The 115,343-nt window shown below is 62.4% G+C and carries 98 protein-coding genes, 1 tRNA gene and 1 pseudogene (1 of these 100 only partly in view); 57 read left to right on the plus strand and 43 right to left on the minus strand.

What is annotated here, in order from left to right:
- Both mnmA and FF80_RS17605 read left to right on the plus strand, forming a co-directional pair.
- A protein-coding gene (gene mnmA, locus FF80_RS17600) for a tRNA 2-thiouridine(34) synthase MnmA (RefSeq protein WP_081917536.1) crosses the window boundary here: on the plus strand, window positions 1–313 show its 3' end. Its footprint begins 836 nt before the window's first position; 313 of the gene's 1,149 nt are visible here — the last part of the coding sequence; the start codon falls outside the window, past its left edge; the stop codon is at window positions 311–313.
- Window positions 314–473: 160 nt separating this feature from the next.
- Window positions 474–2,387, plus strand: a complete 1,914-nt coding sequence (locus FF80_RS17605; RefSeq protein WP_081917520.1) for a phosphatase PAP2 family protein — start codon at window positions 474–476, stop codon at window positions 2,385–2,387.
- On the opposite strand, the gene FF80_RS17610 is transcribed toward FF80_RS17605, so the two are convergent.
- Entirely contained in the window at window positions 2,384–2,596 is a 213-nt protein-coding gene (locus FF80_RS17610; protein ID WP_035102848.1) for a hypothetical protein, read from the minus strand. The genes FF80_RS17605 and FF80_RS17610 overlap by 4 nt on opposite strands.
- Window positions 2,597–2,751: 155 nt before the next feature.
- Between FF80_RS17610 and FF80_RS17615 the strand changes: the two genes are divergently transcribed.
- Together FF80_RS17615 and FF80_RS17620 are read left to right on the plus strand one after the other, a co-directional pair.
- Window positions 2,752–3,264, plus strand: coding sequence for an RNA polymerase sigma factor (locus FF80_RS17615; RefSeq protein WP_200877230.1), 513 nt, complete (start codon window positions 2,752–2,754; stop codon window positions 3,262–3,264).
- Entirely contained in the window at window positions 3,261–5,351 is a 2,091-nt protein-coding gene (locus FF80_RS17620) for a VWA domain-containing protein (protein WP_081917521.1), read from the plus strand. The genes FF80_RS17615 and FF80_RS17620 overlap by 4 nt, the downstream gene beginning before the upstream one ends.
- 56 nt (window positions 5,352–5,407) lie before the next feature.
- Here the strand turns inward: FF80_RS17620 and FF80_RS17625 are convergent, their stop codons facing one another.
- Window positions 5,408–6,358: a ring-cleaving dioxygenase gene (locus tag FF80_RS17625; protein WP_035102849.1), complete on the minus strand. Its 951-nt coding sequence runs from the start codon at window positions 6,356–6,358 to the stop codon at window positions 5,408–5,410.
- 266 nt (window positions 6,359–6,624) lie between these two features.
- Here FF80_RS17625 and FF80_RS17630 point away from each other — a divergent pair.
- Together FF80_RS17630 and FF80_RS21475 are read left to right on the plus strand one after the other, a co-directional pair.
- Window positions 6,625–6,701: transfer RNA gene (locus FF80_RS17630), tRNA-Met, on the plus strand.
- A 414-nt stretch (window positions 6,702–7,115) separates the two neighbouring features.
- A pseudogene (locus FF80_RS21475) lies at window positions 7,116–7,794 on the plus strand (efflux RND transporter permease subunit); the annotation flags it as partial.
- 240 nt (window positions 7,795–8,034) lie between these two features.
- Here the strand turns inward: FF80_RS21475 and FF80_RS17650 are convergent.
- Both FF80_RS17650 and FF80_RS17655 read right to left on the minus strand, forming a co-directional pair.
- Window positions 8,035–8,733, minus strand: a complete 699-nt coding sequence (locus FF80_RS17650; protein ID WP_035102853.1) for a L,D-transpeptidase — start codon at window positions 8,731–8,733, stop codon at window positions 8,035–8,037.
- A 124-nt stretch (window positions 8,734–8,857) separates the two neighbouring features.
- Window positions 8,858–9,247: a nuclear transport factor 2 family protein gene (locus FF80_RS17655; protein ID WP_035102854.1), complete on the minus strand. Its 390-nt coding sequence runs from the start codon at window positions 9,245–9,247 to the stop codon at window positions 8,858–8,860.
- 101 nt (window positions 9,248–9,348) lie between these two features.
- Between FF80_RS17655 and FF80_RS17660 the strand changes: the two genes are divergently transcribed.
- From FF80_RS17660 to FF80_RS17670, 3 genes are all read left to right on the plus strand, one after another.
- Window positions 9,349–10,314: a helix-turn-helix domain-containing protein gene (locus tag FF80_RS17660; protein ID WP_244445811.1), complete on the plus strand. Its 966-nt coding sequence runs from the start codon at window positions 9,349–9,351 to the stop codon at window positions 10,312–10,314.
- Between the two features lie 185 nt (window positions 10,315–10,499).
- The gene (locus tag FF80_RS17665) at window positions 10,500–10,904 is read left to right on the plus strand and encodes a hypothetical protein (protein WP_244445812.1); all 405 of its coding nucleotides are present in this window, start codon (window positions 10,500–10,502) and stop codon (window positions 10,902–10,904) included.
- 62 nt (window positions 10,905–10,966) lie between these two features.
- Window positions 10,967–11,572: a hypothetical protein gene (locus FF80_RS17670; RefSeq protein WP_152558421.1), complete on the plus strand. Its 606-nt coding sequence runs from the start codon at window positions 10,967–10,969 to the stop codon at window positions 11,570–11,572.
- Window positions 11,573–11,626: 54 nt separating this feature from the next.
- Here FF80_RS17670 and FF80_RS17675 read toward each other — a convergent pair whose 3' ends face one another.
- Window positions 11,627–12,568, minus strand: a complete 942-nt coding sequence (locus FF80_RS17675; RefSeq protein ID WP_052153721.1) for a substrate-binding domain-containing protein — start codon at window positions 12,566–12,568, stop codon at window positions 11,627–11,629.
- Between the two features lie 116 nt (window positions 12,569–12,684).
- Here FF80_RS17675 and FF80_RS17680 point away from each other — a divergent pair, with 116 nt between their 5' ends.
- Window positions 12,685–14,139 carry an FGGY family carbohydrate kinase gene (locus FF80_RS17680; protein WP_035102856.1) on the plus strand — a complete coding sequence of 485 codons (1,455 nt, stop codon included), beginning with the start codon at window positions 12,685–12,687 and terminating at the stop codon, window positions 14,137–14,139.
- 353 nt (window positions 14,140–14,492) lie between these two features.
- Here the strand turns inward: FF80_RS17680 and FF80_RS17685 are convergent, their stop codons facing one another.
- Window positions 14,493–16,109 (minus strand): GMC family oxidoreductase N-terminal domain-containing protein, encoded by a 1,617-nt coding sequence (locus tag FF80_RS17685; protein ID WP_035102857.1) that lies wholly within the window; start codon window positions 16,107–16,109, stop codon window positions 14,493–14,495.
- Window positions 16,110–16,251: 142 nt separating this feature from the next.
- On the opposite strand from FF80_RS17685, the gene FF80_RS17690 reads away from it, so the two are divergent.
- The 5 genes from FF80_RS17690 to mce all read left to right on the plus strand — a co-directional run bounded on the left by FF80_RS17690 (window position 16,252) and on the right by mce (window position 22,792).
- Window positions 16,252–17,784, plus strand: a complete 1,533-nt coding sequence (locus FF80_RS17690) for an acyl-CoA carboxylase subunit beta (RefSeq protein ID WP_035102858.1) — start codon at window positions 16,252–16,254, stop codon at window positions 17,782–17,784.
- On the plus strand, window positions 17,784–19,799 hold the full coding sequence (locus FF80_RS17695; RefSeq protein WP_035102859.1) for an acetyl/propionyl/methylcrotonyl-CoA carboxylase subunit alpha: 2,016 nt from the start codon (window positions 17,784–17,786) through the stop codon (window positions 19,797–19,799). Before FF80_RS17690 ends, FF80_RS17695 begins: the two co-directional genes overlap by 1 nt.
- Before the next feature lie 143 nt (window positions 19,800–19,942).
- Window positions 19,943–20,293 carry a DUF559 domain-containing protein gene (locus tag FF80_RS17700; protein WP_035102860.1) on the plus strand — a complete coding sequence of 117 codons (351 nt, stop codon included), beginning with the start codon at window positions 19,943–19,945 and terminating at the stop codon, window positions 20,291–20,293.
- Entirely contained in the window at window positions 20,283–22,397 is a 2,115-nt protein-coding gene (scpA, locus tag FF80_RS17705) for a methylmalonyl-CoA mutase (RefSeq protein ID WP_035102861.1), read from the plus strand. Before FF80_RS17700 ends, scpA begins: the two co-directional genes overlap by 11 nt.
- Complete coding sequence (mce, locus tag FF80_RS17710; RefSeq protein WP_035102862.1) at window positions 22,394–22,792, plus strand: methylmalonyl-CoA epimerase; 399 nt, start codon at window positions 22,394–22,396, stop codon at window positions 22,790–22,792. Before scpA ends, mce begins: the two co-directional genes overlap by 4 nt.
- 4 nt (window positions 22,793–22,796) lie before the next feature.
- On the opposite strand, the gene FF80_RS17715 is transcribed toward mce, so the two are convergent.
- Complete coding sequence (locus FF80_RS17715; RefSeq protein ID WP_035102863.1) at window positions 22,797–23,675, minus strand: LysR family transcriptional regulator; 879 nt, start codon at window positions 23,673–23,675, stop codon at window positions 22,797–22,799.
- A gap of 95 nt (window positions 23,676–23,770) precedes the next feature.
- Between FF80_RS17715 and FF80_RS17720 the strand changes: the two genes are divergently transcribed.
- Entirely contained in the window at window positions 23,771–25,267 is a 1,497-nt protein-coding gene (locus FF80_RS17720; protein WP_035102864.1) for a CoA-acylating methylmalonate-semialdehyde dehydrogenase, read from the plus strand.
- A gap of 73 nt (window positions 25,268–25,340) precedes the next feature.
- Here the strand turns inward: FF80_RS17720 and FF80_RS17725 are convergent, their stop codons facing one another.
- Window positions 25,341–27,014 (minus strand): electron transfer flavoprotein-ubiquinone oxidoreductase, encoded by a 1,674-nt coding sequence (locus FF80_RS17725; RefSeq protein WP_035102865.1) that lies wholly within the window; start codon window positions 27,012–27,014, stop codon window positions 25,341–25,343.
- Between the two features lie 190 nt (window positions 27,015–27,204).
- On the opposite strand from FF80_RS17725, the gene FF80_RS17730 reads away from it, so the two are divergent.
- From FF80_RS17730 to FF80_RS17785, 11 genes are all read left to right on the plus strand, one after another.
- A complete protein-coding gene (locus FF80_RS17730; protein ID WP_035102866.1) occupies window positions 27,205–28,209 on the plus strand; it encodes a LacI family DNA-binding transcriptional regulator in 1,005 nt (334 codons plus the stop codon).
- Between the two features lie 237 nt (window positions 28,210–28,446).
- Window positions 28,447–30,267 (plus strand): heparinase II/III family protein, encoded by a 1,821-nt coding sequence (locus FF80_RS17740; RefSeq protein WP_152558422.1) that lies wholly within the window; start codon window positions 28,447–28,449, stop codon window positions 30,265–30,267.
- A gap of 91 nt (window positions 30,268–30,358) precedes the next feature.
- Window positions 30,359–32,290: an ABC transporter substrate-binding protein gene (locus tag FF80_RS17745; RefSeq protein WP_035102869.1), complete on the plus strand. Its 1,932-nt coding sequence runs from the start codon at window positions 30,359–30,361 to the stop codon at window positions 32,288–32,290.
- 68 nt (window positions 32,291–32,358) lie between these two features.
- Window positions 32,359–33,348: an ABC transporter permease gene (locus FF80_RS17750; RefSeq protein WP_035102870.1), complete on the plus strand. Its 990-nt coding sequence runs from the start codon at window positions 32,359–32,361 to the stop codon at window positions 33,346–33,348.
- A gap of 23 nt (window positions 33,349–33,371) precedes the next feature.
- Window positions 33,372–34,484 carry an ABC transporter permease gene (locus tag FF80_RS17755; RefSeq protein WP_035102995.1) on the plus strand — a complete coding sequence of 371 codons (1,113 nt, stop codon included), beginning with the start codon at window positions 33,372–33,374 and terminating at the stop codon, window positions 34,482–34,484.
- Complete coding sequence (locus FF80_RS17760) at window positions 34,459–35,496, plus strand: ABC transporter ATP-binding protein (RefSeq protein WP_244445813.1); 1,038 nt, start codon at window positions 34,459–34,461, stop codon at window positions 35,494–35,496. The genes FF80_RS17755 and FF80_RS17760 overlap by 26 nt, the downstream gene beginning before the upstream one ends.
- A complete protein-coding gene (locus FF80_RS17765; RefSeq protein ID WP_035102871.1) occupies window positions 35,493–36,530 on the plus strand; it encodes an oligopeptide/dipeptide ABC transporter ATP-binding protein in 1,038 nt (345 codons plus the stop codon). Before FF80_RS17760 ends, FF80_RS17765 begins: the two co-directional genes overlap by 4 nt.
- Window positions 36,531–38,384 carry a DUF2264 domain-containing protein gene (locus FF80_RS17770; RefSeq protein ID WP_035102872.1) on the plus strand — a complete coding sequence of 618 codons (1,854 nt, stop codon included), beginning with the start codon at window positions 36,531–36,533 and terminating at the stop codon, window positions 38,382–38,384.
- On the plus strand, window positions 38,384–39,391 hold the full coding sequence (locus tag FF80_RS17775) for a hydroxyacid dehydrogenase (protein ID WP_152558423.1): 1,008 nt from the start codon (window positions 38,384–38,386) through the stop codon (window positions 39,389–39,391). The genes FF80_RS17770 and FF80_RS17775 overlap by 1 nt, the downstream gene beginning before the upstream one ends.
- Window positions 39,392–39,496: 105 nt before the next feature.
- On the plus strand, window positions 39,497–41,116 hold the full coding sequence (locus tag FF80_RS17780; RefSeq protein WP_035102874.1) for an acyltransferase: 1,620 nt from the start codon (window positions 39,497–39,499) through the stop codon (window positions 41,114–41,116).
- Window positions 41,113–41,760 carry a ThuA domain-containing protein gene (locus FF80_RS17785; protein ID WP_081917523.1) on the plus strand — a complete coding sequence of 216 codons (648 nt, stop codon included), beginning with the start codon at window positions 41,113–41,115 and terminating at the stop codon, window positions 41,758–41,760. Before FF80_RS17780 ends, FF80_RS17785 begins: the two co-directional genes overlap by 4 nt.
- On the opposite strand, the gene FF80_RS17790 is transcribed toward FF80_RS17785, so the two are convergent.
- Entirely contained in the window at window positions 41,761–42,480 is a 720-nt protein-coding gene (locus FF80_RS17790) for a class I SAM-dependent methyltransferase (protein WP_152558424.1), read from the minus strand. It abuts the gene before it with no gap.
- Window positions 42,481–42,642: 162 nt separating this feature from the next.
- Here FF80_RS17790 and FF80_RS17795 point away from each other — a divergent pair, with 162 nt between their 5' ends.
- Window positions 42,643–42,864 (plus strand): DUF2934 domain-containing protein, encoded by a 222-nt coding sequence (locus tag FF80_RS17795; protein WP_200877228.1) that lies wholly within the window; start codon window positions 42,643–42,645, stop codon window positions 42,862–42,864.
- Window positions 42,865–42,908: 44 nt separating this feature from the next.
- Here FF80_RS17795 and efp read toward each other — a convergent pair whose 3' ends face one another.
- Window positions 42,909–43,478 (minus strand): elongation factor P, encoded by a 570-nt coding sequence (efp, locus tag FF80_RS17800; protein WP_035103000.1) that lies wholly within the window; start codon window positions 43,476–43,478, stop codon window positions 42,909–42,911.
- 145 nt (window positions 43,479–43,623) lie between these two features.
- On the opposite strand from efp, the gene epmA reads away from it, so the two are divergent.
- The 3 genes from epmA (at window position 43,624) to FF80_RS17815 (ending at window position 46,197) form a co-directional block, all read left to right on the plus strand.
- The gene (gene epmA, locus FF80_RS17805; protein WP_035102875.1) at window positions 43,624–44,685 is read left to right on the plus strand and encodes an EF-P lysine aminoacylase EpmA; all 1,062 of its coding nucleotides are present in this window, start codon (window positions 43,624–43,626) and stop codon (window positions 44,683–44,685) included.
- Between the two features lie 10 nt (window positions 44,686–44,695).
- Window positions 44,696–45,754: a lysine-2,3-aminomutase-like protein gene (locus tag FF80_RS17810; protein ID WP_035102876.1), complete on the plus strand. Its 1,059-nt coding sequence runs from the start codon at window positions 44,696–44,698 to the stop codon at window positions 45,752–45,754.
- A 68-nt stretch (window positions 45,755–45,822) separates the two neighbouring features.
- Window positions 45,823–46,197 (plus strand): nuclear transport factor 2 family protein, encoded by a 375-nt coding sequence (locus FF80_RS17815; RefSeq protein WP_035102877.1) that lies wholly within the window; start codon window positions 45,823–45,825, stop codon window positions 46,195–46,197.
- A 167-nt stretch (window positions 46,198–46,364) separates the two neighbouring features.
- Here the strand turns inward: FF80_RS17815 and corA are convergent, their stop codons facing one another.
- The 5 genes from corA to FF80_RS17840 form a co-directional block, all read right to left on the minus strand.
- Window positions 46,365–47,351 (minus strand): magnesium/cobalt transporter CorA, encoded by a 987-nt coding sequence (corA, locus tag FF80_RS17820; protein WP_035102878.1) that lies wholly within the window; start codon window positions 47,349–47,351, stop codon window positions 46,365–46,367.
- A 202-nt stretch (window positions 47,352–47,553) separates the two neighbouring features.
- Window positions 47,554–48,216 carry a glutathione S-transferase family protein gene (locus FF80_RS17825; protein ID WP_035102879.1) on the minus strand — a complete coding sequence of 221 codons (663 nt, stop codon included), beginning with the start codon at window positions 48,214–48,216 and terminating at the stop codon, window positions 47,554–47,556.
- A 121-nt stretch (window positions 48,217–48,337) separates the two neighbouring features.
- Window positions 48,338–50,023 carry a Rieske 2Fe-2S domain-containing protein gene (locus FF80_RS17830; RefSeq protein WP_035102880.1) on the minus strand — a complete coding sequence of 562 codons (1,686 nt, stop codon included), beginning with the start codon at window positions 50,021–50,023 and terminating at the stop codon, window positions 48,338–48,340.
- Between the two features lie 87 nt (window positions 50,024–50,110).
- Window positions 50,111–51,004 (minus strand): aromatic ring-hydroxylating dioxygenase subunit alpha, encoded by an 894-nt coding sequence (locus FF80_RS17835; RefSeq protein ID WP_035102881.1) that lies wholly within the window; start codon window positions 51,002–51,004, stop codon window positions 50,111–50,113.
- Between the two features lie 74 nt (window positions 51,005–51,078).
- Window positions 51,079–51,852, minus strand: a complete 774-nt coding sequence (locus tag FF80_RS17840; protein WP_035102882.1) for an SDR family NAD(P)-dependent oxidoreductase — start codon at window positions 51,850–51,852, stop codon at window positions 51,079–51,081.
- Between the two features lie 204 nt (window positions 51,853–52,056).
- On the opposite strand from FF80_RS17840, the gene FF80_RS17845 reads away from it, so the two are divergent.
- Window positions 52,057–53,220, plus strand: coding sequence for an efflux RND transporter periplasmic adaptor subunit (locus FF80_RS17845; RefSeq protein WP_244445814.1), 1,164 nt, complete (start codon window positions 52,057–52,059; stop codon window positions 53,218–53,220).
- Entirely contained in the window at window positions 53,217–55,175 is a 1,959-nt protein-coding gene (locus FF80_RS17850) for a MacB family efflux pump subunit (protein ID WP_035102883.1), read from the plus strand. The genes FF80_RS17845 and FF80_RS17850 overlap by 4 nt, the downstream gene beginning before the upstream one ends.
- Window positions 55,176–55,188: 13 nt before the next feature.
- Here FF80_RS17850 and FF80_RS17855 read toward each other — a convergent pair whose 3' ends face one another.
- The 6 genes from FF80_RS17855 to FF80_RS17880 form a co-directional block, all read right to left on the minus strand.
- On the minus strand, window positions 55,189–59,520 hold the full coding sequence (locus FF80_RS17855) for a translocation/assembly module TamB domain-containing protein (RefSeq protein WP_052153727.1): 4,332 nt from the start codon (window positions 59,518–59,520) through the stop codon (window positions 55,189–55,191).
- Window positions 59,520–61,382, minus strand: coding sequence for an autotransporter assembly complex family protein (locus FF80_RS17860; protein WP_035102884.1), 1,863 nt, complete (start codon window positions 61,380–61,382; stop codon window positions 59,520–59,522). Before FF80_RS17860 ends, FF80_RS17855 begins: the two co-directional genes overlap by 1 nt.
- A 495-nt stretch (window positions 61,383–61,877) precedes the next feature.
- Window positions 61,878–63,722: an extracellular solute-binding protein gene (locus FF80_RS17865; RefSeq protein WP_035102886.1), complete on the minus strand. Its 1,845-nt coding sequence runs from the start codon at window positions 63,720–63,722 to the stop codon at window positions 61,878–61,880.
- 75 nt (window positions 63,723–63,797) lie between these two features.
- On the minus strand, window positions 63,798–65,408 hold the full coding sequence (locus FF80_RS17870) for an ABC transporter ATP-binding protein (RefSeq protein ID WP_035102887.1): 1,611 nt from the start codon (window positions 65,406–65,408) through the stop codon (window positions 63,798–63,800).
- The gene (locus FF80_RS17875; RefSeq protein ID WP_052153728.1) at window positions 65,405–66,529 is read right to left on the minus strand and encodes an ABC transporter permease; all 1,125 of its coding nucleotides are present in this window, start codon (window positions 66,527–66,529) and stop codon (window positions 65,405–65,407) included. The genes FF80_RS17870 and FF80_RS17875 overlap by 4 nt, the downstream gene beginning before the upstream one ends.
- Window positions 66,526–67,620 (minus strand): microcin C ABC transporter permease YejB, encoded by a 1,095-nt coding sequence (locus FF80_RS17880; protein ID WP_035102888.1) that lies wholly within the window; start codon window positions 67,618–67,620, stop codon window positions 66,526–66,528. Before FF80_RS17880 ends, FF80_RS17875 begins: the two co-directional genes overlap by 4 nt.
- Before the next feature lie 205 nt (window positions 67,621–67,825).
- Between FF80_RS17880 and FF80_RS17885 the strand changes: the two genes are divergently transcribed.
- The 15 genes from FF80_RS17885 (at window position 67,826) to FF80_RS17955 (ending at window position 83,233) form a co-directional block, all read left to right on the plus strand.
- Window positions 67,826–68,059 carry a hypothetical protein gene (locus tag FF80_RS17885; protein WP_035102889.1) on the plus strand — a complete coding sequence of 78 codons (234 nt, stop codon included), beginning with the start codon at window positions 67,826–67,828 and terminating at the stop codon, window positions 68,057–68,059.
- 188 nt (window positions 68,060–68,247) lie between these two features.
- A complete protein-coding gene (locus FF80_RS21165; protein ID WP_052153729.1) occupies window positions 68,248–68,877 on the plus strand; it encodes an AprI/Inh family metalloprotease inhibitor in 630 nt (209 codons plus the stop codon).
- 143 nt (window positions 68,878–69,020) lie between these two features.
- On the plus strand, window positions 69,021–70,175 hold the full coding sequence (gene zapE / locus FF80_RS17895) for a cell division protein ZapE (RefSeq protein ID WP_280113914.1): 1,155 nt from the start codon (window positions 69,021–69,023) through the stop codon (window positions 70,173–70,175).
- Between the two features lie 281 nt (window positions 70,176–70,456).
- Window positions 70,457–71,419: a malate dehydrogenase gene (gene mdh / locus FF80_RS17900; RefSeq protein ID WP_035102890.1), complete on the plus strand. Its 963-nt coding sequence runs from the start codon at window positions 70,457–70,459 to the stop codon at window positions 71,417–71,419.
- A 142-nt stretch (window positions 71,420–71,561) separates the two neighbouring features.
- Complete coding sequence (gene sucC / locus FF80_RS17905) at window positions 71,562–72,755, plus strand: ADP-forming succinate--CoA ligase subunit beta (RefSeq protein ID WP_035102891.1); 1,194 nt, start codon at window positions 71,562–71,564, stop codon at window positions 72,753–72,755.
- Window positions 72,756–72,759: 4 nt separating this feature from the next.
- Entirely contained in the window at window positions 72,760–73,272 is a 513-nt protein-coding gene (locus FF80_RS17910; RefSeq protein WP_035102892.1) for a hypothetical protein, read from the plus strand.
- The gene (locus FF80_RS17915) at window positions 73,269–73,646 is read left to right on the plus strand and encodes a cupin domain-containing protein (protein ID WP_035102893.1); all 378 of its coding nucleotides are present in this window, start codon (window positions 73,269–73,271) and stop codon (window positions 73,644–73,646) included. Before FF80_RS17910 ends, FF80_RS17915 begins: the two co-directional genes overlap by 4 nt.
- 8 nt (window positions 73,647–73,654) lie before the next feature.
- Window positions 73,655–74,563 (plus strand): succinate--CoA ligase subunit alpha, encoded by a 909-nt coding sequence (gene sucD / locus FF80_RS17920; protein ID WP_035102894.1) that lies wholly within the window; start codon window positions 73,655–73,657, stop codon window positions 74,561–74,563.
- Between the two features lie 357 nt (window positions 74,564–74,920).
- A complete protein-coding gene (locus tag FF80_RS17925) occupies window positions 74,921–77,923 on the plus strand; it encodes a 2-oxoglutarate dehydrogenase E1 component (protein WP_035102895.1) in 3,003 nt (1,000 codons plus the stop codon).
- Window positions 77,924–77,935: 12 nt separating this feature from the next.
- Entirely contained in the window at window positions 77,936–79,204 is a 1,269-nt protein-coding gene (gene odhB / locus FF80_RS17930; protein WP_035102896.1) for a 2-oxoglutarate dehydrogenase complex dihydrolipoyllysine-residue succinyltransferase, read from the plus strand.
- A 157-nt stretch (window positions 79,205–79,361) separates the two neighbouring features.
- Window positions 79,362–79,811: a hypothetical protein gene (locus FF80_RS17935; protein ID WP_152558426.1), complete on the plus strand. Its 450-nt coding sequence runs from the start codon at window positions 79,362–79,364 to the stop codon at window positions 79,809–79,811.
- Window positions 79,812–79,938: 127 nt separating this feature from the next.
- A complete protein-coding gene (locus FF80_RS17940) occupies window positions 79,939–80,538 on the plus strand; it encodes a LysE family transporter (protein ID WP_244445816.1) in 600 nt (199 codons plus the stop codon).
- A gap of 27 nt (window positions 80,539–80,565) precedes the next feature.
- Window positions 80,566–81,975, plus strand: coding sequence for a dihydrolipoyl dehydrogenase (gene lpdA / locus FF80_RS17945; RefSeq protein WP_035102899.1), 1,410 nt, complete (start codon window positions 80,566–80,568; stop codon window positions 81,973–81,975).
- Between the two features lie 159 nt (window positions 81,976–82,134).
- On the plus strand, window positions 82,135–82,887 hold the full coding sequence (kduD, locus tag FF80_RS17950; RefSeq protein ID WP_035102900.1) for a 2-dehydro-3-deoxy-D-gluconate 5-dehydrogenase KduD: 753 nt from the start codon (window positions 82,135–82,137) through the stop codon (window positions 82,885–82,887).
- Window positions 82,888–82,897: 10 nt separating this feature from the next.
- Window positions 82,898–83,233, plus strand: coding sequence for a cupin domain-containing protein (locus FF80_RS17955; protein WP_035102901.1), 336 nt, complete (start codon window positions 82,898–82,900; stop codon window positions 83,231–83,233).
- Window positions 83,234–83,236: 3 nt separating this feature from the next.
- Here the strand turns inward: FF80_RS17955 and FF80_RS17960 are convergent, their stop codons facing one another.
- The gene (locus FF80_RS17960; protein ID WP_035102902.1) at window positions 83,237–83,857 is read right to left on the minus strand and encodes a hypothetical protein; all 621 of its coding nucleotides are present in this window, start codon (window positions 83,855–83,857) and stop codon (window positions 83,237–83,239) included.
- A gap of 87 nt (window positions 83,858–83,944) precedes the next feature.
- Here FF80_RS17960 and FF80_RS17965 point away from each other — a divergent pair, with 87 nt between their 5' ends.
- From FF80_RS17965 to FF80_RS17980, 4 genes are all read left to right on the plus strand, one after another.
- Entirely contained in the window at window positions 83,945–84,559 is a 615-nt protein-coding gene (locus FF80_RS17965) for a trimeric intracellular cation channel family protein (protein ID WP_035102903.1), read from the plus strand.
- On the plus strand, window positions 84,556–84,903 hold the full coding sequence (locus tag FF80_RS17970) for a DUF4326 domain-containing protein (RefSeq protein WP_035102905.1): 348 nt from the start codon (window positions 84,556–84,558) through the stop codon (window positions 84,901–84,903). The genes FF80_RS17965 and FF80_RS17970 overlap by 4 nt, the downstream gene beginning before the upstream one ends.
- A 128-nt stretch (window positions 84,904–85,031) precedes the next feature.
- Window positions 85,032–86,900 carry an ATP-binding protein gene (locus tag FF80_RS17975; protein WP_081917527.1) on the plus strand — a complete coding sequence of 623 codons (1,869 nt, stop codon included), beginning with the start codon at window positions 85,032–85,034 and terminating at the stop codon, window positions 86,898–86,900.
- 11 nt (window positions 86,901–86,911) lie between these two features.
- The gene (locus tag FF80_RS17980; RefSeq protein ID WP_035102908.1) at window positions 86,912–87,307 is read left to right on the plus strand and encodes a response regulator; all 396 of its coding nucleotides are present in this window, start codon (window positions 86,912–86,914) and stop codon (window positions 87,305–87,307) included.
- Between the two features lie 88 nt (window positions 87,308–87,395).
- Here FF80_RS17980 and FF80_RS17985 read toward each other — a convergent pair whose 3' ends face one another.
- From FF80_RS17985 to FF80_RS18020, 8 genes are all read right to left on the minus strand, one after another.
- The gene (locus FF80_RS17985; protein ID WP_081917528.1) at window positions 87,396–88,760 is read right to left on the minus strand and encodes an aminotransferase class I/II-fold pyridoxal phosphate-dependent enzyme; all 1,365 of its coding nucleotides are present in this window, start codon (window positions 88,758–88,760) and stop codon (window positions 87,396–87,398) included.
- Window positions 88,761–89,042: 282 nt separating this feature from the next.
- Window positions 89,043–90,182, minus strand: coding sequence for a succinylglutamate desuccinylase/aspartoacylase family protein (locus tag FF80_RS17990; RefSeq protein ID WP_052153730.1), 1,140 nt, complete (start codon window positions 90,180–90,182; stop codon window positions 89,043–89,045).
- A gap of 4 nt (window positions 90,183–90,186) precedes the next feature.
- Window positions 90,187–90,924 (minus strand): ABC transporter permease subunit, encoded by a 738-nt coding sequence (locus FF80_RS17995; protein ID WP_152558427.1) that lies wholly within the window; start codon window positions 90,922–90,924, stop codon window positions 90,187–90,189.
- The gene (locus FF80_RS18000; protein ID WP_035102910.1) at window positions 90,921–91,730 is read right to left on the minus strand and encodes an ABC transporter permease subunit; all 810 of its coding nucleotides are present in this window, start codon (window positions 91,728–91,730) and stop codon (window positions 90,921–90,923) included. The genes FF80_RS17995 and FF80_RS18000 overlap by 4 nt, the downstream gene beginning before the upstream one ends.
- Before the next feature lie 172 nt (window positions 91,731–91,902).
- Window positions 91,903–92,655 (minus strand): transporter substrate-binding domain-containing protein, encoded by a 753-nt coding sequence (locus FF80_RS18005; protein WP_200877229.1) that lies wholly within the window; start codon window positions 92,653–92,655, stop codon window positions 91,903–91,905.
- A 43-nt stretch (window positions 92,656–92,698) separates the two neighbouring features.
- The gene (locus FF80_RS18010; RefSeq protein WP_035102913.1) at window positions 92,699–93,496 is read right to left on the minus strand and encodes an amino acid ABC transporter ATP-binding protein; all 798 of its coding nucleotides are present in this window, start codon (window positions 93,494–93,496) and stop codon (window positions 92,699–92,701) included.
- A 322-nt stretch (window positions 93,497–93,818) separates the two neighbouring features.
- Window positions 93,819–93,983 (minus strand): DUF1328 domain-containing protein, encoded by a 165-nt coding sequence (locus FF80_RS21480; protein WP_035102914.1) that lies wholly within the window; start codon window positions 93,981–93,983, stop codon window positions 93,819–93,821.
- 122 nt (window positions 93,984–94,105) lie between these two features.
- Window positions 94,106–94,900 carry a response regulator gene (locus tag FF80_RS18020; RefSeq protein WP_035102916.1) on the minus strand — a complete coding sequence of 265 codons (795 nt, stop codon included), beginning with the start codon at window positions 94,898–94,900 and terminating at the stop codon, window positions 94,106–94,108.
- A 150-nt stretch (window positions 94,901–95,050) separates the two neighbouring features.
- On the opposite strand from FF80_RS18020, the gene FF80_RS18025 reads away from it, so the two are divergent.
- From FF80_RS18025 to FF80_RS18045, 5 genes are all read left to right on the plus strand, one after another.
- Window positions 95,051–95,272 carry a NepR family anti-sigma factor gene (locus FF80_RS18025; RefSeq protein ID WP_052153731.1) on the plus strand — a complete coding sequence of 74 codons (222 nt, stop codon included), beginning with the start codon at window positions 95,051–95,053 and terminating at the stop codon, window positions 95,270–95,272.
- A gap of 4 nt (window positions 95,273–95,276) precedes the next feature.
- Complete coding sequence (locus FF80_RS18030; RefSeq protein ID WP_035102917.1) at window positions 95,277–95,831, plus strand: RNA polymerase sigma factor; 555 nt, start codon at window positions 95,277–95,279, stop codon at window positions 95,829–95,831.
- A 184-nt stretch (window positions 95,832–96,015) separates the two neighbouring features.
- Window positions 96,016–97,413, plus strand: coding sequence for a CHASE3 domain-containing protein (locus tag FF80_RS18035; RefSeq protein WP_160172856.1), 1,398 nt, complete (start codon window positions 96,016–96,018; stop codon window positions 97,411–97,413).
- Between the two features lie 24 nt (window positions 97,414–97,437).
- Window positions 97,438–98,355, plus strand: a complete 918-nt coding sequence (locus tag FF80_RS18040; protein WP_035102918.1) for a diacylglycerol kinase family protein — start codon at window positions 97,438–97,440, stop codon at window positions 98,353–98,355.
- Window positions 98,356–98,545: 190 nt separating this feature from the next.
- Window positions 98,546–100,048 carry an HWE histidine kinase domain-containing protein gene (locus FF80_RS18045; protein ID WP_052153733.1) on the plus strand — a complete coding sequence of 501 codons (1,503 nt, stop codon included), beginning with the start codon at window positions 98,546–98,548 and terminating at the stop codon, window positions 100,046–100,048.
- A gap of 6 nt (window positions 100,049–100,054) precedes the next feature.
- Here the strand turns inward: FF80_RS18045 and FF80_RS18050 are convergent, their stop codons facing one another.
- From FF80_RS18050 to FF80_RS18100, 13 genes are all read right to left on the minus strand, one after another.
- A complete protein-coding gene (locus tag FF80_RS18050) occupies window positions 100,055–100,489 on the minus strand; it encodes a hypothetical protein (RefSeq protein WP_035102921.1) in 435 nt (144 codons plus the stop codon).
- 5 nt (window positions 100,490–100,494) lie between these two features.
- Window positions 100,495–100,860 (minus strand): DUF883 family protein, encoded by a 366-nt coding sequence (locus FF80_RS18055; RefSeq protein WP_052153734.1) that lies wholly within the window; start codon window positions 100,858–100,860, stop codon window positions 100,495–100,497.
- A 201-nt stretch (window positions 100,861–101,061) separates the two neighbouring features.
- Window positions 101,062–101,220 carry a DUF3309 family protein gene (locus FF80_RS21485; RefSeq protein ID WP_081917531.1) on the minus strand — a complete coding sequence of 53 codons (159 nt, stop codon included), beginning with the start codon at window positions 101,218–101,220 and terminating at the stop codon, window positions 101,062–101,064.
- 43 nt (window positions 101,221–101,263) lie between these two features.
- Window positions 101,264–101,428, minus strand: a complete 165-nt coding sequence (locus FF80_RS21995; RefSeq protein WP_160172857.1) for a hypothetical protein — start codon at window positions 101,426–101,428, stop codon at window positions 101,264–101,266.
- A 105-nt stretch (window positions 101,429–101,533) separates the two neighbouring features.
- Window positions 101,534–102,412 carry a transglutaminase family protein gene (locus tag FF80_RS18060; RefSeq protein ID WP_035102922.1) on the minus strand — a complete coding sequence of 293 codons (879 nt, stop codon included), beginning with the start codon at window positions 102,410–102,412 and terminating at the stop codon, window positions 101,534–101,536.
- A 4-nt stretch (window positions 102,413–102,416) separates the two neighbouring features.
- Window positions 102,417–104,828, minus strand: a complete 2,412-nt coding sequence (locus FF80_RS18065; RefSeq protein WP_035102923.1) for a circularly permuted type 2 ATP-grasp protein — start codon at window positions 104,826–104,828, stop codon at window positions 102,417–102,419.
- 5 nt (window positions 104,829–104,833) lie between these two features.
- Window positions 104,834–108,184 (minus strand): transglutaminase family protein, encoded by a 3,351-nt coding sequence (locus FF80_RS18070; protein ID WP_035102924.1) that lies wholly within the window; start codon window positions 108,182–108,184, stop codon window positions 104,834–104,836.
- Between the two features lie 116 nt (window positions 108,185–108,300).
- Window positions 108,301–109,887, minus strand: a complete 1,587-nt coding sequence (locus tag FF80_RS18075; protein ID WP_035102925.1) for an FGGY-family carbohydrate kinase — start codon at window positions 109,885–109,887, stop codon at window positions 108,301–108,303.
- A 1-nt stretch (window position 109,888) separates the two neighbouring features.
- A complete protein-coding gene (locus FF80_RS18080; RefSeq protein WP_035102926.1) occupies window positions 109,889–110,572 on the minus strand; it encodes an HAD family hydrolase in 684 nt (227 codons plus the stop codon).
- Complete coding sequence (locus FF80_RS18085; protein ID WP_035102927.1) at window positions 110,573–112,045, minus strand: mannitol dehydrogenase family protein; 1,473 nt, start codon at window positions 112,043–112,045, stop codon at window positions 110,573–110,575.
- A 205-nt stretch (window positions 112,046–112,250) separates the two neighbouring features.
- Window positions 112,251–113,255 carry an ABC transporter ATP-binding protein gene (locus FF80_RS18090; protein WP_035102928.1) on the minus strand — a complete coding sequence of 335 codons (1,005 nt, stop codon included), beginning with the start codon at window positions 113,253–113,255 and terminating at the stop codon, window positions 112,251–112,253.
- Between the two features lie 11 nt (window positions 113,256–113,266).
- Window positions 113,267–114,097, minus strand: a complete 831-nt coding sequence (locus tag FF80_RS18095; RefSeq protein ID WP_035102929.1) for a carbohydrate ABC transporter permease — start codon at window positions 114,095–114,097, stop codon at window positions 113,267–113,269.
- Between the two features lie 196 nt (window positions 114,098–114,293).
- On the minus strand, window positions 114,294–115,166 hold the full coding sequence (locus FF80_RS18100) for a sugar ABC transporter permease (RefSeq protein ID WP_035102930.1): 873 nt from the start codon (window positions 115,164–115,166) through the stop codon (window positions 114,294–114,296).
- Window positions 115,167–115,343: the final 177 nt, after the last annotated feature.

The raw sequence follows: 115,343 nt of genomic DNA on the forward strand, positions 1-115,343 counted from the left end.
AGTGGGGCCGCGCGAGGCGCTCAAGACTCATACAGTGCGCCTGCGCAATGTGAATTGGCTGGGTGGCCGGCCTTTGGCGGAACTGAGCGCCGGCAATGGCGCGCCGGTCGAGGTCAAGGTGCGTTCGACGCGCGGTCCGCAGCCCGCCGTAGTGCAGATGCGCGGCGAAGATGTCTTCGTAACGCTGGTGTCAGGCGAATACGGCATTTCGCCGGGCCAGGCCTGCGTATTTTACGCCGACGATACGCCGACCTCGGAAGTCTGGGGCGGCGGGTTTATTGCAGAAGCGGTGCCGGCGGTGTTTGCAGCCTAGGCGGAGAACTCCTTCTCCTTGTTTGGGGGAAGGTAAGCGCCGATGAAGCGAACGGGTGAGAGGTGCGGCAAGCACTGTAAAACCCGCCGGTCCGATACATGGTTGACATATAAGCCAGTTAGCACCGCCTCCGGTTATTATCTCACATCCGGAGAGCTTGATGCTTTTGCGAAATCTGAGCCTGTCGACAGCACTTGCTTTGGTGCTGACATGCGGCGCCATTGCCGATGATTTGCCTGCGCGGCCCAGTGGGCTGGGTATTGTGGACAGTGCGCCTGTCGCCGCCGACGTGCCCGCTTACGTGGATTTTGGTGCGACCAATCAGCGGGGCAAGGCCTGCATGTCCGATGTCGCGGGCAATGCGGGCGTGCGCCTGCTGTCCGGGTTTCTCGATGTGTGGACGCCCCATACCCCGTTTGTCGATGCCGATGTGGACGCGCCCGCCGAGGGTGATTGCCCGGCTGTCGCGATGACGGACTGGGACGGGGTTCCCGGCAGCGCCACGGACGGGACGGTGATGAATGCCGCGATCCACGCGGCCAATATTGACTACGTGATCGATATTACGGCGTTGCGAACGCAGAACGAGGCCGTGCTGGCTTATCTCGATGATCGCCGCGGCAAGAATGTCAGCATGATGGATGGGTTGGGGCCGCTGGCAGATGCCTGGCGCGCGGGTGCCTGGCAATCCTCGACCATCGCCTATGTAGCGGCCGACGCGACCAGCGTGAAATATGACGATAACGGCAATAATCGCGGCGTCGGCAGTGTGGTGGACGGCGAGAAGGCCAATACGGATCTCGGTCTTGCCGTTGACCTGATCAAGGCGGCCAGCGCCGATGGTTCGACCGAACCGGCCAAACGCTATTTCAAATATGCCCGTCCGTGGCGCTGGTCCATGGACGTGTCAGTGCTGCCGGCGCTGGAGCCGGCCAAGAGCGGCTCGGCCCGAACCGATGGCGGGTTTCCGAGCGGCCACACCGCCGAAGCCTGGCGCGATGGGCTGGCACTGGCCTATCTGGTCCCTGAGCGCTTTCAGGAAATCCTGACGCGGTCAGTGGAAATGGGCGATAGCCGCATCCTGGCGGGTATGCACTCGCCGCTCGATGTCATTGGCGGCCGCATGCTGGGCACGGCCGTCGTGGTCTACAATCTTAACCGGCCCGAGAATGCCGAGCTCAAGCAGGATGCCTACGCCCAGGCGCAGAGCTGGCTGATGCGCCAGACTGGCACGCAAACGCCCGATGGCCTTTATGCTGCGGCCCATGCCGCGCCGGTTGGCGAGGACAGGTTTGCCGATCCGGCAGCTAATCTGGCCTATGTTTCGGGGCGGATCAGCTATGGCCTGGCGCCAGTGTCCGACACGTCTGCTCCAGCTGTCGTGCCCAAGGGCGCCGAAGTGTTGCTTGAAACGCGCCTGCCTTATCTCAGCGCCGAACAGCGTCGCGTCGTGCTCAAGACCACCGCCTTTGCCGCTGGCTATCCGGTGATGAATGATGCGGAGGGTTTTGGCCGTCTCGACTATATCCGGGCAGCCGATGGTTACGCAGCCTTCGATGGCGACGTTACCGTGCGCATGGATGGTGCGCTGGGCGGGTTCAATGCCCGCGATACGTGGCGCAATGATATTGCCGGCAAGGGCATGCTCACCAAGCAGGGCAGCGGCAGCCTGGTTCTGGCCGGTGCCAACAGCTATTCGGGCGGGACGGTAATCGAGGCGGGGAGCCTGGTCGCGGACAGTTCCGATGCGCTGGGCGACGGCGATGTCTATCTTGCCGGCGGCACGCTGGAAATCGGACGGGATGGCGTGGCGTTGAAGGGCGACTATGTGCAACTTGACGGCGCCGTGCTGTCAATCACAGGCGCATCGCTCGAAGAGGCCGCCATGGCGGTCAGTGGAGACGTGGTGATCGAGGGCGGCGTACTCGATATCCGGGTGCCAGCGCGCTCAGGCACGGTACAGGTCATTTCTGCCCAGGCCATCAAGGGCCGTTTCGCCGAAGTGCGTGTTAACGGCCAGCCGGTGGAGGCCAGCTACGGTGAGACGGGCGTCAGCGTGGCCATGGCCAACTAGGGCGCAACAGTTTCCGGCGCCGATTGTGCGGCCCCTGCTTCGGTGGGGGCCGTTTGCGTTGCGGCGCTATTGGCTTCGCGGAGCTGCTGATAGGCATTGATGCCGCCCAGCGAGGTCGAGATGGCAATGATCACCAGCAGGGTGCCCAGCGCCAGCAGCATGATACGCGCCGGGGTGAGGGCGAAGGGGCTCAGTTTGGGTTCGTCCATCGGAAGACCTCAAAATAAATCTGCTCAGAACCACCAAAGGAGCGGGCGGGCAGCGGCGTCTTAGCACTATAAGAGGCCCAAGGTTAAGGCTTGCGCGAGTGTTTGCCCCCGTGATGGGACTGTCTGCCGCACCACAGATCGATCATGCCGGTGCGCTGACGCGGGCGCTGGTCGTTCGCGCGCAGAATGGCGATGCTGCCGCGTTCGGCGAGCTGATCGAGGATCACTATGACCTGATCTACCGCACGGCCTGGAAATGGTGCGGCAACCGCACCGATGCCGAGGATGTGGCGCAGGATGTGTGCGTCAAGCTGGGCGCGGCGATTGGCGGGTTCGATGGGCGTAGCGCCTTTTCAAGCTGGGTCTATCGCATCACGCTCAATGCGGTGCGCGACATGCAGCGGGCGGCCAGCCGGCGGAACAAATATGCCGATGCCTATGCCGAGGTGAGCCCCGAAGATCACCCCGCCGACCAGGAGGATGCGGCGACCTCGCACCAGCTCTGGGCGGCGGTGCGGGAATTGCCCGAAAAGCAACGCGACGCGGTGTTGCTGGTTTATGCGGAGGAATTGAGCCACGCGGCGGCGGCCGAGATCATGGGCATCAAGGAGGCCACGGTCTCCTTCCATGTGCATGAGGCACGCAAGACCCTAAGGGGGCTGCTATGAGCGACGATATGCACGATCCATTCACCGGCCTCAGCCAGGCCAAGGCGCCGGCGGGCAATGCCGAGGCGAAAAAGCGCGCCCTGGCGGCGGGTATGGCGGCGTTCGAGGCCATGCAGGCGGAAACGGCTCAGAAATCAGCAGAAGCAACCCAAGGAAACCGGAAAGGCGGGCGTCTTAGTTCCATCATCACCACCCTGAAAGGGAACTGGATCATGGATATGCGTCTTCCGATCGGCACGGCTGCCATTGCATTGCTCGTGCTGCCGCTTGGCTACCAGCTTTATACCAGCACCTCGATGACACCGAGCCAGGTGAATCAGACTGCCAGCCAGCCGCCTATCGCCTTCGATCCGCCGCCGACGACGCTGCCAGTCGACCCGACAACTTTGAGTGCGGCGCAGGCCGAGACTGAAGTTGCGGCCCCTGCCACCCAGACCGCACCGGCACCAGCCGATGAAATGCGCCTGCGCGAGCTGGCGGCCGAGCCGCAATTCGGCGGGGAACTCGCCGACAATATGTTCATTGCGCCGCCGCCAGCACCCACCACGGTCATGCCGATGGGGGCAGTGGCGCGGGGAACGGTGCCGGATTATGCCGTCGCGCCCCAGGCCGAAGCTAGCGGCGACGAATTCACCAGCTTTGAGGAACAACGCCTCAAGGTTGCCGCGAGCGATCCGGTTTCGACCTTCTCGATCGATGTGGACACGGCCAGCTATTCCTATGTGCGGCGCTCGCTGGAAGAGGGTTATGTGCCCGAACCAGACGCCGTGCGCATCGAGGAATTGCTGAACTACTTCCCCTATGATTATGCACTGGCGGAAAGCGCAACGGCGCCTTTCAAACCGACCATGGCAGTGTTCCCCACGCCATGGAACCCCAAGACCCAATTGCTCGAAATCGGCATCAAGGGTTATGTGCCCCCAGCCGGTGAGGACAAGCCGAGTAATCTGGTGTTCCTGATCGATACATCCGGGTCGATGGACGAGCCGGACAAGCTGCCGCTACTGCAGCGAGCATTCGGGCTCTTGGTCGATCAGCTTTCGGCCAATGATACGGTATCGATCATCACTTATGCCGGTTCGGCCGGGGTGGTGCTGGAGCCGACCAAGGCGATCGAAAAAGCCAAGATACTGTCGGCGCTCGACCAGCTTTATGCGGGTGGCAGCACGGCGGGCGCCGAAGGTATCGAGCTGGCGTACAAGCTGGCTGAACAGTCCAAGGTCAGCGGGGGCACCAATCGGGTGATCCTGGCCACCGATGGCGATTTCAATGTGGGGATCGATGACCCCGAAAAGCTGGAAGACTTCATCAAGGCCAAGCGCGATAGCGGGGTGACGCTGTCGGTGCTGGGCTTCGGGATGGGCAATCTGGACGATGCGACTATGCAGGCGCTGGCCCAGAACGGCGATGGCAATGCCAGCTATATCTCCAGTTTCCGCGAAGCCCAGAAAGTGCTGGTGGAAGAGGTCGGCTCGACCCTGCACATGATTGCCAAGGATGTGAAAATCCAGGTGGAGTTCAACCCGGCCGTGGTCAGCGAATATCGGCTGATCGGCTATGAGACGCGGGCACTCAACCGCGAAGATTTCAACAATGACGCGGTCGATGCCGGCGATATCGGGGCCGGGCATACGGTGACCGCGCTCTATGAAATCACCCCGGTCGGTTCAGGCGCCGAATTGGTCGAGCCGCTGCGTTATGGCAACCAGCAGCCGGCAGTTGGCGGAGCGGCGGGCGAGGAAATCGCCTTCCTCAAGATGCGCTACAAAATGCCCGATAGCGATGTCAGCCAGCTGATCGAGCAGGCGGTGACGCCCAGCGTGGTTTATGGCGATATTAGCGAGGTGAGCGATGACGCGCGCTTTGCCGCGGCCGTGGCCGCTTTCGGGCAGAAGCTCAAGGGCTCGGACTATGTCAGGGACATGAGCTGGGCCGATATTCAGGCGCTGGCCCAGTCGGGCAAGGGCACGGATGAAAGCGGCTATCGCGCCGAGTTCATCCAATTGCTCAAGACCGCGGCGCTGTTGCAGCCGGATGCGGCAGGGGATGCCTGTACGCCGGATAGCGAGGCGGACGGCGCCTGCTGATAGCCGGTAGTTCTTTGGAGGGGCGGGCTGGGAAACCAGCCCGCCCTTTGGCGCATTCAGACCAGGGGCTTCAGATTGGCCTCGATGCTGGCGCGGCGGGGTTCGAGGAAGGGCGGCAGGGCGAGGGATTCTCCCAGCGTTTCCATCGGCTCATCGGCGGCAAAGCCAGGCACATCGGTGGCGATCTCGAACAGGATGCCATTGGGCTCGCGGAAATAGAGCGAGGTGAAATAGTAGCGTTCCACTTCGCCGCTCGAGCGAATGCCGGCCTGGGTCACCCGGGCGATCCACTGGCGCAGGCTATCCTGGTCCGGCGTGCGGAACGCCACGTGATGCACGCCGCCGGCGCCGGGCCGGGCCGGGGCCAGGGTGGGATCGACCACGACATGCAGCTCGGCCGCGGGGCCGCCTTCGCCCATTTCGAACACATGGGTTTCCCCCGTCGTGCTGGTGGCCGGATAGGTGCGGACCTTGCGCATATTCATCACCTGGGTCAGCACGGCTTCGGTGCGGTCAAGCTGAGGCACGGCCAGCGAGATGGGGCCCAGCCCGATGATCTGCTTTTCGGCCGGAACCGGGCTTTTGTGCCAGGGCACGACCTTATTGGCCGCGTCTATCACCATGCGGAAGCGCTGGCCTTCAAAATCCTCGAAGTCGAGCGAGGTGTGGCCGTTGCGCTCCTTGATGGCTGATGTGCCCACATTGTGGCTCTGCAGATGGTCTTTCCACCATTTGAGCGTGTCTTCGCTATCGACGCGCAGGCCAGTGCGGCTGACGGTGTGATTGCCGCGCTTTTCGGGGCCGGTTTCGAAATCGAAAAAGGTCAGGTCGGCGCCGGGCGAGGCGACGCCATCGCCGTAGAACAGGTGGTAGGCGGTGGTCTGGTCCTGATTGACCGTCTTCTTGATCAGCCGCATGCCCAAGGTCTGGGTATAAAAGGCCAGATTCTTGCTGGCCTGGGCGGTGACAGCGGTCAGGTGGTGGATGCCTCCGAGCTGCAAAGTCATAGCTTTTGTCTCCTTCATGCGGCGAACCGCGCTAACATTGCCCAAGATGTAAGCGAGAGCGCCCTGCTTGTGCAGCGGTCCAGTTCCGACAAACTGTTGTGGATTGTCGAACGACAGCCAGTGGGCGTTGTCAGATTCGCATGCGGCCCGCGTTTTGTCATGGGGGACGGCAGAGGAGGGCGCTTGACAGGCCGGGATGGCAAATCTAATACGTCGACTAGCTTTTCAAGCGTCGCTATCCCGGCCTTCGGCCGGCGCAGCCTTGGGGCGGAGTAGCTCAGTTGGTTAGAGCAGCGGAATCATAATCCGTGTGTCCCCAGTTCAAATCTGGGCTTCGCTACCATTCAAACCCTCGGGAAACCGAGGGTTTTTTGTTTTCTGGCGCGAGAATCAGATGGGTTGGGGGCAGAGACCCGTCGCCGTCCTGTTGCCTGAATGGGTTGGTTGACCCGCGCTCAGTTCGAACAGGGCCAGACGGCGCTCGACAGTGCCAAGAGTTCTTTGGCAGCCGCCCAGTCGCAGCAGGCATCGGCCAATGAAGTGCTGTCCTATGTCGATCTCAAATCCAATGCCGATGGCATTATCCTGTCGCGAACGGTGGAGCCGGGGCAGGTGGTCGGCGGCGGCCAGACGGTGCTGACCCTGGCGCAGGATGGCCCGCGCGACGCTGTGTTCAATGTCTATGAGGCTGCGCTCACTGGCGTGCCCCATGATGTGCCGGTCGATCTGTCGCTGGTCGCCGATCCCTCCATCACAGCCACACGGCGTCGGTATCGACCAAGTGTCCGACCAGCCCCATGTGGTCGAGGAGGCCGTCGGCGGCTTCACCAAATCCCTGTTCGAAGCCGTGGTCATCGCGCTCGTGGTGAGCTTTCTTAGCCTGGGTTTGCGGGCGGGGCTCGTCGTCGCCATCTCGATCCCAATTGTGCTCGCGCTGGTCTTTGTGTTCATGGAATTCATGGGCATTTCGCTGCAGCGCGTCTCGCTGGGCGCCCTGATCATCGCCCTGGGCCTTCTTGTCGATGACGCCATGATCACCGTTGAAATGATGGTGTCGCGCCTCGAAGCCGGGGATAGCTTGGGCAAGGCCGCGACCTTCGCCTATACCTCGACGGCCTTCCCCATGCTCACGGGCACCCTTGTTACAGTTGCCGGCTTCCTGCCCATCCTGCTCAATGCCTCGACGGCCGGTGAATATGTCCAGTCCCTGTTCTATGTGATCGCAGCAGCGCTTTTGATTTTCCTGGGTCGTCGCCGTGCTGTTCGCCCCGCTGATCGGGGTGGCGCAATTGCCCAAGGTCATGCAGGGCCATGCCGACAAAAAGCCCAGCCGCATTTCTGGCTGGTTCCGGCAGTCGCTGGCTATCGCTATGCAGTTCCGCTGGGCCACCATCGCCTTTACCGTGGCGCTATTTGCCGTAGCGCTGTTCGGGCTGATCTGCGTGGTCGCGGCTCTATTGCCGACGGGAACGCCCCTGGGCTTTGTGGCGCTGCTGGGCGTGCTGGCGCTGGCCGGGATCATCATCCGCAATGCGGCGATCCTGATCGGCCAGATCAACGACAATCTCCGCGACGGCTAAAGTCAGTGGGACGCCGTGCTCCACGCCACCGAACACCGCATGCGGCCCAGGCATGAGGCCGTGGGGGGGAAATTACCGACCTGTGATGGAGCGTTGCTAGGCCGGCAGGACCACCACCTTCGTATTGACTGGTGTCTTGTCATAGAGATCGAGCATGTCCTGGGTGAGCAGGCCAACACAGCCGCTGGAAACGCCTTTGCCGATCGTCTCAGGCATGATCGTGCTGTAGATCGTATAAAGCGTGTAGGCGCCATTCTGGTAGAGATAGAGTGTTCGTGCGCCGAGTGGATTGTTCAGCCCTGGCGGCATGCCGCCGGCATATGGTGCGGCCTCTGGCTGGCGCAGGATCATCTCCCTGGGGGGCGTCCAGATTGGCCATTCCGCCTTGCGGCCAATGTAGGCTTCACCGCTCCACAAAAAACCGGCACGACCCACATTGGCGCCATAACGAGTGGCGTAGCCGTCGCCTTCGATGCGGTAAACGTAGTAGTGGCCAGGGTCGATAATGATCGTGCCTACCGCCTCGGCAGAATCGTAACGCACTCTTCGGCGAAGATATTTCGGATTGATCTTGTTGATATTTACCGCAGGAACCGGGAAGCGCTCGTCAGGGAGTGGCCCATAGACGCGCTCTGCCTCCGCCAGACTCATCCCGCCTGACGTAGCGCAGCCAGCAAGACCAAGCGAGCCGAGAGCGACGGCAGAGCCGACCAGAAACGAGCGGCGGTTCATCAGATCGGACCGAGTTGCTGCGCCCTCCCCGCCACCGTCGACAATACCATTACTCGCGATCATGCTCGAGAATTCCCCCGCAGACTGGACCGGCCCAGCACTTTCAACCAAGATTGGTCCTATCAGACCAGATTGGCAAGCTCTGCGAAGACCATTTACTCGCGGCCGGTCCGCGCGGTGATGTTGTTCAGCGGCCCCAGAACGCGTCTTCCTGCTCGGGATCGGCTGAGAACAGCCAGACTTCAACGATCTTGCCATCCGCAATGCGCAGCAGATCGATACCGGGCTGGTCGAGCGTGATGCCTTCGCGTTGGCCGGCAAACTCGATTTCGATGGCAACCAGATTGCCATTGGCGGTGTACCGATGGGCGTGGGTGATGGCGAAAGTGCCGCCGGCGACGTCCATCATCCCGCCCATCATGGCCCCGAATTCGGCAATACCATTCTTGGTGCCCGAGAACTGGTTGTTGCCTGGTTGATGCCAGATCACCAGAGGGGAAAGCAGTTCGCCAAGCGTGGCCTGATCCCCGGTCTGGACGGCTTTGATGTAGCTCTTTGCGATATCGATATTGCTCATTTGATCTCTCATTTGCGGTCGCGGTGAGGTGTTTTTCGCGGTTTATGGAGCGGTAATAATGGGAAAATCTCCATTCTGTCGTGGTTCAGAGGTGTCAAAATATGATAATTATCGGACAAATGGTCGGAATTGGCGGAACGCAAATAGCAAAGAGCAGAACAAAGCTGGATCAGCTCAACTACCGTCCGAGCGGACGCGATCTGGATGTCGAGATTTTCCACTTTTCGGATTTGCGGCGCCGCGTGAGTTCCGAGCAAATCCTGGCGCTGTATCGTTATTCCTTTCACACCCTGATTTGCGTCACCGAGGGGGCGGTGACCCAGGTGGTGGACTTTCAGCCGGTTAGTTGTTCGGCTGGGTCCCTCCTCGTTTTGCGGCCCGGGCAGGTTCATAGTTTTGGCAGCGACGAAGGCTGGGACGGCTGGATGGTTCTCTTCCGCGCCGAATTCCTGCCCTCGGAAACGCAGGCCACCGCTGACCTGCTGCCAGTACTTGGCCTGGATCGGCTGCCAGATCATCTCTCCCTGTCCACCGCGGATTTCGCTGCGGTCAACGAGGCGATCGCGCGAATGCAACAGGACGCGACGAGCGCCGCGCCGTCCAAGGACCTGCACGCCCTGCTGCGTTACGAGCTTTGTGTGCTGCTGCTGCGCCTTGCCATTCTGCAGGATCAGCATTTGGACGTCGACGTCACCAGAAGCCCGCGCTTGCAGCGCTATGGCAGGTTTCGCCGGCTGCTCGAGCAGAACTATGCCGGCTGGCATCAGGTATCGGATTATGCGGCCGCGCTGGGCTGTACCGAGAAAAGCCTGACGCGGGCCGCGCTGGAGGCGACTGGCCAAAGCGCCAAGAGCGTCATTGCCGCCCGCATCGCGCTCGAGGCCAAGCGGCTCCTGGTCCACACCGACCGGCCTATTTACCTGATCGCCGAGGGTCTGGGCTTCGAGGAGGCAACCAATTTCGCCAAGTTCTTCAAACGCGAGGCGCAACTTACGCCGATTGCGTTTCGCCGGCGGTCAAAATTTGACCTCGGCGGGTTGTTGAAGAGATCGGCGGTTTGTGCGTGAGCTTCAGCTTGCCCCTGGCGCGTTAATCTGGGAGCAGTGAGCCCGCCGCGCCGGTCGGGAGGTCTTCCAGCAGGCGGGTGGCATGAGGCCGGAACTGCAGGTGATGCCTTGAAATCGGGGCGTTCAGGGGCCATATTACAGCTGGCTGGCTTAGCCTTGCAGGCTGCTGATCTTGCCGGGATTGATTGCCCGGCCATCTCAAATTTGCGAACGGTTTGCGCCCGGCCGCGTCATCGCGGCTGGAAGTATTGCCTGCGGTGCCGTGGCATGGCGCTGAACTCAATCCAGAAGGAATGACCATGTCCGGTTTTGACTATTCCGCTGCCGCCGAACTCTATCCGAGCAAGGGCCGCAATGAATCTCCCAAGGCGCGCTACCGCCGCTTTGCGACCGCGGCAGAGGCGGTGCAATATGCTGTGGAGGAGATGCCGCAGGCATTGCTGCGGGGCTCGTTTCTCGAAGTAGACGAGCAGCGCTTTGATGGCGCGCAGATACTTGATCTCTACAGCGCCGAAACCTACCCGCTGGCGCGCGCCGCCACCACTGTCCCACCCGCGCCGCGCCTCATCCGAATGCCTGTTTCACGGTGATTGTTGCCTGCGATGGCCTTGGCGCAGTAAGTGCGTAGAGGCCAACGCCGGAGAGTCGCGCCGTGAATTTACTCCGAGAATTGAGCATGGGGGAGATCGTGTCGCGCATTGCGGCAGTGCTCCTTTATGCGGCGATCCAGGGCTTCGCCCTGGCAGGATTTGCGCGCCTGCTCGGCGACAAGCGGCCGCAATATGAGGGCCGGCTGACGGCCAATCCCTTTGCCCATATCTCGGTATGGGGCACGGTGATGGCGGCGCTGTTCGCCATGAGCTGGGTACGGGCGGTGCGGCTTGACCCCGCGCAAAACCGGTTGGGGCACTGGGGGCTGATCTTGGTCGCCCTGCTGGCGCTGGGCGTGATCGTGGCGTTGGTGCCACTCATCGATCTGTTGCGGCCGCTCGCCCTGCTACTGCCCCGGACCGGGGGCTATGCGATGCTCTACGTGGCGGGACAGTTACAGATCGTGGCTATCGCCTCGGTGGCGCTCAATCTGCTGCCAATCCCGGGATTGATTGGCGGGGTACTCTGGCAGGCCATCTGGCCGGGCGAGGAGCGGCGCCTGTTGCGGCTCGAGCCCTTCGGGCTGGCCATGGTGATCGTGGCGATCGTGGCCGGCTGGTTGCCGAACCTGGCAAATGTGCTGTTGCCGCTGGTGCAGCTTCGATAGGGAACGCGCCTCTCCGCAAGGGAGAGGCGCCCAATTGAAGAACGGTCCGTCAGACTACTCGGCCGCGTTAACCGCAGTGATGAGCTTGGTGGGCACATAAGTCACACGCTGCTTGAGCTCTTCGCCGGCAAGAACCCGCATAACAGCATCGGCAGTAGCGGCGCCGATACCGGCGAAATCCTGGGCGACACTGGCTTCGAAATTGCCGCCGATAGCGATGGCTTCACGTGCCTGGGGATTGGCGTCGATGCCGGTGATGACGATGCCTTCGCCCTCGCGGCCGGCCGCTTCGATGGCCTGGAGGGCACCCAGCGCGGGTTGGTCCCAGGCGGCCCAGACGGCCTTGATGCTGCCCGGCTCGGGGTTGGCGGCGAGGATGGCTTCCATCTTGGCGCGGGAATCGGCAATGCCGCCATCGGAGACGTCGGGGGTGACGCGGTCGAGCACGTTGATATCGGGGAAATTGCCGAAGACTGCATCAGCTACGACGCCACGCACCTGGACGGGTGGGAAGGCTTCGAAGATGAACATTACCACATTGCCCTCGCCACCCATACGGTCGGCCACATAGGTCGCGGTCTCTGCCGCCATGGCATAGCCATTGGAGGTGACATTGGTGGCCAGCAGCGGATCGCTACCGGCATCCATGCCAATCACCGGAATGCCGGCATCGGCGGCGACCTGCAGACCCGCGGCGACCTGGCTGGGATCGACATTGATGACGATGGCATCGACATTCTGGGTGACCATGTCTTCGATGCGGCTGATCACGGCGGCGACGTCACCGGCGGTATCGATGACATTGACGTCCCAATCCTTGCCTTCAGCTGCAGCCTGGAAAGACTCGACATAGAATTGGGTACCGGGCTGGGCCAGATAGGGCGTGATGATGGCGATCTTGGACTGGGCCATGGCCCCGCTCGCGCCCAGAGTGGCAGCGAGCAGGCTCGCGCCAGCCAGCAGGCCGCGGGTGAAATGAATGGTCTTGAAAGTCATGTGTATGTTCCCCTGGATGCGAATGCCACCTGGTGCCTTGCCGGGATGGTTCCCTTTCGCCGGCAGGCACCATATGGGAGAGGCTTGAGGGCGGCTAGGTAATTTGGGGACGTAACGTGGCGAAAATCACGCTGATCGGCTTGGATGTGGGCACGACCGCCACCAAGGCGGTGCTGATCGACGAGGCAGGGGAGCGATTGGCGGCGTTTGCGCATCCGCATGCAACCACGCGACCGCAGGAAGGGCATGCCGAGCAGGACCCGCGCGACTGGATGGCGGGAGTGCTGGGTGCGCTGGATACCTTTGCACAGGAGTATGATCTCAGCGGTCTCAAGGCGATCGGGATTTGCAGCCAGGTCAATAGCCATGTGTTCGTGGACGAGGCGGGCACGCCGCTGCTACCGGCGATCATCTGGCAGGATGGGCGCTCGGCGCCCGATGCCGCAGCGCTGGATGCGCAGGTGAGCGCCGAGCAGAAAATCGGCTGGTTCGGCACGCCGATGCCGATCGATGCGAGCCACGCCTTGTCGCGGATGGCGCATGTGCGGCGGGTGCATCCCGAGATTTATGAGCGCACGCGGCATGTACTGGCGCCCAAGGATTTTTGCATTTTGCAGCTGACCGGGGTGGTCGTGAGCGACCCGATTGCGGCGGTGGGGCTGGTGGACGCGGGGGGCGATTATGTCGCCGACTTGCTGGCCCTGGTGCCGCGGGCGGCCGAGCTTTTGCCGCCGCTGGCGAGCTTTACCACGGTAGCCGGTGTCGTGCGGGCGGGTCTGCCCTGTGCCGGAATGCCGGTTGTTGTCGGGGCGATGGATGCCTGGGGCGGCATGTTTGGGGTGGGCGTGGTGGCCGATGGGGACGCCATGTATCAGAGCGGCACCAGCGACGGGCCGGGGATTGTGTCGAGCACTATCGTGCCCACGCCGGGCGTGATCCTGTTTCCGCCCTATGAGGGCGTGGTGATGCATGCCGCGCCGACGCAATCGGGCGGGGCGGCGCTGGGGTGGATTGCCGGGGTCTTGGGGCGCTCCCCCGCCGAGGCGGCAGCCTTGGGCGCAAGCGCTGTGCCGGGGCGGTCGGTGCCGCTGTTTTTGCCGCATTTGCAGGGGGAGCGGGCGCCGCTGTGGGATAGTGCCTCGCGCGGGGTGTTTGCGCGGCTTGATCCCGGGTCGGGAGCAGCGGAGATGGCGCGGGCGGTAATGGAGGGCGTGGCCTATGCCGGTCGCTGGGCGTTCGAGGCGCTGTACCGGTCGGCGGCGGTCGATCCGGGTGTGATCAATATCGGCGGCGGCGGGTCGCAGTCCGACGCTTGGTGCCAGGTCCGCGCCGACGTGTTGGGCAAGCCTCTGCGGCGCTGTGTGGCGCCGGAATCTGCGGCGCTCGGGGCGGCGATCTTGGCGGGGCAGGCGAGCGGGATTGGCGGGACACTGGCGGAGGCGGTGCGGCAACTGGTCCAGTATGACCGAGTATTCGAGCCGGATGGCGCGACGGCGGGCTACCATGCCGACCGGTTTGGCCACTTTCAGGCGCTGTACGCGGATTTGCGGGGCTTTAATGCGCGGTTTTAGGCTGTGAGATTGGGGCATCCCTCCACCCTCCCTTCCCTCCCCATCAAGGGGAGGGTGACATCGAGTTTTGGGAAACATCGGAGCACGCCCTGACGTTTTATGGATGTGTGATTGGGGCGCCATTTTGCCTAGCCCACTGGGTTCACCCTCCCCTTGATGGGGAGGGGTGATGGGAGCCCGGATGCTGGTAAGGGAACGGAGGTTCCAGCTTTCGCGGGAATGACATTGTGGGGGGAATGGGCATTGAAGCGATGGGCGGGTGCAGAACCCCTCACCCTGTAATTTCTGCCGGACGCAGAAATTACTGTCCCTCTCCCGCAAGGGGCGAGGGTGGGCCCGGTGGCCGTTCGGGCTTAGCGATCCGTTCCGATCATTTCCGCGGCCTTCGACCCGATTGCCATCGCCGGAGCGTTGGTGTTGCCGGAGACGATGGCGGGCATGATGGAGCAGTCGATGATGCGCAGGCCGTCGATCCCCCGCAGGCGCAGGCGTTCGTCGACGACGGCCATGGGGTCACTGTCGGGGCCCATGCGGGCGGTGCCGACGGGGTGGTAATTGGTTTTGACCGTTTGGCCGGCGAAGCGGGCGAGGTCTGCCTCGGCAGTGATGGCCGGGCCGGGCAGCAACTCCTCGGCAATCTTGGATTTGAATGGCTCGGTGGCGAGCAATTGGCGGGCTACGGCAAGCGAGGCCAGGGTCAGGCGCAGATCGTCGGCGTGGCCGAAGAAATTGCAGTCGACCAGCGGCTTATCCTCGGGATTGGCCGAGCGCAGCTTGACGCTGCCGCGCGCCTTGGGGCGGAGCAGGCAGGAGGTGAAAGTGACCCCATAGGTGGGCTTGGCCGAGGAGACGTCACGGTCCAGATAGACGATAGGAGCGCAATAGAGCTGGATGGTGGGGCGGTCGCCGCCATCGGGATCGTAGAACAGGCACGCCTCGATGCCGGTGGTGGTGACGGGGCCCGAGTTGAACAGCAGATATTGCAATCCATTGCGGAGCATGGGCCAGCCCTTGTCCTGGCCGAAATAGCCGGACTTTTTCCGGGTAGTGGCGATGACGGGGACTTCGTGATGGTCCTGCAGGTTGGCGCCGACGCCAGGCAGATCGGCCACGACGGCTATGCCGTGTTCGCGCAGGTGATCGGCGGGGCCGATGCCGGAGAGCATCAGCAGCTTGGCCGTGTTGTAGGTGCCGGCGCCGATCAGCACTTCGTGGTCGGCATGGACGGTGTGGGTACTGCCATCCTTGGAATAGGCGAGGCCGATAGCGCGGTTGTTTTCGATGATGATGCGGTCGACGCGGGCGCCGGTGATGATGGTGAGGCGCCCGTCTTTGCGCAGGGGATCGAGGAAGGCCTTCTTGGCGTCGGAGCGGGCCTTGTGGTGGTTCCACAGGCCATAGGTGTGCTGCATGATGCCGACGCCGTTCTGCCGGACGCCGTTGAAATCGGGATTATAGGGATGGCCCAAGCCTTGGGCGGCAAGCAGGAAATCCTCGGTGGTGTCGCAAATCTGGCCGGGTTCGGAGACGCGCAGATTGCCCGCAATGCCGTGATAGACATTGTTGAAGCGGGCATTGGCTTCGAGGTTTTTGAAATGGGGGAGCAGGTCCGTATAAGACCAGGCGCCGGTATTGCCCAGGCTCGCCGCCCAGCCGTCATAATCCTCGCGCTGGCCGCGCATATAGACCATGGCATTGACCGCGCTGCCGCCGCCCAGGGCTTTGGCGACGGGCACGATGGGGCCGCGCCCGCCGAGCTGGGGTTGCGGCACCGTGTTGTGCATTTCGAGGAAGTCCTCGCGCGCGAGATATTTCATATAGCCGGCTGGGAAATCCATGAGGCGGGCGGTCTTGGCGGGGCCGCGCTCGAGAATGAGCACGGAGCGGCCGAAATCGCGGACGAGGCGCATGGCCGCGACCGAAGCCGCCGAGCCGCCGCCGGCAATGATGAAATCGTAGCTGGATGCCAAGGCCAGGTCCCCTCCGCCGGATTGTTCCCGGGCTTTGGCGCACACTATTGCAGAGCGGGGAAACGGGGGCTAGCGCGGAGTTTTCGCTTTCGACAGGCTGGTTTGTCGGGCTAGTCTCCCGCCAAAGACGGGGGAACCGCCGATGCAGAAGATTATCGCCGAACTCGAGGATAAACGCGCGCAGGCGCGGCTCGGCGGGGGACAGAGGCGGATCGATGCGCAGCATGGCAAGGGGAAACTGACGGCGCGGGAGCGGCTCGATGTGCTGCTCGATGCGGGCAGTTTTGAAGAATACGACATGTTCGTCACCCATCGGGCAACCGATTTCGGCATGGCCGAGACGATCATTCCGGGGGACGGGGTGGTGACCGGCTGGGGCACGATCGAGGGGCGGCTGGTCTATGTGTTCAGCCAGGATTTTACCGTGTTCGGCGGCTCGCTAAGCGAGACCCATGCCAAAAAGATCTGCAAGATCATGGATCTGGCTATGCAGAACGGGGCGCCGGTGATCGGGCTCAATGATTCTGGCGGGGCGCGCATTCAGGAGGGCGTAGCTTCGCTGGGCGGCTATGCCGATGTGTTCTGGCGCAATGCGCAGGCCTCGGGCGCGGTGCCGCAGATTTCGGTGATCATGGGGCCATGCGCGGGCGGAGCGGTCTATTCGCCGGCGATGACCGACTTCATCTATATGGTCAAGGACACCAGCTACATGTTCGTCACTGGGCCGGACGTGGTCAAGACGGTGACCAATGAGAGCGTGACGCAGGAGGAATTGGGCGGGGCTTCGACCCACACCAGGATTTCCTCGGTGGCGGATGCCGCCTTCGACAATGATATCGAAACGCTGCTCGAAGTGCGGCGGCTGTTCGGGTTCCTGCCGCTGGCCTATGGGCAGAAGCCGCCGCGCGTGGCGACGGAGGATCCGATCGATCGGGGCGATATGAGCCTTGATATGATCATCCCCGACAGCGCCAACAAGCCCTATGACATGCGCGAAGTGATCGAAAAGGTCGCCGATGAGGGGGACTTTCTGGAACTGCAGAAAGAGCATGCCGGCAATATTCTGGTCGGTTTTATCCGGCTCGATGGCGAAACGGCGGGCGTGGTGGCCAATCAGCCGCTGGTGCTGGCGGGGTGCCTGGATATCAACGCCAGCAAGAAAGCGGCGCGGTTCATTCGATTCTGCGACAGCTTTGACATTCCCATCCTGACCTTTGTCGATGTGCCCGGATTTTTGCCGGGCGTGGCGCAGGAATATGGCGGGATCATCAAGCACGGTGCCAAGCTGCTCTTTGCCTATTCGGAGGCGAGCGTACCGCTGGTGACGGTGATCACCCGCAAGGCCTATGGCGGCGCCTATGACGTGATGGCGTCCAAGCACATCAAGGCGGACGTGAACTACGCCTGGCCCTCAGCCGAAATCGCGGTGATGGGAGCCAAGGGCGCAACGGAAATCCTCTATCGCTCAGAGCTGAGCGACAAGGACAAGATTGCCAAGCGCACAGCGGAGTATGAGGCGCGGTTTGCCAATCCGTTTGTAGCAGCCGAGCGCGGCTTCATCGACGATGTGATCATGCCGCACGGCACAAGACGGCGGGTGATCCGGGCGCTCTCGACGCTAAGGCATAAGCGCAGCGAGGGGCCAAAGAAGAAGCATGGGAATATTCCGCTGTGATGATCACCAAACTCCTCATTGCCAACCGCGGTGAAATCGCCTGCCGGGTCATCAAGACTGCCAAGCGGATGGGGATCGCGACTGTCGCGGTCTATTCCGATGCTGACCGAGAAGCGCTGCATGTTCGGACGGCGGATGAGGCGGTGCATATCGGGGCTTCACCGGCCAAGGACAGCTATCTCCAGATCGACAAGATCATTGCGGCTTGCCGGGAGACTGGCGCGGAGGCGGTGCATCCGGGCTATGGGTTTTTGAGCGAGAATCCCAAATTTGCCGAGGCGCTGGCGGCGGCGGGGATTATTTTTGTCGGGCCGCCGGTGAAGGCCATCGAGGCGATGGGAGACAAGATCACCTCCAAAAAGATCGCGGCGGAGGCCGGGGTTTCGACTGTGCCGGGGCATATGGGGCTGATCGCCGATGCGGCCGAAGCGGTGTCGATTGCCCAGCAGATCGGCTATCCGGTGATGATCAAGGCCTCGGCCGGTGGCGGCGGAAAGGGTATGCGGATTGCCTGGAACGATGCGGAAGCGCGGGAGGGTTTTGAGCGGAGCAAGTCGGAGGCGGCGAGCTCGTTCGGGGATGACCGGATTTTCATCGAGAAATTCGTCACCGATCCGCGCCATATCGAAATCCAGCTGATCGGGGATGGTCACGGCAACGTACTCTATCTCAACGAGCGGGAATGCTCGATCCAGCGGCGTAATCAGAAGGTAATCGAGGAGGCGCCGAGCCCGTTTCTGGATGCAGAGACGCGTAAGGCGATGGGCGAGCAGGCGGTGGCTTTGGCCAAGGCCGTCGGCTACCAGAGCGCGGGGACGGTGGAATTCATCGTCGATAGCGAGCGCAATTTCTATTTCCTCGAGATGAATACGCGGCTGCAGGTGGAGCATCCGGTGACCGAGCTGATCACCGGACTTGATCTGGTGGAGCTGATGCTGCGCGTGGCCAATGGGGAGGCGCTGCCGCTGAGCCAGGACGAGGTGAAGCTGGATGGCTGGGCCATTGAGAGCCGGCTTTATGCTGAAGACCCCTATCGGAATTTTCTGCCATCCACCGGGCGGCTGACGCGGTATCGGCCGCCGGTGGAGAGTAGCGATGCGGGGCTCGTGGTGCGTAACGATACCGGGGTGTTCGAGGGCGGGGAGATTTCGACCTTTTACGATCCGATGATTGCCAAGCTGTGCACCTGGGCGCCGAGCCGGATCGAGGCGATCGACGCCATGGCGACGGCGCTGGACAGTTTTGAAGTCGATGGGGTGGGGAACAATTTGCCATTCCTCTCGACCGTGATGGACCAGGAGCGGTTCCGCGAGGGGCGGCTGACCACGGGCTATATTGCCGAGGAATTTCCCGAAGGCTTTACCGGGGCGGTACTGCCGCGTGGTCGGGTGTTTGAAGTCGCGGCGGTGGCGGCGATGATGCAATTAGTGCTGGAGGAACGCAAAGGGCAGGTCACCCGTACGCCACTGGGCCATTCCACCGAGGTCTATGGCGAATGGGTGGTGGTGATCGAGGGCGAGCAGGTGCCGCTCAAACTGCATCGGCTGGACCCGGACGGGAGCTGGGAGCTGAACCTGTTCGACCAGGCGGCCATGGCCGAGCGGTTCGACTGGGCGCCGGGCCGGACCATTGCGCGGATCGAGTGGGCGGGTGGCGCGGCCAGTGTCGTCAAGGTCAACCGGACCACGTCGGGCTTCCGCATCCGGTATTGCGGGGCGGATTTGAAGGTGATGGTGGTGCGGCCGCATGTGGCGCGGCTGTTGTCGCTGATGCCGGTCAAAGTGCCGCCGGATATGAGCAAGTTCCTGCTGTGCCCGATGCCGGGACAGGTGGTGCGGATCGATGTGGCGGTAGGCGATGTCGTCGAGGACGGGCAGACGTTGGCCATTGTCGAGGCGATGAAGATGGAAAACGTGCTCAAGGCGCAGAAGCGAGCGCGGGTCAGCAAGGTGCATGTGACGCCGGGGGCCGTGCTGGCGGTGGATCAGGTGATGATCGAGTTTGAGGGAGTGTGACTATGCGTTCCGTGTGTGCGGGAAGACACCCCCTCCCTGGCCCTCCCCACAAGGGGGAGGGTGAACCCTGTTGGGCGGCAGAACGGTGCCACAAACTCGATGTCACCCTCCCCCTTGTGGGGAGGGAAGGGAGGGGGTAGCGGATGCCGACGCGCGCACAACGCCTTCGCAAGAACCCGACCGCGCCCGAGATACGTTTCTGGCGCTTAATCGCGCCGCTGCGGACCGGCGAATATCACTTTCGCAAGCAGGCGCCGGTCGGGCCTTATGTGGCTGACTTTGCCTGCCACCATGCCAAGCTGATTGTCGAGATTGATGGTGAAACGCATTTTATCGGGGCGGGGCCGCAAAAAGACGCGGTGCGCACGGCTTTCCTCCTGCGCGAAGGTTACACGGTGCTTCGCTTCACCAACCATGACGTGATGACCAATCCCGACGGCGTCTATGTCACTGTTCTAGCTGCCTTGGCGAAGGAGCCATCCGATGCCCACTAATTTCGCCCATTGGGCCGCTCTCGCCCAAAAGGAATTGCGCGATACCCCGCTCTCCTCGCTCGACCGCGATTATGGCGGCATCCCGGTAAAACCCGTCTATTTCGGCGAAGGTTCGGAAATTCCAGGTGTCGAGCCGTTCACGCGCGGCGTTCGGGCTACGATGTATGCCAACCGCCCCTGGACCATTCGGCAATATGCGGGTTTTTCCACTGCGCGGGAGAGCAATGCGTTTTATCGGCAGGCGCTGGAAAAGGGGCAGAAGGGGCTGTCCGTTGCCTTCGATCTGGCGACGCACCGGGGCTATGACAGTGACCATCCGCGCGTCATTGGCGATGTCGGCAAGGCCGGGGTAGCGATCGACAGTGTCGAGGATATGAAGCAACTGTTCGACGGGATTCCGCTTGATCAGATGAGCGTGTCCATGACCATGAATGGCGCGGTAATCCCGGTTCTGGCCATGTTCATCGTGGCGGCGGAAGAACAGGGCGTGCCGCAGGCCAAGCTTGAGGGGACGATCCAGAACGACATCCTCAAGGAGTTCATGGTTCGCAATACCTACATCTATCCGCCGGAGCCTTCGATGCGGATTGTAGGCGATATCATTGCGCATACGGCGCGCAGCATGCCCAAATTCAATTCGATTTCGATCTCCGGCTATCACATGCATGAGGCGGGGGCGACCGCTGTGCAGGAGCTTGCCTATACGCTGGCCGATGGCATGGAATATGTGCGGGCGGCGCAGGCGCGGGGACTGGATATCGATGCCTTTGCCGGGCGGCTGAGCTTCTTTTTCGGCATTGGCATGAACTTCTTTCTGGAGGTGGCCAAGCTCCGTGCGGCGCGGCAGCTATGGAGCGAAATCACGACCGGGCTGGGGGCGAAGGACCCGCGCAGCAAGATGCTGCGCACCCATTGCCAGACTTCGGGCGTGTCGCTGACCGAGCAGGATCCGCATAATAATGTGATCCGCACCACCATCGAGGCGCTGGCGGCGGTGTTGGGGGGCACGCAGAGCCTGCACACCAATTCGTTTGATGAGGCGATTGCACTGCCGACCGAATTTTCGAGCCGGCTGGCCCGCAATACGCAGCTGATCCTGCAGCATGAAAGCCGGGTAACCGATGTGGTCGATCCGTTGGGCGGGTCCTATTATGTCGAGGCGCTAACGGCGGAATTGGTGAGCGGGGCCAAGCTCTTGATCGGGGAAGCTGAAATGGCTGGCGGGATGACGCAGGCGGTGCAGGCCGGTGGGCCGAAACTGGCCATCGAGACGGCGGCGGCGCTGCGGCAGGCACGGGTGGATCGGGGCGAGGATGTGATTGTCGGGGTCAATCGCTATCGGCTCGACACCGAGGACGTGATCGAAGTGCGCGAAATCGACAATGCCAAGGTGCGGGCCGAGCAGATTGCGCAATTGGAGCGGGTGCGGGCGAGCCGGGATGAGGTCAAGTGCCAGCAGATGCTGGCGGGCCTGCGCGAATTTGCTGCCAAGGATGAGGGCAATCTGCTGGAAGCGGCGGTAGAGGCGGCGCGGGCGCGGGCGACGCTGGGCGAGATCAGCCAGGCCATGGAGGATGTATTCGGGCGGCACGCGGCGGTGACGCGGGTGATTTCGGGGGTTTATGGCGCCAGCTACGGTGATGATCCGGAATTCTCGGCCATTCTCGGGCGGATTGATGCGTTCAAGGCGGCGCGGGGGCGGGCACCTTCGATCTTTATCGCCAAGATGGGGCAGGATGGGCATGACCGGGGGGCGAAGGTGATCGCCTCGGCCTTCGCCGATCTGGGCTTTGTCGTGCATATGGGTGAGCTGTTCGAGACGGCGCTCGAAGTTGCGGCGCATGCCGATGAGCTGAGTGTGGACGCGGTGGGGGTGTCATCGCTGGCGGCGGGGCACAAGACGCTGGTGCCCGAGCTGATGGCGGCGCTGAGGGATCGTGAGTTGCGCGATGTGACGGTGATCGTGGGCGGGGTCATTCCCGAGCAGGATTATGATTTCCTGTTCGACGCCGGGGTGGCCGAGATTTTTGGACCGGGCACTAACGTACTGTCAGCCGCTTTTTCGGTGTTGAGCCAGATCGAGGGAAGGCTGAGCAATAGATGATCGGGCGGCTCAACCATATCGCGATTGCCGTGCCGGATTTGGCGGCGGCGGCGGCGAAATATCGCGATATGCTCGGTGCGCAGGTAGGGGCGGCGCAAGTGCTGCTCGAGCATGGCGTCAGCGTAGTGTTCATCGATACCGGCAACACCAAGGTGGAATTGCTGGAGCCACTGGGCGATGGCTCGCCCATTGCCGGGTTTCTGGACAGAAATCCCGGCGGGGGGATGCACCATATGTGCTTCGAGGTGCCCGATTTGGCCGCAGCAGTGGAGACGCTGACCGCTGGCGGCGCTCGCGTATTGGGCGAACCCAGGATCGGCGCCCATGGCAGGCCAGTCGTATTTCTGCATCCCAAGGATTTTGATGGGACGCTGATCGAGCTGGAGGAGGTTTAGGGGCTCAAGCGAAAATCCCCCGATCCTTCGCAACGATCTCCGCCAGAAACTCCGCCACGATACCAACCCTTCGCAGGGAGCGCAGGTCTTCGTGCACCACCGTCCAATAGGCGCGGGTGAGATTGTGGGCAGGCAGGACCGGAACCAGGTTCGGATCGCCCTCTGCCATGAAGCCGTGCAGGATGCCGATGCCGGCGCCGGCGCGGACGGCTTCGGTCTGGCCCATGGCGGTGGAGACCGAAAGGGTCGAGCGCCAATCGGGGAGGAAGGCGCTGGTATAGTCGAGCGAGGCCGAGAAGAGCAGGTCATCGACATAGCCCACAAGGTGGTGGCTGGCGAGATCGGCCAACGTTTGCGGCGTGCCGTGGCGGGCGAGGTACGATTTGGCAGCGTAGAGGCCCAGGCGATAATCGGTGAGTTTGCGGGCGACCAGGCGCCCCTCGCGGGGGCGCTCCAGCGTGACGGCGATATCAGCCTCGCGGCGGGACAGCGAAAAGGCGCGGGGGACCGGAACAAGTTCGATGCGTAGGCCCTTGTGCCGCTCGGTGAGCTGGCCGATGCGCGGGGCAAGGAAGGCGACGCCGAAACCGTCGGGCGCGCCAACCCGGACAATGCCTTCGATAGCGCTATCGGCCCCGGCCGTCTGGTTCGCGGCGAGCATGGCGCTTTCCATGGCTTCGGCATGGCTGAGGAAGCGCTCCCCGGCGCCGGACAGATCGGAGCCATTGGTCTTGCGGGTGAACAGCGTGCTGCCCAGTGCGGCTTCGAGCGCAGTGAGGCGGCGGGCGACGGTGGCGTGGTTGAGGCCCAGGCTGCGGGCGGCGCCCAGGATTTGGCCGTGGCGGGCGACGGCGAGGAAGATGCGGACGTCGTCCCAATTCATGGCGCTATAATCCTTGCACAACAGATGCTAAATCTATCGTCTTGAGTTGCAAAAAATATAGCGCGAAGACTGCTCTCACAACAAGGGAGAGCCTTATGCGCATTATCGGCCATTTCATTGACGGCGTCGAAACCTCGGGCGAGAGCCAGCAGTTTCAGGATGTGTTCAACCCGGCGACAGGCGATGTGCAGGCGCAGGTCGCATTGGCGAGCGCGGCTGATCTTGATGCGGCGGTGGCATCGGCGGCGGCGGCGCAGCCCAAATGGGCGGCGACCAATCCGCAGCGGCGTGCGCGGGTGTTTTTCAATTTCGTGGCGCTGATCAATCGCGACATGGACGAATTGGCGATCCTGCTCAGCTCCGAGCATGGTAAGACGGTGGACGACGCCAAGGGCGATATCCTGCGCGGGCTGGAAGTGGCTGAGTTCGTCGCTGGGGCGCCCCATCTGCTCAAGGGTGAATTCACCGAAGGGGCTGGGCCGGGGATCGATATGTATTCGATGCGCCAGCCGGTGGGGATCGGGGCAGGCATTACCCCGTTCAATTTCCCGGCGATGATTCCGCTCTGGATGCTGTCGCCTGCCATTGCGGCGGGCAATGCGTTTATCCTCAAGCCCTCCGAGCGCGATCCTTCGGTGCCGGTGCGGTTGGCGCAACTGGCGCTCGAGGCAGGGTTGCCCAAGGGCATCCTGAACGTGGTGCATGGCGGCAAGTCGGTGGTCGATGGGATCCTAGACCATGACGATATCGCCGCCGTGTCCTTTGTCGGCTCGACCCCGATTGCCCGTTATGTCTATGGTACCGCGGCAGCAAACGGGAAGCGCGTACAGGCTTTTGGCGGCGCCAAGAACCACATGATCATCATGCCGGATGCCGATATCGAAAAGGCCGCCGATGCGCTGATGGGGGCCGGTTTTGGCTCGGCGGGCGAGCGCTGCATGGCCGTGTCGGTAGCGGTGCCGGTGGGCGAAGCAACGGCAGACCGGATCGTTGCGGCGCTCAAGCCGCGCATCGAAAAGCTCAAGGTTGGCCCGGCGACGGACAAGGCCAGCGAAATGGGTCCGGTGATCACCAAGGCGGCCAAGGAGCGCATTCTGGGGCTGGTGGAAAAGGGCGTGGAGCAGGGGGCGACGCTGGCCGTGGATGGCCGGGGTTTCAGCCTTCAGGGTTATGAAGACGGCTATTTCGTTGGGCCGACGCTGTTCGACAATGTCACGGCCGAGATGGATATCTACAGGGAAGAGATTTTCGGGCCGGTGCTGAGCGTAGTGCGCTCCAAGACCTACGAGGAGGCGCTCAAGCTGACCATGGATAATCCCTATGGCAATGGCACCGCGATCTTCACGCAAAATGGCGATGCGGCGCGCGATTTCGCGGCCCGAGTCAATGTGGGCATGGTGGGCATTAATGTGCCGGTGCCGGTGCCGCTGGCCTATCACAGCTTTGGCGGCTGGAAGGCGAGCGCATTTGGCGATTTGAACCAGCATGGCACGGATTCGATCAAGTTCTGGACCCGTACCAAGACCGTGACAAGCCGCTGGCCGTCGGGGATCAAGGACGGGGCAGAGTTTCAGATGCCGACCATGAAGTAGGGTCACGATAGGACAACCATCACGGTGTCATTCCGGCTTGTGCCGAGATGACGCCGTGGGTGGGATGAACCGGCTACATATTCCCGTATATCGGGCCTTCGCCACCCTGGGGCGGCACCCAGGTGATGTTCCGGTTGGGGTCCTTGATGTCGCAGGTTTTGCAGTGGACGCAATTGGCGGCGTTGATCTGGAAGCGGGGGCCGGTGGGTTCCTCGATCCATTCATAGACGCCGGCAGGGCAGTAGCGCGCCGAGGGTCCGGCATAGATATCGTGTTCGGATGATTTGTGCAGCGCGGGATCGGCGACCAGCAAATGGCTGGGCTGGTCCTCGCTGTGATTGGTATTGGAGATGAAGACCGAGGCCAGGCGGTCGAAGGTCAGCACGCCATCGGGCTTGGGATAGGCGATGGGCTGGTGGGCGCTGGCGGGGTCGAGCGTGGAGGAATCTGGCTTGCCATGGCCCAGCGTCCCGAAGGGGGACCAGCCGTTGAGCAAGGTGGTCAGCCACATATCCACGCCGGCCAGCGCTATGCCGGCGATGGTGCCGAAGCGGGACCAGAGCGGCTTGACGTTGCGCACGGGGTTGAGGTCGCGGCCGATGGGCCCACGGCGCCAGTTGTTTTCATATTCAGCCAGTTCATCGCCCGAGCGGCCGGCGCTGAGGGCCGCGAGGGCTGCGTCGGCAGCCTCGATGCCCGAGAGCACGGCATTATGGCTGCCCTTGATGCGCGGCAGATTGGTGAAGCCGGCGGCGCAGCCGAGTAGCGCTCCGCCGGGGAAGGTCAGCTTGGGGACGGATTGATAGCCGCCCTCGGTGATGGCGCGGGCGCCATAGCTTACCCTTGTGGCGCCAGCGAAGGTTTTGGCGATGGCCGGATGCGTCTTGAAGCGCTGGAATTCTTCGTAGGGCGAGAGGTACGGATTGGCGTAATCGAGATGGACGACGAGGCCCACCGCGACCTTGTTGCTATCGAAATGATAGAGGAAACTGCCGCCGCCGGTGCTGTTATCGAGCGGCCAGCCGAAGCTGTGCTGGACGAGGCCCTTCTGGTGGTTTTCCGGCGCGACTTCCCAGATTTCCTTGAGCCCGATGCCAAATTTGGGCGGCTCGTGACCCTGATCGAGCCCGAAACGCGCAATGGCCAGCTTGCTGAGCGAGCCGCGCGCGCCTTCGGCCAGCAGCACATATTTGCCGAGCAGGGCCATGCCGCGAGCGAAATTGGGGCTGGGCGTGCCGTCACGTTCCAGCCCCATATCACCGGTGGCGACGCCAATGACGGCGCCCTTGTCATAGAGTAGTTCGGCGGCGGCGAAGCCGGGATAGATTTCGACGCCCAGCGCCATGGCCTTGCCAGCCAGCCAGCGGCAGACTTCGCCCAGCGAAACGACGAAATTGCCATGGTTGTGCATCAGCGGCGGCATCAGCCGCATCAGCCAGGCGGGGATGGCGATGGCGCTTTGCTTGCCCAGAAACAGGAAGCGATCCTGGGCAACAGGCGTGCGAAAGGGGTGGTCAGGTTCGTCGCGCCACCCGGGTAGTAGAGCATCGATGCCAACCGGATCGACCACCGCGCCAGAAATAATATGGGCGCCAACTTCAGCGCCTTTTTCCAGCACGACGACGGCAAGCTCGGGATTGTTCTGTTTGAGGCGAATGGCAGCGGCAAGGCCAGCGGGGCCGGCGCCGACAATGACGACATCGAATGCCATGCTTTCGCGTTCACCCAGACCGTCCGTGTCAGCCATCCCCGACCTGTTCCCACATCGTTCTCAACTGCTGCCCAATTAGCAGCAATGGGAACACTTGGCCCGCTTTTTCTGCGTCCGGGAGGCCTGTAACGCTTCGACAATGGGTACAAGTTGCCGCCAGGGCTTGCATTGCTCAAAAAACGCAAATATTGCGTAGATTGGCAATCTTGCTCATCGGGATCGTGAAGTGGCCCTGCAGCGGCGCGCAAATCAGTCAGACATTGCCGAGCGCTTAGGCGTTTCGGTGAGTACGGTGTCGCGCGCGCTGGCCAACGAAATCGGCATCAGCGATGCGGTGCGACGTGATGTGCAGCGCATGGCGCGCTCGCTTGGCTATAAAAGCAAGCACAGCACAGGCCAAGTCGCCGGGGACAAGCGTGCCGTGGCGCTGGTGCCATTGGGCAGCGCCACGAGCGGGCTATCGGGCTTTTATTTCGGTATTCTGGAAGGCATGCGGGCGCAGGCCGCCGAAATGGGCATGGTGCTCGATGTGCGGCTGGTCAATGAAGCGGTGGTGACGCTTGATCTGATCAAGAAGCAGATGGCCCAGACCGATGCGGAAGGCGTGCTGCTGGCGGGTATCGATGCCTGGGACGAGCTGGTGCATTGGGCGAACGAGACTGACAGTTCAGTCGTGCTGGTCAATGGCGCGGATCCCAAGATGCAGGTTAGTGGGGCGGCTCCGGCCAATTTCTACGGCGCCTTCATGGCGACGCAGCGGCTGATCGATGCGGGTCATAAGCGCATCCTGCATTACGGGCAGAAAACCCGCGCGACCCTGCTGCAGCGGCAGCGGGGGTTCCAGGCGGCGATCGCGGCAAATCCCGGTGTCACCGGCAAGATCGTTTATGGTGCCGACTGCCCGACCGCGCAGCTTTTGGCCGACGTGCTCGCTGGCGTACATGAGGTCACGGCGCTGTTCAGTTGGAACGATATCGCCGCTGTCGAAATGCTCGAGGGGCTCTATGCCGCCGACAGCCCGCTGGTCGAAGGCTTCTCGATCATCGGCTTTGACGATTTACCGATCGCCGGCATGGCAACGCCGCGGCTGAGCACGATAAGGGTGGATCGCGAGGCCATTGGGCGTTCGGCTGTGCGGCTTCTGGTGCAGCATATGGATGGCGAGCGGGCTATTCAGCAGGTGGAAACCGGCCTCAGCATGGTTGTCGGCGAGACCGTGTTCTCGATCTAAACCGGCCTTCTTTCTTCAACACTCCAGCGATGGGTGATACGGGTTCTACACACCCGCGTCGGCCCATCCCTTTGGTGTTTCGATGAAAAATGAACAAATTTGCGTAATTTGCGCGATTTGCGCAAAGCGCTTGATTTTGCAAATTTTGTGAACTAGCGTGGCCCTCATTGAACCGGACAGCAAGAAGATCGCGTTGAGCGACGCGCTGTGCGGCTGCCACATGCGCAGGAGGACGGCTTGGATTTGCGGCGCTGGAACGTCAAACATGTTCGCATGACGCTCGATGGCGCGCCGGCCTTCACCCCGTTTGCGCGCGATGCGGCCGAAGGCCTTTCTGCGATCCGGACGCAGGTAGGGCAGCAGGCAATCGATAGCTTGCTCGAGCGCGCCCGTGCCGATGTTGGTGTTCCCATTCCCGCGCTGCCGGCCGAACTTTATCTCGAATTCCAGCGGACCGGGCGGCGCGAAGGCTATGAGGACGCGCAGCGTGAGCGGCGCAATATGCTCTATCGGCTGACGCTGGCCGAGTGGCTGGAGCAGAGCGGGGAATTCGTATCGGCGGCCGAGAACCTGCTCTGGGGGCGACTCGAGGAAACCAATTGGGCCTGGCCGGCGCATGCGGGGACTCTTGATTTTCCAGATCATCCGACATTGGATTTGGCGGCGGCGATGAGCGGGCTCGATCTGGCCGAAACCGATTATCTGCTCGGCGACAAGCTCTCGGCGGAATTGCGCGCCCGCATTCGCAGCGAGACCAATCGGCGCACGATTGCCCCCTTCCTTGAGCGCAACGACCATTGGTGGCTGCATACGACGCCGGCCAAGCAGGTCAATAATTGGACCGCGGTGTGCGTTGCCGGTGTGGTCGGGGCGGCGTGTTATTTCGAGACCGATCTGGATCGGCTGGCCGAGATCATCACCCGCGGCCTGCATAGCCTGGCCGATTATCTGGAAACCTTCGACAGCCAGGGTGGCTCCTCCGAGGGGCCGGATTACTGGTCCTATGGCTTTGGCAATTATGTGGTGCTGGCGCATTTGCTGGCCCAGCGGACGGGTGGACAGATCGACCTGCTGGCCCTGCCAATCGTGCGCGAAATTGCGCAATTCCCGGTGCGCACGGTGTTGACGCAGGGAGTGTGGGCGAGCTTTTCGGATTCCGATAGCAATCCCAGTTTTCATCCCGGGCTATTGTCCTATCTGGCCGGGAATCTCGAGCTGCCGGCGCTGACCGAATTGGGGACGCGCAATGATTTTGGCGTCGAGATTTTCAACCAGTTCGTATGGCCGCTGCGCCAGTACGCCTGGCCGCTGCCCGACAAGGCGATTGCCTTTGGTGGAACCCCGCATGATTGGTTCGCCGATATGGGCTGGATGATCTCCCGGCTCGATCCGGCCGATCCCAATTCGCTGCGGCTCGCCATCAAGGGCGGGCACAATGACGAGATGCACAACCAGAACGATGTCGGCTCGCTGATCGTCGTGCAGGGCGGCAAGGTGGTGCTGACCGATCCGGGCCGCGGCCGCTATTCCAAGGCCTATTTCGGTCCCGAGCGCTACGCCAATATCATGACCTCCTCGCGCGGCCATTCGGTGCCCGTGGTCAATGGCTTCGAGCAGGTGGCTGGCGCAGAGCGCGCCGCCACGGTTCTGGTCCACAACGCTGGCGCTGACCGGGATGAGTTGGCGCTGGATATGGCTGCGGCCTATCCCGCCGAGGCGGGGCTCAACCAATTGCAGCGCAGCGTTGCGTTCGATCGCCAGACGCCCGGTGGCCGCATCGCGCTCAGTGACAGTTTCGTTTTTGGCGGGGAGGACGGCGCTTTTCAATCGGTGCTGGTAACCCCGCTCGCGGTCGATATCGGCGCTGGCGAAGTGCGGATCGGTGGGCCGGACGGCGGGGTCAGGGTCCGGTTCGACGCCAGCCAGGTCGAGGTCAGCACCGAGCATCATGCCGGTGTCGAAAAACAATATGCGCCATCGCTCGATCTGACCCGGGTGCTGTTTGCTGCCCGTAAGGCCGGGCAGGGAGAGGTTGCGCTCGATATTACCCCGATCTGAGGGGATTTCGAGGCAGTGGAGCGGTGGGTATCGCCGCTCAAAAGTGGAAGGAATGACCCGGCGCAAAAGCTCCGGGCAAGGGAGGACCACAATGAAACAAGACGTCTTGGTTCGTCGACTTATCAAACGGCCTGGTCGCGGGTTGGCGGGAGCAGTAGCCCTGGCGGCATTGCTCGCGGCAACCGCTCCGGCGCTGGCTCAGCAACAGTCGCCAGTGCTGGATGCGCTGGTGGAAAGCGGCGACTTGCCGCCGGTGGCGGAACGCCTGCCGGCCAACCCGCAGGTGGTGGATGGGCCCAGCCCCGGTCGATATGGCGGCACCTGGCGCATGGGCATGCGCGGCGGTGGCGACAATGGCCTTATCGTCAAGACCATCGCCTATGAAGGGCTGGTCCGCTATGACCACGAATGGAAAGGGGTGCTGCCCAATCTGGCCGAGTCCTGGGAAGCCAGTGCCGACGCCAAGGAATATACGTTCAAGCTGCGCGACGGCGTGAAGTGGTCCGATGGCACGCCCTTCACCACCGAAGACATCGCCTTTGCGGTGGAGATGTTCCAGGACCCCGATTACGCAGCGAGCAGCTGGATCGACAATGTCAACAATCCGGTACAGCTGGAAGTCATCGATCCGCTGACCTTCAAGTTCAAATTCGACAAGCCCAATGGCATGCTGCTCGAAACCATGGCCAGTGTGGATGGCGCCCAGATCACTTCGCTGCAGAAGAAATATTGTAGCCAGTTCCACCCGACATATAACGAGAACGCGGCGGCCGAGGCACAGGCCAAAGGCTTTGCCAGCTGGGCGCTCTATTTGCAGGATCGCTGCGCCTGGGGCTGGGAAACCATCCGTTTCTCCAATCCCGATCTGCCTCTTCTCTATCCATGGGTGATCGAGACCCCGCTGACGGCCAATGCCGCCCGCGTGACCTGGAAGCGCAATCCCTATTACTGGAAGGTCGACAGCCAGGGCAATCAGCTGCCCTATATCGACAATGTCGATATGCGGGTCAGCGAGAGTATTGAAGAGCTGACGCTGCTGGCACTCAATGGCGAAATCGATTTCCAGGAACGCCATATCGCCACGAATGTGAACAAGCCCCTGTTCTTCGACGGACAGGAGCAGGGTGACTATCACCTGGGCGAAGTCATTCCATCGGCTTCCAACACTTTGGTACTGCAGCTTAATTTCAACCATGACGACCCGGTCAAGCGCGAGCTTTACCAGAACAGGGATTTCCGCGTCGGCATTTCGCAGGCTCTCGACCGCCAGGAGATCGTGGATGTGGTGTTCACCGGCCAGGGCGAACCTTTCCAGGTCGCACCCCGCCCGGAATCTGCATTTTATGACGAGGAATTGGCCAAGCAATATACCGAGTTCAATCCGGAAGAAGCCATCAAGCGCTTTGAGGCTGCCGGGCTGACCGAGACCAATGGCGACGGCATTCGCCTGATGAGCAATGGCCAGCCGGTCAAGATCACCATCGATGTCATTTCCGCCCTGCGGCCGGAATGGATCGACATTCTGGAAATCATGCAGTTGCAGTTGGCCAGCGTCGGTGTCGCGATCGAGATCAACAATATCGACCGTACGCTGTTCTACGAAAAGCGTCCGAGCAATGACTTTGATGCTCAGGTATGGGCCGGCGACGGCGGTATCGAAGCCCTGCAGGAGCCGCGCTACTACTTCCCGTACAGCGATGAAAGCGTGTGGGCTTATCGGTGGGCGCAGTGGTTCCAGGGCACGCGTCCGGAAATCGCCGAAGAGCCGGCCGATTGGGCCAAGCAGCAGATGGACCTCTACAACCAGGTCCGTGCTTCCAGCGATCCCGAGCAGCGCGCCGACCTGTTCCGCCAGATCCTGGCGATCACCAAGGAACAGTTCCCGGTGATTGGGGTAAGCCTGATGCCGAACTCGTACTCCATCGTTCGGAACAATCTCATGAACGTGCCTGACTCCATGTTCAACGCCTGGCTGTTCCCGACCCCGGCACCCATGGACCCGGTCACCTGGTACTTCGAGTGATCCTCTAGCCTGACACCCTCGCGGCGCCTGCTGCGCCGCGGGGGACCTGAAAACCAAGGCATTCCATCATGTTGCAATTCATCTCCAAGCGGCTGCTTGCCATGCTGCTGACGATGTTCGCCGTCTCCTTTGTGGCCTTTGCCATCATCCAATTGCCGCCCGGCGACTTTCTGACCAGCTATATGGCGTCGCTGGCAGCGACGGGCGAGCAGGTCGATCCCAAGGTGATCGAAAACCTGCGTGCGCAATATGGTCTGGGCGAGCCTTATCTGGTGCAATACTGGAAATGGATCAGCGGCGTTGTGGTGGGCAATTTCGGCCAGAGCTTTGAATGGAAGCGGCCGGTCTGGGAACTGATCTGGGGCCGGATTGGCAATTCCCTGCTGCTCGAGGGGCTGGCCGTTGTTGCTATGTGGCTGGTGGCGCTGCCGATCGGTATCTATGCGGCGGTGCGCAAATATTCGCTGGGCGATTATCTGGCGACCATTGGCGGGTTCATTGGCCTGGCCATCCCCAATTTCTTCTTTGCGCTGATCCTGATGTATCTGAGCTTCATCTGGTTCGGAAAAACCATGGGCGGACTGTTTTCGCCCGGCTTTGAGGATGCCCATTGGAGCCTGCCGCGCATCTGGGATTTCCTGTCCCATGCCTGGGCGCCCATACTTGTGCTGGCGACAGGCGGTACGGCCGAGCTGATCCGCATTCTACGCGCCAATCTGCTCGATGAATTGCAGAAACCCTATGTCACCACGGCGCGCGCCAAGGGCCTGCCCGAGTGGAAAGTCATTCTCAAATATCCGGTGCGGCTGGCGCTTAATCCGTTGGTTTCGACCATCGGCTGGCTGCTGCCGGCACTGGTGTCCGGCTCAGTGATCGTCTCGGTGGTGATGAACCTGCCGACGGCCGGGCCGATGCTGCTGCGCTCGCTGACCACCCAAGACATGTATCTGGCCGGCGCCATCATTCTGCTGCTGAGCATTTTGACGGTGGTGGGCACAATGATTTCGGACGTGCTGCTGGCACTGATCGACCCCCGTATTCGCTATGGAGGCAAGTGATGGCTTTGGACACGCTTGATCAAATGGCCACGCGGCCAAAGGCGCGGGCTGTGCGCGAAAGCCAGCTCGGATTGATGTGGCGGCGCTTCAAGCGGCACAAGCTGGCGCTGGTGAGCCTGTGGATCGTGACGGGGTTCTACCTCGTGGCGCTGCTGGCCGAGTTCATCGCGCCGCTGGACCCGTCTGCCTATAACCCGCGCTATACCTATGCGCCGCCCCAGGGCATCCATTTCGTCTCGACCGATGCGGATGGGCGCTGGAATTTCGGGCCATATGTCTATGGCTACAAGACCGAAATCGATCCGGTCGCCCTGCGCCGCACCTTCGTCATCGATGAAGAGACCAAGATTCCGGTCCAGTTGTTTGTGGAGTCCAAGCCATACATGCTGGCGGGCGTCATCCCAATGTCGGTCAAGCTATTCGGCGTGACCGAGCCACGGGCCCCGCTTTATGTGCTGGGCGCCGACCGGCTGGGGCGGGATCTGTTGAGCCGGCTGATCCATGGCACGCGGATTTCGCTGTCAATCGGGCTGGCTGGTGTGACGCTCAGCCTGTTCTTCGGCATCATTATCGGCGGCTTTTCGGGCTATTATGGCGGCTGGTTCGATAGCGCAGTGATGCGGGTGATCGAGTTCATCCGCTCGATGCCGACCATCCCGCTGTGGCTGGGGCTGGCAGCCGCCATGCCCAAGGACTGGTCGGCATTGCAGACCTATTTTGCCATTACCCTGATCCTGTCGCTGATCGGCTGGACGGAGCTGGCGCGTGTCGTGCGTGGACGGTTCCTGAGCTTGCGGACCGAGGATTTCGTGACGGCGGCGCAGCTCGATGGGGCCAGCGACTGGCGCATCATTACCCGGCACATGGTGCCCAGTTTCATGAGCCATATCATCGCGGCGGCAACGCTGGCCGTGCCGGGCATGATCCTCGCCGAGACGGCCTTGTCCTTCCTCGGACTTGGCCTTCAGGCTCCTATCGTGAGCTGGGGCACGCTGCTGCAGGACGCCCAGAATATCCGCACCCTGGCAACCGCGCCGTGGCTTTTGGTGCCCGGCATTTGCGTGGTGATTGTCATTCTTTCCCTCAATTTCTTCGGAGATGGATTGCGCGATGCTGCAGACCCCCATGGCCGATAAGCCACTGCTGAAAATCGAGAATATGTCGATCAGCTTCTCCTCCCCCGACGAGCCCGATATCGAGGCCGTGCGGCAGGTGGACCTGACGCTGACGCCAGGCAAGACGCTGTGCCTGGTCGGTGAAAGCGGCTGCGGAAAATCGGTGACGGCGCGGGCGATTTTGCGATTGCTGGACAAGAACGCCAAGATCGGCAGCGGCCGCATTCTCTTTGACGAGCCGGGTGGGGCGCGGGTGGATCTGGCTGCGCTCAAGCCCGATAGCCTCGCCATGCGGGCGGTGCGCGGCAACCATATCTCGATGATCTTTCAGGAGCCGATGAGCTCGCTCTCGCCGGTGCATACGATTGGCGACCAGATCGATGAGATGATGGTGATCCATGAGGGGCTCAAGCCCAAGCAGGCGCGCGAGCGCACTGTGGCCCTGCTCGACCAGGTGGGTATTCCGGGCGCGCGGGAGCGGGCGGATGCTTATCCGTTCCAGCTCTCGGGTGGGCTGCGGCAGCGGGCGATGATTGCCATGGCGCTGGCCTGCACGCCGAACCTGCTGATCGCGGACGAGCCGACCACGGCGCTGGATGTGACGACGCAGGCGCAGATTCTGGACCTGTTGCGGCAATTGCAGGCCGATTACGGCATGGCCATGCTGTTCATCACCCACGATCTGGGCGTGGTGGCCGAGATCGCCGATGAAGTGGCGGTGATGTATCTGGGCGATGTGGTGGAGCAGGGCAGCGTCTATGACGTGTTTGCCGCGCCCCAGCACCCCTATACCCAGGCGCTGATGAGCTCCATTCCCAAGATGGCACGCAAGGCCGATCGGGTGCGGCTGGCGCCCATCAAGGGGACCGTGCCCTCGCCCAAGGACCGGCCGCAAGGCTGCGCGTTTACCAACCGGTGTCCCTATGCCTTCGAGCCCTGCTCCACCGTGACGCCGGAGCGGACCTCGGTGGGCGCTAGCCATCATGCGCGGTGCCACCTATTGACCCGAGCCAAGGCGGAGGTGCCGGCATGAGCACACTTCTGAGTGTTGAGAACCTCTCCAAGCACTATACGGTGAAATCGGGGCTGTTTGCGCCGATGCGGCAGCTCGATGCGCTGACCGATATCAATTTGACCGTCGAGGCGGGGGAGACGCTGGCCATTGTGGGCGAGAGCGGCTGCGGCAAGACCACGCTGGGGCGATGCATCATCAATGCGCAGCCTTCGAGTGGCGGGCGGGTGGTCTATCACCCCAAAGCCGGCGGCGACGTGGAGCTGACGGCGCTCAACAAGCGGCAGATCAAGCCGTGGCGGCAGGATATCCGCATGATCTTCCAGGACCCGATGAGCTCGCTCAATCCCAATATGCGAGTGTTCGACATCGTGGCCGAGCCGCTGCGCATCCATAAGGTGTGCAAGGGACGGGAGCTCGAAGATCGTGTGGTCTCCACGCTCGCCAAGGTCGGTATTCCGGCCGATGCGGTGGGGCGCTATCCGCATGCCTTTTCGGGCGGGCAGCGGCAGCGCATCGGCATTGCCCGGGCGCTGGTGCTGGACCCCAAGCTGGTGATTGCGGACGAGGCGGTGTCGGCGCTGGACGTGTCGATCCAGGCGCAGGTGCTGAACCTGCTGGAAGATTTGAAGGCCGAGTTCGGCCTGACCTATATTTTCATCAGCCACGATCTGGGGGTGGTCAACTATATCGCCGACCGGGTGGTGGTGATGTATCTGGGCCATGTGGTGGAGAATGCGCCCACCGAAATGCTGTTCGAGCGGCCGCGCCATCCCTATGCCGAAGTGCTGCTGGAAGCCCTGCCGATTGCCGATCCAACGCGGCGCAAGGGGCGCAAGACCGAAGTGCGCGGGGAAATTCCGTACCTGGGCAACCGGCCCGTGGGCTGCCCGTTTCACACCCGTTGCAAATATGCCCAGGATCGCTGCCGCACCGAAAAGCCGGCGCTGCGGCCCATCAACGGCACGGCCCAGGAAGCGGCCTGCCATTTTGCCGAAACATTGGAATTGAAGGGCGCTTACGAAGACGCGCCCGTGACCGGGACTTATGCGTAAATGACTTATGATCCAGCCAGTGCCAACCCACTCCATGGCAATCCGCTCAAGACGCGGGCCGATGTCGAAAAGGGACTGCGTGATCTGTTCAATCCGCTGCTGCCCTATTTTTCGGGTGGCGGAGCCCGGGTGCGGCTCGATGGTGGTGCCGCGCATTTCGACCGGGCGGCGGCGGACCTTGAAGGCTTTGCGCGGCCGCTCTGGGGGCTGACGCCGCTAGCGGCGGGCGGCGCCGAATTCGACCACTGGGAACTTTACCGGCGCGGGCTGGCCAATGGCACCGATCCGGAGCATCCCGAATATTGGGGGCAGGTTAACTCCACCGACCAGCGCATGGTGGAACTGGCGGCGATTGGCTTCACGCTGCGGCTGCTGCCGCATCTGGTGTGGGAGCCGCTGCCGCAAAAGGCCAAGGACAATCTGGCGGCCTATCTCAAGCACGCACGGACGTTCGATTACGCCGATAATAACTGGAAATTCTTCCGCATCCTGGTCGATCTGGGGCTGGAGGAATGCGGGGTCGAGTTCGATCGCTCGCTGACCGAGAAATATCTCGAAGAGCTGGATGGCTTCTATCTCGGGGACGGCTGGTATCGCGACGGCAATGTGCGGCGGATCGATCATTACATCCCCTTTGCCATGCATTTTTATGGGCTGATCTACGCCAAGCTCGCCAGGAATGACGACAAGCGCGCCGCGGCCTATCGCGAGCGGGCGGCTTTGTTCGCCAAGGATATCCGCCACTGGTTCGATGAGGATGGCGGCACGCTGGCTTTCGGGCGGAGCCTGACCTATCGCTTTGCCTGTGGCGGCTTTTGGGGGGCCTTGGCCTTTGCCGATCTTGAGGCTTTGTCCTGGGGCGAGATCAAGGGGCAGTTCATGCGCCATCTGCGCTGGTGGAGCTCCCAGCCCATCGCCAATCGCGACGGCGTGCTCTCGGTGGGCTATGGCTATCCCAACCTGATCATGAGCGAGAATTACAATTCGGCGGGGTCGCCCTATTGGGCGCTCAAGGCCTTTTTGCCGCTCGCTTTGCCGGCCGACCACCCATTCTGGACGGCGGAGGAGGCTCCTGCGGTGACGCCGAGTGAGCCGGTGCCGCTCAAGCATCCAGGCATGGTGATGCAGCATACGGCAGGCAATGTGGTGGCCCTGTCGAGCGGGCAGCAGAACTGGCAGATGCGCTGGGGCGCCGAGAAATATGCCAAATTCGTCTATTCCTCGCGCTACGGCTTTTCGGTCGAAAGCGACGAGCGGGCCTATAATGCCGCCGCCTTCGACGGCATGCTGGGGCTGAGCGATGACGGCCGGCATTACCGGGTGCGCGAAAGCAATGAAGTGGCCCAGATTGCTGGCGACACGCTGTTTGCGGTGTGGAAGCCGTGGAGCGATGTGAGTGTCGAAACCTGGTTGATCCCACAGGGAGATTGGCATGTGCGGGTGCATCGCATTACCACGCCACGCACACTGCATGGCACCGAAGGCGGTTTTGCTATCGGCCGGGCCGATCTGAATGCCGATAAGTTGAGCGAGGGAACCGGGCGGGCGGTGGCGCGCAGCCAGAGCGATATCAGTGCGATTGTCGATCTCGGCGGTCAGCGCGAGGGGCGTGTGCAAAAGGCTCTGCCCAATACCAATCTCATCGTCGCCAAGACCCTGGTGCCGCAATTGCGAGCCGAGATCCCGGCAGGCACCACTGTGCTAATCACGGCGGCCCTGGCCCTGCCGGCGGGTGCGGCAGCAGAGACTGCATTGGACGAGGTGCCGGCAGCGCCAGATCTGGGCGTGCTCGAGGCGCTGATCCGTGAGGAGGGCGTCGAAGTCAGCGCCATCCAGGTGGCGGAGCGGTTCTGATGCGCCCAAAACTCGCCTTCGCCCTGGCGGCGGACAAGACAAGATATGTGTTCGATGAGCAGGCGCTGGCCCGGCTGGCCCAGACCTGCGACATCGTGCGAGCCGAGCCGCTAGAGGAATTTTCCAGCCCCGCGGCGCGGGCCATATTGGGTCAGATCGACATTCTGATAACCGGCTGGGGATGTCCCGTGGTAACGGCGGCGGCGGTCGCCGCGGCGCCCAATCTCAAGCTCATCGCCCATGCGGCGGGGACGGTGAAATTCACCCTGGACCCGGCTGTCTACGAGGCCGGGATCGTGGTGACGCATGCGGCTGACGCCAATGCGGTGCCGGTGGCCGAGTTCACCCTGGCCTCAATCATCTACGCCAATAAGCGCGTCTTCGAGTTGCGCGATCTCTATCGCGCCGATCATAGCCGGCGCTCGACCTATGCGGTGATGGACCAGCCGATCGGCAATTATCATCGCACCATCGGGCTGGTCGGCGCCTCGCGCATCGGGCGGCGGGTGGCCAGGTTCCTCGAAGGCTTCGATTTCACCGTGCTGCTGAGTGACCCCTTTGTCAGTGCCAGCGATCCGATTGCCAACAGCGTGGAACTGGTCGACCTCGACACGCTGATGGGGCGTTCCGACGTGGTGAGCATTCATGCCCCGTCTCTGCCCTCGACACGGGCGATGATCGGTGCACGACAGCTCAAGCTGATGAAGGATGGCGCGGCCTTCATCAATACGGCGCGGGGCGCCCTGATCGATGAGGCGGCTTTGATTGCCGAATTGCGCACCGGGCGCATTCATGCGGTGATCGATGTAACGGATCCCGAGATTCCCAGCGACGGCTCCCCGTTCTATGATCTGCCCAATGTGTTTCTGACCCCGCATGTGGCGGGCGCCGTGGGCACCGAGCGGTTGCGGCTGGGGCAGATGGCAATCGAAGAAATCGAACGCTTCGTTGCCGGTGTGCCGCTGGAATTCGCAGTGGCGCCGGAGGCGTTGGAGCGCTTGGCCTGAGGTGGCTGGCGTTTCCTTTTCCCCTTGTGGGAGAAGGTGCCGAAGGGCGGATGAAGATAGAGATGGCGAGGGGTAGAGATGTTGAGTGAGGCAAGGCGGGTGGAGATGGACCCGGACCGCGAGGCGCGGTTGCAATTTTTGACCTGGGATCGCACCCCCGCGGAAATCGATGCGCCCGAGCATCGGGCGCGGCAGGCGCATTGGGCCGAGGTGGCCGGCGCGAGCTTTGCCCCGACCGCCTATGTGGCGGCGGACGCGGCGATTTTCACCACGCATCTGGTCCTGGGCGAGCATAGCTGGATCGCCGGCCACGCCCTGGTGCGGGGCGATGTGGAATTCGGCGCGCATAGCACGGTCAATCCCTATGCGATGATTTCGGGCAAGGTGCGCTGCGGCAATGGCGTGCGGATTGCCAGCCATGTCTCGATCGTGGGCTTCAACCACGGGTTCGACGATCCCAGCGTGCCGATCTACACGCAAAAGCACGAGACGCTCGGCATCATCATCGAAGACGATGTATGGATCGGTGCCAATGCAGTGGTGCTCGATGGCGTCACCATAGGCAAGGGCGCGGTGATCGCGGCGGGCGCGGTGGTCAGCAAGGACGTGCCGCCGATGGCCATTGTCGGCGGCGTGCCGGCCAAGGTCGTGCGCTATCGCGGACAGGGCAAGGCCAGTCGCAGTGATGCCGTGGCCATGCTCGGACGACTCGGTGCGGCTGCCAAGGCGCAGTGGCCACAGATTCTGGCGCGGCATCGCGAGAATGGCGAATATGTGTCGCGCGAGTCCGATGGGCAGGCGCGGCGCAGTGCCCGCCACCGCAATGACGCCATCGAGATCGCCGCCGGGTTCGGCGCATTGCCCGAAGGTCTCGACGCGGCGGCAACGCTGGCGGAATTGCAGGCCTTGCAGGACCCAGCGACCGGGCTGTTTCCCGATCCCCACCGGCCGCCGGCGGCAGGCGTGGCCATGCGCGATGATGGGCTGGCGCTCTATAATGTGCTCTCGGTGGGCTATGCCATCGAAGTGCTGGGCGGCCAGCCGCTGCATCGCATCGCGGCGGTCGAGGATTTGAGCGCGAGCGAACTCTGCAGCTGGCTTGAAGAGCTAACCTGGCGGGACCGGGCCTGGAGCGCAGGTTCGGCGGTGGATTCCATCGGTACGGCGCTTTATTTCAATGCGCGCTACTTCAGCACGGGGCGGAGCCGGGAAACCCTCTTCGGCTGGCTCGCCCTGCATCAGGATCGCGGCACGGGACTATGGGGCTCGCCCACGGCAGCCGAGGGTTTTCTGCAGCCGGTCAACGGCTTCTACCGGCTGACCCGCGGCACCTATGCGCAATTCGGCCTGCCAGTGCCGCAGGTGGAGCGCGCCATCGATTCCGTGCTGCTGAATTACCGCAACTACGACGGATTTTCGGGGCCGACCTATACCGCGTGCAACCTGCTCGACACCATCCATCCGCTGCTGCTGTGTCTCCGGCAGACCGATCATCGCCGGCCCGAAGCCGAGGCCATCGCGCGCGCGGTGATCGAGCGGGCCGAGCAGCGCTGGGTGGCCGGCGAGGGCTTTGCCTTTGCCGATGGGCAGCAGCCGGGCCTGCAGGGCACCGAGATGTGGCTATCGGTAGTGCATCTGGCAGCCGACCTGCTGGGTATTGCCGATAGCTTTGCCTTCGTGCCCAAGGGCGTGCATCGCACCAAGGCCGTGGGGCTGGGACTGTGACGAGCAAAAAAGCACTCGTCGTCTGGGGCGGCATGGAATTGCACACGCCCGAACGCGGTGCGCATGTGGTGCGCGATTTGCTGGAGGCCGAAGGCTTTTCCGTAACGGTGACGCACGATTACGAGGCGCTGGGCGCCGCCGATGTCAGCGAAAACGACCTAGTCGTCCCGGTCATCACCGATGGGCAATTGCCGCGCGAGAAGATGGCCCATCTCGTCACCGCAATCCGAGCGGGGACGGGGCTGGCGGGCTATCATATGGGGCTGGCCACGAGCTTTCGCGACAGCGTGGCGTTCCGCTATGCAGCCAGCTGCTATTGGGTGGCGCATCCGGGCAATATCATCACCTATCGCGTCGATGTGAGCCGCAGCGACCACCCCATCATGGCGGGGATCGACAGCTTCGAACACACATCCGAACAATATTATCTCAACTACGATCCGGCCGTTGAAGTGCTGGCCACCACTACCTTCTCCGGAGAGTTCGATCCCTGGCGCAAGGGCGTGGTGATGCCGGTCGTATTCACCACCAATCACGGTGCGGGTCGGGTGTTTTATTCCTCGCTGGGGCATACCGCGGACGAACTGGACATCCCGCAGGTGCGGACCATCCTCAAGCGCGGCCTGCTCTGGGCGGCGCGCTAGCTATTGCTGGGCCTGTTGCGCCTGCCGCCGCAGCACCTCGGATTCGGGCAGCGCATTGGCGTATTTGAGTTCGCGATTGGCGCGGTTCCAGAAGGCCGGATGGACCATGTCGAGTGAACCAGCATCGTCTGGCGTGAGCGCAAGCCGCTCGGTGGTTTCGGCATCCAGATAAAGCACGGCATTCTGCCGATACCAGGCGGGAATGGCCTCGTCGGTCCAGATTTGCGGCCGAAGCACGTCAAATGGCTGATAGCCATGAGCCGTAAAGAGGCCGGCCCAATAGCTTGGCCATTGCTCATTGCTATGCCCGACACCGCCTTGGCCGGGGATGGCGGCGCTGAACAGGATTGCCGGGGCTAGCGCGACGAGATCGGCGACAAAGCCGGCGGCGCGGGCAGGGCTCAGATGCTCGGCGACTTCAAGTGACATCGCCAGATCAACGCGCGGGCCGGTGAAGCTCTGTTCCAGGTCCTGCGCCGCAAAGACGATGCGCGGATCATCCAGCATATCCGCGGCGACCCAATTGCCCTCGATGCCGAATGCCTCCACCGCGCCATCGGCCAGGGCCGCGGCGAGAAAGGTGCCGGTGCCGCAGCCGATATCGGCAACCGAGCGGCGTGCCAGGCCCTTGGGCAGTGCGGCGAGCAGCCTTGCAGCGGCGTGGGCGGTATGGGCGCGGCGATTGTCATAGAAATCGGCCGGGTAGATCGAGGCAGTCATCGAAGCGGCTCGGCGGTTGGAAAGGCCGATCGATAATAAGCGGCGGTTGGCCGGCAGGCCAGCGATCAAATGTTTTTGCGCGGCGCGAAAGGGGGAACCTCGGCCCCGCCCGCCCGTTGCCGACCTGCGTTCCCATCAATGGGGCGCATTGCGGCGGGCATCATGCATAAGAACACGGCTCTGGCCGAGACGGTCAGGCGAACCGCATATTTCCTGTGGGAGAATGACGGGCAACCGCCAGGGCGGAGTTTTGACTATTGGCTGCGGGCTAAGGACATGCATCTGCGCCAGCTGGCCTATGACAAATGGCTGGCCGACGGCACGCCGCCCAATCGGGCCGAGACCCATTGGTATCAGGCCGCCCGCGAGCTGGGCGACAAATGAAAACGGGCCCCGCAGGGCCCGCTGATATTGCCTGTCCGCCAGGATCAGTCCTTGGCGCGCTCGACATAGGAATTGTCGTCGGTGAGGATGACGATGCGGGTGCCGACGCCGATATGGGGCGGGACCATGACCTTGAGGCCATTGTTGAGCACGGCGGGCTTGTAGGATGACGACGCCGTCTGGCCCTTGACCACGGGCTCGGTCTCGACGATCTCGAACGTCAGGCGCTGCGGCAATTCCATCGACAGGGCCGTGCCCTCGAAGGTCTTGAGGTGGACCTTCATGCCATCAACCAGATAGGCCCGCTGGTCCCCGATCACATCGTCGGCGACTGTGATCTGCTCATAGGTGGCGGGCTCCATGAAGTGGTGACCTTCGCCGTCCGAATAGAGATAATCATATTCACGATCATCGACATCGGCCTTTTCGACCATTTCAACGGTGCGCCAGCGGCCGACGACCTTCACGCCATCGGAAATGCGGCGCATATTGACGTTGGTGATGGAGTTGCCCTTGCCGGGGTGGACGTTTTCCGCCGTCAGGATGACGTGCAGATTACCATCCTGTTCGACGACATTGCCCTTGCGGAGCGATGAGGCGATGACCTTGACCATCAATTCTTCCTTGTTCAAGCGGTGGCGGCGGCCTAGAGGAGCGGCAATGGAGCCGGGCCGGGCGCGCTGATATTTTTCTTTGGTGCTGCCCGATACAATAATTCCGGCCAAACCGCCAGACCCGAGCCGAGAAAGAGCCGATCGATTGTCTTCCGCCCCGTTTTCTCCCCCGGCTTCGCCCTGGTGGACGCCCCAGGTTCATGCCGACCGGCGGCCGCTGCTGCTGGGCCGCAATCGCATCGATGCGGCATTGCGGGGGTATCTGGCCGAAAATGACTTCATCATGGTGGATCCGCCGGGGCTGCAGCGCTCGCCGGGCAACGAGACCCATCTGCATGCCTTTGCCACCACGGCCATCGGCAATGACGGTGTCGGGGAGACGCTCTATCTCCACACCTCGCCCGAATTCACCATGAAAAAGCTGCTGGCGGCGGGGGAGAGGCGCATAGCCAGCCTGGGTCATGTCTGGCGCAACCGGGAGCGCAGCGCGCTGCACCATCCCGAGTTCACCATGCTCGAATGGTATCGAGCGGGGGAAGAGTATGGGGCTGTCATCGCCGATTGCCTCAATATGCTGCAATTGGCGGCCACGGCGGTAGGCAGCAAAATGCTCCGCTACAAAGGCCACGAATGCGATCCCTTTGTTGAGGCGGAACGCCTAAGCGTCGTGCAGGCCTTCGAACGCTATGCGGGTATCGACCTGCTCGCGACTATGGACACGGCGGGCAATACCGATGGCGAGGCGCTGGCATCAGCGATGCTGGCCGTAGGCCTCGATGTGCCCGAAGATCGCAGCTGGAGTTATCTGTTCAGCCGGGTGCTGGTGGAAAAGGTCGAGCCCAATCTGGGGCTGGGCCGAGTGACGGTGCTGGATCGCTACCCGGCCGCTGAGGCGGCGCTGGCGCGGCGGGCAGCGGATGACATGCGGGTCAGCGAGCGGTTCGAGCTTTATGCTTGCGGGGTGGAATTGGCCAATGGCTTTGGCGAATTGACCGATGCGGGCGAGCAACGCCGCAGATTTGCCGCCGAGATGGATGAAAAGCAGCGGATCTATGGGGAGCGCTACCCACTCGACGAGGATTTCCTCAAGGCGCTAGACCTGATGCCCGAGGCGAGCGGCGTCGCGCTGGGATTTGATCGCGTCGTGATGTTGGCGACGGGCGCGCCACGGATCGATATGGTGCTATGGGCGCCGGTGGTGGAATGAGAGATTTTTGATGGGCGCCGGCAAGGCCAGTTTAAAAAGTGCGGACGATCTGGTGGCGGCCGGACTGGCTCCGCTCGAGCAGCGCGACGCGCTGGCCGCAGTCGCCGAGCGCTATGCCATTGCGCTGACGCCAGCCGTGGTCGGTTTGATCGACCGGAGCGATCCCGCCGACCCGATGGCGCGCCAATTCGTGCCGCAGGTAGCTGAACTGGTAACAACCCCGGATGAAAGGGCCGACCCGATCGGGGACTTGGCCCATTCGCCGGTGGAAGGAATAGTGCATCGCTATCCCGACCGCGTGCTGCTCAAGGCCGTGCATGTCTGCCCGGTCTATTGCCGGTTCTGTTTCCGCCGCGAAATGGTGGGGCCGCAAGGGCTGGGCACATTGACGCCCGAAGCCATGGACGCGGCCATCACCTATATCGCCGATCATCCCGAAATCTGGGAAGTGATCCTGACCGGGGGCGACCCCCTCGTGCTCTCGGCACGGCGGTTGCGCGAGATGATGGCGCGGCTCAAGGGGATCGATCACGTCAAGATCGTGCGCTTTCACACCCGCGTGCCAGTGGTCGAGCCCGAGCGGGTCGACGACGCGCTGATCGAGGCTCTCAAGGCCAGCGGCAAGACGACCTATCTGGCCGTCCATGCCAATCACCCGCGCGAATTTTCTGAGACCGCGCGGGCGGCGATTGCGCGCCTGGCCGATAGCGGCGTGGTGCTGATCAGCCAATCGGTGCTACTCAAGGGCGTCAATGACGACGTGCCGACGCTGGCGGCACTGATGCGCGGCTTCGTCGAAAACCGCATCAAGCCCTATTACCTGCACCACCCCGATCTGGCGCCCGGCACCAGCCATTTCCGCGTATCGATCGAAGACGGCCAAAAACTCGTCGCCGCCTTGCGCGGCACGATTTCAGGATTGTGCCAGCCCACCTACATCCTCGATATCCCCGGCGGCTATGGCAAAGCCGATATCGGCGCCAGCAGTATCAGTGGCACCGACGGTTGTTTCACCATACGCGATTTCCGCGGCGGGGAGCATCGCTATCCGCCGGATACGGTTTGGTAGGGCGCCTCCTGACACCTGTTGTCAGCTGTAGCGCTAGACTGCCGGACGCTCGAAATGGGAGGCTGGCAATGACCCCTGATGACTTCATGCGCCGATATGAGGCCGCGACGAATGCCCATGACCTGGCGGGCACGCTTGAGCTGATTGCCGAGGACGCTGTTTATCTGTTTAGCGATCGAACCAGCCATATCGGCAAGCCGGCGATCAAGAATGCCCTTGCGGCAAATTTTGCGAGCATCAGGAACGAGACCTATGCGATCTCCGGGTTACGATGGCTTGCGGCTTCGGAGGCCGTGGCCGTCTGCATCTATGAGTTCCGCTGGTCAGGTGAAATCAATGGAGAAGCCGCATCAGGAAGCGGCCGGGGTACGTCCGTGTTGCGGCGCGACGACGGGCATTGGCTCGTGGCGCATGAACACCTGAGCTCGGGCGGGCTGGAATAGGCGCCCGATTTCGCTCGGTGTCTTCGCCCAGCGTCGTTGGACCGGTGTTCGGCGCGGGGCCCCGCCGCTGGGCGCGGCGGGGATTGCCGGCTCGATATTTGCGTTTTGCCACCGGCATGTTCGTGACGCCCAAACGTATTGTGGGCAGAGCGTCCTAGCACTGCCCCTTACAGCCAACCGCGCTTCTTGAAATACAGATAAGGCAGCACCGCCGACAGGATCATCAGGCCAATGGCGAACGGATAGCCGAATTCCCATTTCAGCTCGGGCATGATGTCGTAGTTCATGCCGTAGATGGAGGCGACCAGCGTCGGCGGCAGGAAGACCACGGCCGCGACCGAGAAGATCTTGATGATCTGGTTCTGCTCCAGATTGATCAGGCCCAGCGTCGCGTCGAGCAGGAAATTGATCTTGCTGGAGAGTGTGCGCGCATGTTCGCCCAGCGAAACGGCGTCGCGCTGGATCAGCTTGACCAATTGGCGGGCGTCCCGCCCGGCCCGCGTGGTGTCGCCATTGGGCGCGATATGGAAGGCCATCAGCCGCGAAATGCTGACCAGGCTTTCCTGCACCATGGTGAGCAATTCCGCCTTGGCGCCGATCCGCTCTATGATGGAGCGCAAATCCTGCTGCAGCTGCTTGGCGGTGCTGCTTTTCTTGCCGAATACGTCGCGCGAGATCTGGTCGATTTCGTTGCCGACGCGTTCCAGCGCATCGGCAGTGCGATCGATCATGGCTTCGAGCAGGCCCAGAAACACCTGTTCGCCCGAGCTGCAAGCAATGCTCTTGGATTTCTGCGCGCGCAGGGTAAAAGCCAGGAACGGCTTGGGTTCGGCATAGCGCACGGTGACCAGCGTTTCGCCCTTGAGGATGAAGGTGATCGGGGTCTTGGAGGGCTCCTCGCTATCGAGCTTGTGCAGGCCCGTCATGGTCATGAATTCGGCGCCATCCTCGCTATAGAGGCGGGCGGAAAGCTCGATTTCCTCCATCTCGGCCTGGCTGGGGATGTCGATGCCCAGCAATTGCTCGACGAGGCGATCTTCCTCGGCGGTGGGTTGCAAAAGATCGAGCCAGACCAGGCCGGCAACACCGGCGGGATCGAGCGGAAGGGTGCTTTGCACGAGCCGTGCGGCTTCGTTGTGATATGCGCGCAGCATTTTGGCAGGCTCCTAAGGTAGACCGCGCGCGGACTACCGAGCCGACAATATCGTCAGGTCGAGAAGGCCGTGCGCGGGGTCGAAGATCGACTTCGACTGTCGGGGTTCATCTGGTTTCTCGCGTGTGAAAATGGCTGGGCCATCGACAGATCGTGCATGCGCCCGGATTCAAATTCTGTCAATTGGGGCATATGGAAAAGAGCTATGCGCCCGGCGAAGCCTGTTCCAGTGCCCGCCCGGCGGGGAAGATGCCGGACATCACGACGAAGCCCGGAATACGGCGGACGCGGTCGGTCCAGCGGCGCAGAGCCGGATAATCCTGCCGGGAAATGCCGCCTTCTTCGCTCAGCATCACATAGGGGAAGCACGCGATGTCGGCGGTGGTGGGGTGGCTGGGTGCGCAGAGCCAGTCGCGGCCCTCGCGCTCGCCGAACCAGAGATGCTCATCCATGATGCGGAAGATGCGGTGGGCAGACTTCTGGGCTTTTTCGATGTCGAAATCATAATCGAAACCGAGTGCGAGGCGGGCGGCGGAGGCGGTGGCTGTGATGTCGTCGCCCACGGCATGCCAGCGCAGCACTTCGGCGGTGATCGCCGGATCATCGGGGAACCAGCGGCCGCTCTCGTCATATTTCTTGGCGAGATAGGCGAGAATGGCGCCCGAATCCGACAGGGTCAGCTCGCCGTCCTTAAGCACGGGAAGCTGGCCGAAGGGGTTGAGCTTTAAAAACCAGTCGGCCTTGTGCTGGCGGCCGGGGAAGAAATCGACCGGGATGATGTCATAGCGCAGCTTCAAAATGCTCATCAGCAGCCGCAGCTTGTAGCAATTGCCCGAGAGTTCGAAGTCGTAAAGGGTGATGGTCATTTGTCTCTCATTGTTCCCCATGAGACCTCATGGTGAGCTTGTCGAACCACGAGGTCGGCAACACCGATCTCGCCACGACCTCGTCCTTCGACAGGCTCAGGATGAGGTCTACAGATGGGGCCTAGATATCGAGTACCAACCTGGCTGACCTGGCCCGGCTGACGCAGGTCATCATGCAGCTATTGGAAGCCTTCTCGCTGTCGTTGAGATAGACGTCCTGATGGTCCACCTCGCCCTCCATGACCGCAGTGAGGCAGGTGCCACAGGCGCCTTGCTCGCAGGAGGAGGGGACGGTGAGGCCGGCATCGCGCATCACTGCGAGAATAGTGCGGCCCGAAGGAACATGCAGCGTCATGGCAGAACGGGCGAGCTCGATTTCAAAGCTCGAGCTGTCGTCGATGATCTTGTCGTTCTTGAAATATTCGAAGTGGATGGCTTCGTCGGGCCAGCCTTGTTCGGCCGCGGTTTCGCGGACGGATTCGAGCATGGCCGAAGGGCCGCAGACATAGACATGTTGGGCGCGGGACCAGGGGCCAAGCGTCGCGGCAATGATCGTGCCGATTTCGGCGCGGGGCAGGCCCTGGTGGATGATCACCTTGCCACCGAGCGCTTCGAGCCGGTCGCGGAAAGCGGCCTGTTCGCCGCTGCGGACGAAATAATGCAGCTCATAGGGCAGGCTCGACTTGTCGAGAAAACGAGCCATGGAGAGCAGCGGCGTGATGCCGATGCCGCCAGCGATCAGTACGGTGCGGGTAGCGTCGCGGCGCAGCGGGAAATTGTTGCGCGGTTCGGAAATGGCGAGCACGTCGCCTTCACGCACACTATCGATCAGCACTTGCGAGCCGCCCTTGCTGGCGCTTTCGGCCTTGACGCCGATGACATAGCTCATCAATTCGCCAGGGCCGTTGGTGATCGAATATTGGCGGATCAGGCCATTGGGCAGGTGCAGATCGATATGGGCGCCGGGCTGGAAGGTGGGCAGGTGCCCGTCGCGGGCAGCCAGTTCGAAGCCGGTAACGCCATCGGCAGATTGCCATTTGCGCTTGACCACGACCGGCATGGTATTGCCGCGCGGAATGGCGATTTCGGGCATGGTGGCGAGATCCGCCGAGACCTTTTCGAATACCGGCTGCAACGGTTCGGGCGCCGGCTTGCGGGTCGCTGCGCGCTCGAGACGGTCACGGAGCCTTGTCAGGACCTCATTGTGCTGGCGCAGGATGGCGAGATCAGGTTGGCCCGCAACGAGGCCGCGGATGACGGCGCGATTGGCATCGACCGGCTGGACGAACCAGATCGTATCGCCGGTACGGATGGAGAGGCCCGGCAGGCGCTCGGCGTCCGGGGTGGAGAGTGCATCGAGTACGTCTTCAGGCGCGGCGTTGACGGGCATGGGGCGCAGGACAGACCAGTCGCCGGTTTCGGCTCCGGGGAAGGGTGTGAAGGGAAGCTCCTCATTGGCGGCGGACCAGACCAGGCCATAGGCCTCGCGCACCGGATAGGTGCGGTTCTGGATGCGGCGGGCGGGGGCGTCGGCGGGGTGGGCCGGAATATAGGTGCAGCCGGCGGAGCGATTTGCATAGCGCCAGCCATGATACTGGCATTTGAGCTCGCCGCCCTCGTTGATGCCGATGGACAGGCGCACCCCGCGATGCAGGCACCGGTTTTCCCAGACATTCACATTGCCATCGTCAGCCCGCCACACGGCGAGTTCGCGGCCGAGCAGCTGGCCTTGATAGACGTGGCGGAACGGCAGGTCCTCGCTCGAGGCGATGGGATACCAGGTGGGATCGGCAAGGGAGAGCGTCATGACGTCATCCGAAGAGATTGGGATCGCGCCACGATCGGATGAGGTCGAAGTCGGCGGGCCTTGGCGTACGAGGTCCGCTCCATGGCGTCAGCTCGCTGCCGGGATCACGCCATAGGTAATGCCCTTCTGGCTGAGCCAGCGGCGGTAGGCGATAGCGGATTTGTCGGCGCGGATGGGGGTTTCCGAGCGCGGATCGAGCGGCAGGCGCTTGGGGAACTGGTTTTCGAGGATGGGCTTGTCCTGGCCGAAAATGGTCTGCTGGAAGCGGCGCAGGTCGGTAATGGTCGAGGTGGAGTCGATCATCGATTGCAGCAGGTGGGCGCGGCAACGTTCCTCGGTCATGGGCTGCAGGAAAATGGCGATGACGTCGCGGCGGCTATCGTCCTCGGGGCAGGATTTGTAGAGCACCGAGCAGAAGGGATGCGGCACCCGGTAGACATATTCAACTTCCTGGCCCTCGGTGGCCGACAGTGCCGCGCGAGGCTGGAAGAAGCGGCAGCGCGTGGCCAGCACTTCGTCGCGCTCCTCGGAGACTTCGACGTCGTATTCCTTGACCTCGGTATGGGGTTCGGCGCCCAGAATGTCGGTATGGACATAAGGGAAATGGCCCATGTCGAGAAAGTTCTCGACGGCGCGGGGGGCCGAAACGTGAATGCCGATGGAGCCGCAGCTCATATTGACGCGATCGGGCTCGGCATATTCGGGGATCGGAAAGAGTTCGGCCGGCGGATTGCCGAAACTGGTCCAGATATAGCCATAGCCGGTGATGACAGGGAGGCGATCGGTGATGGTGGCGGGATCGATCTCGTCGCCCTGTTCCTCATCACTGCGGCGCCAGACCACGGGGGCGCCGTCATGGTCGCGCGTGATGGCGATCTTGGTATCGAGCAGCAGCGTGGTTTCGACCAGGCCGGGGGTGATCTCGTTGTTCGCGGCCACGACCTGCCAGAGGTCGCGGGTCAGGGAGTCGATATTGGGCATGAGGCATCCGTGGCTTGCTGGGAGCAGCATAGGGCGGCTGGGGCTTGCGGGGCAAGGGGGTGGGCGGCAGGGCGCTACCCCCGATAAATATCGAAATTCCCGAACGCCTGCGTCGTCGCCATCACCTGCAACCGATTGACGTTGACATGCTGAGGCAGGAGCGTGGACCAGACGATGGTTTCGGCAATGTCCTCGGCATTCATCGCCTTGGTGTTCTCATAGGGCTTGCTCGCCTTGCCCTCGTCGCCCTTGAAGCGGACCAGGGAGAATTCGGTTTCGGTCAGGCCCGGCTCGATATTGGTAACGCGGATATTTTTGCCCTGCACGTCCGAGCGGATATTGAGAGCGAATTGCTTCACGAAGGCCTTGGTGGCGCCATAGACCGAACCGCCCGGATAGGGGTAGTCGCCGGCCACCGAACCCAGCGTCACCACGTGGCCGCCGCCACGCGCGATCATGCCGGGCAGCAGAGCGCGCACGGTATAGACGAGACCCGTGATATTGGTCGCGATCATGGTTTCCCAGTCGGCGACATCGGCCTCGGCGGCCGGCTGCAGGCCCAGCGCCAGGCCGGCATTGGCGAGCACGATATTGATCTTGTCGAAGGGCGAGGGCAGGGAAGCGATCGCGGCGTCGATGGCTTTGCGGTCCTGTACATCGAGTTCGATGATGTGGCAGTTTTCGGCGCCCAGCTCGGCCTGCAATTCCTTCAGACGGTCGCCGCGGCGGCCGGTCGCGATCACCTTGCCGCCGGCCTCGACATAGCGGCGGGCCGCCGCGGCGCCAAAGCCGGAGGTGGCGCCGGTGATGAAGACGACGAAGCTCTTGGGATCAAGCAGCTGATACATGGCGATGTCCTGAAGATTAGTCGGGGAGGTCGGGTCAGGGTGGACCGGGGAGGGGTCGGGCGTCAACCGGGCCACCTTTCCAAATCTTAACCCGGCTTACCGAGAGCTAACGTGCTGGCGCGGCGGCGGCAGGATATGGTCGCTCATACAATCTGGGGATGCATGGGTTTGAAGACCGTCACGAAAATAGTTCTGACTCTGGTAGTGATAGCAGGCGCAGGCGCTGCCGGGTGGTGGTTCTTTGCCGCACCCAAGGCGGCGACCGTGCCCAATACGGTGACGGTGGGCCGCGCCGATATCGAGCAGACCGTCTTGGCGTCAGGGGTGTTGCAGGCCAATTCGCTGGTCAGCATTGGCGCCGAGGTGTCCGGCCGGATCGATGCCGTGCATGTCAAGCTCGGGCAGGACGTCAAGAAGGGCGACCTGATCGCCGAGATCGACTCGCTCAATCAGGAAAACGCGGTCAAGACCGCCCAGGCCGCGCTGATGGCCATCGAGGCGCAGAAGCGGGCGCAGCAGGCGACATTGGTGCAGGCGCAGGCGGCCTTGGTGCGCAATACCTCGCTGAGCGGCAGCAATCTCGTCTCCAAGACCGATCTCGATGCCGCCCAGGCGGCGGTGGATTCATCCCTGGCGCAGATCGATCAACTCGACGCACAGATCGCGCAGGCGGAATTGAGCGTGGAATCGGCCAAGCTCAATCTGTCGCGCACGCAGATCGTGGCGCCCAATGACGGGACGGTGGTGGCGGTGCTGGTCGAGGCCGGGCAGACCGTCAACGCCAACCAGACCACGCCCACCATCGTCAAGATCGCCGATCTCGACACCATGGTGATCAAGGCCGAAATCTCGGAGGCCGATGTGGTGCGTGTGGCAGCCGGGCAGCGGGTCTATTTCACCATTCTGGGTGAACCCGACAAGCAGATCGACGCCACCCTGCGCGAGATCGAACCGGCGCCGACCTCGATCAGCGAAGACAGCACGTCGACCGATACGGCGATCTATTACAATGGCCTCTTCGACGTGCCCAATCCCGATCACAAGCTGCGCATTTCGATGACAGCGCAGGTGACCATCGTGCTCGACGAGGTTGAAAATGCGCTGGTGTTGTCCTCGGGCCTGGTGACCCGGCGCGGGCCCGATGGCAATGCCATGGTGATGGTCTATGACCCGGCGACCGAGCAGAGCGAGCCGCGGCGGGTCGAAGTGGGCCTCAACAACAATGTCATGGCCGAGATCAAGAGCGGGCTGAACGAGGGCGACGAAGTCGTGGCCTCGGGCGCCAGCGGTGTGCGCGTTCCCACGGGCGGGCAGGGTGCGCGCATGGGTGGCGGCGGCATGGTGATGATGGGCGGCCCGCGGCCATGACCGACACCAAAACCCCGATCATCTCGTTGCGCGGGCTCAACCGGGTCTTCGCAACCGGGGGCGAGGCCGTGACCGTGCTGCGGGATATCGATCTCGATATCCACCAGGGCGAGTTGGTGGCCATCATCGGTCAGTCCGGCTCAGGCAAATCGACGCTGATGAATATTCTGGGGTGCCTCGATAAGGCGACCACCGGCAAATACACCTTTGGCGGCAAGGATGTCGGCCGGCTTGGACCCGACGCCCTGGCCGAGCTGCGGCGCGAGCATTTCGGCTTCATTTTCCAGCGTTATCAATTGCTGCCGGATCTCGACGCGGTGGAGAATGTCGAAATCCCCGCCATCTATGCCGGGGTCGACGCCAATGCGCGGCGGCAGCGCGCCGTCGATCTGTTGACCCGGCTGGGGTTGGGCGAGCGGCTGAGCCATCGGCCCAATGCGCTATCGGGCGGGCAGCAGCAGCGCGTCAGCGTGGCGCGGGCGCTGATGAATGGCGGCGAAGTGATCCTCGCCGACGAGCCCACCGGAGCGCTGGACAGTCATAGCGGCAAGGAATTGCTGGCGCTTTTGCATGAGTTGCATGGCGAGGGCCACACCATCATCATCGTGACCCATGATGCCTCCATTGCCGCGCAGGCCGAGCGGGTGATCGAGATTTCCGACGGGGTCATCATCGCCGATCGGCGCAATGGCGAAGAGACCCGCAACGACCGCACCAAGCAAAATATCCGCCGCATCGCGCGCTGGCGCGAGGGGCTGGACCGGGCCGGCGAGGCGTTTCGCATGGCGCTGCGGGCCATGGTGGCGCATAAGCTGCGCACGTTCCTGACCATGCTGGGCATCATCATCGGCATTGCTTCGGTGGTGAGCGTGGTGGCCCTGGGGCAGGGCAGCCAGCAGACCGTGCTCAACAATATCGCCTCGATCGGCACCAATACGATCAATATCTATCCCGGCAGCGGCTTTGGCGACCGGCGCTCGGCGCGCATTGAAACCCTGGTCCCCTCCGATGCGGCAGCGCTCGAAGAACAGCCCTTTGCCGATAGCGTCTCCCCGCAGGTCAGCTCCAACGCCACGGTGCTGTTCCGCGCTACTTCGTCCAATGCGACGGTGACCGGCGTGGGCGCGGGCTATTTCCAGGTCAATGGCCGCACCTTTACCGATGGGGTGGCCTTCACCTCGGCCAGCGTCGATCAGATGACGCAGGAAGCCGTTATCGACAAAAACGCCAGCGACGCCTTCTTCGTCAATGGCGAGGACCCGGTGGGGCAAGTGATCATGCTCGACAATGTGCCGGTGCGGGTGATCGGGGTGGTGGCCAATGTCACCGGCTTCGGCCCCGGCGGCAACTCAGCCAATGTCTATGTGCCCTATACCACCGCAATGCGCCGGATCCTGGGGCAGAGCTACCTCAGCTCCGTCGCGGTGCGCGTAGCCGACAGCTATGACATGAGCCAGGCCGAGGCCGACATCACCGAGCTGTTGACGCGGCTGCATAGCGGCAAGACCGACTTTTTCCTGCAGAACACGGCGACCATCCGCGAGACCATCGAATCCACCTCGCAGACCCTGACGCTGCTGATCTCGACCATTGCGGTGATTTCACTGGTGGTCGGCGGCATCGGGGTGATGAACATCATGCTGGTCAGCGTCTCCGAGCGGACCAAGGAGATCGGCATCCGCATGGCGGTGGGCGCGCGGCGGGGCGATATCCTGCGCCAATTCCTGATCGAGGCAGTTCTGGTGTGCTTTGTCGGCGGCGCCGCCGGGGTGGCGCTGAGCTTCGGGCTGGGCAGCGCGCTCACCGCGCTCGTGCAGGGCGCGACGGTGCGCTATTCCGCCGAGTCGATCGTCTTGGCGATCCTGTCGTCGAGTTTGATCGGCGTGGTATTCGGCTTCATGCCGGCGCGGTCAGCGGCAAGGCTGGACCCGGTGGAGGCACTGGCGCGGGAGTAGAAGGGATATCCCCTCAATAATCCTTCTCGTAGAACACGCCCATGCTGGTATTGCCATCCTGCCCGGCAGCGCCGGTGACCTTCAGATCATTGGTGACATCGAGATTGATCGTCACCTTGCTCTGCCCATTCGCGCCGGCCTGCACGCCCAGATAGACATTGTCCTGGATATAGGTGCCGGCCTGCACCGCCACATTGCCCGCGTCATCGGTGACGATGTCGAGGTCGTCCAGCCCCGCCGCGCTGCGCAGGCTATCGACCAGCCCATTGCCGCCACCACCCATCAGGGAGGCTGCTGCGGCGGCCAGCTTGGCAAGTTGCAGCGGCGACAATTCGCTCATGGAGCGCTTGAAGATCAATTGGCTCAGCACTTCATCCTGCGGCAGCATGGGGGTCGAGGTGAAGCTGACCGCAATATCGGAGGCCCGGCCGGAGACGGTGACATAGACAGTGATGCCCTCGCCCTCGGTCTCGGCGACGAAATTGAGGAAGGGGTCCAGATCCCCCACCAGGGTCACTTCCCCGCTCTGGAAGGTGACGCGCTGGCCCAGAATGGCCAGACGCCCGCGATTGAGCGAGAAGCCGCCGACCGGCTGGATATCGGTGAGCGGGCCGGTGAGTCGCACCGAGCCACCCACTTCGGCATCGAGCCCGCGGCCGCGGATGAAGATCTGGTTGGGCGCGTTGACATTGACGTCGAGCACCACGCCGCTGGGGCGGGTCTGGGGCACGGGCGCGCCGCGTTCGTCTACCTTGGCGCGGACCAGGGTCTGTTCGACCGGCGGCGGGGTATGGACATGTTTTACATCGATCAGTTCGGCGCCGCCGCCAAAGCTGTCCGGCACGGTGATATTGGCTTCCTCGACCAGCACATCGCCCGAGAGCAGCGGCGAGCCGGTGAGATTGCCAGTCAGCGCGAGCTGTCCCGATGCGGTGGCGACGAAGAGATTGCCATCGGCATAGCGGGCTGAATTGAGCGCAATGCGCAGATCGGCCGGGAAGTTTGCGCCCAGGCCAACGGAGCCGGAAGCGGAGACGGAGCCGCCGGTCGACAGATTAGCCGAGAAATTGTTGATGACGGCGCGTTCGCCCGACAGTGTCGCCGAGCCGGTGACGCCCTCGAGCCGTGCATTGAGTTCGGGGTCGACATAGCCGCCATTGCTGATCGTGGCGGTGCCGCCGAACCGGGGCGCCGAGATCGAGCCGCTGACCCGGGCATCGAGATTGGCCGTGCCGCTGAGCTGGCCGCCGCGATCGGCCACGAATTGGTTGGCGAGCGCCAGCGGCGCCGAACCAGTGATGGCGAGATTGAGTCCGTTGCCTGCCAGCGGAATCGTGCCCGAGCCGGTCAGGGTCAGGCCGCCCGAGCCATTGGCGCTGAGCGCGGCCAGGGTGACGGTGTTGTTGGCGAAGCGGCCATTGGTGGTGAGGCTGAGCGGGGCAATGCCGAATTCGCTGATGGCGGCGGCATTGATGCCCTGGCCACGAGCCTCGAAGCTGACGCGGGGATCGCTGCCGGTGCCGCCGATATTGGCGCGGCCATTGAGCGTACCGGCCAGCCTCAGATCGGGCATGATGGCATTGGCGATGGAAAGCGGCAGCGCGTTGATATCGACGACGAGGTCGAGCGCTTCGCCGGCTGTGCCATTGGCCGTGATGCTGCCCGAGCCAACATTGAAGCGCACCGCATTGAGCGCAACATTGGAGCCGCTGACAGCCAGAACCGTGGGTTGCGCGAGCGCCGCCGCGAGCTGGCCCTGCCGAAGCTGCGCGCGGTCGAGCGCCAGCCGGTAACCCTCGGCGATCGGGGTGAGCGAACCGGCCACATCCACATTGGTACCGGTGGCGAGTGCTGCCTGTGCATCGAACGACGTCGTCCCGGCGCTCTGGGTCGCATCTGCGGTCAATGTCTCGACATGCGTGCCCGCGGCAACCACATCGGTCGCGCGGATCGTTCCCGTGATTGCCGGTACGCCGAACAAATCCTGCGCGGCCCCTTCGATATCGGCCGATCCAATAGTGATGTCGTTGACTTCAAGCTCCCGCGCGGCGCCCCTTATCGAGGCCAACTGCCGCCCGTCCGCGCTGCTCAGCCCAATCTCGGCATTCACCGCGCCCTTGGCCTCGAGTAAAGCCAGCGCGGCGGCCACCGACACGTCAGGCGCCACGACGCTCAGCCCGCCATCGAGCAGGCTGGTTTCGGCATTGCGAGTGACCCCGCCAGTGATGCGCGTACCGGCAGCCTGGAAATCGAGATTGGCGAGGGATTGCTCGGTTTCGGTGACCGCGATGTCACCGGCAAGGCTCGTGCGGAAGCCATCGAGTTCGGCCGCGCCGCTCAACTGGCCATCGAGCCGGTCGACATTGTAGCGGCCGGCAAAGCCGATCCTGGCATCGCGCAGGTTGCGATCGACCAGGCTGCCGCTGGCGACCGTCGCATCGAGGTTGAGATCGATGACGTCTTCTTGGCCCTTGGCCGTGCCCACCACCTTGAGCGGGCCGCTGGCGGCGTCGGACAGCAGGCTCAGATCGCTCAGGTCAAGATTGAAGGTGAAATCGGCCAGGGCATTGGAATAGGTGCCATCGGCCAGCATCTGCACTTGATTGTTGGCGATGCGGAAATTCTCGGCGGTAAGGCCTGCCTCAGTGCGGGCCACCCGGCCCGACAGCGCCACCGTGCCTGCCAGCAGGCGGTCGGCGGTTTCGTCATCGATGGCAAGATTAGTACCCGAACCATCCAGCGTCAGATCGAAGCCGCCGGTGAGCGGGGTAAGCGTGCCATTGGCCTTCAAATCCAGCGCGCCGTCGAGTTCGCGTCCGGCCAGACCCGAAAAGGGCGAAATGCTGGACGTCTGCAGCCCGATATCGCCATTGAAGTCGAGGCCATCGAGCTGGCCTTGCAGCGCCGCCGTCAGTGCCTTGCCGACCACCCGGAACTCGGCCAATTGCACGGGCTGCCCGGCGTTCCACAAGCCAGCGATCCCCAGGCCAATGCTGTCGCCCAAAGCCGCTTCGATTTCCTGGCTGCCGGCAATACCAGACAGCGCACCATCGCCATTGAAGGTCAGCCGGCGCGTGGCAGGATCGGACAGATTGGCCGCAACGCCGCCCAGCGTGAGAGCCAGCGTGTCAGCGGCAAAGCCTGGGCTCTGGAAGCCGCCAACGGCGAGGTTCGAGCTCCACTCCTCTGAATTGCCGGCGCCGAAATCAATGTTGAACTGGGCCGATTGTACGTTGGTGGCACTGCCGGGCACGGGAAGCGTCACCGGGCCACCAGCGGGATCGGCCACGCTCGCATTGAGCACGAGCTGGCGCAGGAAATTGTCCGGCGTAGTCTCCGCCGAGGCTTCGAGTGCCAATTGGCCGCCGGTGAGCTTGAGCCCGGAAATCGACAGCCCGCCGGCCGAACGCACCAGTGCATTGGCGGTCAGCGCGGTCTCGGCCCCGAAGAAGGGCCGATAGGGCTCGGCCATCAGCGTCGATAGCGGGCCGCGCAGATCGGCAGCAATGGCAAAGCCCTCGGGCTGCTGCGTGATCGTAGCAACGCCCGATAGCGCGGTCTGCTGGTTGGCCTGCAGCACCAGCTCAGTGCGCAGATCGGCCACCGGGCCGCTGCCGGTGAGCGACAGGTTCACCGCCGGGCGGTCCTCGATATTGAGCAGGTTGGCGATCACCCCATCGGCGGGTTCGACCAGAGCCAGGCCCAGATCGATGCTGTTCTCGGCCTTCTTGTAATCGACATCGAGATCGAGCGTGCCGCCCGGACCATCAAGCCGCACGATATCGAGATTGGTGGTGAGATTGCCGCCCTCGAGTGTAAAGGCGCCATTGAGCGAGATTTCCGAACCCAGCCCGAACACGCCCTCCCCGAACGTGACTTTGGGAATGGCCAGTTCCTCCAGGATCACCGCAACGGGGAATTCGGGGATCTGCAGCGAGCCGGCTTCGGCCGGAGGCAGGTCAGCGCCTTCGGCGGGCACGGCATTGCGCAGATAATCGATGGAATCGGCCTTGAGCGACTGCACTTCAAGCCGCCCGAGGAACAAGGCGGCCTGGCTCCAGGTGAGGGTGGCATTGTTGACGCGCAGCCACACGCCCTGGGCGTCGGAAATGGTGATTTCGCGCACCGAAACATTGGAGCCCAGCACACCATCGATATTGGAGAGGCTGATCTGGCGTTCGGGCGTCGAAAGGCGATCCTGCACGAAGCTGGTCAGCCAATCCTTCTGCTGCTCATTGTTCATCGTCATCACGTCCTGCGCGACGATGACAGCGGGCACACAGAGCCCGCACAGCACAAGGCCGGTGGCAAGCAGGCGCCGGTTGTGAGCGGAGAGCCGAGTCATCAGAAGGACTGCCCTATGCCGACATAGATAGCGTAGTCGGGGTCGCCCGCATGCTTGTTGAGCGGAATGGCGACGTCGAGCCGAAGCGGCCCCAGGCCGGTATAATAGCGCACCCCGACGCCGGCGCCCAGGCGCAGGTCATCGAGTTCGGGGAAGGTGTCGGCGGCGACATAGCCGCCATCGAGAAACCCGACCACGCCGATATCGCTCGTGACCTTGGCGCGGGCCTCCAGCGAGGCTTCCAGCAGATAGCGCCCGCCGGTGACATTGCCCATGCCGTCATCGACGCCGATGGATTTATAGGCATAGCCGCGCACCGAGCCGCCGCCGCCGGCAAAGAACAGCTTGTCGGGCGGGACTTCGCTCAGGTCCGGCCCGACCAGCGCCCCGGCCTTGAAGCGGGCTGCCAGCACGAAGGGGTCTTCCTCGCCGAAGCCGAAATAGGTGCGGCCTTCCACCGTGATCTGGGCGGCGGGATTTTCATAGTTGAATTCGTAGAAGGGCTCGAGATTGGCCTCGAGATACCAGCCGCTGGTGGCATCCACCTTGTCGTCGCGGAAATCCAGTGTCGCGCCGGCATAGATGCCTGCGGTCGCGAAATCGCGGGTGCCGAATACATCGTCCTCGAACTGGCTGCGCTCCAGCATGGCGCCGCCTTCAAAGGTGATCTGGTCGGAGAAGAAATGGGTCAGCCCCAGCCGCGCATTGGCCGAGGTTTCCATATAGGTGGGATAAATAGTGCGTTCGGCCGAAATGGCGGCGACCAGGTCGGTATCGGGCGTCAGGAAGCCCGGCTTGGTGAAGGTACCGCCAAACATATAGTCGAATTCTTCGGTATCGAGCGGCCAGGCAATGCTGGCGACGCGCGCATCGAGCCGCAGCCGCTCGGCCTGGCCGAACAGATTGCGCCAGAGATGATGGCCTTCCACGCCCAGCCCATCGATGGTGGAATAGGTGGCGCCGACGCCAAAGCGGCGCCCGGCCGATTCCTGCACGAACAGGCTATAGGGCAGCAGCCCATCGGCGCCGATGGATTGCGCGGCTTCGAGCCGTGCGGCCTGGAACACTTCGAGCCGGTCGAGGCGTTTTTGCGCGCGCGCCAACTCGTCGGGATCATATTCCTCGCCCACTTCCAGCCCGGTCTGGCGGCGGACGAATTCGGGGTCCATCCGTTCGGTGCCCGACACGGTGACCTCGCCAAAGGCGGCTTTCATGCCCGGATTGACGGTGATGGTAACGTCCACACTGCTGCTGGCGTGATCGGCCACCACATCGCGGGTGACCACGGCGGCCTTGGCATAGCCCTGCTGCCGCCAGGCTTCGAGTGCCAGCTGTTCGGCCTGGAGGATGACGCTGGATTTGGCAATCTGGCCGCTGCCGAAGCCGCGGGTGGAGGGCAGGTCCACATGGTCGAACGGGTCGGCGGTGGGCGGCGCCTGATTGATGATATTGACGCTGTTGAAGCGGAACAGCGGTCCGGGCGTCACCAGAATGGCGACATCGACCGGCTTGGGCAATTTGGTGTCGGGCGCCAGATTGGCAGCTTCCGCGCCGCCGACGCGGATGCTCACCGTGCCGCCGTAATAGCCCTCATTGTACAGCGCGGCGATGATGCGCTTGTAATCGCCCCGCGCCTTGGCCAGCAGGCCCGCGGCGCCCGAAGCCGGCTCATTCTGGTCGGCGACGAGGGCCGAGGCATTGCGCACGGCATTTTCCGGCACGCCGGTCTCGGTGACGGAGAGATTGACCTTATAGGGCTGGGGGTCGGCAATCACCGCCTCGGCATCGGTCTGGCTCTGGTCTTCGAACAGCTTGATGCCGAAAATCTCGAATGCAGAAACCGGCGCCACCGCAAGGCCCATTCCGGTCGCAGCAAGCAAGATGGCGCTAAAACTCGTTACCAGACGCGCGATATGCAGTGGACCAATTCCCGTCCGTTACGCTTCTACCAAGAAGGACAGAAGCCGATATTGCCCTCAGGGACCACAAGATTCGGTTAAGCGCGATCCCGGCCCCACCCTCCGACGCTGCAGGCGGTCATTTCGTGGCCAGTTTAGGGCGGTACCAAGGCATCGGGCAAGGTTTAGGGAAAATTGTTCTCAATTCCGTGGGCGAGCGTGGCCGATGGGCAACGGGTGGCGACACTCTGGGGGAACGGTTGGGAAGTACTCAGATGGGGCAACGGGGGCGGGGATGATCGCACCATGCTTCCCCAACCACCGCTCTCCCTCGGGCTTGACCCGAGGGCCACTCGCCGCTTGCACGAAAAATAGTGGCTAACCCCAACGGCCCTCGGGTCAAGCCCGAGGGAGATGCGGCGGATGTGACGAGAACAAGTAACGAAAAACGAGAACGGGCTACTGTCCCACCTTCGCCGCCTTGGCTTCGTCATACCACCAGATGGTAGGGAAGCCGATGCTGTATTCGGGCAGCGGGTCGGGATGGCTGAAGCGATCCCAACGGGCCACGCGGGCGGTGCGCAGCGTATAGCCGGGGATGACGAAATTGTTGGCCAGCAATACCCGATCGAGCGCCGCCGTTGCGGCCTCGAGGGTCGGGCGATCCTTGGCGTAGATGATCTTGTCGATCAGCGCATCGACGCCCGGATCGGCAATGCCGGCATAGTTTTGCGAGCCTTCTTCATTGGCTGAGGCCGAGCCAAAGAAATAGCGCTGTTCATTGCCGGGCGAAAAGGATTGCGCCCAGGCATAATAGAGCATGTCGTAGTCGAACGAGCGCACCCGGTTGATATATTGCGGACTATCGACCACGCGGATGGTGGCGGCGATGCCGATCCGGGCAAGATTGGTGACCAGGTTAGTGGTCATGGGCTCATGCACCGGGCCGTTGAGCAGGATTTCAAAGCTGAGTTGCTCGCCATTGGCGTCAAGCAGGCGATCGCCCTGGAGCGTATAGCCAGCCTCGGTCAGCAGATCCAACGCCGCGCGCAGATTGGCGCGCAGGGCTTGCGGATTGCCGGCAACCGGATTGACATAGGGCTCGGTAAAGACAGAGGGGGGAACCAGGTCCTTCACGGAATTGAGGATATCGAGTTCCTGACCCTCAGGCCTGCCCTTGGAGGCGAAGGGCAGGCCGAAGAAGAAGCTGTCGATGCGGCTATATTGGTCGAAAAACAGCGTGTGGTTGAGCTCTTCAAAATCATAGGCGAGGTTGATCGCCTTGCGGACGCGGATGTCTTGGAATTTGGGTTTGCGCAGGTTTGGGATGAACCCCCAAAGCAGCCCCGCGCTATTATAGGTTTGAGGGAACAGTTCCTTGACGACGCGGCCCTGCTGCACGGTGGGGAAATCATAGCCGGTGGCCCACCGGCGGGCCGCGATTTCGATCCACCAGTCGAATTGGTCTCCCTTGAAGGCCTCAAACCGGACGGTGTCGTCGCGGAAATATTCGATGCGATACTCGTCGAAATTATTAGTACCCACCTCGGTGGGGTGATCCTTGGCCCAATAATTCTCCACGCGCTTATAGGTGACCGTGCGTCCGGCATCGAAACTGGCCAGTTCGTAAGGCCCGGATCCCATCGGCGGTTCAAGCGTCGAGGCGCCAATGTCGCGTTGGCGGCTCTGGGCGTCCTTGCCCTCCCACCAATGCTGGGGCAGCACCAGTAATTGTCCCAAAATGCTGGGCAATTCACGATTGCCAGTCTGATCGAAGGTGAAGGTTACTTCGCCGGGCGCGGTTTCTTCGGCACCTATGACGTTGTGATAATATTGGGCCTGGTCGGGGCTGAGTTCGATCGCCTTGTTGAATGACCAGACAACGTCCTGAGCAGTGACGGGTTCGCCGTCGTGCCATTTGGCGGCGGGGTTGAGGCGGAAGGTAACCGAGGAGTAATCGGCGGGAAACTTCATGGCTTCGGCCAGCAGCCCGTAGCTAGTGAGTACCTCATCCATCGAGGGTGTCATCAGCGTCTGGTAGACCAGGCCGAGGCCGCTGGCCGGCTCACCCTTGGGCAGCAGGGGATTGAAGGTATCGAACCCGCCAGAAGCGCTCATCCGCACCGTGCCGCCCTTGGGCGCATCGACATTGACATAGTCGAAATGGGTGAAGCCCTCGGGATATTTCGGCTCGCCAATGGCAGAACTTGCATGCAGCCAGGTGTCGGGCTTGTCGGCCTGGGCGAAAGCCGAGAGGGTGGAGACCAGGACGAGGCCGGCGGCAAGGATTGAGGTGAGCTTCATCGGGCGGCTCCAGGCTATTTGCAGATTTGTGTCAAGACTAGGCGGATTGGGCCGGGCGCGACAGGGGGCGCGGCATCAAGATTTTGCGGGCGCAGGGGCAGGCACATCCCGCTCGAACGCCGCAGCCAGCAGGGCCTTGGTATAGGCGTCTTGCGGCCTAGCGAAGATTTCGGCCGCCGGACCCTGTTCCACCACGCGCCCATTGCGCAGCACGATGATGGTATTGGCGAGGGCGCGCACTACTTTGAGGTCGTGGCTGATGAACAGATAAGTCAGCCCGTGCCGTGTCTGCAGATCGCGCAGCAGATCGACCACCTGGGCCTGGATGGAGACGTCGAGCGCCGAGGTCGGCTCGTCCAGCACGACGAATTTCGGATTGAGCACCATGGCGCGGGCAATGGCGATGCGCTGGCGCTGGCCGCCGGAAAATTCATGCGGATAGCGCAGGCCCGCCTCGTTGGGCAGCCCCACCTCGTCCAGCGCTTTGGCCACGCGGGCATCGCGCTCCGCAGCCGAGAGGCGGGGCGCATGCACCTTGAGGCCTTCCCCGATAATGCCGGCGACCGACATGCGCGGGCTGAGCGAGCCGAAGGGGTCCTGAAAGACGATCTGCATATCGGCCCGCAGCGGCCGCATGGCCTTCCACGAGCGCGAGGAAATCTCATTGCCGAGCACGACAATGCGCCCCTCCGAGGAGATGAGGCGCAGGATGGCATTGCCCAGCGTCGATTTGCCCGAGCCGCTTTCGCCGACAATGCCAAGGGTTTCGCCCTGGCGGATGGCGAGGTCGACCCCGTCCACGGCTTTGACATGGCCGACAGTGCGGCGCAGCAGCCCGCGCTTGACGGGAAACCAGACCTTGAGATCATTGGCCTCCACAATATTGGGAGCGTTCGGATCGGCCAGCGGCGGCGTGCCACGCGGCTGGGCGGCCAGCAGATGCCTGGTATAGGCGTGCTGCGGATTGTCGAATACCGAGGCGACCGGCCCGGTTTCGACAATCTCGCCCTTGGTCATGACGCAGACGCGGTCGGCAATGCGGCGGACAATGCCCAGATCGTGGGTGATGAACAGCATGGCCATGCCCAGCCGCTGCTGCAACTCCTTGAGCAGGGTGAGAATCTGCGCCTGCACGGTCACGTCGAGCGCCGTGGTCGGCTCGTCGGCCACCAGCAGGTCCGGCTCATTGGCCAGCGCCATGGCGATCATGACGCGCTGGCGCTGCCCGCCTGAAAGCTGGTGCGGGAACGCCGCGAGCCGGCTTTTCGGATCGGGGATACCCACGGCATCAAGCAATTCCAGCGTGCGGGCGCGGGCGGCATTGGTGCGCAGGCCCCGATGGAGGGCCAGAACCTCCCCGATCTGGCGCTCGATCGTATGCACCGGATTAAGGCTGGTCATCGGCTCCTGAAAGATCATCGAAATGTCGTTGCCGCGCACTGCCCGCAGCTCATTCGGCCTGGCCGTAACTAGGTTTCGGCCCTTGAACAGGATGTCGCCGGAAAGGGTCGCAGTGGGCGGCAACAGCTTGAGCACCGAAAGCGCCGTCACCGACTTGCCTGAACCGCTCTCGCCCACCAAAGCCACGGTTTCGCCCGGCGCGATATCAAGGCTGACATTGCGCGCGGCGGGAGTGGCGCCGAAGGCCACGCTCAGATTGCGGATGGAGAGGAGGGGGGCGGTCATGCCAGCGTCTTTCGCGGATCGAAGGCGTCGCGCACCGCTTCGCCGATGAAGACCAGCAGCGTCATCATGATGGCGATGGTGAAAAAGCCGGTAAGGCCGAGCCAGGGGGCTTGGAGGTTATCCTTGCCCTGGGCCAGCAATTCGCCCAGCGAGGGGGAGCCGGGGGGCAGGCCGAAGCCGAGGAAATCGAGCGAGGTGAGGGTGGCAACCGACCCCGAGAGGATGAAGGGCATGAAGGTGAGCGTCGCCACCATGGCGTTGGGCAGCAGATGCCGCCAGATGATGGTGAGGTTGGAGACGCCCAGCGCGCGGGCGGCGGCGACATATTCAAAATTGCGGGCGCGCAGGAATTCGGCGCGGACAATGCCGACCAAAGCGACCCAGGAAAACAGCAGCAATATGCCCAGCAGCACCCAGAAGCTGGGGGTGATGACGCTCGAAATGATCAGCAGCAGATAGAGCGCGGGAATGGCCGTCCAGATTTCGATGAAGCGCTGGAACAACAGGTCGGTCCAGCCGCCGAAATAGCCCTGCACCGCGCCGGCAGCGACGCCGATGAGTGAGGAGGCGATGGTCAGCGCCAGCCCGAACAGGATCGAGATGCGGAAGCCATAGATGAGCCGCGCCAGCACATCGCGCCCGCGATCGTCGGTACCCAGCCAATGCAGATTGCCCCAATGGCAATTGGGGTCGGCGGCCAGGGCGGGATAGCCCGCGCAGTTTTCCGCCTGGCTCATGGTCCAGGCCGGGGCGACGGCGCCGGAATAGGGCAGGAAGCCATCGACGGTCTGGTAGTTGAAGCGGATCGGCGGCCAGATCGCCCAGCCATTGGCGGCGATTTCCTCGGCGATGAAATCGTCGCGATAATTGGTGACAGCGAGGAAGCCGCCGAATTTGGGCTCGGGATAGTCGACCAGCGCCGGCACCAGCAATTCGCCCCTGTAGGAGACCAGGATCGGCCGGTCATTGGCGATGAACTCGGCGCCAAGCGTCACGACAAACAGCACGAGGAAAATCCACAGCGACCAGAAGCCGCGGTGATTGGCGCGGAAATTGACCAGCCGCCGGCGATTGATCGGCGAGAGCCGGGCGCGCATGGGAGCAGCCGCGATCTCGCTCATAGCTCGCGGCTTTCGAAATCGATGCGCGGATCGACCCACATATAGGCGAGGTCCGAAATCAGCGCGATGACCAGGCCAAGCAGGGAGAAGATGTAGAGCGTGGCAAACACCACCGGATAGTCGCGATTGGCGACCGAGGTGAAGCCGAGCAGGCCCAGCCCATCGAGCGAGAAAATGGTTTCGATCAGCAGCGAGCCGCCGAAAAACGCCCCGACAAAGGCGCCGGGGAAGCTGGCGATGATCAGCATCATGGCGTTGCGGAAGACGTGGCGATAGAGCACCTGGCCTTCGGTGAGCCCCTTGGCGCGGGCGGTGGTGACATATTGCTTGCCGATCTCGTCGAGAAACGAGTTCTTGGTCAAAAGCGTCGTGGTGGCGAAGGCGCCGAGCGCCATGGCGGTGATGGGCAGCACCAGATGCCAGAGATAATCCAGCACCTGCCGCCACAGCGGAAAGCTGTCAAAGCCGGGCGAGGTCAGCCCCCGCAGCGGGAAGAATGACCAGAAACTGCCGCCGGCAAACAGCACGACGAGCGCGATGGCGACGAGGAAGCCCGGGACCGCATAGCCCACGATGATCACTGTGGAGGTCCACACGTCAAAGCGTGACCCATCGGAAACGGCCTTGCGGATGCCCAGCGGAATGGAGATGCCATAGGAAATCAGCGTCATCCAGAGCCCGAGCGAGATGGAAACCGGCATCTTTTCCTTGATCAGGTCGATGACCGAGATGTCGCGATAATAGCTCTCGCCGAAATCGAAGCGCAGATAATTCCATAGCATCATGCCGAAGCGTTCGAGCGGCGGCTTGTCGAAGCCGAACTGCTTTTCGATACGCTCGACCAATTCGGGCGAGAGCCCCCGCGAGCCGCGATAGGTCGTTCCCTGGCCCTGCTGGGGCGGAGGCGCTGCCATGTCGCCGCCCCCGCCGGTGACGCGTTCGGTGAGCGAGGCGTTCTGCCCCGAAATATTGGCAAGCGCCTGTTCGACCGGGCCGCCGGGGGCAAACTGGGTGATGAGAAAGGAAACCGCCATGATGCCGAACACGGTCGGGATCATCAGCAACAGGCGGCGGAGTATATAGGCGCCCATTCGGTCTCCGGGATATCCGGGCAGGTCTGCCCGGAGCCTTGCTCATGCAAAACTAGATGCTGGTAGGCCCCTTCGGGCAAATCACCAAGCGGTGAAGCGGCTTGGCGGCTAATGCAACATTTTGGCGACGGCTTGGCAAGCGCGCCCGGGCTTGCCAAGCGCGTGCTTTGCCCATCAGATCAGCCCAACCAGATCGGGGAGCCTCATGGCGTTTCAGACTATCGTGGAAATCGAAGATCCCTCGCAGGCCCGCGTGCTTGTGGTGGCGCTCAAGGCGCATGGCTTTCATCCGCTCGAAGGCGGGGAGGGCGGATTGCCGGGCGTGCGTGGGCTGTTCGGCCCCAAGGGCGTGCCGGTGCAGGTGCCCGATGAGGAGGCCGAGGATGCAAAAGTTTTGGCGCTCGATCTGTTGAAGCAAATGCAATCGGATGCGGATTAGTGCCAAGTCCTTGCGAGGACGGTGGATTTGTCGGAAAACAGGTGGCGCGCTTTGTCGCGGCGCTCTAAATCGGCCACATTGATGCGGACTGGTCCGAATACGGGCGGGCTGTTGAACACAATTGCTGGTTTGGGTATAAGCCAGCCAAGCTGTTAACCTTTATTAAGCCCTTGGGCAGGAGCGAACCGATGATGGTTTGGAAGCGTGGATCGTTCACCGCCGCGGGAGTCGCGGCAATGGCGCTGCTGGTCGCGGGCTGCACTACTGGCGGCTCCAATACAGCCAATCTCAATACGATCGGCGCGCCCCAGCAATTGCAGCCGGTGCAGAATTCGACGGTGTCCCAGGGCACGCTGCCCGCCATCGGCGCGACCGGTACCCCGGCGCCGGGCCTGTCCGGCCAGCCCGTACTGGGCGGCGTTCCCGCACAAACCGCTTCGGCCACACCGGGGCTGGGCATGCCGGGCATGACAGCACCTGCCGCGCCGGGCGGCTCGATCGTTTCGCTCGATCCACTGGCCCAGCCCGGCGCCAGCGGCATGAGTGCGGGCCCCGAGGGCGCCTGGACCGTGGTGGCCGGCTCGACCCAGTGTCAGCTCAATCTGCCGCTCACCGCCAAGACCGGCACCAATTACTATCGCGCCTCGGCTCCCGGTTGCAGCCTGCCCGCTTTGGCCTCGGTCGGCGGCTGGCAGCAGGTGGGCAGCCAGCTCCAGCTTTACGATGAGAACGGCAATATCGCCGCCTTCCTCGCCCCCAATGGCGGCCGCTATATCGGGACCATGGGCGGCGGTCAGCCCATCGCCCTCCAGCGCTGATTCTTTGGGTGATGCCGGTCTGCAAGCGGTGTTTCTCTGCGCTTCCGGCGCTCACGTACTGAGGTACGTTCCGCTCCGGTTCTCGAGAAACACCCCTTTCGACTCGGCCTGACCCAAATATGCCCAAACCCATAGCGTCGAATTTGCCCAAAGCCCGCAAGATTTCAGCTCTCCAAGGCCCCGTCAGTGCTGCCTATGCAGATCTGACGGGGCGGGGGGCGTTGAGCGCTGATCCAGCGCAGCTGGAGGCCGCGGCGCTGCTCGACGGGGTGGCGGCGGGGCTCATGGCGGAAAAGCCCAAGCGGCTATTGGGACGGCTGTTCGACAAGCCGGAGCCGGTCAAGGGGCTCTATCTTTATGGCGAGGTGGGCCGGGGCAAGACCATGCTGATGGATCTGTTCTTTGCCGCCGTGCCGATCAAGCAGAAGCGGCGGGTGCATTTCCATGAATTCATGGATGAGATCCATGCCGGGATCGCTGCCTTCCGCAAGTCGCCGAAAAGCAAAAGCGATGATGCCGATCCGGTCGAAGCGGTGGTCAAGCCGATCGTCAAATCCGGGCTGCGGCTGCTGTGCCTCGATGAATTCCACGTGCATGACATTACCAATGCCATGCTGCTCTACCGCCTGTTCGATAAGCTCTTTGCCAATGGCGTGACGCTGGTGGCCACCTCTAACGTGGCCCCCGACGAGCTTTACAAGGACGGCCTCAACCGGCAGCTGTTTTTGCCCTTTATCGACTTGCTCAAGCGGCAGGTCACAGTAGCGGCTTTGCCGGCAGCGCGTGATTACCGGCGGCTCAAATTCGCCGGCCAGCATGTCTATGCCTTCGGCACGGGGCCACAGGCAAAGGCGGCGATGGACCAGCTCTGGCTGCGTATCACCGGTGGCGTCGTGGGCGAGCCGGGCATAGTAGAAAGTATCGGGCGGGAAATCCCCGTGCCGCTCACGGCCATGGGCGCGGCGCGGTTCGGCTTTGCCGACCTCTGCGAAAAGCCGCTGGGCTCGCGCGATTTCGTGCGCATTGCCCATCACTTCGATTCCATCATCATCGATGACGTGCCGCAGATGGACCGCACCAAATCCAGCGCCGCCAAGCGCTTTATCCTGTTGATCGACAATCTCTACGACCGCGGCGTCAAGCTGGGCGCCAGCTTCGCCGTGCCGCTCGAGCAATTGGGCAAGGACGACAAGACTGCGTTCGAGTTCCAGCGCACAATATCGCGGCTCGATGAGATGCAGTCGGAAGAGTATTTAGGCAAGGCACTGCGGGGCGTGGAGCCGGCCAGCGCGGGGTGATCGCGCTTCCCACGATGTTATCCCCCACCGGTTCTCCCTCGGGCCTGACCCGAGGGCCTCCCTCAACCCGGCACAAGCGACGAGTGGCCCTCGGGTCAAGCCCGAGGGAGAGCCGTGGCTGACACGCATCCCTCACACCAAATCCTTCCTTGCCCATCCGGCACGACCCCATCACCCATGAGCAAGGCTGAAATCGGGGTTTAGACGAAGGGTTCACTTGCCCCCCACAGCCCAGGGGGTTAAGAGGTGCGCCAATTCAACGCAGTCTGGGATGAGGACTAATGGCGCGCAAGAAAATCGCTCTTATCGGCTCGGGTCAGATCGGTGGTACGCTGGCTTTGCTGGCGGCGCAGAAGGAGCTGGGGGACGTTGTGCTGTTCGACGTGGTCGACGGCGTCGGCCCCGGCAAGGCGCTCGATATCGCCCAGTCTGCGCCCGCACAGGGCTTTGACGTCAAGCTGGCCGGTACCAGCGAATACAAGGACATTGCCGGCGCCGATGTGGTGATCGTCACGGCCGGCGTGCCGCGCAAGCCCGGCATGAGCCGCGACGACCTGCTCGAAATCAACCTCAAGGTGATGGAACAGGTGGGCGCAGGCATTGCCAAATATGCCAAGGACGCTTTCGTCATCTGCATTACCAACCCGCTCGATGCGATGGTATGGGCGCTGCAGAAGTTCTCGGGCCTACCCACCAATAAGGTGATCGGCATGGCCGGCGTGCTGGATAGCTCGCGCTTCGTGCACTTCATCGCCGAAGAGCTCAATGTGTCGGTCGAGGACGTCAATGCCTTCGTACTGGGCGGCCATGGCGATACCATGGTGCCGCTGGCCCGCTATTCCACCGTTGCCGGCATTCCGCTCACCGACATCGTCAAGATGGGCTGGATGAGCAAGGAAAAGCTCGAGAGCATCACCCAGCGCACCCGCGACGGCGGCGCCGAGATCGTCGGCCTGCTCAAGACCGGTTCGGCCTTCTATGCCCCCGCGGCATCAGCCATTGCCATGGCCGAGAGCTATCTCAAGGACAAGAAGCGCGTGCTGCCCTCCGCCGCCTACCTCAATGGCGAATATGGCATCAAGGGCACTTATGTCGGCGTGCCGGTGGTGATCGGTGCCGGTGGCGCTGAAAAGGTCATCGAAATTTCACTGAACTCTGCTGAACAGAAGGCCTTCACCAAATCGGTTGGTGCGGTGGAAGGTCTGATCGAAGCATGCAAGAAGATCGCGCCGAAGCTCGCCTGAACCTGTTAGTAGACCTCATCCTGAGCCTGTCGAAGGACGAGGTCGTGGCAATATAGTGGTACGGCCTCGTGGTTCGACAAGCTCACCATGAGGTCTACTGTTACTTCGGCCCGGGCCGAACACCCATCCAAGGGGAACACGAATGAACATCCATGAACACCAGGCCAAAGAGCTGCTGAAGTCCTACGGCGCGCCGGTCGCTGCGGGCGTGGCGATCTTTTCGGCTGACGAAGCCGAGGCCGCTGCCAAGTCGCTGCCGGGTCCGCTCTATGTGGTCAAGAGCCAGATCCATGCCGGCGGGCGCGGCAAGGGCAAGTTCAAGGAACTGGGCCCCGATGCCAAGGGCGGCGTGCGCCTCGCCAAGACCATCGACGATGTCGTGGCCTTCTCCAGGGAAATGCTGGGCAATACGCTCGTGACCAAGCAGACCGGGGAAGCCGGCAAGCAGGTCAATCGCCTCTATATCGAGGATGGCGCCGACATTGCCCGCGAGCTTTACACGTCGTTGCTGGTCGATCGCACCACCGGCCGTGTTTCCTTCGTGATCTCCACCGAAGGCGGCATGGATATCGAAGCGGTGGCCCATGACACGCCCGAAAAGATCATCGCGGTCGATATCGACCCGATGACCGGCGTGACCGAAGCCAACATTGCCGAGATCGTTGCCGCGCTCAAGCTCGATAGCGATGCCAAGGCGGATGCCGCCAAGCTGTTCCCGATCCTCTACAAGGCCTTTGTCGATACCGACATGAGCCTGCTTGAAGTCAACCCGCTGATCGTGATGACCGATGGCCATCTGCGCGTGCTCGACGCCAAGGTGAGCTTCGACAACAATGCCGCCTTCCGCCATGAAGAGCTCAAGGCGCTGCGCGACCTTTCCGAAGAAGACGCCAAGGAAATCGAAGCGTCCAAGTTCGACCTCGCCTATGTGGCGCTCGATGGCAATATCGGCTGCATGGTCAATGGCGCAGGTCTTGCCATGTCGACGATGGACATCATCAAGCTCTACGGCGCCGAGCCGGCCAATTTCCTCGACGTTGGTGGCGGCGCGTCCAAGGAGAAGGTGACGGCGGCTTTCAAGATCATCACGGCCGATCCGGCGGTGAAGGGCATTCTGGTCAACATCTTCGGCGGCATCATGCGCTGCGACGTGATCGCCGAAGGCGTGATCGCTGCGGTCAAGGAAGTGGGCCTCGAAGTCCCGCTGGTGGTGCGTCTCGAAGGCACCAATGTCAAAGAGGGCAAGGCGATCCTCGATCAATCCGGCCTCAACGTGATTTCGGCCGACGATCTTGACGATGCCGCCCAGAAGATCGTCAAGGCGGTGCAGGGCTAGCGCCATGCGCGCCGGTCCCGCCCTTTTGCTCCTCTTGGCCTGCGCGACGCCCGCCGTCGCCCAGGGCAAGACCAAGGTGCCCCAATCGGTGCAGGTCCTCGACGTCTGCGAGGCCTTCGCCAAGGGGGATGTACTGGCGCGGGAAAATGCGGAAGAGCAGGGCTGGGCCATTTACGACGAAGACGGGGAAAGCCCCTATGTCCGCTTCTATTCGGGCAGCAAGGATATTCCCGGCATTGGCTATGCCGAGATGACCGTGCTGATCGAAGACTATCCGGGCAAGCTGTTCGGCTATTGCCGGGTGGATGTCACCGAGCCGGCTGGCGATGCGGTGGCCGAGATCGAGCCCATCGATGCGCTCGAGCGCTATGAGGGCAAGACGGACAAGACGGACGCGGGCATGTTCGGCAGTTTTACCGGCGCGGACGATCCGGACACCCTGCTGCTGGCCCATCACAGCGAAACCAGTTTTGTGATCCAGCTGACGGTGATCAAGCCGCAGGCCGAGGCACAATGACCGTTCCCCGCAAGATCAATCTCGTCCAGGCCGCTACCGACACGATCAAGGCCGTGTGGCAGCCTCATATTGCCGGCGATATCAATGATAGCCAGGTCAAGATCGCCAAGTTTGGCGAGGTGTTTGACTGGCATGCCCATGCCAATGAGGACGAAGGCTTTCTCGTGCTGCAGGGCCGCATCGCCATCGATTTCCGCGACGGGGTAGTGGAATTGGGCGAGGGAGAATTCCTCGTCGTGCCCAAATCTGTCGAGCACCGTCCGCGGGCGCTGACCCATGAGCCGATCGTGCTTATGGTCGAGCCATCCACCACCATCAACACCGGCACTGCGACGTCCAGCACGCGCACTGTCACCGAACTCAACCGACTATAGGAAAATCCATGTCCATCCTGGTCAATAAAGATACCAAGGTTCTCGTACAGGGCCTGACCGGCAAGACCGGTACGTTCCACACCGAGCAGGCTTTGGCCTATTACGGCACCAAGATGGTGGGTGGGGTGAACCCCAAAAAGGCCGGCGAAATCTGGACCTCTGGCGTTGATGCCTCGGCCAGCCTGCCGGTTTTCGCTACCGTTGCCGAAGGCAAGGAACGCACCGGCGCCAATGCCTCGGTGATCTATGTGCCGCCGGCCGGCGCTGCCGCTGCCATCGAAGAAGCCATCGATGCGGAAATCCCGCTGATCGTGTGCATCACCGAAGGCGTGCCGGTGCTCGACATGGTGCGGGTCAAGGCCAAGCTTGACAAGTCCAAGTCGCGCCTGATCGGGCCGAACTGCCCGGGCGTGCTGACGCCCGAAGAATGCAAGATCGGCATCATGCCGGGTTCGATCTTCTCCAAGGGCAGCGTGGGCATTGTTTCCCGCTCGGGCACGCTTACCTATGAAGCAGTGTTCCAGACCACCAATGAAGGCCTTGGCCAGACCACTGCCGTCGGCATCGGCGGCGATCCGGTCAAGGGCACTGAGTTCATCGACATGCTCGAAATGTTCCTGGCCGACGAAGCCACCAAGTCGATCATCATGATCGGCGAAATCGGCGGTTCGGCCGAGGAAGACGCCGCCCAGTTCCTGATCGACGAAGCCAAGCGCGGCCGCAAGAAGCCGATGGCCGGCTTCATCGCGGGCCTGACGGCACCGGCCGGTCGCACCATGGGCCATGCTGGCGCCGTAATTTCAGGTGGTAAGGGCGGCGCCGAAGACAAGATCGCTGCGATGGAAGCCGCCGGCATCCGCGTATCGAAGTCGCCGGCCCGGATCGGCCGGACTTTGGCTGAAGTGCTGAAGGGCTGAGATCGGAATGCCCCCTCCTAGCCTCCCCCTGATAAGGGGAGGAACGGGCCGGTGGGTGTGCTGCGATCTGGGGAAGCCAGAATGGTATCCCTCCCCCTAATAGGGGGGGAGGTTAGGAGGGGGTATCCCCTCGAATGCGACCAATGTCGGTCGCGCTTCGGACACAGAACGGTGTTACGCCAGCTGTGCCCGAAACGGGTATAGACGAATTGAGCCGCGGCCCTGCTCAGGGGCCGTTACACTTAACAGGATACTAAGGATAAGCGGTCAGTATCCGACAAGACATTGAGGACCGCGTGAGCCGGCTTGCCGGTTCGTTGAGAAGGATGGCGGGGCGTGGGCCTCGCATAAAAAGCGATGACACGACAGGAAAAGAACGACACGTTCTTGCTGACCTCGTTCCTCTATGGGGGGAACGCCGACTACATCGAACAACTCTATTCTCGCTTCAAGAGCGACCCCGACAGCGTCGATGAGACCTGGAAGAGCTTTTTCGGGCGGCTCGATGATAATGACAGCGACGCGCACAAGAGCGCCGATGGTCCGAGCTGGGGCCGCAAGGACTGGCCGCAGAGCGCCAATGGCGAACTGGTCAGCGCGCTGGACGGCAATTGGGGCGAAGTCGCCATCAAGACCGAAAAGGCCATCGCCAAGAAGGCCGAGGCCATGGGCGTGGCCAAGGCCAGCGTCGCCGATGTGCTGCAGGCCACCCGCGATTCCATTCGCGCCATCATGATGATCCGCGCCTATCGCATGCGCGGGCATCTGCATGCCGATCTCGACCCGCTCAAGATGAAGGAAGACGAGCCGGCGCCCGAGCTCGATCCCAAGAGCTACGGCTTCACCGAAGCCGATTATGGCCGCAAGATCTTCATCGACAATTATCTGGGCCTTGAATACGCCACCATCCCCGAAATGCTGACGATCCTGGAGCGCACCTATTGCGGCACGCTCGGTATCGAATTCATGCATATCTCCGATCCTGAAGCCAAGCAGTGGATTCAGGAACGGATCGAAGGGCCGGACAAGGAAATCACCTTCACGCCCGAGGGCAAGAAGGCCATCCTCAACAAGCTGATCGAGTCCGAAGGCTTCGAGAAGTTCATCGACGTCAAATATACCGGCACCAAGCGCTTTGGCCTTGACGGCTCGGAAGCGACGATCCCGGCGCTTGAGCAGATCATCAAGCGCGGCGGCGCGCTGGGCATCAAGGATATCGTCTTGGGCATGGCCCATCGCGGGCGCCTCAACGTGCTGACGCAGGTGCTGCAAAAGCCCCATCGCGCGCTGTTCCACGAGTTCAAGGGTGGTGCATTCTACCCCGACGACGTGGAAGGCTCGGGGGACGTGAAGTACCATTTGGGTGCTTCGTCCGACCGCGAGTTTGATGGCAACAAGGTTCACCTGTCGCTGACCGCCAACCCATCCCACCTCGAGATCGTGGATCCGGTGGTGCTGGGCAAGGCGCGCGCCAAGCAGGACCAGCACATCGCTCCCGATGGCAAGCTGGTCAATATCGCGACGGACGGTAAGCCGGATCGCTCGATGGTGCTGCCGCTGCTGATCCATGGCGATGCGGCCTTTGCCGGCCAGGGCGTGGTTGCCGAATGCCTGGGGCTTTCGGGGCTCAAGGGGCACCGTACGGGCGGTTCGATCCATTTCGTCATCAACAACCAGATCGGGTTCACGACGGCGCCGATGTATTCGCGCTCCTCGCCCTATCCGACCGATGTGGCCAAGATGATCGAGGCGCCGGTGCTGCATGTGAACGGGGATGACCCGGAAGCTGTGGTGTTCGCGGCCAAGATCGCTGTCGAATACCGGCAGAAGTTCGCCAAGCCGGTCGTCATCGACATGTTCTGCTATCGCCGCTTCGGCCATAACGAAGGCGACGAGCCCAGCTTCACCCAGCCGCTGATGTATTCCAAGATCCGCGCGCACAAGTCGACGCTGGATCTCTATGCGGCCAAGCTGGTGGGCGAAGGCCTGCTGACCGAGGCTGACATCGACAAGCTCAAGGCCGATTGGCGCGCCAAGCTGGACGCCGAATACGAGGCCGGTCAGGATTATCGTCCGAACAAGGCCGATTGGCTCGATGGCGTGTGGAAGGATTTCCGCCCCGCCGACCAGGAAGGCCCGCGCCGTGGCGATACGGGCGTCGATATCGACCGGCTGGTCAAGATCGGCACCGCGCTGACCCGTGTGCCCGAGGGCTTCAATGTGCACCGCACGGTCAAGAAGTTCATGGACAACCGGCTCGCCGCCATTGAATCGGGCGAAGGCATCGACTGGGCAACGGCCGAAGCGCTGGCGCTTGGCACGCTGGTCACCGAGGGGCACCCGGTGCGTCTTTCAGGGCAGGACGTCGAGCGCGGCACGTTCAGCCAGCGGCATTCGGTGCTGAACGACCAGCAGGTCGACAACAAGACCTATACTCCGCTCAACAACCTCTCCGAGGACCAGAGCCGCTACGAGGTCATCAATTCGATGCTCTCGGAAGAAGCGGTGCTGGGCTTCGAATACGGCTACTCGCTGGCCGAGCCCAAGGCGCTGACCATCTGGGAAGCCCAGTTTGGTGATTTCGTCAACGGCGCCCAGGTGGTGATCGACCAGTTCATCTCCTCGGGTGAGCGCAAGTGGTTCCGCATGTCGGGCCTCGTGATGCTGTTGCCGCATGGCTATGAAGGACAGGGGCCGGAGCATTCCTCCGCCCGTCCCGAGCGCTTCCTGCAGCTGTGCGCGGAAGACAATATGCAGGTCGCCAATTGCACGACGCCGGCGAACTATTTCCACGCCCTGCGCCGCCAGGTGACCCGCGATTTCCGCAAGCCGCTGATCCTGATGACGCCCAAGAGCCTGCTGCGCCACAAGCGCGCCACTTCGGGCCTGGTCGAAATGGGCCCGGATTCCTGCTTCCATCGCCTGCTCTGGGACGATGCTGAAGCCCCTGGCGCCCCCAAGACCTCGATCAAGCTCAAGAGCGACGAGCAGATCCGCCGCGTCGTGCTGTGCACGGGCAAGGTCTATTATGACCTGTTGGAAGATCGCGAGAAGAAGGGCATCGACGATGTCTATCTGCTGCGTATCGAACAGCTCTATCCGTTCCCGGCCAAGGCGCTGCTGGACGAATTGAGCCGCTTCCAGAATGCCGAGATCATCTGGTGCCAGGAAGAGCCCAAGAATATGGGGGCCTGGGCCTTTATCCAGCCCTATGTGGAATGGGTGTTCGACCAGATGGGCCGCACCGGCCAGCGTGTGCGCTATACCGGCCGGCCGGCTTCCGCCTCCACTGCTACGGGTCTGATGCGGACCCATCTTGCCCAATTGCAGGCCTTCCTCGACGAAGCCCTTGGTAATTAAAAGGACAAAACAATGTCGACAGAAATCCGCGTACCGACCCTGGGCGAAAGCGTGACCGAGGCCACGATCGGCCAGTGGTTCAAGCAGGTTGGCGACAGCGTTGCCGCCGATGAGCCGCTAGTCGAGCTTGAAACCGACAAGGTGACCATTGAAGTGCCGGCGCCCGCTGCCGGCGTGCTCGAAGCCATTTCCGCCCAGCCGGGCGAGACGGTGGATGTGGGCGCGCTGCTGGGCGCCATCGGTGGGGCCGGGGCGGTTGTTACGCCCAAGCCTGCCGAGGCGCCCAAGGCTGCCGAAGCCAAGGCCGAAGTGCCTGCCGCCAATGCGGCCGGTCCCGAACCGGTCAAGCCCGAGCCTGCTGCCGCTGCCGCGACCAGCATGCCGCCGGCTCCCTCGACGCAGAAGCTGATCAACGAAAAGGGCCTCAATGGCTCGGAGATCGAAGGATCTGGCAAGCGCGGCCAGGTGCTCAAGGAAGACGTGCTGGCGGCCCTTGCCAAGCCTGTTGCCGCTCCTGCGGCCAAGGCTGTCGAAGCCAAGGCACCGGCTGCGCCCCGCGCTCCGGTTGCTGCGGACGATGCCGCCAAGGAAGAGCGGATCAAGATGACCCGCCTGCGCCAGACCATTGCGCGCCGCCTCAAGGATGCGCAGAACACCGCCGCCATGCTCACCACCTTCAACGAGGTGGACATGAAGCCGGTGATGGACCTGCGCAATCAGTACAAGGAGCTGTTCGAGAAGAAGCACGGCGTCAAGCTGGGCTTCATGGGCTTCTTCACCAAGGCGGTGGTGCATGCGCTCAAGGAAATCCCGGCGGTCAATGCCGAGATCGATGGTGATGACCTGATCTACAAGAACTACGCTCACATTGGCGTTGCCGTTGGCACCGACAAGGGTCTGGTCGTGCCGGTGGTGCGCAATGCCGACCAGATGAGCATTGCCGAGATCGAGAAGGAAATTGGCAATCTGGGCAAGAAGGCCCGCGATGGTCAGCTTTCGATGGCGGACATGCAGGGCGGCACCTTCACCATCTCCAATGGTGGCGTCTACGGCTCGCTGATGAGTACACCTATCCTCAATGCCCCCCAGTCTGGTATTCTGGGCATGCACAAGATCCAGGAGCGTCCGGTCGCCGTTGGCGGCCAGGTCGTCATCCGCCCGATGATGTATCTGGCGCTGTCCTATGATCACCGCGTGGTCGATGGCAAGGAAGCCGTCACCTTCCTCGTGCGCGTCAAGGAAAGCCTTGAGGCCCCCGAGCGTCTGGTTCTCGACCTCTAATCGCCTTATTGAAGTGCAGATATGAAGGGTCCGCTCCGGCGGGCCCTTTTTGTTGGCATTATCGTGATCGATGTTGTTCTCGGCGCTAACAGTCCGTTAACGCCAAGGCCTCAGATGACACGGTGTGCTGTTCAGTTTTTTCGGAGTAGATCGCCTGTTGCGCCCCCTGTTTTTCCCGGCCATTTTTTGCTTTGCCGCACTTATCTCCGCCGCGAGGGCGCAGGAGAATGCCGACGCGGAACTGGTCGGCGAGCTGATGGCCTTTCACGGCTCCAGGGCTATTGTTTCGGCCATGACCACCCATTGCTACGAAACCACCGGGCTCGATGGCGCCTACAAAACTGCCAATGATAACTGGTACTTACGCAATGTCGGCTTTCTCGATCTGGCCGATCGCGTGATCACCAAGCTGGGCGGCACCAGTCCCGGCCAGATCGAAGCCGCCGAAACCTATGGCGGCACCCAGATCATGAGCGCCTTCAACCAGGCCGAGGACAAGGAGGCCTTCTGCCGCTCCTTCCTCGAACGCGTGGAGAATGGCGCCCTTGATATCGACAAGCAATTGGCCGGAATTCTCAAGCGCGCTCAAGACATTGCGGCCGATTAGCCCATTCCGGCAAGGGGCAATGCCGAGCACATGCGTTGCCCGGCGGAGCAGGCTGGTGTAACTGCTGTGGCACAATGACTCGGCGGTGCCCGTGATGGACTTTCCCTGGCTTGAATTTGCCGGCCTGATGCTGGCCTTCGGCATCAATGCGGTCATCCCCGGCGCCGATTTCGCCATGGTGCTGCGCCAGTCCATCGCTCATGACCGCCGCGCCGCGCTCTTCACTTCAGCTGGCATTGCCACGTCAATCCTGGTCCATGGCAGCTATACCCTGCTCGGGGTCGGTGTGATCGTCGGGCAGTCGCTGCTTTTGTTCAATATTCTCAAATGGTTGGGCGCGGCCTATCTCGTGTATCTGGCGATCTCGGCATTGCGCAGCCCGCCACCAAAGGCGCCCGAGTCCGGTGATCTGAGCGGCGCCAGGCGCGGGGATCTCGCCGCGTTCGCGCTGGGCTTCTTGACCAATCTGCTCAATCCCAAGGCCGTGCTGTTCTTTCTGGCGCTGTTCACGAGTCTGGTTTCCGTCCGTACCGGCGGCGACGTCAAAGTTATCTACGTGCTGGCGATGAGCATTATGCTTTTTGCCTGGTTCGCATTGGTCTCGATTTTCTTTACGACACCTTCCGTACGGCAAGGCTTTTTCCGGTTCGGCCGGTGGTTTAATCGGGTAACCGGCATTACATTCATCCTGCTGGCTTTTCGCGTGGCGATCGCGCAGCAACACTAGGCACCTCTTTGTAATCGGGGCATCAGAATGGCAGACATCTTCGACCTCACCATCATCGGCTCGGGCCCGGGCGGCTATGTCGCGGCCATCCGCGCAGCGCAGTTGGGGATGAAGGTTGCCGTGGTGGAGAAATGGCCGACCCTGGGCGGCACATGCCTCAATATCGGGTGTATCCCGTCCAAGGCGCTGCTGCATGCCTCCGAATTGTTCGAGGAAGCCGGCCACAGTTTCAAGGCGCTGGGCATAGATATCCCCGCCCCGGTTTTGAACCTGCCGCAGATGATGAACCACCGAATCGAAACCGTTGCCGCCAATGTCGGCGGGGTGGATTATCTGTTTAAAAAGAACAAGATAACCGTGTTCCGCGGCACCGGCACCATCGCTGCGCCGGGCAAGGTTTTGGTGACGCCGCAGTCGGGTTCAGCCCAAACCGTCGAGACCAGGAATATAGTTATCGCCACCGGTTCGGTATCGGCTAACCTGCCGGGTATCGAGGTCGACGAGAAGCAGATCGTCAGCTCCACTGGCGCGCTGACGCTCGACAAGGTGCCGAATAGACTGCTGGTGATTGGCGCCGGCGTGATCGGTCTGGAGCTGGGCTCGGTCTGGGCGCGGCTGGGCGCCAAGGTGACGGTGGTTGAATATCTCGACCGCATCCTGCCGGGCATGGACAGCGAAGTGGCGCGCCAGTTCCAGCGCATGCTGCAAAAGCAGGGCATGGACTTCAAGCTGTCGAGCAAGGTTGCCGGCATCGACAAGCAGGATGACGGTTCGCTCAAGGTGCGGGTCGAACCGGCCAAGGGCGGTGATATGGAAATCCTTGATGCCGACGTGGCTCTCGTGGCCATCGGCCGCAAGCCCTATACCGAAGGGCTGGGGCTGGATATCGTTGGCGTGGCGCTGGACGAGCGCGGCCGGGTCCGGGTCGATGGGCATTACAAGAGCTCGGTCGACGGCATCTATGCCATTGGCGACGTGATTGCCGGGCCGATGCTGGCGCACAAGGCCGAAGACGAGGGCATTGCCGTCGCCGAAATCCTCAGCGGACAGGCCGGCCATGTCAATTACGGCGCCATCCCGGCCGTGGTCTACACCAATCCCGAAATTGCTTCGGTCGGCAAGACCGAAGACGAGCTCAAGGCCGATGGCGTCGAATACAAGATCGGCAAATTTCCCTTTACCGCCAATGGCCGCGCCAAGGCGATGCTGGCGACGCAGGGCTTTGTGAAGATCCTGTCCGACGTCAATACCGACCGGGTGCTGGGCGCCCATATCGTGGGCAAGAATGCCGGCGAGATGATCCACGAACTGGTCGTGCTGATGGAATTTTCTGGCTCTTCCGAAGACCTGGCCCGGAGCACGCATGCTCACCCGACCATGTCGGAAGCCGTGCGCGAAGCGGCCTTGTCGCTGGGCGATGGGGCTATTCACATCTGATTGGCGAAAGCTGGTCGTTGCAGAACCCCGGCATCTACCGGGGTTCTTTTTTGTCCGCTGCGTTCTTCCATACCAGATTGATGCAAGGTAGAAGGGCGGGGTTCGGTTGCGTTTGGAGGATCGCATGAGCACCTACGATAGTCCGGCCGAGGCGATACGATGAGCGATCTGTCGGCTTTTAGCCTTTCGGGCAAGACAATCATGGTGACCGGCGCCAATACCGGCATCGGGCAGGGCATCGCGGTGTCGATCGGGCGAGCCGGTGGCCGGGTGATCGGCGTAGGGCGCTCCTCCATGGCCGAAACGGCGCGGCTGGTGGGCGACGGCTTTGTCGGTGTCGCGGCCGATCTGGGTTCGGCCAAGGCGGCGCAGGCCATGTTCGAGGCGGCTTGGGCCGAGCATGGGCCGATCGACGGGCTGGTCAACAATGCCGGCATCATCAAACGGGTCGACGCGGTGGACTTCACCGAGGAGGACTGGTCCAGTGTGATGGACATCAACCTCAAGACGATGTTCTTCCTCTGCCAATCCTTCGGGCGCAAGGCGCTGGAGCGGGGCCATGGCAGCGTGGTCAATATCGCTTCGATGCTGAGCTTTCAGGGCGGCATACGGGTCGCGAGCTACACCGCCTCCAAGAGCGGCGTGCTGGGCATTACCAGGCTCCTCGCCAATGAATGGGCGGCCAAGGGCATCAATGTCAACGCCATCGCGCCGGGCTATATCGAAACCAATAATACCGAGGCGCTGCGGGCCGATCCCGATCGTTCGGCCTCGATCCTGGGCCGCATTCCGGCGGGGCGTTGGGGCGAGCCGTCCGACATTGGCGATGCGGCGGTATTCCTGCTGTCGCGGGCGTCCAAATATATGCATGGCGCCGTCATCCCGGTGGATGGCGGGTGGCTGGCACGATGAGGAGACAGCGATGAGCAGACAGGCAGTTTTTGCGCAGCCGGGAGCGACGGAATGGACCGAGCTGGCGCCGGGCAATCGGCGCCGCGTGCTGATCCACACGCCTGAGTTGATGCAGGTGGAATTCGGCTTTGAGCAGGGGGCAGTGGGCGCGCTGCATTCGCACCCGCACATCCAGGTAAGCTATGTCGCTGAGGGCCGGTTCGAGGTGACCATTGGCGGCAAGACCGAAGTGGTTGAGCAGGGCGGCAGCTTCATCGTCCCCAGCGGCGTCGAGCACGGTGTGGTGGCGCTGACCGAGGGTCGTCTGATCGACGTCTTCACCCCGATGCGGCAGGATTTTCTCTAGCATCTACCCAATCTCCGCCAGCATCGCTGCATAGGCCGGCTCATGTTTCCCCGCCCAGTTCGCCTTGCCCGGTTCGGTCAGCCGCCCGCGCCGTGGCGGGATGAAGCTATAAATGCCCCGGATCGGGTCTTCGCGCCATTGCAGGTTGAAGGCGGCGTATTTGGGGAAGAATTCCATGTCGGAATAGGGCAGGTGGTCATGTACCCACCAAGCGATGGCCTCCCAATCGCCGGTGCGCTCGTAATAGGAAATGAAGCGGTTGACCACGACGCAGGCGGTGGCGCCCATGCGGCCCTGGGCGTCGCGCCGGTCCCAGATATGGCCGGCAAAGTTGCTGTCATTGCTGCCGCAATTGAGCTTGTTGGCATTGCCAAAGCCATTGACCTCGGGTGAACGATAGGCCGAACGCACCGAGATGCGGCCGAAGCGGGCTTGCAGCGGTTCGAGCAGGGTTTCGCACAGCACCTTGCCGGCGGCGATGGCGAGATCCGGGTCCGAGGGAATGTTCTGAAATCCATTGATGGCGGCGATTTCCGAATAGAGAAAATCGCGCATAAAGAAATTCTCCGACAGGCGGATGCGGCCGAACTCTTCGAGCCCCTTGATGGATTTGGGCTGGCGCATTGCTCTGCCTCCGGGTTGATGCATGGGGCATTGTCTTGAGGTAACGTTGGGACGACAACCCGGTTTCGACGCCAGCAGGACAATCCAATGCTTGAAGCGATGTTCTTTATCGCCATTACCGCCGAGGCGATGACCGCAGCGCTCGCCGCAGGGCGGCGCAAGATGGATTGGTTCGGCGTGTGTCTATTGGCTTGCGTCACTGCGCTGGGTGGCGGCACGACGCGTGACGTGCTGCTGGGACATTACCCGCTCTACTGGGTGCACAATCCCTATGTGCTGCTGCTGGTCTGCGCGGCAGCGCTATTGACCATTGCCATGGCCCGAGTGGTGGACCGGCTGCGGTGGCCCTTCCTGCTGCTCGACGCGCTTGGGTTGGTGGTGTTCACCATTGTGGGGTGCAATGTGGCCATCGAGATGGGGCAGCATCCACTGATCGTCATTGTGGCGGGCATGGTCACCGGGATTGTCGGCGGCATATTGCGCGACGTGCTGTGCAACGACGTACCCCTGGTGTTTTCGAGCGAACTTTACGCGACCGTGTCGATTGTCACCGGCGTGATTTATTATTTCGGTCTCAAGGCGGATTTGCCGGCGGACCTGGTGATGTTGGTGGCGATTGCCGTGGGATTTGCCTTGCGCGTCGTCGCGCTGATCCGGAAATGGGAAATGCCCAAATTCGTCTATGACAAGGATTTGCGATGACGCCGCAGCGGATCGTCTTGTCGCGCCGCGCGGGGTTCGATCTGCAGGCATTGTCGCACGCCTTGAACGGATTGCCGGCGCAATCGGTGGCGCGGCCGGGCCGATGGGGCAATCCGTTCACTATTGACGATGTTGTGGCGGAGCTAGGCGTCGACGGGGCCAAGGCGCAGGCCGAGGCGGTGGCGCGCTATAGCCGCTGGGTGCGCGGGGAATTGGTGATGGAGCGGGCTCCTCCAGCGCTGGAGGAGATTCGCGCGGCGCTGGCGGGGCGGAACCTTGCCTGCTGGTGCAAGGCGGGAACGCCATGCCATGCCGACACGCTGATTGCGCTGGCAAACGCCTGACAAGGCAATTTTTGACGATTATTGCCGATTTCCTATGAAATAGCGCGTCTGGAGCGGCGTGATTTACCACTTGTCAAAGTGTTAAGATCACTGTGAGCCTCCGGCATTGGCCGGTTCGAGGCACTACCATGGACCCATTGGCTCTGTTCCAGCGAACGATGGCATGGTTCACGCCGCAGGAATTGCAGCGCGACCTGCATACGCGCAAACGCGTGCAGATGTTCGTCATCAGCCACATGTTCGGGCCGATTATCGCTACGCCGATCCCGCTGTTTCTGTGGTTCGCCGACCCGGCGCCCATGCCGCATGTGCTGATCCTGGCGGCGTCGATCTACGCATTCTGGCCGTTCCTGGCGCTGCTGAAACTGTTCCCGCGCGCCTATGCACAACTGGCCATGCTCTCGGTGCTGAACCTGACCTTCTGTATCCTGTGGGGCACTTATAATTACGGGGGCACCAGCTCGCCCTTCCTCGTCTGGCTGGTGCTGACGCCGCTTTTGGCCTTCATGTATCTGGGGGCGAGCTGGACGGCGCGCATCTTCGTGTTTTCGCAGTTCACGCTGGGGCTTGGCGCGCTCTATATTTTCTATCTGCTGGGGGATTTCCCGAGCCACATCCCGGTCGAGAACATGGTGGTCGCCGGCGTGCTGTCGGCGCTGGGCTGCAATATCTACGTCTTCATGATGGCGGCCTATTATTCGAGCGTGGTGGATAGCCAGTCCGAACTGATCCGCGAAGTCGAGCGCCACCAGGAAACCCTCAAGGCGCTGACCCTGGCCAAGGACGAGGCCGAGCGGGCCAATGGCGCCAAATCGGAATTCCTCGCCAAGATGAGCCACGAACTGCGCACCCCACTCAATGCGGTGCTCGGCTATTCGGAAATCCTGCTTGAGGACGCCGAACTCGATGGGCGCGGCGAGCAGATTGCCGACCTGCAGAAGATCAGTGCGGCGGGCAAGCACCTGCTGGCCATGGTCAATGACATTCTCGATATCTCCAAGATCGAGGCCGGCAAGATGTCCCTGCATATCGAGACGGTCGATTTGGATCTGCTGATCAACGAGGTTGAATCCACCGCAAGGCCGCTGGCCGCCAAAAATGCCAATAGTTTCGTGGTCGAGCGCCATGGCGAATTGGGCACGATACGGTGCGACGCGACCAAGTTGCGGCAGGCAATTTTCAACCTGCTCTCCAATGCCGCCAAATTCACCCATAATGGCAGCATCACGCTCTCCATCCTGCGCCGCCCCGAGGCGGGGCAGGAATGGATCGAGATTGCCGTGGCAGACACGGGGATCGGCATTTCGGCGCAGCAGCAGAAGGCGCTGTTCAACAATTTTGCGCAGGCCAATCCCAAGATTGCTGCGGTTTATGGCGGTACGGGGCTTGGGCTGTCGCTAAGCCAGAATCTGTGCCGGCTGATGGGCGGGCAGATCGATGTCGAGAGCGAATTGGGCAAAGGCTCGTGCTTTACCATTCGCTTGCCGGCGCAAAGTGAGGAGGCGGCGCACGACCCGCTGGCCAATGTACGCGGGGCGATCGTGCCGCTGCATGGCGAGCAGGTGCAGGATTTCAATGACCGCATTGCGGGCACGGGCAGTAACGAGCGGCAGCGTTTGCTGATCATCGACGACGACCGCAATTTCCTGGAGGTTGCCGAGCGCTTGTTCGCCAAGGAGGGCGTGACACCCATCTGTACCGATGCGCCGCAATCGGCGCTGCAGATTGCCCGCACGGTCAAGCCCTCGGCGATTTTCCTCGATATCCTGATGCCGGGCTTTGATGGCTGGGATGTGCTGGCGGCGCTCAAGGCCGACCCCATCACGCGCGATATTCCGGTGCTGATGATTTCAATCCTGTCCGAGCGCAGCAAGGCGCTGGCGGCGGGGGCCGACGGCATTTTGCTCAAGCCGTTGGATGGCGACAAGGTCCGGACGGCCATTGCCAGCCTCAAGGCGGCGCGCGGGGCGCGTCCGCCTCGGGCGGTCAACGAGTAGGGAGAGCGCTGATGGCACTGGTGTTGATCGTTGAGGACAATCCTATCAATCGCGACGTGCTTGGGCGGCGGCTGGAGCGGCGCGGTTACGCCATCCGCTTTGCCGAGGATGGCCCCAGTGGAATTGCCGCCGCGCTCGAATTGATGCCCGACGTGATCCTGATGGATATGGGGCTGGGCGAAATGGACGGCTGCGAGGCCACGCGCCACATCCGCTCCAACCCGGAAACAGCCGCGCTGCCGATCATTGCGCTGACAGCGAGCGCGTTTGAATCCGATCGTGCCAAGGCGCTGGCCGCCGGCTGCATCGATTTCGACACCAAGCCGGTCGACCTGCCGCGTCTATTGGGCAAGATGCAAGCCGTGCTGGGGCCCAAGACCCCAGCAGCGGCGTATGTCGAGGGGTAGGGGACTACCACCGGCCTCGGTGGCGCTTATCCCCCTCAGCCCTCCCCGCGCGGGGAAGGAGGCAGATCGGGGCCCGCGTTGGAACCGGCTATTCTGCGGGAATGGCGCTGGTTTCTTCCATGGGCTCGCTGACATGGTACGGGGCTTCGTGGCCCAGCCGATATTCCATATCCGCATCCTGCATGGCCTGGGCCAGGATTTCCACGACCTGGTCAATGTCCTCGTGGGTATGGGCGGCCATGACCTGGAAGCGGAAGCGAGCGCCGCCCTGGGGCACGGCCGGGTATTCGACGAGATTGGCGATGCCGCCCATGGCCATCAAATGGCGGGAGGCAAAACGCCCCACGCTTTCCAAACCCAGGCTGACCGGCACGATGGGCGATGGATTGCCTAGTACTTCCAGACCCGCTGCGGTCATTTCCTGGCGCAGATAGAGGATATTGTCCATCAGCTTGTCGCGCAGGGCGCGGCCTTCCTCGGAGCGCACGATATTGAGCGCGGCCAGGATAGTGGCTGCCTGCACCGGCGAGAGGGCATTGGAGAAGGTGTGGGTGGCGCTGTAATATTTGAGATATTCGGCGGTCGCCTTGTCGCGGACGGCAATGAAGCCGCCATTGGAGCCGAAAGTCTTGGAAAAGCTGCCGATAATGATGTCGGCGGCGTCGACCATGTTCTGCAGGCCCAGATGGCCCAGGCCGTCCTCGCCCATCGAGCCCATGTCATGAGCGCAGTCGACCAGCAGGGTAGCATCGTATTGGTCGCAGAGCGCGCGCATGGCGCCCAGATCCGGCGTGTCGGAATGCATGGAGAACAGGCTCTCCGTCACCACCATGATGCCATTTTTCGTATCGGTGGCGCGAATGCGGGAGAGCTTGCGCTCCAGCGCCTGCAGATTGAGGTGGCCGTGATGATGCACGTTCTGCGTTGCGGCCTTGGCGCCTTCCTGCAGGCACGAATGGGCCAGGATATCCATGACCACATGATCATTGGCCCGCACAAAGCCCTGTACTGAGCCATAGCCGGCAGCCCAGCCCGTGGGGTAAAGCACGATTTCGCGGCCGCCGATGAAATCGGACAGAGCGCGCTCGAGCTGGAGCGAGTTGGTGGTGTTGCCCAGCAGAGCCGCGGAGCCGGCGCTATGGACGCCATATTCGTCAATGGCCTCGATGGCCGCCTGCTTTACGGCCGGGTGGGAGGAGAGGCTGAGATAATCCTGGCTGGCGAAATTAATGCCGGAGAACTTCTGCCCGATATCGCTGCGGGCATCGCAGCGGGCCTTGGGAGCCGTTGAGGTCGAACGGGCATAGGGCCACAATTCGTGCTGACGGCGCAGGTTCTGCCACTCGTAAAAACCGGCTACGCGGCTGATGAGGTCCGGTCCGGCGGGGGCGCGAAAATCTCGCAAGCTGCCCTTCAAAGCGGCCTCTGGCGCGGACTTATACTTACTCTCCATGACGCTCTCCTAATCTGACTTACGGGCCTTACTCTGGCGAAACTACGGAGGGCGCTTGAAAAACCTCCGCCACCACCTCTAGTCGAGTGCAGCGCAGCTTTTTAACAATTCTTTAACCTTTGTTTAAAATGCAGTGTTTTGTTAACTTTGCATAGAGGGCGTCGGAGAGAATTTTAGTAAGGTTAACGTGCGTCAAGGTGCCCGCTCACTTGCTTTCCGCAAATGGCGGGGCCTGTTCTTCGCTATTTCGTGAACGGGCGGAATCCGCCTGCTTGGCCGGTTCTAGTCTTCGAGGAGATAGCCGCCGGCGCGCGCGGGCAGTATTTTGCTGCCGACAATCTTGGCGATTGCGGCGCCACGGGCGACATATTTGGCGCTGGCGCGGGACAGCACGAAACCGTCGGTGCCGGCCAGGATGGGTCGGCGAGCTAGGAAGGCCTGCGGTCCGTCCATGGCGATCAGATCGGCGATGGGCTGGCCCTTGGTGACGCGGTCCCCCAAAGCGACGTGATAGGCGAGCAGGCCTGGCGCGTCGGTGCGAAGCACTTCGGTGGCTTCGAATGGAGTGGGTAAGGGCGCCGCTGGCGGAGCCTCGACATCGGCCGCGATCAAGCCGCGACTGGCGAAAAAGCCGAACAGACCTTCGGCATCGACCTTGCCCAGGGCATCGAAACTGTCGGCGCGGCCGCGATATTCGAGCGTCGCGGTCTCGGCGCCATTGGGGATGGGGTAGCCGGGATTGGCGAGACGCGCCTTGCGGTAAAGCGATGGCAGCACTTCATCGAACGATCCGCCGCCGCTATCTTCGGCGGTGAGAGTGGCGGCGGTGCCCATCCAGTCGGCCAGATCCTGCAGGCCCGGCATCAGTTCGGGCGAAGTGAAGATGTGCATCAGGCTATCGTCGTCGCAATGCAGATCGAGCACGATATCGGCGTCATGGGCGGATTTGAGCACGAAGAGGCGCAATTGCTGGGCCGCCGAGCCCGGCGTCTGCGATGCGATCCAGGCGCCGACGGCGGCGCGGATGGTGGCGATATTGGCCTTTGGATCTGTGCCGAGTCTGCCGGCAATGGCGTCGGCGATCAGCGGGTAGAGATCGGGCCAGCGGCGGTTGTAATTGACGCCGGTCTCGACGTCATAGCGACCGATATGGTGGCGTAGCGAGCGATTGGCGAGGCCCAGCGGATTGACCGAGGGGAAGATGATAAAGCGCGCATTGAGCTGGCCCGCCGCATCGGCCTCGGCCAGCATGGGCAGCAGATGGTGCAGCGCCATGGTGCCGGGCTGCTCATCGGCATGGAGCGCGGCTTGCAGATGCACCTTGGCTTGAGCGTCCTCGGGGCCGGCGCTGTACCAATAGAGATTGGCGGAGGTGCCGGGCGTGTCGCCGGAAAAGGAGGTCTCGTGCAGTTGCAAAGTCATGGGCTCAGCGGATCCATTTTGGCTGGAAGCGCATGCGCGGCGGCGCCGGCATGTGTCGCATCAACCTCTGGTAGACCAGCCCGAACAGGAAGAAAACCACTAGCGAGACGGCGAGGAAATAGAGGGCGGCGACCGAAAAATGCAGGAACGCATTGTAGTCACGCTCGAACAATTCCTTGGCAGTGATCATCAGGTCCTTTTGCAGGCCGATGACGGGCAGGGCGAAATAGACGATGGCCGTGGCGTGGAACAGGAAAACCACTTCATTGGTATAGGCGGGCCAGGCGAGCCGGATGAGATTGGGCCAGATCACCTGGCGGAATTGCTGGGCGCGGGACATGCCATAGGCGCGGGCTGCCTCGACCTCACCACGCGGTACCGCGCGCAGGGCGCCATAGAAGATTTCGGCGGTATAGGCCCCGGTATTCAGCGTCAGCACCAGCGGGCCGATGAACAGCGGATGCAGCACAAACCAGGACACGCCCCAGGGCTTCCACAGGCTGACATTGAACGAGAGCGCCAGCGAATAGAACATGAAGAACTGGATGAAGAGCGGGGAGCCGCGAAAGGCATAGACAAAGGCGCGGCTGGGGCGCGACAGCCATGGATTGGACGATGCCTTGCCCAACGCCAGCCCGATCGCCAGCACGAAGCCGATGGGGATCGATGCGGCGGCAAAGTAGATGTTGAATAGCACGGCTGGAGCGAACAGGGCCAGTTCCTGGATAAAGCGCTCCATCATTGCGCCTCGCTCAAGATGCCGCGCCCGGCGCGGCGCATGATGGCGTTGAAGGCTTTTTCGGAGATCAGGGTCACCAGGATATAGAAGACGAAGAGTACGAGGTAATAACGCCAGCGCCAATCCTCATGCACCAGCCCTACTGTGGGCAGGAAGTTGGGGGCGCCAAGCCGGTCGGCCCACAGCACGATATCGGCGATCTGCAGCAGCGAGAGCAGGGACGTCGCCTTGACGATCAGCATCCACACATTGGAGAGACCGGGCAGGGCGTAGACCCACATTTGCCTGATATGAACACGCCACAGAACCTGGGCGGCCGACATGCCATAGGCGCGCGCCGCTTCGAGTTGGCCATGGGGCACCGAGCGCAACGCGCCATGGATCACATTGGTGGCGAATGCGCCATAGACCAGGCCCAGCGAGACGGAGGCCAGGATGAGATATTCGGGTGTGCCGAGAAACCAGTTGGCTTCCTTGCAGGGCGGCCAGGCGGCGGTCTGGACGGCGATAGCCTCGGGTGAGCAGACCTGGGTGGCCACCAGCCATTCGACGGCCTGCTCGAAGGCGAGCGGAAAGAACAGGAAGAACAGCACATCGGGCACGCCGCGCACGATGGAGGAATAGGTGGTGCCGATCAGCCGCAGCGGAAAGAAGCGCGAATTCTTGAGGGTGGCGCCGATCAGCCCGAAGACCACCGCGAGGGTGCCGCCGGCCAGGGCGGCGAAAATGGTGAACTGGAAGCTCGCATACCAGGTGAGATGCTTGCCATTGGTCAGGTAGGAGAACCAGTAGGCGATGTCGTCGGTCATGCTCGGTATGCACCAGCTTGCCTTCTCCCCGTGTGGGAGAAGGTGCCCCGAAGGGGCGGATGAGGGGGCTGCGGTCGTTCAGCAATCGGCATATGCGGGGATAACCCCTCGCCCGTCTCGACCTTTGGTCGACCCACCCTCTCCCGCAAGGGGAGAGGGCAGAACGCGTTGCTTACTCTGCGAAATACGGACCGCGGCCTTCGAACCATTTGGCGATCAGGGTGTCGAGCGTGCCGTCTGCCTTGAGCGCGGTGATGGCGGTATCGAACTTGCCCTTGAGCTCGGCTTCATCCTTGCGCACGCCGGCGCCCACGCCGTCACCGATCAGGATGTCCTCGCCCACAAATTCGAGCGTGCCGCCCGAGGCGGTGACGACGGGTTCGAGATAGGCAGCGTCAGCCAGGATGGTGTCGAGATTGCCGGCGGCAAGGTCGGCCATGGCCTGGTCGGCCGTGCCGAACGAAACGATCGTATTGTTGCCGGCCAGGTTTTCCTGGGCATAGGCGGCCTGGATGGTGCTGCCCTGCACACCGACGCGCTTGCCCTCAAGGGCGGACGGATCGATTGCTTTGCCAGTGGTGGCGACGAATTTGGACGGATCGGGCGGGAAATAGTTCTGGGTGAAGTCAATGGTTTCCAGCCGCTCGTCGGTGATCGACATGCCGGCCATGATCACATCATAATTGCCCGCGAGCAGGTTGGGGATGATGGAATCCCAGTCATTGATGATGAATTCGCAGGTGAGGGCGGCCTTTTCGCAAATGGCATTGCCCAATTCGATTTCAAAGCCGGCGGGCTTGCCGGCGTCATCGAGGAAGTTCCACGGGGCATAGGCGCCCTCAGTGGCGATGCGGATGGTTTCCTGGGCCTGGCTCACTGAGGTCAGCGACAGGATTGCCGCAGCGGCAAGGATAATCTTCTTCATCTTCACGTCTCTCCGTTGAATGTTGTTATGGCGCCGCAATGGGTCAGGCGTGGCTGGCGGCATTGAGGAATTGTCTGAGGCGGGCCGATTTGGTGGCGCCGAATACCTGGTCGGGTGTGCCCTCCTCTTCGATCAGCCCCTGATGCAGAAAGATCACCCGGTCGGAGACGGAGCGCGCAAATTCCATGTCATGGGTTACCAGCACCATGGTGCGGCCCTCATCGGCCAGCAGTTTGATGACGCGCAGCACTTCGACTTCAAGCTCGGGATCGAGCGCGGAAGTGGGTTCATCGAACAGCATGACGCGGGGATTGATGCACAGCGCCCGAGCGATGGCGGCGCGCTGTTGCTGGCCACCTGAAAGCTGGCTGGGATAATTCGAGGCCTTGGCTCCGATTCCGACCTTATCCAGCATGGCCAGCGCTTCGGCTTCGACTTCCGCGCGGGCGCGGCGCTGCACGATCAGCGGCGCCTCCATGACGTTTTCGAGGATCGTCATGTGGGCCCACAGATTGAACGACTGGAACACCATGCCCAGTTCGGAGCGGATGCGGCGGATTTGGTCTTCATTGCCGATATGGCGGCGTTTGCCACTGCCGCGCAGCTCGATTTCCTCGCCATCAATGGCGACGTTGCCCTGGTCGGGCACTTCGAGCATGTTGATGCAGCGCAGGAGCGTGGATTTGCCGGAGCCGGACGAGCCGATCAGCGAGATGACTTCGCCTTCGCGTGCGGTGAAGGATATGCCCTTGAGAACCTCAAGGTCGCCGAAAGACTTGTGCAAGTCGTGAATGGCCACGACCGGCCACTTCGCAGCCCCTGCGGGCTTCGATTGTGCCATGCTCACCTGTTGCCCGCTTGGACGGGTTTCCTGACTGGTGACTGCCTTATTTTGAGGCGGGCAGTCTTGACCGCCTGCAACAAAAGCAGAAGTGGGGCAGATGGCAAGCGAAATGAGCGGGGATGCACAATTGTGCGACTGGCATCAGCGCTTCCCGCTCACGGATGGCAGCACGACATGTTCGAGCGTTCACACCACATTTGCAACTGACGCTCGGCTAATGCCGAAGGTATAGCGGTGGTCCTTGCATGGTCGGCGGGATGTAAAAGGCGGCTGCGCCGGGGCGGAGCCGCCTTTTGGTCCAGCGTATCGATCGCCATGGCTAAACCCGGCGGATCAAGCCGATAACCAGCGAGATGACGAGGAAGGCCAGGAACAGGAAGAACAGAATCTGGGCTATACCGGCCGAGGCGCCGGCAATGCCGCCAAAGCCGAGAACACCCGCAATCAAGGCGATCACGAAGAAGACGAGGGCATAGTAGAGCATGAGAACTCTCCTCTGATTATCTTGTCAAACCAACGTGCGGGCCGGTGAAGCGGTTCCGGCGCGCGAACAAAAAGGCCGGGAAACCCCGGCCTTTAGCGCATTTCGCGATGACAAATTGTATCTCAGGCCGCGGCGCGGGAGCCCTCGTCAAAGAACAGGGCTTGGCTGATCAGGGCTTTGACCATATCCGGGTTGAAGGGCTTGGTGACGAGGAATGTCGGCTCCGGGCGTTCACCGGTCAGCAGGCGTTCGGGGAAAGCCGTGATGAAGATCACCGGCACAGAATGGGTATTGAGGATGTCGTTTACCGCATCAATCCCCGAGCTGCCGTCGGCCAGTTGGATATCGGCAAGAATCATGCGGGGACGGGTCTGGCCGAAGAGGTTGACCGCTTCCTTGTGGGTGCGGGCGACGCTGACCACCTTATGGCCCAGGCTTTCTACCAATTGCTCGATATCCATGGCAATCAGCGGCTCGTCCTCGATGATCATGATTTCCGTCGCGACCTGGCGGGAAATATCGACTGAAGCCTCATCAAGCAGGTCGGCGAATTTGCTGTCGCTGACGCCCAGGATTTCGGCGGCCTGGGCATGGGTGAAGCCCTCTACCGCTACAAGCAGGAAGGCCTGGCGCGGCTTGGGGCCCAGATTGGCGAGGTTGCGCGCTGCGCGTTTTTCCCAGGCAAAGCTGGAGGCTGGTTCAGGCACCGGAATGGTCGAGGACGAGAACAGGGCGGAGAACAGCTTATAGAGCGCGATACGATCGCTGGATGCTTCGGGAAACAGGGAAATGTCTGCAATGAGAGCTTCGAGAGTTGCCGCTACATAGGCGTCTCCGGATGTCTGCGATCCGGTTACGGCGCGGGAAAACCGCCGCAGATACGGCAAATGCGGAGCAATCCGCGTGGACAAAGTCATATAAGAACTCCCAATGACGCTTAGATCGTGGACCCACGAAACCCTTAAACGGGCCGTGAATGCAAAAGTTCCGCCATTGTGGAACTTTTTGAGCGGTTGCACATTTAGCTCGCCAAAGGGCGGACCAACTTGGACGGCAAAGACTTACGCATGATAAAGGACAAACTGGTGACCCAGCAACGTATGCGAACGCAGACGGGGCGGGCAGATGATGGGCTGGGTCCAAATTCGGACATCGGCGCGCGTTTGCGTGCACTCTATGGGGCCGTGCAGGACGAAGGTGTTCCCGAGCAACTCCTCGATTTGCTGGAAAAGCTCGATAGCGCCGAGCAGGCGCAGAAGGCCAAGACCGCTGCTCGTGACGGGGAGTGACGGCATGTCAGCCGAACCGACCTCGTTCAAGCGCGAGATGCTTGCTACATTGCCCAGCCTGCGCGCCTTTGCCGTCTCCCTGACGGGCAAGCATGACAAGGCGGACGATCTGGTGCAGGACACCGTCATGAAGGCCTGGGCCAAGCAGTCCAGCTTCGAGATGGGCACCAATATCAAGGCCTGGCTTTTCACTATTCTGCGCAACGAATTTTACAGCCAGATGCGCAAGCGTGGCCGCGAAGTGCAGGATAGCGACGGCGCGTTCACCGAGCGGCTTTCCGTGCATCCATCTCAATATGGCTCGATGGACATGCAGGACTTCAAGAAGGCTCTGGCCCAATTGCCCGATGATCAGCGCGAGGCGGTGATCCTGATCGGGGCCTCGGGGTTTTCCTATGAGGAGGCTGCCGAGATCTGCGATTGCGCCATTGGCACGATGAAGAGCCGCGTCAGTCGCGCCCGCACGCGATTGCAGGACATTCTCAAGATCAGCGGCGAAGCCGATTATGGTCCCGATGCTGTCTCGGCACAGGTGACCACGCATAATCACTCGTTCTAACTCGATTGAATGAGCGCCAGAATGATGGACCTGTCCGGTGGAAGGGGCCGTCCGGCGCCGTCGGCCATTGATCTGACGGCATGGCCGCAAAACCGCCATCGCCATGGTGCAAATGCATAGCCACAATTGTTCCAGCGGGGCGCGGCCGTCCTGAGCTTTCCACTGGACTGCCGGGATAATGATGGTGGCCGAAGCACGCAATCAGGAACGCGACGTCAAGCCGCCGCGCCGGGCAAGGCCCCGGCTCGCCGTGCTGGCGTCATTGGCGTTGGTCGTGCTGGCCGCAGCCGCCGCGCTTATCATGACAGCGGGCATTGATCGGCAATTGGTCGATGTTACCCAGACCTATGAGGTGCGCAACCAGGCGCGCGAACTGACCATTGCCTTGACTGAGGCCGAGAGCAGCCAGCGCGGTTTTATGCTGACGCGCGACCAGGAATATCTCGAGCCCTACCGGCGGGCGGTTGCCGGCATCGATACGCGGATCAAGACGCTTGTCGCTATTACCGCCGCCGACCCAAGGCAGGCCGACCGCGTGGCGGCGATCTCGGATTCGATCTCCATCAAACTGGCGGAGATGGCGCGGACAGTGGACCTGATCCAGTCAGACCGTCCTGGTGAGGCGCAGACGCTGATCCAAAGCGGAATGGGCGCGCGGCTGATGGACGAGTTGCGTATCGGGCTCGAACAATTCATCGGTGAGGAAAACGCCAAGCTGCTGGAGCGTAACAGGGGGATCGATCTGTCGCGCCGTGCTCTGGTGTTGGCGATCATCGTGGCGCTGGCGGGTGCGGCGATCCTGTCCTATTCGCTCTTGTCGCGCACCCAGCGCCAGGTTAGCGCACTGGCCGAAAGCCGCACGCAATTGCTGACGCAGAACGAGGCGCTGGAAGCCCAGGTGCGGGAACGCACCCAGGCCATCGAGGAAGCGCGCGAGCATGCCGAACATGAACGCCAGCGCGTCGAGGCCCTGTTGCGCGATACCAATCACCGCGTGGGCAATTCGCTGGCGACCGTTTCGTCCCTGCTCGGGCTGCAGTTGATGCGCACCGGTTCAGACGAGGTGCGCGAGGCACTCGAGGCGGCGCGGGCACGGGTTCATGCGGTGGCCTCGGCCCATCGGCGGCTGCGGCTGGGGGACGATCTGGAAACCGTCAGCGCGGCGGAATTCTTGAGCGCGGTGCTGGACGATCTGCACGACACCGCCACCACCGCCAAGGCGGTGACGCTCAAGGGGGACTTTGCCCCGGTGGAGATTGGTGCGCGGGATGCCACGACGATCGGAATCCTGGTGGGTGAGCTGGTGACCAATGCGCTCAAGCATGCGTTTCCCGATGGCCGGCAGGGGCAAATCGCGGTGAGTTTCAAGCGCGACGCGGCCAATGTGCCGACGTTGCGGGTGGCCGATGATGGGGTGGGCATCGCTGCCGAGCGAACGCCCGGTGAAGGCGGGCTTGGATCTGTGATCATCAAGCAATTGGCCAATCAGTTCGACGGCAAGCCGCACTATGAACGAGGACCCCATGGCGGCATTGTAGTGACGGTGCCGCTGCCCGGCGTCGCGCGGGCGGCAGCGGGCTAATGCCAGCGGCGCCCGGAGACAGCGATGCATATCGTAGCAATTCTCAACCGCGATGGCGGCACCCTGCGGACCATGGATCTAGCCGCCCTTGCCGGCCAGGCGGTGGAGATTTTCAGGCGGAACGGCCATGATCTCGAGTGCCGTATCGTTGCCGGGCGCAATGTCGAGACCGAACTGCGCCGGGTCGCGGGCACCAGGGGCGTGGACGTCATGCTGGTTGGGGGCGGCGATGGCACGATTTCGACGGCGGCAGGGATCGCCTTTGAAACCGGAGTCCCGTTGGCCATCTTGCCCGCAGGGACGATGAATCTCTTCGCCCGGGCGCTGCAGTTGCCGCTCGATCTGACAGCGGCGATGGAGGCCATCGCCGATGGCGAGATCGCCGCGGTGGATATCGCAACGGCCAATGGCCGCGTCTTTGTGCACCAGTTCGGCGTCGGCGTACATGCAAGGCTGGTGCGTATTCGCGAGCGCATGACCTATCGCAGCCGCATCGGCAAGATGCTGGCGAGTTTGCGCGCCATTGCCGAGGCCGTGCTGCACCCGCCTGAATTCGAAGCGGAAATCCATACGAGAAACGGGAGCGAGCGCCAGCGGGTTTCGGGCATCGCGGTTTCCAACAATCCAGTGGGTGACGGGCACATTCCTTATGCCGACCGGCTCGATGCGGGCCTGTTAGGCGTCTATATGGCTGCGCCAATGTCGACCTGGGCATTGATCCGGCTGGCAGTGGATGTGCTGCTGGGCAAATGGCGGGCGAGCGATGCGGTTACCGAGCAGGAAGTCGAGCAGGTGACGCTGAGTTTTCCCTGGCGCAAGCACGATGCCCATGCGGTGATCGACGGCGAATTGATCAAGCTGGCGCCTTCGGTCACCCTCAAGGTGCATCCCGGTGCGCTCAAGGTGCTGTTGCCTAAGCCCCCCGAAACGGGCGGTTCGTGATTTTTCCAGCTTGGGAACCATATTGCTTGACCCGAGTTTAACGGCATCGGGCCTAACTTTAGCGGCAGTTTGACAGAAGTCAGGCCGTGTTCACGCCCGTGTCCGCAAGGCTTCCGGTTTGCCCGTTTGCGTCTTGCTCAGGTTTGAATGCGCAGTTGTCGCGGAAGCGTCAGGACGAAAAGTGACAGAAGTGAGTTCCTCCCTTCCGGACGAGGTCCGCAGGGTTCTGGATGATCCATCCCGCCTGCAGGCGCTGGCGGCGCTGGAGGTTCTCGGTACAGATCCCGATGCCGATTTCGACCGCCTCACCCGGGTCGCGGCCCATATTTTTGGTGCCGAAATCGCCCTGGTGACGCTGATCGACAACGAACGGCAATGGTTCCGCGCCTGCTATGGTACTGACCTCTCCAGTATATCGGACGATGACTCGTTTTGCGCGCATACCCTGGCCGGGTCCGAGGTGATGGTGGTCCTCGACGCTACGGCCGATCCGCGTTTCATCCACAATCCACTGGTGACGGGCGAAGCCGGCATCCGGTTTTATGCCGGGGCGCCGATCGTGGTCGCTGGGCAGCGCCTGGGCTCGCTTTGCGTGCTTGGCCGCAAAACCAGAGATGCGGTTGAGCCGGCATTGCTCAACCAGCTTGCCGATCTGGCGAGCCTTGCCTCCACGCTATTCTCTCTCAAGGACGAAGCACGGGTGCGGGCGCGCACGGCTGCGGCTTTGCTCAGGGAAGAATGGCGCCATGCCTTGACGCTGGAAGCGGGCAATGTGGGCAGCTGGATCTGGGATATCCGCAGCGGGGAAGTGGTCTGCAACGACATGTTCCGGCGCATGTATCACCTGCCCGAAAGCGGCACGATCCAGTTCGAACAGGTGCTTGACGTGGTCCATGCCAGCGATCGCGCCGCCATCGAAGCCAGTATCCAGGCGAGTCTCGACGAGGGTGTCGATTTTGCCGCCGAGGTGCGAGTGGAGCCGACAATCCGGTGGCTGACCATGCGGGGCCGGGTCTATCAGCGCGATGCCGAGGGGCGGGCGCTGGTCATGATGGGTGCCTCCACCGATATTACCGAAGCCAAGCAGAGCGCCGAGCACACGCGGCTCCTGCTGCGCGAGCTCAACCACCGGGTCAAGAACACGCTGGCCATGATTCAGTCGGTGGCGCGTCAGACGATCCGGCAGAATCCCGATCCCAGGGCCTTTATCGAGGCCTTTTCCGGGCGGTTGCGCACGATTTCGGATGCCCATGTGCTGTTGGCCGATCGCGACTGGAGCGGGGTGCATCTTTATGAGGTGATCGCTTCCCAGCTAGGGCCGGACTTCCTTGAGCATCCCGACCGCGCCACCGTCAACGGACCGGACATGATGCTGCCGGCCGACCATGCAGTTGGCCTGGGTTTGATCCTGCATGAATTGACCACCAATGCGCATCGTCATGGGGCCTGGTCCACCAATCGGGGCGTGGTCAATATCGACTGGGAAAAGCGGGAAGCGCCGGTGCTCGGGCTGATGCTGCGCTGGCGTGAAAGCGAGGGCCCCGCCGTAGCGCCGCCGCGTGATTATGGCCTGGGTACCAGGCTGATCGAGCGCAGCCTGGCCAAGGTGCTCAATAGCGATGTCACGCTGCGATTCGATCCCGGCGGTGTCGCCGCCGAGATCTGGATGCCGCTGCCCGCCGAACAAGATTGACGCGGATCAATCGTCCTTGTCGCCGGCGTTGCGGATCAGCAGGAACGCTGCCAGGGCCGCGGCGGGAAGACCGAGCGTGCGGATGGCCGGCGAGCGCAGCAGGACCGGCAATGCGGTCAATGCTGCCGTAGTAACGAAAGCGCCGGTTTCGCTGGAGCGGCGGCGTTCGGAGGCGCGGCGTTTCCGGTTGCTCTCGCCGATCTGCGCGCCGGCAAAGACCGCCAGTGCCAGGACGATAAAAACGCCGCCCAGAACCAGCGCCGCGTAGATCGGCCCGATCTGGGTGGTGAGAGCAAAAAAGCCCGCCGCCACGAGAAAAAAGCAACCCAGCAGCAGGAAGAGGCTGATCACCGCATAGACAATTGCGAGCTTTTTGGCCCGATCGGTAATCGCCTCGACCTCGATGCCGAGCAGGGCCGCGAGGGGGACCAGTAAATTCATGATGCCTAGCGCCGCGAGAGCAGAGCGAGGATAAACCCGATGCCCACCGCGCTTGCCACCGCGGTTAGCGGCTTTTCGCGAATGGTGTCTTTTAGTTGCCGCTCAAGTTCTCCGGCCTGGTCCTGCACGTCCTCGATGACGTTCTGGCCCTGGCGTTGCAGATGGCGGGCTTCGCTCTTGGCGACGTCCCTGACCTCGTTGACCTTATTGCTGCTGAGATGGGCCAGTGTCGCGGCGATCCCCTTGAGATCGTCCTGCAACTGGGCAATCTGGTCTTCGAGTTGCTTTTCCTTGGCGCGGCTGGACGCCGCACGCGAGCCTCCGTTGGGTCTCTTGCCGCGGGTCGGTGCCATTTCAGGTGTATCAGCCATTAAACGCTCCATTCATTGATGTCATTCAACGCCATAACGTGTGGTAGGTTCCGGGCCAGTGGGCCGACAGAAAGACACCCCGGTACGTATTAAACGTATCGGGGTGACCAGGGCGGGTGAAAGGGGGGCGACCTTCAACCCGCGGGGCGCATTCCACTAACGTGGACTCCAATACTGGTCGCGCCCTTTATCGGCTGTGCGTCAAATTCGTCCCATCAATACAAGAATGAGGATGACGACGAGGACGACGCCCAGAATACCGGATGGCCCATAACCGAAGCCGCGGGAATAGCCCCAATTGGGCAATGCGCCGATCAACAGCAGAATAAGAACGATGATGAGAATTGTGCCTAAGGTCATAGGACGCATCCTTCTTTTGTTATTGTGACGCCAAGCCGCCGGGTCAAACCAAGGCGAGCAATAGACCTGTGGCGGCGAGTAGAATAAGAAATGCCGGCGTCAGTGCCTTGAGTATGTCGGCATAATGGGTCCGGCCATCGTAGCTTTCGCTCGACCAGGCCATACTCGCGCGGGCGTCTTCGATTTCCTTGATTTCAGCATGTGTCATGTCGGCCAATACCTTCAGAACGCCGCGCTCTATTGCGCTTGCTCTAAGAACGGCGAGGAAGGGACTTTAGTTCCGCATACCTGGTGAAACAGGGGTGCGGCGGCTCTATTCGACGCGTATCACGTCGACCGATTGGGTCGTCTCATGCGAGCCATGGGTCTTGAGTACGCCCACGATCGGGGAGATGTCGGCATAGTCCCGGCCATGGCCGATCGAGATGTGGTCGCCGCCCGCAATCATGGCATTGGTGGGGTCGAACTCGACCCAACCCATATGTTGGCCGCACCAGACACGCACCCAGGCATGCATGGCGTCGCTGCCTTCTAGTCGTGCCTTGCCGGGTGGCGGATTGGTGCGCAGGAAACCCGAGACATAGCCGGCGGGAATGCCGGCGCCGCGCAGACCGGCGATCATCACATGGGCAAAATCCTGGCACACGCCCTTGCGCAGCGCAAAGGCTTCAGCGGGCGTGGTCTGCACGTCAGTCGCCTTGGAATCGTAGATGAAGTCGCGATGGATCGCCATGCAGAGGTCATTGGCGGACGCCAATACTGAAGGGGCGCCGGCCATGGCGGCCCTGGCATAGGCGGTAATGGCGGGGACGAGCTGCACACTGCCGGATTCGGCGAGGAAATGATGCGGGCTATCGGGTTCGACCGACCAGAACCGGCTGATCTCCTGCCGCAAATGCTCGAGGGTCGGCGATAGATCGGCGGGAGGATGAATGTCCTCCACCTGAACGCGCGCGGTCAGGCGGATATCGAGATGATCGTGCGGCGTCAGATAGGTGATGGTGGTCACCGCATTGCCGAAAAAATCGGTGAAGGCGCTTTCGCGCTGCGGGCGCGGCTCGAAGGAGAGGCTTGCCGCGATGACGCGTTGGGTGCCGGGCACGCTGATCGGCGCAACACGGATGAGGTGGCGGCCGCCATGCACGGGTGCGTCGTAATCGTAATGCAGATCGAGGCGGACATCGTAGAGCATGGCGCTACACGAAATAGGCTGCGGCCACGAGGCTGGAGAGAACGCCGAGATCGGCGGCCAGCTTGTCGAGGCGATCAGGGGTCATGTCCGCGGGTTCGGCGATGCGCAATTCGGTGTGCAATTGCAGGGCAGCCTTAGCGGCGGGCGAGAGCTGACCATCGCCAATGCCGCCGGGCAGCATTTCGATCTGCTTTTGCAGTTCGGCCAATTGGAACAGCACCGAGCGTGGATTGAGCGGGTCCAGCGTAAGCAGATCGACGGCACTTTGCGTACCCGCGCTCACTGAATAGCGGCGACGGTGCGACATGACGCTGTCGCCGATTTCCAGCAGCATTTCGAGCGAGCCATCCGGCGCATCCTTATGGGTGAACCAGGCAGTGGCGCGAGCGATCTGCATGGCACGCTCAAGCCGTCGGCCCAGTTCGAGAAAGCGCCAGCCGGCAAAGCGGTACATGTTTTCGTGCACGAGGCCGGAAAAGCCTGCCAGCTTGCGCAGCAGCACGGTCATGGCGCGCGTGGCATCGTCGCCGAGCTGGACGCGGGTGGCAAAGCGCTGGGCGGTCTTTTGCAGATCAACCAGAGCCAGCCAGCCGTCCGGCGAGAAGCGGTCGCGGATCTGGCCGGCGCTGTGCACGGCGCTATCGATGGAGGAGAGCAAGCCCAGCGGCATGGCATCAGCGGCATCGACATCGATGGTTTCGAGGAATGCCGCACAGTGGGTCAGGATCGGCAGGTCGGTCTTGGAGAGTTCGGCCTGGCGGGCATTATAGGCGCGCAGGATGCGCACCGTAGCCTCGCAGCGCTCGGCATAGCGCCCCAGCCAGATCAGATTGTCGGCGGCGCGGCTGGGCAGACTACCGGGCGAGTTCCGCACCAGTTTCTGGCCATCGCGCGGCAGCAGCGAGACCTGTTCCACCGGCTTGGATGACACGACCCAGACGTCGGCTGCCTGGCCGCCGCGCTGCATGGCGATGGCCGAGGCATCGTTGGTGGAGCCGACCCGGGCAAAGCCGCCGGGCATGATGGTCCAGCCATCGTCGGTCCGAGCCGCGTAGACGCGCAGGGTAATGGCGCGGGGTTCGAGCTTGCCATCGACATAGACCGGGGCGGTGGAGAGCTGCACCTGTTCCTGGCCGACATAGCCGGCGCCATTGGTGCGGATACGCTCAAGCAGCGCCTCGCGCTGGTCGGCAGGCACGGCGGAGCCGAGCATGGTGCCGCGCTGGTCATCGAAGGGAAGCGTCGTGGCGAAGGCGGGGCCGATCATCAGCTTGTCGAAATTGTCGAGCACATGGCGCTGCTCGCCTGGCTGACCGCACCACCAGGTGGCAATTTCGGGCAGCAGCAGATTGGTGCCGAGCAGCTTTTGCGCCAGTCGCGGCATGAAGGCGGCCAGCGCGCGGGTTTCGAGCAGGCCGGTGCCCAGCGCATTGATCATGGAGATCGAGCCGTGGCGCAATGCCTCGACCATGCCGGGCGTGCCGATGCGGCTATCGTAGCGCAGCTCAAGCGGGTCGACGAAGGAGGCGTCCATGCGCCGCCACAGCACGGTCACCGGCTTGAGTCCGGCCACCGTGCGCACCATGACGCGCTCGTCCTCGACCACCAGATCCTCGCCTTCAAGCAACATGAGGCCGAGATAGCGGGCAATATAGGCGTGTTCGAAATAGGTTTCGTTGAGCTGGCCCGGCGTCAAAATGCCGACCCGACCGCCATCGCGCTTGGCCTGCGCGAAAAGCGTATCGCGGAAGGCGCGGAAGAAGCCGGCCAGCCGCTGGATATTCATGCCGGCATAGATATCGGACAGCGCGCGCGTAGTAGCGACGCGGTTTTCCAGCGCAAAGCCGGCGCCCGAAGGGGCCTGGGTGCGGTCGCCCAGCACCCACCAGGCGCCGTTGGGGCCGCGACCCAGCTCGAAGGCGCAGAAATGCAGGTAATGTCCGCTGGCCGGTTTGACGCCGACGAGGGGGCGCAGGAATTCGCCATTGCGCGCCACAAGTTCGGGCGGCAGCAGGCCTTGTTGCACCAGGGTATTGTCGCCATAGATATCGGCGATGACGGTTTCGAGCAGTTCGGCGCGCTGGACCAGGCCGGCGCTGATGGTGGCCCATTCGGCTTCATCGATCAGCAGCGGAATTTTGGCGAGCGGCCAGTCGCGTTCCTTGCCCTCAGCGCCGTCATATTTGCGGTAGAACACACCGGCATCGCGCAGATATTGATCGGCGCGCTCGAAACGCGCGGCAAGCTCGGTGGGGCCTAGCCTGTCGAAGGCAGCCATCAAGGCGGCCCAGCCCGGCCGGATGTTGCCGGCCGGGTCGACCATTTCGTCGGGTACGCCCGGTTGCAGCCGGTAATCAGCAACAATGCTGGGCCCGGCAGGGGGCTTGCCGCGAGGCTTTTGATTCCGCGTATTCATGGGTTCTACCAGAAGCGCGGCGGCCGGCGCAGGTCAAGCGTTAGCGGGAACTCGTCCGCAGGCTTTTCTGCGCGCAGATCATAGCCACCCGGGGTGTAATTGTGCGGCACGAAGCGAGCAAGGCGCCGCGCCTCGGCCTCGTTGCCGTTGACCGGGAAGGTTTCGTAATTGCGACCGCCGGGATGGGCTACGTGATAGGTGCAGCCGCCGACGGGCCGACCGGTCCAGGTGTCGTAGATGTCGAACACCAGTGGGGTATTGACCGGCATGGCCGGATGCATGCCCGAGGCGGGTTGCCAGGCCTTGTAGCGGACGCCAGCAATGGCCGAGCCTGCCGTATCGGCCTTGTGCAGGGGAATGGGCCGCCGGTTGCAGGTGACGGCGTAGCGCTCGGGATTGAGGCCATCGAGCTTGACCTGTAGCCGTTCAACCGAGCTATCGACGAAGCGCACCGTGCCGCCGATGGCGCCCTGTTCGCCCATGACATGCCAGGGCTCGAGCGCCTGGCGCAGTTCGAGACGGACGCCGTCATATTCGACCTCGCCGCAGAAGGGGAAACGGAATTCGAGCTGGGCGGCGAACCAGGCCGGATCGAGCTTGAAGCCGTGGGCGTCGAGGTCGGCGAGGACATCGAGAAAGTCCTGCCAGACATAGTGGGGCAGCATGAAACGATCATGCAGGGTGGTGCCCCAGCGGGTGAAACTGCCCTCCAGCGGATCGGTCCAGAACCGGGCGATGAGGGCGCGGATCAGCACTTGCTGGGCCAGCGACATGCGCGCATTGGGCGGCATTTCAAAGCCGCGGAATTCGACCAGGCCCAGCCGGCCGGTGGGGCCGTCGGGCGAATAGAGCTTGTCGATGCAGATTTCCGAGCGATGGGTATTGCCGGTGACGTCGACCAGAAGATTGCGGAACAGCCGATCGACCAGCCAGGGCAAAGGCGGCAAGGCGCCCGAGGCGGGGTGAGGCACCTGCGCCATGGCGATTTCGAGTTCGTAGAGGCTGTCGTGCCGGGCTTCGTCGAAGCGAGGGGCCTGGCTTGTCGGTCCGATGAACAGGCCCGAAAACAGATAGCTCATCGCCGGATGGCGCTGCCAATGCAGCACCAGTGACTTGAGCAGATCGGGCCGCCGCAGGAAGGGGCTGTCATCGGGTGTGGCGCCGCCCACGACCACGTGATTGCCGCCGCCGGTGCCGGTGTGGCGGCCATCGATCATGAATTTGTCGGCACCCAGCCGCGACAGGCGGGCTTCTTCATAGATCGCGGTGGTCGTGGCGACGCAATCGTCCCAGTTCGAAGCGGGGTGAATATTGACCTCGATGACGCCCGGATCGGGCGCCACGCGGATGACATTGAGGCGCGGATCGTGCGGCGGGGAATAGCCTTCGACATGCACGGGGAAGCCGATGGCCTTGGCGGCGGCTTCGACGGCGGCGATCAGTTCGAGATAGTCCTCGAGTTTTTCGACCGGCGGCAGGAAGACGCAGAGCCTATGGTCGCGGATTTCGGCGGTGACAGCAGTGCGCACCTCGCCCTCGATCTCGCTGATTTCCTGCTCGATGCGGTCCTGCTGCTCGGTGGCGGCGGTAAATTCTGCAGCAACCTGGGCGCGGGGGTCGGCGGCAAGGCCAGCAGTTTTGCGCGACAGGATTTCCACCGGATCGGGCAGGGGGCCGCGCGGTGCACCGGGGTCCTGCGCCACCACATGGGGGTATTCGGTGGGCTTGATGTGCTTGAGCGAAGTCAGCGGCAGGCGATAGCCGGCGGGGCTGTCGCCGGGGGCGAGGAAGAGTTTGCCGCGCCGTGTCTTCCACTTTTCGGTGAGCCAGGGGCTCGACGCGGCCGCGTTCCAGCGCTGTACGGGCAGTACATAGCCGGTGGGGTTAGTCAGGCCTCGCTCGAACACTTTGGCGATGCGCGAGCGGGCTTCGGGGTCGGCCAGTTCGGAATTGGCCGGGTCGACATTGGCGGGCAGATTGGCTTCCTTGAGCAGCCATTCGCCGGGGTCTTCATAGGCCTCGTCAATGGTTTCCCCGGTCAGCCCGAGATTGTTCGCAAAGGCAGCGAGGAATTTGCGGGCGTCGGCATGGGTCGCGGCGGTTTTGACGCCTTCGCGCGCCACCAGCGCCTCATCTTGCCAGACGGGTTTGCCATCGACGCGCCAATAGAGGGAAAAGGTCCAGCGCGGCAGGGTTTCGCCGGGATACCATTTACCTTGGCCATAATGCAGCAGGCCAGCTGGCGCGAAGCGCTGGCGTAGCCGGCGGATCAAATCGTCGGCAAGGGCGCGCTTGGTGGGGCCAACGGCGCCGGTATTCCACTCGTCGGCCTCGAAATCATCGATGGAAACGAAAGTGGGCTCGCCGCCCATGGTGAGGCGCACGTCGTTTTCGGCGAGGACTTTATCGACCTGCTTGCCCAGGGCATTGAGCTGGTCCCATGCGGCGTCGGAAAAGGGCTTGGTGATACGCGGATGTTCGGCGACGCGGGTCACCTTCATATCGAAGGCGAAATCGACTTCAGCGTAGCTGGCAAAGCCCGAGATCGGCGCGGCATTTCGATAATGCGGGGTGGCGGCCAGCGGTACATGGCTTTCGCCGGTCAGTAGGCCCGAAGTGGGGTCGAGGCCGACCCATCCGGCGCCGGGCAGATAGACTTCGCACCAGGCATGCAGGTCAGTAAAATCATGGTCGGTGCCGGCGGGGCCATCGAGCGAGACCAGATCGGGCTTGAGCTGGATCAGGTAGCCCGACACGAAGCGGGCGGCAAAGCCCAGATGCCTGAGGGTCTGGACCAGCAGCCAGCTGGAATCCCGGCACGAGCCTTTGGCGTTGCCCAGGGTTTCCTCGGGCGTCCACACGCCGGTTTCCATGCGCACGATATAGGCGATGTGCTGCTGGATGGAGGCATTGATGGCGGTGACGAAATTGACCGTATTCATCGGCGTCTTGTCGATGCCATCGATGAAACGCTGCAGCAGCGGGCCGGCTGGCTCGGGCCGCATATAGATGGACAGGTCCTCGCGAATATCTTCGGGATATTGGAAGGGGAAAGTTTCCGCTGTTTCCTCGACGAAGAAATCGAAGGGATTATAGACCGTCATGTCGGCGACGAGATCGACTTCGATCTTGAGCTCGGTGACCGGCTCGGGGAAGACGAAGCGGGTTAGGAAATTGCCATAGGCATCCTGCTGCACATTGACGAAATGCAGCGACGGAGACACCCGCAGGGAGTGGCTCAGCACCTTGGTTCTGGAATGCGGCGCCGGTTGCAGCCTGATGATCTGGGGCTGGAGGAAGACCGGACGGTCATATTTGTAGTGAGTCAGATGGTAGACGGCGGCTTTGATCGACATGCGTTCCAGTCGCTCACTTCAGGCCACGAATTTTGACTTCCCGGGAAGGAGCTTAGCGGGGTTTGGCGTGCAGGGATAGGCGGTGTTGGTGGTTAGGTGGGTTGCGCGGGCAGTCGCTACCCCATCGCGTCGATCAGCTGCCGTTGCCGCAGCATTTCGAGAAAAATCCGATAGTCCCGGTCGAACTGGATGCGGGCAGCCGGGTCTGGCGAACGCGCCGCACCCGGTTGGTGCATCGCCACACAAGCCGCATCGAGGCTCGGATAAAGCCCCGCGGCAGTCGCTGCGACCATGGCCATGCCGAGCAGCGTTGCGTCCTGCGCCGAGGATTGCACCACCGTGCAGCCGGTGGCGTCGGCATAGAGTTCCATCAGCAGCGGGTTCCTGGTGTGCCCGCCGGTAATGTGCAGCGTGTCGATGGCATAGCCGCGCGTGTTGAGCGTTTCGAGGATGTGGCGGACGCCCAAGGCAATGGCGACGCAGCTGCGCCAATAGAGCCGGCAGAGGCTATCGAAATCGCTGTCGAGGGTCAGGCCGGAGATGACGCCCAGCGCAAAGGGATCGCCCAAAGGGGAACGATTGCCATGGAAATCGGGCAGAACATGCAAGCGTTTGGCGAGGCCCAGGCCTTCGCTGGCGCGTAGCGCAATGATGCGCTCAGCAATGGCGCGGTGGCGTTCCGGGGTTGGGTCGCCGCCCGCGCCATGCCAGCGGATGAGGTGATCGAGCAAGGCGCCGGTGGCCGATTGGCCGCCTTCATTGAGCCAGACACCGGGGAGCACGGCACCATAATAGGGGCCCCAGACGCCGGAGGTCGCGCGGTCTTCGGCAGAGAGCGCCATGACGCAGCTGGAGGTTCCAGCGATCAGGGCCAGGTGGCGATCGATCGTGCCGATATCGCTGGCGAAGGCGCCGAGCAGGCCCAGCGCACCGGCATGGGCGTCGATCAGGCCGGCGCCGACATGGCAATTGGCGGTGAGGCCCAGATCGGCGGCGGCCGCTGCGGTCAGCGTGCCCAGATCGGTGCCGATGGGGCTGGCCGTCTGCGGCAGGGCGGCGCGGTCGAGCAGGTCTTCGAGACCCACCAGCTCAAGAAAATCCTGCCGCCAGGATGGGTTGGTATGACCTAGGTAAGTCCATTTGCAGGTGAGGGTGGATTGGCTGCGGGCGAGCGAGCCGGTGGCTTTCCACGAAAGAAAATCGGCCAGGTCGAACATCATGCCGGCACTGGCCCAGGTCTGCGGCATGTGCCGCTTGAGCCACATCAGCTTGGGCACTTCCATTTCCGGCGACATGACGCCGCCGGCAAAATTGAGCACGAGATGGCCGGTTTCGGTGCATTCCCCGGCTTCGGCCAGCGCCCGGTGATCGAGCCAGACAATGGTGTCCCAACGCGCTTCGCCATTGGTGGAGACGGTGAGCGGGGCGCCGTTAGCATCGCGGACGACGAGGGAGCAGGTGGCATCGAAGGCCAGGCCCACCACGGCGTCGGGGCTGGCTCCGGCGGCAGCCATGGCGTTGCGCACGGCTGCGCAGACGGCGCGCCAGATGTCCTCGCTGTCATGCTCGGCATGGTTGGCATCGGTGCGATTCATGGCGATGGGATGCTCGGCGCGGCCCAGCAGCAGGCCTTCGGGCGTCAGCACGCCCGCCCGGGCGCTCCCCGTGCCCACATCCACTGCCACCAGGAGGCTTTGCAACAAACTAGAGCGCCTTCTTCTCGGTTCGGAGCGATCGTACAAGATCGGGCAAGGCATGCATATCGTCAAAAATCCGGTCGGGGTGGAGCGCGGCGATGGTGTCGGCGAGCCCGGCGGGGGCGGTATGGCCGCCGCCGAGATAGCCGAATACCGCCATGCCGGCGGCGCGGGCGGCGGTGATGCCGGCGGGGCTGTCTTCGATGACAAGGCAATTGGTGGGTGGAATGCCCATGGCGTGGGCGGCGTGAAGGAAGAGATCGGGGGCGGGTTTGCCGTTTTTGACCATGGTGGCGGAGAAGATATTGGGTTCGAAGGCGGCCAGCATGCCGGTCAGTTCGAGGCTGATGCGGATGCGTTCGGGTTGGCTGGAGGAGGCGACGCAGAATGGAATGTCAAGATTTTCCAGGATGTTAGGGAGGCCTGGACTGGCCCGCAACTCGCGGCGGTAGAGCGCGTACAGATCGCTGCGCATGGAGGCGAGTGCCGCCGGACCGAGTGGCATGCCGTGGCTATCGAGCAGGCTGGCGGAGATCGAGGCGAGGGAGCGGCCGAGGTAATCGCGATAGGCCATGGCGGGGGTGATTGCGGGGCCCTGGGCGCCGATGGCGGCGATCAGGATCTGCATGGCGAGGGGTTCGCTATCGACGAGGACGCCGTCGCAATCGAAGATGATGAGCTCGAGGGTCAACTAGATCTGGCCTTCGATGTAGCGCTCAAGCGTGGCTTTGGTGCCGATATTCCACAGCGTTTCCAAGGCTTTGGTAAAGGCGGCAATGAAACGTTGATGGGTGGCGAGTTCGCCGTAGATGTCGGTCATTTCCAGCCAGGCCTGGGGATTGATCTTGGCTTTTTGGGCTTGGGCGGTCAGGCGATCCCAGCTTGGATCATTGGGTTCGATGACGGCGCCGCTCTCGGAAATGCCGTAGCAATAGCGACACCAAAGTGCTGACACGAGCGCCAATCCGTTAACGGACTGTTGACGTTGAGAACGCTCCAGGGCCGATGGAATGATGAATTTGGGCTGCCGGTTGGAGCCATCGAGCGCGAGGCGGCGAATAGTGTCGCCAATCTTGGGATTGGCGAAGCGGCGCTGGCAGAGGGCGAAGTAATCGTCGAGATTGGTATCGGGGACCGGGGGGACGATGGGGATGATCTCATCGCGCTCGACCTTGGCGAGGAAGGCGGCGACCAGGGGGTGCTCCATGGCTTCATGGACGAAGTGGATATCGAGCAGGCCGGCCGGATAGGCGATGGTGGCGTGGCCGCCGTTGAGGATGCGGATTTTCATGTGCTCGTAGGGGGCGACGTCCTTGACGAATTGAACGCCGACCTTTTCCAGCGCCGGGCGGCCGGCGGGGAAATTGTCTTCGAGCACCCATTGCTTGAAGCTCTCGCAGAAGACGGGCCAATTGTCCTCGATGCCGAAATTGTCGGCCAGGAGGGTTTTTTCGCGATCGGAGGTGGCGGGGGTGATGCGGTCCACCATGCCATTGGGGAAGGCGACATTGGCTTTGACCCATTGGGCGAGGGCCGGGTCGATCAGCGCGGCAAGGCCGGCGACGGCGTTTTCGGTGACGTGGCCATTGCCGGGGATGTTATCGCAACTCATGACGGTGAAGGGGAGGATGCCGAGGTCACGGCGGCGGATAAGACCGGCGAGGATGAGGCCGAAGGCGGTTTTGGGGGAGGTGATATTGGCGGCGTCGTACGCGATGTCGTGATGGGTCGGATCGAACTTCTGGCTGGCCGGATCGATGTAATAGCCACCTTCGGTGATGGTGAGCGAGACGATGCGGATGGCGTGGTCGGTCAGGCGCTCGATTACCGCGTCGCTGTCGCCGGGGCGGAGATAGTCGATCATGGGACCAGTGATGCGGGCGGCGCTGGTGTCGGCTTCCTGTTCGACCACGGTGGTCAGCCAGTCCTGGGACTTGAGCTTTTGCCGCATGGCCTCATCGGCCTCGCGGACGCCGGCGCCGATGAGGGCCCAATCATGGTCGGAGCCGGTGGCAAAGAGATCGTCGAGATAGACGGCCTGGTGAGCGCGATGGAAATTGCCGACGCCGAAATGGACGATGCCGGCGGTGAGGGCGTCGCGGTTGTAAGTGGGTGTCGCGGCAGTGGTGATGGAGGAGAGGGTGGCGGCGGAGAGTTTGGTCATGGGTTAGGTCCCGGAGTCATTCCCGCGAAAGCGGGAACCTCCGTTGAAAGGAAACAGGGGTTCCCGCTTTCGCGGGAATGACCCGGTGGGCGATATCCCGTTTTCTCCGTCATTGCCCGGCTTGTCCGGGCAATCCAGTTTGTGGAGGCGTGGATCACCGGGACAAGCCCGGTGATGACGAAGGAGGGGAGGGCGCGGAGCATAGTTAGATCGCCTTGCCCGCTGCATCGAATTTATAGATGCGGGTCTGGTCGGGCGTCAGATAGACTTCGTCGCCATGGGCAAAGGTCTGGTCGCCGTCGGTGCGGATGGTCATCAGGCCTAGGCCTCCGACATGGACGTGGAGGAACGTGTCTGATCCCAGCTGTTCGGCGACCCCGACCTTGCCTTTCCAGGTGCCGGGAACATTGTCGCGGCTGAGCTTGAAGTGTTCGGGGCGCACGCCGATGGAATGGGCGTTGTGCTTGGCCGCTTCGGGGCCATCGACGAAGTTCATCTTCGGGCTGCCGATGAAGCCGGCGACGAAGCGGTTGGCGGGCTTCTTGTAGAGGTCGAGCGGGGAGCCGAATTGCTCCACGTTCCCCGCGTTGAGCACGACGATGCGGTCGGCCATGGTCATGGCTTCCACCTGATCGTGGGTGACGTAGATCATCGTGGTCTTGAGCTGCTGGTGCAGTTCGGTGATTTCCAGCCGCATGTTGACGCGTAGCGCCGCGTCGAGATTGGACAGGGGCTCGTCGAACAGGAAGGCCTTGGGTTCGCGCACGATGGCGCGGCCGATGGCAACACGCTGCCGCTGGCCGCCGGACAGGGCGCGGGGGCGGCGGTCGAGATAAGAGGATAGGTTCAGCGTGCGGGCGGCATATTCGACCTTCTGATCGATCACTTCCTTTGATGCCTTGGCCATCTTGAGCGGGAAGGCAATGTTGTCGCGCACCGTCATATGCGGATAGAGCGCGTAGGACTGGAACACCATGGCGAGGCCCCGCCGCGCGGGGGGAGCCTTTGTCATGTCCTGCCCGTCGAGCAGGATGGTGCCGGACGTGGTGTCTTCAAGCCCGGCGATCAGGCGGAGGAGGGTGGATTTGCCACAGCCGGATGGGCCAACGAAAACGACGAATTCCCCATCATTGATGTCGAGGGAGATGTCCGGGATGACCTGGACGTCGCCGAAGGACTTGTTGACGTGGGAGAGGGAGATGGAACCCATTTTCTAAGTCCTTATTTCACTGCGCCGAAGGTGAGGCCGCGGACGAGTTGTTTCTGGCTGAACCAGCCCATGAGCAGGATTGGTGCGATGGCGAGCAGGGAGGCGGCGGAGAGCTTGGCGAGGAACAGGCCTTGCGGCGAGGAGAATGAGGAGATGAAGGCGGTGAGCGTGCCGGCGCGGCCCGAGGTCAGGGTGATGGTCCAGAAGGCTTCGTTCCAGGCGAGGATCACATTGAGCAGGAGCGTCGAGGCGATGCCGGGCACGGCCATGGGGACGAGGACGTGGACGATTTCATTCCAGAGTTCGGCACCGTCCATGCGGGCGGCTTCCAGGATATCGACCGGGATTTCCTTGAAGTAGGTGTAGAGCATCCAGATGATGATCGGCAGGTTGATCAGCGTCATGATCAGGGTCAGGCCATGCACGGTGTCGAGCAGGCGCAGATCGCGGAAGATCAGGTAGATCGGGATGAGAACGCCCACGGCGGGCATCATCTTGGTGGAGAGCATCCACATCAAGACGTCCTTGGTGCGCTTGGTGGGCGCGAAGGCCATGGCCCAGGCGGCTGGGATGCCGATGGCGAGGCCCAATAGGGTGGAGCCGACCGAGACCAGGATCGAATTGATGGCGTGCTTGATATAGTCGGAGCGATCCTGCACGGCGCCGAAATTTTCCAGCGTGAAGGTTTCCGGGAAGAAGGTGGGCCGGGACGCGATGGCTTCGGCCTCGGTTTTGAATGCGGTGAGGATCGTCCACAGGATGGGCGAGAACAGCAGGAGGGCGACAATCCAGGCGAGGGCGGTAAAGCCGATGCGGGTCCGGGTGGAGACGGTGCGGGCCATGATTTAGTTCCTTGCGCCGGAGGGAGGGGCAGCCTCACCTCTCCCTTTGGGGGAGAGGTCGGCGGCGAAGCCGACGGGTGAGGGGGCCTTTTTCCTGGCCCGGTGCTTGGGGAAGGCCCCCTCACCCGACCCAAGGGGGTCGACCTCTCCCCCAAAGGGAGAGGTGAAGAGGGGTCGGCTACACAATTTGGAAAACTCACGCATCCAAGTTCTTCCCCACTGCGCGCATCAGGAAGAAGGCCACGATATTGGCGATGATGACGGCGACGACGCCGCCGGCCGAGCCGGCGCCGATGTCATTGGACAAGATGCCGGTGCGGAAAACCAGGAAGGTGATATTGGTGGAGGCATAACCTGGCCCGCCCCCGGTGGTGACGCGGATTTCGGCGAAGATGCCGAGCAGGAAAATGGTCTGGATCAGGATGACGATGGTGATGGCCCGGGCCATATGGGGCAGGATGATGTAGTAGAAGCGGTTGAGCGCATTGGCGCCGTCCATTTCGGCGGCTTCGCGCTGTTCTTCGGACAAAGATTGCAATGCGGTGAGCAGGATCAGCGTGGCGAAGGGCAGCCATTGCCAGGCCACGATGACGATCACCGAAAACAGCGGATATTGATTGAACCAATCGACTGGCTGCAGGCCGAAGGCCTTCCACAGGTGGCCGAGCATGCCATAGCCGGGATGCATGAAGCCGTTCTTCCAGATCAGTGCCGCGACGGGCGGCATGACGAAGAAGGGCGAGATGACCAGGATGCGCAAAATGCCCTGGCCCCAGATCGGCTGATCGAGCAGGAGCGCCAGCAGGGTGCCGCCGATGACGGTGATGGCCAGCACGCCGCCAACGAGAATGAGGGTATTGACCAGCGACTGGGTGAAGCTGGGATCGCCGATGACATAGATATAGTTGGCCCAGCCGGCAAAGCCGGTCATCATCGGGTTGATCAGGCTATAATTCTGGAAGCTGAACCACAGGGTCATCACCAGCGGAACGATCATCCAGATCAGCAGCACGATGACGGCGGGCGCCATCATGATGCGGGAGAGGGTGCGGGTTTGGGCGGTGGCCATGCTGGTGATCCCGGTGTGGCGGAGGGAACCCCCTCCCTTCCCTCCCCGCAAGGGGAGGGCGACTGCGGTGGTTGTGGCGGGATGGTGCGCCGGTGAGCGTGGCACCATCGCGCCACGGTCTCGATTTGTCCCCTCGCCCCTCAGGGGAGAGGTGATCTGTGGCATAGCCGATTGATC

This window comes from Devosia sp. LC5, from assembly GCF_000735585.1.
In the GTDB taxonomy this organism is placed as follows: domain Bacteria; phylum Pseudomonadota; class Alphaproteobacteria; order Rhizobiales; family Devosiaceae; genus Devosia.

Bases quoted from the DNA above. Each gene is read 5' to 3' on its own strand.
- FF80_RS17605 (WP_081917520.1), top strand. From the start codon at position 474: ATGCTTTTGCGAAATCTGAGCCTGTCGACAGCACTTGCTTTGGTGCTG.
- FF80_RS17610 (WP_035102848.1), bottom strand. From the start codon at position 2,596: ATGGACGAACCCAAACTGAGCCCCTTCGCCCTCACCCCGGCGCGTATC.
- FF80_RS17620 (WP_081917521.1), top strand. From the start codon at position 3,261: ATGAGCGACGATATGCACGATCCATTCACCGGCCTCAGCCAGGCCAAG.
- FF80_RS17625 (WP_035102849.1), bottom strand. From the start codon at position 6,358: ATGACTTTGCAGCTCGGAGGCATCCACCACCTGACCGCTGTCACCGCC.
- FF80_RS17650 (WP_035102853.1), bottom strand. From the start codon at position 8,733: ATGATCGCGAGTAATGGTATTGTCGACGGTGGCGGGGAGGGCGCAGCA.
- FF80_RS17655 (WP_035102854.1), bottom strand. From the start codon at position 9,247: ATGAGCAATATCGATATCGCAAAGAGCTACATCAAAGCCGTCCAGACC.
- FF80_RS17660 (WP_244445811.1), top strand. From the start codon at position 9,349: ATGATAATTATCGGACAAATGGTCGGAATTGGCGGAACGCAAATAGCA.
- FF80_RS17675 (WP_052153721.1), bottom strand. From the start codon at position 12,568: ATGACTTTCAAGACCATTCATTTCACCCGCGGCCTGCTGGCTGGCGCG.
- FF80_RS17690 (WP_035102858.1), top strand. From the start codon at position 16,252: ATGCAGAAGATTATCGCCGAACTCGAGGATAAACGCGCGCAGGCGCGG.
- FF80_RS17695 (WP_035102859.1), top strand. From the start codon at position 17,784: ATGATCACCAAACTCCTCATTGCCAACCGCGGTGAAATCGCCTGCCGG.
- FF80_RS17700 (WP_035102860.1), top strand. From the start codon at position 19,943: ATGCCGACGCGCGCACAACGCCTTCGCAAGAACCCGACCGCGCCCGAG.
- scpA (WP_035102861.1), top strand. From the start codon at position 20,283: ATGCCCACTAATTTCGCCCATTGGGCCGCTCTCGCCCAAAAGGAATTG.
- mce (WP_035102862.1), top strand. From the start codon at position 22,394: ATGATCGGGCGGCTCAACCATATCGCGATTGCCGTGCCGGATTTGGCG.
- FF80_RS17715 (WP_035102863.1), bottom strand. From the start codon at position 23,675: ATGAATTGGGACGACGTCCGCATCTTCCTCGCCGTCGCCCGCCACGGC.
- FF80_RS17720 (WP_035102864.1), top strand. From the start codon at position 23,771: ATGCGCATTATCGGCCATTTCATTGACGGCGTCGAAACCTCGGGCGAG.
- FF80_RS17725 (WP_035102865.1), bottom strand. From the start codon at position 27,014: ATGGCTGACACGGACGGTCTGGGTGAACGCGAAAGCATGGCATTCGAT.
- FF80_RS17745 (WP_035102869.1), top strand. From the start codon at position 30,359: ATGAAACAAGACGTCTTGGTTCGTCGACTTATCAAACGGCCTGGTCGC.
- FF80_RS17750 (WP_035102870.1), top strand. From the start codon at position 32,359: ATGTTGCAATTCATCTCCAAGCGGCTGCTTGCCATGCTGCTGACGATG.
- FF80_RS17755 (WP_035102995.1), top strand. From the start codon at position 33,372: ATGGCCACGCGGCCAAAGGCGCGGGCTGTGCGCGAAAGCCAGCTCGGA.
- FF80_RS17760 (WP_244445813.1), top strand. From the start codon at position 34,459: ATGCTGCAGACCCCCATGGCCGATAAGCCACTGCTGAAAATCGAGAAT.
- FF80_RS17765 (WP_035102871.1), top strand. From the start codon at position 35,493: ATGAGCACACTTCTGAGTGTTGAGAACCTCTCCAAGCACTATACGGTG.
- FF80_RS17770 (WP_035102872.1), top strand. From the start codon at position 36,531: ATGACTTATGATCCAGCCAGTGCCAACCCACTCCATGGCAATCCGCTC.
- FF80_RS17775 (WP_152558423.1), top strand. From the start codon at position 38,384: ATGCGCCCAAAACTCGCCTTCGCCCTGGCGGCGGACAAGACAAGATAT.
- FF80_RS17780 (WP_035102874.1), top strand. From the start codon at position 39,497: ATGGACCCGGACCGCGAGGCGCGGTTGCAATTTTTGACCTGGGATCGC.
- FF80_RS17790 (WP_152558424.1), bottom strand. From the start codon at position 42,480: ATGACTGCCTCGATCTACCCGGCCGATTTCTATGACAATCGCCGCGCC.
- FF80_RS17795 (WP_200877228.1), top strand. From the start codon at position 42,643: ATGCATAAGAACACGGCTCTGGCCGAGACGGTCAGGCGAACCGCATAT.
- efp (WP_035103000.1), bottom strand. From the start codon at position 43,478: ATGGTCAAGGTCATCGCCTCATCGCTCCGCAAGGGCAATGTCGTCGAA.
- FF80_RS17810 (WP_035102876.1), top strand. From the start codon at position 44,696: ATGGGCGCCGGCAAGGCCAGTTTAAAAAGTGCGGACGATCTGGTGGCG.
- FF80_RS17815 (WP_035102877.1), top strand. From the start codon at position 45,823: ATGACCCCTGATGACTTCATGCGCCGATATGAGGCCGCGACGAATGCC.
- corA (WP_035102878.1), bottom strand. From the start codon at position 47,351: ATGCTGCGCGCATATCACAACGAAGCCGCACGGCTCGTGCAAAGCACC.
- FF80_RS17825 (WP_035102879.1), bottom strand. From the start codon at position 48,216: ATGACCATCACCCTTTACGACTTCGAACTCTCGGGCAATTGCTACAAG.
- FF80_RS17830 (WP_035102880.1), bottom strand. From the start codon at position 50,023: ATGACGCTCTCCCTTGCCGATCCCACCTGGTATCCCATCGCCTCGAGC.
- FF80_RS17835 (WP_035102881.1), bottom strand. From the start codon at position 51,004: ATGCCCAATATCGACTCCCTGACCCGCGACCTCTGGCAGGTCGTGGCC.
- FF80_RS17840 (WP_035102882.1), bottom strand. From the start codon at position 51,852: ATGTATCAGCTGCTTGATCCCAAGAGCTTCGTCGTCTTCATCACCGGC.
- FF80_RS17850 (WP_035102883.1), top strand. From the start codon at position 53,217: ATGACCGACACCAAAACCCCGATCATCTCGTTGCGCGGGCTCAACCGG.
- FF80_RS17855 (WP_052153727.1), bottom strand. From the start codon at position 59,520: ATGACTCGGCTCTCCGCTCACAACCGGCGCCTGCTTGCCACCGGCCTT.
- FF80_RS17860 (WP_035102884.1), bottom strand. From the start codon at position 61,382: ATGGGCCTTGCGGTGGCGCCGGTTTCTGCATTCGAGATTTTCGGCATC.
- FF80_RS17865 (WP_035102886.1), bottom strand. From the start codon at position 63,722: ATGAAGCTCACCTCAATCCTTGCCGCCGGCCTCGTCCTGGTCTCCACC.
- FF80_RS17870 (WP_035102887.1), bottom strand. From the start codon at position 65,408: ATGACCGCCCCCCTCCTCTCCATCCGCAATCTGAGCGTGGCCTTCGGC.
- FF80_RS17875 (WP_052153728.1), bottom strand. From the start codon at position 66,529: ATGAGCGAGATCGCGGCTGCTCCCATGCGCGCCCGGCTCTCGCCGATC.
- FF80_RS17880 (WP_035102888.1), bottom strand. From the start codon at position 67,620: ATGGGCGCCTATATACTCCGCCGCCTGTTGCTGATGATCCCGACCGTG.
- FF80_RS17885 (WP_035102889.1), top strand. From the start codon at position 67,826: ATGGCGTTTCAGACTATCGTGGAAATCGAAGATCCCTCGCAGGCCCGC.
- FF80_RS21165 (WP_052153729.1), top strand. From the start codon at position 68,248: ATGATGGTTTGGAAGCGTGGATCGTTCACCGCCGCGGGAGTCGCGGCA.
- mdh (WP_035102890.1), top strand. From the start codon at position 70,457: ATGGCGCGCAAGAAAATCGCTCTTATCGGCTCGGGTCAGATCGGTGGT.
- sucC (WP_035102891.1), top strand. From the start codon at position 71,562: ATGAACATCCATGAACACCAGGCCAAAGAGCTGCTGAAGTCCTACGGC.
- FF80_RS17910 (WP_035102892.1), top strand. From the start codon at position 72,760: ATGCGCGCCGGTCCCGCCCTTTTGCTCCTCTTGGCCTGCGCGACGCCC.
- FF80_RS17915 (WP_035102893.1), top strand. From the start codon at position 73,269: ATGACCGTTCCCCGCAAGATCAATCTCGTCCAGGCCGCTACCGACACG.
- sucD (WP_035102894.1), top strand. From the start codon at position 73,655: ATGTCCATCCTGGTCAATAAAGATACCAAGGTTCTCGTACAGGGCCTG.
- FF80_RS17925 (WP_035102895.1), top strand. From the start codon at position 74,921: ATGACACGACAGGAAAAGAACGACACGTTCTTGCTGACCTCGTTCCTC.
- odhB (WP_035102896.1), top strand. From the start codon at position 77,936: ATGTCGACAGAAATCCGCGTACCGACCCTGGGCGAAAGCGTGACCGAG.
- FF80_RS17940 (WP_244445816.1), top strand. From the start codon at position 79,939: ATGCTGGCCTTCGGCATCAATGCGGTCATCCCCGGCGCCGATTTCGCC.
- lpdA (WP_035102899.1), top strand. From the start codon at position 80,566: ATGGCAGACATCTTCGACCTCACCATCATCGGCTCGGGCCCGGGCGGC.
- kduD (WP_035102900.1), top strand. From the start codon at position 82,135: ATGAGCGATCTGTCGGCTTTTAGCCTTTCGGGCAAGACAATCATGGTG.
- FF80_RS17955 (WP_035102901.1), top strand. From the start codon at position 82,898: ATGAGCAGACAGGCAGTTTTTGCGCAGCCGGGAGCGACGGAATGGACC.
- FF80_RS17960 (WP_035102902.1), bottom strand. From the start codon at position 83,857: ATGCGCCAGCCCAAATCCATCAAGGGGCTCGAAGAGTTCGGCCGCATC.
- FF80_RS17965 (WP_035102903.1), top strand. From the start codon at position 83,945: ATGCTTGAAGCGATGTTCTTTATCGCCATTACCGCCGAGGCGATGACC.
- FF80_RS17970 (WP_035102905.1), top strand. From the start codon at position 84,556: ATGACGCCGCAGCGGATCGTCTTGTCGCGCCGCGCGGGGTTCGATCTG.
- FF80_RS17975 (WP_081917527.1), top strand. From the start codon at position 85,032: ATGGACCCATTGGCTCTGTTCCAGCGAACGATGGCATGGTTCACGCCG.
- FF80_RS17980 (WP_035102908.1), top strand. From the start codon at position 86,912: ATGGCACTGGTGTTGATCGTTGAGGACAATCCTATCAATCGCGACGTG.
- FF80_RS17985 (WP_081917528.1), bottom strand. From the start codon at position 88,760: ATGGAGAGTAAGTATAAGTCCGCGCCAGAGGCCGCTTTGAAGGGCAGC.
- FF80_RS17990 (WP_052153730.1), bottom strand. From the start codon at position 90,182: ATGACTTTGCAACTGCACGAGACCTCCTTTTCCGGCGACACGCCCGGC.
- FF80_RS17995 (WP_152558427.1), bottom strand. From the start codon at position 90,924: ATGATGGAGCGCTTTATCCAGGAACTGGCCCTGTTCGCTCCAGCCGTG.
- FF80_RS18000 (WP_035102910.1), bottom strand. From the start codon at position 91,730: ATGACCGACGACATCGCCTACTGGTTCTCCTACCTGACCAATGGCAAG.
- FF80_RS18005 (WP_200877229.1), bottom strand. From the start codon at position 92,655: ATGAAGAAGATTATCCTTGCCGCTGCGGCAATCCTGTCGCTGACCTCA.
- FF80_RS18010 (WP_035102913.1), bottom strand. From the start codon at position 93,496: ATGGCACAATCGAAGCCCGCAGGGGCTGCGAAGTGGCCGGTCGTGGCC.
- FF80_RS21480 (WP_035102914.1), bottom strand. From the start codon at position 93,983: ATGCTCTACTATGCCCTCGTCTTCTTCGTGATCGCCTTGATTGCGGGT.
- FF80_RS18020 (WP_035102916.1), bottom strand. From the start codon at position 94,900: ATGACTTTGTCCACGCGGATTGCTCCGCATTTGCCGTATCTGCGGCGG.
- FF80_RS18025 (WP_052153731.1), top strand. From the start codon at position 95,051: ATGATAAAGGACAAACTGGTGACCCAGCAACGTATGCGAACGCAGACG.
- FF80_RS18030 (WP_035102917.1), top strand. From the start codon at position 95,277: ATGTCAGCCGAACCGACCTCGTTCAAGCGCGAGATGCTTGCTACATTG.
- FF80_RS18040 (WP_035102918.1), top strand. From the start codon at position 97,438: ATGCATATCGTAGCAATTCTCAACCGCGATGGCGGCACCCTGCGGACC.
- FF80_RS18050 (WP_035102921.1), bottom strand. From the start codon at position 100,489: ATGAATTTACTGGTCCCCCTCGCGGCCCTGCTCGGCATCGAGGTCGAG.
- FF80_RS18055 (WP_052153734.1), bottom strand. From the start codon at position 100,860: ATGGCTGATACACCTGAAATGGCACCGACCCGCGGCAAGAGACCCAAC.
- FF80_RS21485 (WP_081917531.1), bottom strand. From the start codon at position 101,220: ATGACCTTAGGCACAATTCTCATCATCGTTCTTATTCTGCTGTTGATC.
- FF80_RS21995 (WP_160172857.1), bottom strand. From the start codon at position 101,428: ATGACACATGCTGAAATCAAGGAAATCGAAGACGCCCGCGCGAGTATG.
- FF80_RS18060 (WP_035102922.1), bottom strand. From the start codon at position 102,412: ATGCTCTACGATGTCCGCCTCGATCTGCATTACGATTACGACGCACCC.
- FF80_RS18065 (WP_035102923.1), bottom strand. From the start codon at position 104,828: ATGAATACGCGGAATCAAAAGCCTCGCGGCAAGCCCCCTGCCGGGCCC.
- FF80_RS18070 (WP_035102924.1), bottom strand. From the start codon at position 108,184: ATGTCGATCAAAGCCGCCGTCTACCATCTGACTCACTACAAATATGAC.
- FF80_RS18085 (WP_035102927.1), bottom strand. From the start codon at position 112,045: ATGACCAAACTCTCCGCCGCCACCCTCTCCTCCATCACCACTGCCGCG.
- FF80_RS18090 (WP_035102928.1), bottom strand. From the start codon at position 113,255: ATGGGTTCCATCTCCCTCTCCCACGTCAACAAGTCCTTCGGCGACGTC.
- FF80_RS18095 (WP_035102929.1), bottom strand. From the start codon at position 114,097: ATGGCCCGCACCGTCTCCACCCGGACCCGCATCGGCTTTACCGCCCTC.
- FF80_RS18100 (WP_035102930.1), bottom strand. From the start codon at position 115,166: ATGGCCACCGCCCAAACCCGCACCCTCTCCCGCATCATGATGGCGCCC.